Raw genomic sequence first — 113,173 nt, 5'->3', positions numbered from 1 at the left:
GTTTCCCGACCGGTGCACGAGCACGGCCTCGGACACGCAGATCGGGTCCCCGAACGCGACGAGGCTGTGCTGGCGCAGCGTGCGGCCTGAGCCCACGACGTCGGCGATCGCGTCGGCGACCCCGAGCTGCACCGAGATCTCCACGGCGCCGTCGAGCCGGATGACCTCCGCCTCGATCCCCTGCTTGGCGAGGTCGTCCCGCACGAGCTTCGGGTAGGACGTCGCGAGCCTCTTGCCGTGCAGGTCCTCGGTCTTCCAGTCCCGTCCCGAGGGTGCCGCGTAACGGAACGTGGAGCCGCCGAAGCCGAGCGCGAGCGTCTCCTCCACCGGCGCGCCGGAGTCCAGCGCCAGGTCGCGGCCCGTGATGCCGAGGTCGAGCTCCCCGGAGCCCACGTAGATCGGGATGTCCTTGGGGCGGAGGAAGAAGAACTCGACCTCGTTGACCGGGTCCAGCACGGTGAGGTCGCGCTGCTCATGTCGCTGCCGGTACCCCGCCTCACCGAGCATCTCCGACGCCGGCCCGGCCAGCGCACCCTTGTTCGGCACCGCGACACGCAGCATGGTCTTTCCTTTCCTCCTCACAGATACCGGTAGACGTCCTCGAGCGGGACGCCACGGCCCAGCAGCAGCACCTGAACCCGGTAGAGCAGCTGGGAGACCTCCTCGGCCAGCCGCTCGTCGGACTCGTGCTCCGCCGCGATCCAGACCTCGCCGGCCTCCTCCAGCACCTTCTTGCCCTGCGCGTGCACTCCGGCGTCCAGCGCGGCCACGGTGCCGGAGCCCTCGGGCCGGGAACGGGCCCGTTCGGCAAGCTCGGCGTACAGCTCATCGAAGGTCTTCACGGACTGAATCCTTCCATCCACCGTCGCAACGGTGGCGGGCGGGCCGTCTCCCGCGCGATCCCGCTGTCGGCCGGTTGACTTGGCCACGGAAATCCACTTTGCTGAATTGCGGAGCCCGGGAACGAATCGAGAACGGAAAGGTGGGGTATGGCAAACAGGAGGTTACCCGACGAAAATGGCGGCCCTTCGATGAAGCACACTGAACTCCAAATACGACTGCCGGAACACCCGGAGCGAATAGACCAGGACTCGGAGTACTGCCTGGTTCTCCTGGACGGCGAGTGGCAGCAGATCCGGTTCCACGACTACCACCGGATCTTCGCAATTCCCGGACTCTACGAACAACTTTTCCACGACATTCTGGACTGCCGCTCACCCGACGTGGTCGGGAAGCTGCTGAAAGAACAGGTCCAGCGCGACAACGTGGTCGCCTCGTCACTGCGCGTCCTCGATCTGGGCGCCGGGAACGGGCTCGTCGGCGAGCAGTTGCGCACGGTGGGCGCGGGCAGCCTGGTCGGCGTGGACATCATCCCGGAGGCGCGGGACGCGGCGCGGCGTGACCGTCCCGAGGTCTACGACGCCTACCACGTCGCCGACCTCACCGCGCTGTCCGAGCAGGAAACCCGCACGCTGCACGGGTACGGCTTCAACACGCTGTCCTGCGTGGCGGCGCTCGGCTACGGCGACATCCCGCCCGCGGCGTTCCGCGCGGCGTACAACCTCGTGAGTGACGGCGGCTGGATCGCGTTCACCATCAAGGACCGGTTCCTCGGTGACGAGGACACGTCCGGCTTCGCGCGCCTGATCAACCGCTGCCAGGAGGCCGGGGTGCTCGAGGTGCGCTCGTCCGAGCGCTACCGGCACCGCCTCAACATCTGTGGCGAGCCGCTGTACTACGTGGCGCTCGTCGGCGTGAAGCACGCGGACATCCCCGCCGGGCTCGTGCCCTGACGCCCGCGGGGCTCAACCCTGCCGCGCGGCCGCGACATCCGCGACCGAGTGCGCGTCAAGGCCGACGAGCGAGGAGCGGAACGTCCGCCGCACCCCGGGCTCCACCGGCACGTCGTTGGGCACGACGAGCACCGTGCAGCCTGCCGCGACCGCCGACTCGGTGCCCACCGGCGAGTCCTCCACCGCGACGCACGACTCCGGGTCGGCGCCCAGCAGCCGGGCTGCCCGCAGGTAGGGCTCGGGGTGCGGCTTGTTCAGCCCGTCCACCTCGTCGCCGCACACGGTGACGGCGAAGAACTCGCGGCCGATCGTGTTGAGCGCGAGTTCGGTCAGGGCGCGCTCGGTGGAGGTCACGAGCCCGCACGGGATCCCGGCCGAGCAGATCGCCGCGAGCGCCTCGCGCGCGCCCGGCCGCCAGGGCAGCTCGTCGGCGAACAACGTGGCCGTGCGTTCCCGGATCCACCGCGACACCTCGGCGATCGCCCGCGGGGTGACGTCCTTGCCCGCGACCGAGAGCAGGAAGCGCGTCGTGGTGTCCATGTTGGACCCGACGAGGGACGCGCGCTGCTCGGTCGTGAGGTCGCCGCCGAGCCAGCCCGCCGCCTCGTAGAGCGCGACGTCCCAGAGCTTCTCGGAATCGACGAGGGTGCCGTCCATGTCCCACAGCACGGCGGCGGGGCCGTCCATTGCGGACGGTCGGTTCACGTTCGCTCCTAGGTGTTGAAGTATTTGGCTTCGGGGTGGTGCGCCACAATGGCGTCGGTCGATTGTTCGGGGTGCAGCTGGAATTCCTCGGAGAGCTTCACCCCGATGCGCTCCGGCTGGAGCAGTTCGACGATTTTCGCGCGGTCCTCCAGATTTGGGCACGCGCCGTAGCCGAGCGAGAACCGCGCGCCACGGTAGCCGAGTTTGAAGAATTCCTCGACGTCGGCGGGGTCCTCGTCGGAAACCGGGTTTCCGGTGGCGAAACGCAGTTCCTGGCGGACGCGGCGGTGCCAGTACTCGGCGAGCGCCTCGGTGAGCTGCACACCGAGGCCGTGGACCTCGAGGTAGTCGCGGTAGGCGTCGCGCGCGAAGAGTTCGTTGGCGAAGTCGGCGATCGGCTGGCCCATGGTGACCAGCGTCAACGGCAGCACGTCCACCTCGCCGGCCTGTTTCGCCAGGTCACGGGGCCGGTAGAAGTCGGAGAGGCACAGCCTGCGGTCGCGCTTCTGCCGGGGGAAGGTGAACCGCGTCACCTCCGGCGCGTCCGGGCGCGGCTCGGTCAGCACGACCAGGTCCTCACCCTCGGCCACCGCGGGGAAGTACCCGTAGACGACGGCGGCGTGGGCCAGGATGCCTTCGGTGGCCAGCCGGTCCAGCCACGCCCGCAGCCGTGGCCTGCCCTCGGTCTCCACCAGCTCCTCGTAGGTCGGCCCCGCGCCGCCGCGCGCGCCCTTGAGACCCCACTGGCCGAGGAAGGTGGCGCGTTCGTCGAGGTAGGCGGCGTAGTCGGCCACCGGGACGCCTTTGACCACGCGCGAGCCCCAGAACGGCGGCGTGGGCAGCGCGACGTCGGTGGCCACGTCCGAGCGGGCGGGCCCGTCCTCCGGCTCGGGCTCCCGCCGCGCCTTGCGGGCCTCGGCGATGCGCAGGGACCGCTCCCGGCGGGCCTTGCGCTCGGCGCGCCTGGCCTCCTCCTCGGGGTCGGCGGCGGGGGCCTCGCCGCGCTTGACGGCCATGATCGTGTCCATCAGGCGCAGGCCCTCGAACGCGTCGCGGGCGTAGCGGACGTCGCCCTGGTAGACCTCGGTCAGGTCGTTCTCGACGTAGGAGCGGGTCAGCGCCGCGCCGCCGAGCAGCACGGGCCACTGCCCGGCCACGCCCCGGGAGTTCATCTCCTCGAGGTTCTCCTTCATGATCACCGTGGACTTGACCAGCAGGCCGGACATGCCGATCGCGTCCGCCCGGTGCTCCCGCGCGGCGTCCAGGATCGTGGTGATCGGCTGCTTGATGCCGAGGTTCACCACCTCGTAGCCGTTGTTGGACAGGATGATGTCCACCAGGTTCTTGCCGATGTCGTGCACGTCGCCCTTGACCGTGGCCAGCACGATGCGGCCCTTGCCGCCGGAGTCCTGCTTCTCCATGTGCGGTTCGAGGTAGGCGACGGCGGTCTTCATCACCTCGGCCGACTGCAGCACGAACGGCAGCTGCATCTGCCCGGAGCCGAACAGCTCGCCGACGGTCTTCATCCCGGACAGCAGGGTGTCGTTGATGATCTCCAGTGGCGGCTTCTGCTCCATCGCCGCGTCGAGGTCGGCCTCCAGCCCGTTGCGGTCGCCGTCCACGATGCGCCGCTCCAGCCGCTCGAACAGCGGCAGCTTCGCCAGCTCCTCGGCCCGCGACGCCCGCGACGACGCGGCGGTCTTGCCCTCGAACAGCGACATCAGCGCCTGCAGCGGGTCGTAACCCTCCCGGCGGCGGTCGTAGACCAGGTCGAGCGCCACGTCACGCTGCTCGTCGGGGATGCGCGCCATCGGCAGGATCTTCGACGCGTGCACGATCGCGGTGTCCAGCCCTGCCTGCACGCACTCGTGTAGGAACACCGAGTTCAGCACCTGCCGGGCGGCCGGGTTGAGCCCGAAGGAGATGTTGGAGACGCCCAGCGTGGTACGCACGCCCGGGTAACGGCGCTTGAGCTCGCGGATCGCCTCGATCGTCTCCACCCCGTCGCGGCGCACCTCCTCCTGGCCGGTGGAGATCGGGAACGTCAGGCAGTCGACGATGATGTCCCCCACGGCCATGCCCCAGTTGGCGGTGAGGTCGTCGATGATCCGGCTCGCGATGCGGACCTTCGCCTCCGCGGTGCGGGCCTGGCCCTCCTCGTCGATGCACATCACCACCACCGCGGCGCCGTGCTCGCGCACCAGCTCCATCATCCGGCGGTAGCGCGAGCCCGGCCCGTCGCCGTCCTCGTAGTTGACGGAGTTGACGGCGCAGCGCCCGCCGAGGCGCTCCAGCCCGGCCTTGATCACCTCGGGCTCGGTGGAGTCCAGCATGATCGGCAATGTGGACGCGGTGGCCAGCCTGCCGGCCAGCTCGGCCATGTCCGCGGCGCCGTCGCGGCCCACGTAGTCCACGCACAGGTCCAGCATGTGGGCGCCGTCGCGGGTCTGGCCCCTCGCGATCTCCACGCAGTCCTCGTAGCGGCCCTCCAGCATCGCCTCGCGGAACGCCTTCGAGCCGTTGGCGTTGGTCCGCTCGCCGATCATCAGCACGCTCGCGTCCTGCTCGAACGGCACCGCCTGGTACAGCGACGACACCCCCGGCTCCGGGGTGGGACGACGCTGTGCGCGCTCGGCTTCCCGCACCGCCGCCACCAGCTGCCGCACATGCTCCTCGGTGGTCCCGCAGCAGCCGCCGACCAGGCCGACCCCGAACTCGCGCACGAATCCCGACAGCGCCTCGGCCAGCCCTTCCGGGCTCAGCGGGTACACCGCGCCGTTCGGCCCCAGCTCCGGCAGGCCCGCGTTCGGCATCACCGACAGCGGCACCCGCGCGTGCCGCGACAGCGTCCGCAGGTGCTCGCTCATCTCCGCGGGGCCGGTGGCGCAGTTCAGCCCGATCACGTCGATGCCCAGTGGCTCCAGCGCCGTCAGCGCCGCGCCCACCTCGGTGCCCAGCAGCATCGTGCCCGTGGTCTCCACGGTGATCGACGCGATGACCGGCACCCGCCGTCCCTCCGCGGCCATCGCGCGGTGCGCCGCCACGATCGACGCCTTCGTCTGGAGGATGTCCTGCGTGGTCTCCACGATCACGGCGTCCACGCCGCCCGCGAGCAGGCCCCTGACCTCCTCGACGTAGGCGTCGCGCAGCGTCGTGAACGGCGCGTGCCCCAGCGTCGGCAGCTTCGTGCCCGGACCGACCGAGCCCAGCACGAACCGCGGCCTGCCCGGCTCAGCGAACTCGTCGGCGACCTCCCTCGCCAGCCGCGCGCCCGCCTCCGACAGCTCGAAGATCCGGTCCGCGATGTCGTACTCGGCCAGATTCGCGAAGTTCGCCCCGAACGTGTTGGTCTCGACCGCGTCGGCGCCGGCCGCCAGGTAGCCGCGGTGGATGCCCCGCACCACGTCCGGCCTGGTCACGTTCAGGATCTCGTTGCAGCCCTCCAGCCCGGCGAAGTCGTCGAGCGAGAGGTCGTGGGTCTGAAGCGCGGTTCCCATCGCGCCGTCGGCGACCACGACCCGGGCCGAGAGCGCGTCCAGCAGCGGCGAAGAGAGAGGGGTGGGCATGGGTGACAGCCTACGGGCCAGCACGGTCCACAGGGGATGCCGCCGGGCCGTAGGCTGGCTGTGTGAGCAAGCCCTTCGACGAAGCAACAGACAGCCGGCCCCCGCCGAAACCGGTGATGGTGGTGGCGTTCGAAGGCTGGAACGATGCTGGGGACGCCGCGAGCACGGCACTCGAGCACCTGCAGCTCAACTGGGACGCGAAGCCGCTGGCCGAGCTGGATCCCGACGACTACTACGACTTCCAGGTGAGCAGGCCCACCGTCCGCATGGTGGACGGTGTGACCCGCCGGGTCGAGTGGCCGACGACGCGGCTCTCCGTGTGCCGTCCCGAGGGCCTCGGCCGTGACATCGTGCTGGTGCAGGGACCCGAGCCCAACATGCGCTGGCGGGCGTTCTGCGCTGAGCTGCTGGAGCACATCGAGGAGCTCGAGGTCTCGACGGTCGTGACGCTGGGGGCGCTGCTGGCCGACACCGCGCACACCAGGCCCGTCCCGGTCACCGGAACGGCATACGACGCGGAGGCCGCCTCCCGGTTCGGCCTGGAGCGCAGCCGCTACCAGGGCCCCACCGGCATCACCGGGGTGCTGCAGGACCTGTGCGTGCAGGCGGGCATCCCGGCCGTGTCCGTGTGGGCGGCCGTGCCCCACTACGTGTCGCATCCACCCTCGCCCAAGGCGACCCTGGCGCTGCTGCACAAACTCGAGGACATCCTCGACGTCGGCATCCCGCTCGGCGCGCTGCCCGAGCAGGCGGAGGAGTGGCAGCGGACCGTCTCCGAGATGGCCGACGAGGACGAGGAGATCAGCGACTACGTGCGCACCCTCGAGGAGCGCGGCGACGCCGAGATCACCGTCGACGAGAGCAGTGGCGACCGCATCGCCGCCGAGTTCGAACGCTATCTACGACGCCGCAGGCCGGACGGGCCCGGCTCGTCGGGTCGCTGACCGGGGGGTCCGCGCGAGCCCGGCTGGCCAGGGGCTCGCTGTACGTCGGTGCGCTGCTCGGGCCGTTCGGGGGCGGTGTGGTCGCCGCGATCCTGCCCGAGATCGGCGCGAGCTTCGCCGTGTCCCCGTCCGTCGCGGCGTCGGCGCTCACGAGCTATCTCGTGCCGTTCGCGGCACTCATGCTCGTGTCGGGCACCCTCGGCGAACGCTGGGGGCAGGCGCGGACCATCCGCCTCGCCTACGTGGTCTACGCGGTGGCCGCCGTGGGCTCGGCGCTCGCCCCGTGGTTCTGGCTGTTCCAGGTCACGCGCGGCGTGCAGGGCTGCGCGAACGCGTTCACGCTGCCGCTGCTCATGGCCAAGCTCGCCGAGGGGACGCCGCGGGAGCGCCTCGGCCGCGCGCTGGGCCTGTTCGGGGCCATGCAGGCGGTGGGCCAGACGTCGGCGCCGCTGGTCGGCGGGCTGGCCGCCGAGGCGTCGTGGCGATGGGCCTTCGCGGGGATCGCGCTGGTCGGCGCCGTGCTCGCGGCGTGTCCGCTGCCGCCCGACCAGCCCAGGGACACGTCGCGGCCGACGCGCCTGCGCGACTCGTGGCGCCGGGACGTCCTGCTGCCCGGTCTCGTCGGCCTGGTCGGCTGGGCCTGCCTGTCCGGGGTGTCGTTCCTGGTGGCGTTCCGGCTGGAGGACGCCTTCGGGCTCTCGTCGGGGCCGCGGGGGCTGGTGCTGACCGGCTTCGGCGTCGCGGGCATCCTCACCGCCCGCGTGGTGGGCGGGGTGAACGACCGGTACGGGCCCCGGCCCTCCACGGTGACTGGCCTCGTGGCCGGCGCGCTGCTGCTCGCGGCCATCGGGTTCGTGGATTCGCTGGCAGTGGCCGCGGCGTGCTGGGCGGTGGCCGGCTTCTGCGGCCAGCTGATCATGGTGGGGATCAACTCGAGCGTGCTCTCCGGCGGGGAGCGTGGCCGGGGCGGCGCGATCTCGGTGGTGCAGGCGATGCGCTTCGTGGGCATGGCGGCCGCCCCCGCGGCGTTCACGGCGCCCTACCACCACGACGCCGCGCTCGGCTTCGGCCTGCCCGCTGCGTTGCTGCTGCTCGTCACGCCATTGACGGCGGTACTCAGGCGAACCCGTTCCCGAGAATGATCCGCACCGGCACGGCTCCCCTCGCGCGCTTGCGCCATTCGCGTGGGTAGCCGAGCGAGACCTCCTCGAAGCGCACGCCGTCGCGCCGCGTCGTGCGCGGGATGTGCAGGTGGCCGTACACGGCGACCTCGGCGCGGTAGCGCACGTGCCAGTCGGCGGTCGCGGTGGTGCCGCACCACATCGCGAACTCCGGGTAGCGCAGCGGCTCCGTGGGATGCCGGTGCAGCGGCCAGTGCGACATCAGCACCGTGCCGTGGTCGGCGGGGATGGCCGCGAGCCGCCTCTCGGTGACCTCCAGCCGCCGCGCGCACCACGCCGAGCGGCTGGCGAACGGCTCGTGGTGCAGCAGGAACTCGTCGGTGCAGACCACCCCGGCCTCCCTGGCCTGCTCCATCGCCACGTCCAGCGGCTCCCCCTCGGCCGAAGGGGTGCGCCAGCTGTAGTCGTAGAGCAGGAACAGCGGCGCGACGGTCAGGGGGCGCTCGGCGTAGGGCCACACCGGGTACTCGTCCTCGGGGGTGAGCACGCCGACGTCGCGGCAGCGGCGCACCAGCTCGTCGTAGCGGTCCTGGCCTCGGTGCTGGTCGGGGTCCTTCACGGTGGTCCACAGCTCGTGGTTGCCCGGAACCCACACCACCGTGGCGAACCGTTCGCGCAGCCTCGCCAGCGTGCCGACCACCGCCGACATCCGCTCCCCGACGTCACCGGCGACGAGCAGCCAGTCCTCCGGCGAGCCCGGCCGGATCTGGTCGACGAAGGGCTCGTTGCCGTTGTGCGTGACGTGCAGGTCGCTGGTGGCGTACAGGTTGGGCACGCAGCCCACCGTATCCCGCGAAGGCGATCACCCGGGCGCCGAAAACTCGGTGGCGCGCCCGCGGCAGGTGTGGCTAGCCTGGACGCATCATGAAGAGCTGACCCGAGCCCTCACCCGCGCCCGAGGCCGATTCGCCCGGCGGGTGTCCCCTTCTCACACCGGGCCGGTGATGCTCTATGTCCGCTTCTCTTTCCCTGCGTGCCCGCGACCTCGCGTTCTCCTACGGCGATCGCGTCGTGTTCCGCGGCATCGACCTCACCGCGAGCGCGGGTCAGCGGCTCGGCCTCGTCGGCGAGAACGGCGTCGGCAAGTCCACGCTGCTGCGGCTGCTCGCGGGGCTCGAACAGCCTCAGGCCGGGTCGGTGGACGGCGGCGGGGACATCGGCTTCCTCCGCCAGGAGCTGCCGTTCCCGGAAACGGCCCGCTTCGCCGACGTGCTCGACCACGCGCTCGCCGAGATCCGGGCGGGCGCCGCGCGGCTCGACGTGCTGAGTGAGCGGCTGGCCGGGAACCCGGAGGACGCGGTCGCGCTCGACGAGTACGGCCGGCTGCTGGAGTGGGCGCAGGCCCACGAGCTGTGGGACGCCGACCGGCGCGCGAAGCTGGTCTGCGCGGGGCTCGGGCTCGGCGAGATCGGGCCGGAGCGCCCGCTCGGGAGCCTGTCGGGCGGGCAGCGGTCACGGCTCGCGCTCGCGGCACTGCTCATCCGCAGTCCCGAGACGCTGCTGCTGGACGAACCGACCAACCACCTCGACGACGCCGCGATGGAGTTCCTCGAACGGCACCTCTCGGCGTTGTCCGGCATCGTGGTCGTTTCCTCTCACGACCGGGTGTTCCTCGACGCGGTGTGCACGGACATCGTGGACCTCGACCCCGCGCTCGGCGGGCCGGCCCGCTACGGCGGGCGCTACTCGGACTACCTGGAGGCCAAGCGGGCCGAGCGGGCGCGGTGGGAGCAGCGGTACGCCGAGGAGCAGGAGGAGCTCAATCAGCTGCGGCACTCCGTCGCGGTGACGGCGCGGGACATCAACCACAACCGTCCCGCCCGCGACAACGCGAAGATGGCGTACGACTTCAAAACCGGCCGGGTGCAGAAGCAGATCTCGCGCCGGGTGCGCAATGCCCAGCTGCGGCTGGCGGAGCTGGAGCGCGACCAGGTGCGCAGGCCACCGCGGCCGCTGCGGTTCGCGGCGGCGCTCACGGGCAGGCCGGCCGAGCACAGGCTGGCCCTGTCGGTGCGGGACGTCGACGTGCCCGGCAGACTGCGGCTCGGCGAGCTGGACGTCGGCACGTCGGCGCGGCTGCTGGTGACCGGTGGCAACGGCACCGGGAAGTCGACGCTGCTGGCGGTGCTCGCGGGCAGGCTCACCCCGGCCCGAGGCACCGTCCACCGGGCGCGTGGCGTGCGGGTGGGGCTGCTGGAGCAGGACGTCACGTTCGCCGATCCGACGCCGACGCCCCGGCAGCTCTACACCGAGGCGGCCGGAGAGGAGGCTCCGGCGCTGTCGTCACTCGGCCTGATCGCACCGAGGGACCTCGACCGCGAGGTTGGCAGGTTGTCGGTGGGCCAGCGACGGCGGCTGGCGCTGGCGATGCTGCTGGCGAACCCGCCGCACGTGCTCCTGCTCGACGAGCCAACCAACCACATCTCGCTCACGCTCGCCGAGGAGCTGTCGGACGCGCTGGACGGGGCACCGGGTGCGGTAGTGGTCGCCTCCCACGACCGCTGGCTTCGCCGCGACTGGCAGGGCACCGAACTGGCCCTGCCCGCCACCTGACCCACCTGCTGCAGCGTCACCCGTCTGCAGTGAAGGCCACCTTCACTGCGTTGAACGCAGGCATGGTGGCCTTCACTGCAGACGGCAAGGGCGCTAGAGGGCGACACCGAGGAGGGCGTCGACGGCGGCGCGGAGCCGGGCGGGCGCCTCGGCGTCGGTGCCGCGGCGGCCCAGCGCCTCGGTCACCCACGCGTCGACGGCGGCGAGCGCCTTGGGGGTGTCGAGGTCGTCGGCGAGATGGTCGCGGAGGCGGGCGACGGTGTCCTCCACGGCGGGGCCCGCCTCGAGCGACACGGCCTCGCGCCACCGCGCGAGCCGCTCCCGCGCCTCGTCCAGCAGCGCGCCGGTCCACGCGCGGTCGGCGCGGTAGTGCCCGGCGAACAGGGCCAGGCGGATCGCCGCCGGGTCCACGCCGTCGGCCCGCAGCCGCGACACGAACACCAGGTTGCCCTTCGACTTCGACATCTTCTCGCCGTCGAGGCCGATCATCCCCGCGTGCACGTAGTGGCGGGCGAACGGGTGCTCGCCCGCCAGGGCCTCGGCGTGGGCCGCGCTGTACTCGTGGTGGGGGAACGCCAGGTCGGAGCCACCACCCTGGACGTCGAAGCCCATGCCGAGGCGGCCGAGCGCGATCGCGCTGCACTCGATGTGCCAGCCGGGGCGGCCCTCCCCCAGCTCCGACTCCCACGACGGCTCGCCGGGCCGCGCCATCCGCCAGAGCAGCGCGTCCAGCGGGTCGCGCTTGCCCTTGCGCTCGGGGTCGCCGCCCCGTTCGGCGAAGAACCGCGCCATGGTCTCGGCGTCGTAGTTCGACTCGTAGCCGAAGTGGCCGGTGAACGAGCGGTCGAAGTACACGTCGGGGTACTCGGGGTCGTCCGCCCGGTACGCGGCGCCGCTCGCGAGCAGCTTGCCGATCACCTCGACGATCTCCGGGATGGTCTCCACCGCGCCGACGAAGTCGCGCGGCGGCAGCACGCGCAGGGCCTCCATGTCCTCGCGGAACAGCGCCGTCTCCCTCATGCCGAGCACCACCCAGTCGTCCTGGTCACGCTCGGCCCGCTCCAGCAGCGGGTCGTCGATGTCGGTGACGTTCTGGACGTAGTGCACCTCGTGCCCGGCGTCGAGCCACAGCCGGTGGACGAGGTCGAAGGCCAGGTAGGTGGCGGCGTGCCCGAGGTGGGTGGCGTCGTAGGGGGTGATGCCGCAGACGTACATCCTGGCGACGCGCCCCGGCGCCGTGGGCCGCAGCTGTCCGGTCGCGGTGTCGTGGAGCCGCAGCGGACGCGGGGTTCCAGGGATACGGGGCACGGCAACCGATGACCAAGTCTGCATACCCCAACACTAAGCGGAAACGTCGTCCGCCTTCCCGCGTGGTGGGAACGACGCCGACCACATCGCGCCGAGCCCGGCGAGCAGTTCCTCCGCGGTGGGGGCCGACTCGGGGTCGAGCAGCCACTGCACGGAGAGCCCGTCGCAGATCGCGATCACGAAGCTCGCGACGGCGAGACAGCGGGGGTCGTCGGAGCGGGTGCCGTCGCCGAGGGACTCCGCGACCAGGCCGGCGACGCGCTCGCGGCAGCGCCGGTACTGCTCCGCGAACTGGCTGCGCAGGTCGGGTGTGCGCTCCGCCTGCGCGAGCGCCTCGACGTAGGACAGCAGCAGCTTGCGCTTGCTGGCCAGGCTGCCGAGCAGCGCCGCCCACGTGACGTGCCCGCGCTCGACGGGCGAGGCCGCGGGGTCGGCCATGGCGAGGTCGGCGAGCTGCTCGGTCCACTCCTCGAACACCTGGCCGATGGCCGCGTTGAGCAGCCCGGCCTTGGATCCGAAGTGGTAGCCGATCGAGGCGAGGTTGGTGCCCGAGGCCGCGACCAGGTCGCGCGTCGTGATGTGCGCGTAGCCCTTGTCCTCCAGCAGCCGCCGGGCCGCCACGAGGAGGTCTTCCCGATGGCCCACGCCCGCAGCGTACCCGGAGGACCGTGGGCCCCTGGACACGCGATCTATACACGCGTATAAAACGGACGTGTAGATCCCTCGCGAAGGAGCACCTGTGACGACCGAGACGACGACGCCCGGCGTGCGCACCGAGGACCTCACCGCCACCGCCCCGCCGCCGGGGCCCCGGCTACCACTCGCCGTGCAGACCGTTCTGTTCGGCTCCTACCGGCACCGGTGGCTGCCGAGGCTGCGCCGCCGCCACGGCGACGTCGTGCGGCTGCACATCTACCCCGAGCGGCACGTCGTGCAGCTCGCCGACGTCGACCACATCCGTGCCGTCTTCGCGGGTGACCCCTCGATCTTCCACGCCGGCGAGGGCAACGTGATCCTCAAACCCGCCATGGGCGAGCACTCCGTCCTGCTCACCGACGAGGACGTGCACCTGCGCGCCCGCAAGCTGCTGATGCCCGCCTTCAACGGGGCCGCCCTGCGCGGCTACCGCGACCTCGTCACCGAGCTCACCGAGCGGGAGGTGGAGCGCTGGCGGCCGGGCACGCCGTTCTCCTCCCACCTGCGCATGCAGGCGCTGACGCTGGAGATCATCCTGCGCGTCGTCTTCGGGGTCGCCGAGGGACCCCGGCTGGAGGAGCTGCGGGGGCTCCTGCGCCGCATCGTGGACGTCGGGCCCGTCGACCTGCTCGGCTGGCACAACCCGAAGCTCCAGCGCTACGGGCCGTGGAAGCGCTACGCGATCGCCCAGCGGCGGACCGACGACCTGCTCTACGCCGAGATCGCCGAACGCAGGCGTGCCGGTGACCTCGGCGAGCGCCACGACGTGCTGTCCCGGCTGCTCGCGGTCGGCGAGGCCGACGGCGAGGGGCTCACGGACGCCGAGCTGCGCGACCAGCTCATCACCCTGCTGCTGGCGGGACACGAGACGACGGCGACCGCGCTGGCGTGGGCGTTCCACGAGCTGGCCCGCGAGCCCGCGCAGCTGGCCGCGGCCACGCGCGCGGCCGACGACGGCGACGAGAAGTACCTGGAGGCGGTGGCGAAGGAGTCGATGCGGCTGCACCCGGTGATCTCGGAGGTGGCCCGCAAGCTCACCCGGGACATCGAGGTCGGCGGCTACCGCATTCCCGCGGGGCACACGGTGATGCCCTCGATCGCCCTCGTCCAGGCCGACCCCGCGCACCACCCGGAGCCCGCCGCGTTCCGCCCCGAGCGCTTCCTCGGCGACGGCCCGCCGGCCGGCACGTGGTTCCCGTTCGGCGGCGGCGTCCGCCGCTGTCTCGGGGCCGGGTTCTCCCTGCTGGAGGCCACGGTCGTGTTGCGCGCGGTGCTCTCGCGCTTCCACTTGACGCCCGACCGTGCCCGTCCCGAACCCGCGAAGGCCCGCAATATCACCATGGTGCCGAGTCGTGGCGCGCGCGTGATTGTCACGCCACGTACAGGACTCGTAACATAGGAGGTTTCCCAGCTCCCCACTGAAGAAGAAGGTGGCGGCCATGACCAGTGGCGCTGACAGCGGGACCAGACGGTATCTCGTGCTCCTCGAGGAGGACTCCTCGGCCGCGGCGGTGAGCACCTTCGCCAGCGTCGCCGGCCTGCATCCCGCGAGTACCGCCGACGTGCTGGGGACCACCGCGGCCAACCTGCTGTCCGCCCCGGACGGGCTGCTGCTGCACGAACTCGGCGTCGCCGTGGTGACAGCGGCCGCCGACCAGGCCGACGCGCTCACCCGCGCCGCCGCCGGACCGGGGCCGCTCGCGCTCGTGGAGCCCGAGCGCACCGTGCACGCCTACGCGGCGCCGGCCGTCGAACCGGATGACGCCGTCGACGAGACCACCTTCACCTGGGGCCTGCAGGCGCTCGGCGCGCCGGAGAGCGCGGCGACCGGGAAGGGCATCCGCGTGGCCGTACTCGACACCGGGGTCGTGGTGGACCACCCCGATCTCGCCGGGCGCACGCTCGTCACCAACTCCTTCGTCGACGGCGAGCAGGTGGACGACGAGCACGGCCACGGCACGCACTGCGTCGGCACGGCGTGCGGTCCCCGCACCCCCGAGAACGGCCGCGGTTACGGCGTGGCACACGAGGCGGAGATCTACGCGGGCAAGGTGCTGAGCAACGCCGGGTCGGGCACCGACGGTGGCATCCTCTCCGGCATCCAGTGGGCGATCAGCAACCGTTGCGCGGTGGTGTCGATGTCGCTCGGCGCAGCGACCCAGCCGGGTGACCCGCACTCGCGGATCTTCGAGACCGTCGCGAGCAGGGCGCTTCGGCAGGGCACGCTGATCGTCGCGGCCGCCGGCAACGAGAGCAGGCGCGCCGAAGGGCACATCGCGCCGGTCGGCCACCCCGCCAACTGCCCGTCGATACTGGCCGTCGGCGCGATCGACGTGCACCGCGCGATCGCCGACTTCTCGTGCGGCACGGTCGATCCCGGCAGCGCCGTCGACCTCGCGGGCCCCGGCGTGGACGTGTACTCCAGCTGGACCTTGCCCGAGCGGTACAACACCATCAGCGGCACCAGCATGGCCACGCCGCACGTCGCGGGAGCCGCCGCGCTGGCCGCGCAGCTGCACGGGGCCCGAGGCTGGGAACTGTGGGCCCGGCTCTCCCAGTCGGCCCGGCGTTTGCCGCTACCCTCGACTGATGTCGGCGCGGGGCTGGTGCAGGCACCCTGACCGCGCCGCCCGTCCCCGACCGGGAGGTGCACCGTGACCAGGGTGATCGTGTCGGTCGCCGACGACAACCTCGGCGCGCTCGACGACGTGGTGTCCGACTTACGGCAGGCCGGGATGTCCGTTGACGGCGTGCAGGAGCTCCTCGGCACCGTCACCGGCTCGGTCGACGCCGACACGGTCGTCGCCGCGCTGCAGGACGTGCCGGGCGTGTCCGACGTGGAGCTGCAACGCGACGTCGGGCCGTACTGACGCCGCTAACGGCGATTGCGCAGGTAGTCCCCGACCACCGCGGCGCCGAGCCCGTCGAGGTCCGGCGCGAGCACCCGCCCGCCCGCGCGGCGCGCGAGCAGGTCGACGAACGCCGCCAGCCGGGGGTCGTCGCCGAGCCGGAACACCGACACCGACGCGCCCAGCTTCGCCAGTCTGTCGACTTCGGACATTGTTTTGAGCAGGGTGCGCGGGCTCGGCGGGTAGTCGAACTCGGCGACGCCGTCCGCCTCCAGGTGAGCGGTGGGCTCGCCGTCGGTCACCATCAGCACCACCGGCTGTGCGTCCGGGTGCCTGCGCAGGTGCCTGCCCGCCAGCAGCAGCGCGTGGTGGGCGTTGGTGCCCTGCTCCCACGCGCCCTCCAGGCCCACCAGCTCGGCCAGCTCCACCGGAGCGGCGTAGCGGCCGAACGTGATGAGCTGCAGCGCGTCGTTGCGGAACCGCGTCGAGATCAGCTGGTGCAGTGCGAGCGCGGTGCGCTTCATCGGCAGCCAGCGGTCCTCCTGCACCATCGACCACGACGTGTCCACGCACAGCGCCACGGCGGCGCGGGACCGGTGCTCGGTCTCCACCACCTCGACGTCGGACACGTCGAGCCGCACGGCGCCCGAGTGCCGGCTCGCCGCCGTCCTCAGCACCGCGTTCCGGACCGTCCGCGACACCGCCCACGGCTGGGTGTCGCCGAACCGCCACGGCCTGGTGGAGCCGTCCGGCTCCCCCGCCGCGCCCGCCGACGTCGTGTCCCGGTCGCCGTCGCGCCCGCGCAGGGCGCGCACCACGTCCGCCAGTGCCGTCTCCCCGAGGCGCCGCAACGCCTTGGGCGACAGGCGCAATGAGCCGTCGGGCGCGCGCTCGAACAGGCCCTGCGCGCGCAGCTCCCGTTCCAGCTCGGCGAGCCTGCGGGCGTCCACGCCGGCGTCGTCCCCGAGCTGGCGCTCAAGGGCGTCGAAGTCGATGTCCTCCAGCCGCGCCCCCGGGTAGGACTGCGACAGCTGCTCGGCGAGCGCGTCCAGCTCGGCGAGGTCGGTCATCGCCCGCACGCCCTCGCCCAGCCCCAGCGGGTCGTCGCCGCGGAAGCGGGCCGAGGACGTCCAGTCCTCACCCGGCCGCAGGCCGCGCAGCTGCTGGTCCAGTGTGGACAGTTGCTGGGCGAGGCGCGGGTCGCCGAAGGCCTGCCGCGACAGCTGTGCCAGCTCGGCGCGCTGTTCCGGCGTCATCGAGTTGAGCATGCGCTGCGCCGCCGCGGCCCGTGCGGCGAGCACGTCGATCAGCTCCTCCACGTCGCGCGGGTTCTCCGGGAAGAACTCGCCGTGCCTGCGCATGAATTCGGCGAAACGCTCGTCGATGTCGGAGAACCCCTGCGCGTGCGCCGACAGCAGCGCGTTGAGGTCGGCGAGCATCTGGTTGACCCGCTCGACGTCCTCGGGGGTCGTGGACTCGAGCGCCTGCTTCATGCCCTCGAACCGGGACTCCAGCAGTTCCCTGCCGAGCAGTTCCCGGATGCGCTCGTAGTTCTCGCGCCCGGTTTCGGACGTCCACTCGTAGTTCGCGAGCTCGCTGACGGCGGCCGCGGTGCCCGGCGGGAGCGCGTCCAGCTGCGCCTCGCGAAACCGGGCATCGTCGGAGGGGTCCGGGAACAGCGCGCGGCGTTCGGCGTCGAGCGCCTCGTCGAGCAGACGCCGCACCTCCTGCAGCGTGCCGTCGAGCCGGTGCCTGCGCTGGATCTCCGAGCGCCGCTGCCACACGCGCCGGGTCAGCTCGTCGAGCCCTGCCGTGCGGCGGGTGCCCCGGCGCAGCAGCTCCTCCAGCGCCGAGCGGGGCGAGGAGCCCGCCATGACGTCGCGGCCGATCTCGTCCACGGCGTCGCGCAGGTCCACCGGCGGCGCGAGCGGGTCGGGCCCGTCGTGGTAGGGCCCGTAGGCGTAGCTCTCCGGGTTCTCCGGCAGCCGGGCGCTCATGGCCCGTACACCGTCGTCGCGTCGTCGGCGTCCTTCGCGAGCCTCCGGGCGAGGTAGAGCGACTCCAGGGCCAGCTCGACGGCCGAGGCGATGCGGCCCGGCGCGTCGTCCGAGGAGACACCGGCCCGCTGTGCGACCTCGTGCAGCACGGGCAGCTCCGGCAGCGCGGACAGCACGTCCCGGCCCGGCACCCGCTCGCCCGTGGCCACCAGGTGCCCGTCGGCGACGGCATCGGCCAGCGGCCGCAGGTCGAGCCCGGCGAACCGGTCGCGGGCCGTCTCGGCGATCGCGAGCCGCAGCAGGTGCACCAGGTGCTCGGTCTCGCGTCCTTCCTCCCCCGGCTCGAACTCGATCTTGCCGCGCAGCACGGCGGGCACGGCGTCGAGGTCGACTGGCCTGGCCACGGCGGGGTGCTCGCCGGTCAGCGCGGAGCGCCGCAGCGCGGCGGCCGCCACGGTCTCGGCCGCCGCCACGGCGAACCGGGCCGAGACGCCGGAGCGCTGGTCGACGACGCTGGACTCACGCAGGTTCCGCACGAAGCGGGCCAGCACCTCCAGCAGCGGGTCGCTCACCTCCGCCTTGAGGTCGGCCTCCTGCTTGACGACGCCGACCTCGGCGGCGACGTCGAGCGGGTAGTGCGTGCGGATCTCGGCTCCGAAGCGGTCCTTGAGCGGGGTGATGATCCGGCCGCGGTTGGTGTAGTCCTCGGGGTTGGCCGTGGCGACCAGCAGCACGTCCAGTGGCAGCCGCAGCGTGTAGCCGCGCACCTGGATGTCGCGCTCCTCCATCACGTTGAGCAGCGCGACCTGGATGCGCTCGGCGAGGTCGGGCAGCTCGTTGATCGCCACGATGCCGCGGTGCGCGCGCGGCACGAGCCCGAAGTGGATGGTCTCGGGATCGCCGAGGCTGCGGCCCTCCGCGACCTTGACGGGGTCGACGTCGCCGATGAGGTCGCCGACGGAGGTGTCGGGCGTGGCGAGCTTCTCGGTGTAGCGCAGGTCCCGGTGCAGCCACGCGACGGGCAGCTCGTCGCCGAGCTCGGCGGCGCGGCGCAGTGACGCGGGCGTGATCGGCTGGAGCGGGTGCTCGGCCAGCTCGGAGCCCTCGATCACCGGCGTCCACTCGTCGAGGAGCCCGGCCAGGGTCCGCAGCAGGCGGGTCTTGCCCTGGCCGCGCTCGCCCAGCAACACCACGTCGTGCCCGGCGAGCAGGGCCCGCTCGAACTGCGGCAGCACCGTGCGGGAGAAGCCGACGATGCCGGGCCACGGATCGGATTCCTCCCGCAGGGCCGCGAGCAGGTTGTCGTGGATCTCGGTCTTGATGCCCTTGGGGGTGTACCCGGCGGCGCGCAGCTCGCCTGCGGTACGGGGCAGGTCAGCGGGTGGGGACTGGGTCACGGACTCGACGCTACTGCCGGTTCCGGCTGGCGTCGACGTGGACCAGCTCCAGCCCCGGGTACTCTCGATCTCTGTGTGTTGTCCCAGTGCGACCCTTGCCGTCTGGTCCTCGGCGTGGCTGCACGGCGCCGCCGCCTCCGACAACGCGCTCGACGCCCTGCTCGCGTGGGGCGAGGCGCACGAGGTGGTGGCGGCGGAGCAGTCCGTGGCGGACGTGTTCGACCTGCCGGTGACGGGCGACTTCCCCGCGACCCCCGTGCAGCTGTTCACCGCCCTGCGCAAGCTCGGCGCCACGGACGCCAGGCTCGTGCTCCCCGTTCCCGGCGACGTTCGCGGCCTCGGCGGCGGCGGGCCATTCACCGAGGCCGCCCTGCGCGCCGGTGAGGCCGTCGTGTTCCCCGGCCTCGGGTACGGCCTCGTGCCCCACGTGATCGCGGAAGGGCTCGTGCGCTGGACCGTGTATCCCGTGGCGACGGAGTCGCCGCTGGGTCACCTCGGCATCGCCGACGCCGAGCACGGTCTCACCGACGCGATCCGGGACAGCGCGGGCGCGCTGCAGTCGCTCGACGTGGCCAGCGACCGGCCGGGTGTGCGGGCCGAGCTGTCGGCGAAGCTCCGTTCGCGGCCCGCTCCCGACTGGCCGCCCGGCACCCCCGGCCGCGCGCTGCGCGTGCTGCAGCGGACCGAGGAGATCGGCGCGATCCTCGCGCTGGCCAACGCCGACGAACCGGGCGGCGCGCTGTCGGCGTCGGCGGCCACGCGCAGGGCCGACGCGCTGCGCCCGCTGTCCGAGGCGGTGCGCACCGCCCGCTGCGCGGCCGTGAACGAGGCCGTGCGCGTCTTCGCCGACCAGGCCAACCGGTCCTAGCCGACCTGGGACGGCCGCCGCACGGCTGCACAGCAGCCCACCGCGCACGGGTCTCCGTTGGCCGTGTCGCCCGCGGCGGGGAACGCCGAGAGCTTGCGGGCCTGCGCGCTCGCGGTGTGTTCCCGGACCAGCTCCACCACCAGCTCCGCGAAGCGCGGGTCGCCGTTGGGTGTCGCGGCGCGCGCGAAGCGCATGCCGAGCTCCCCGGCCCGCTCGGCGGCCTCGTTGTCGAGGTCCCAGATCACCTCGAGGTGGTCGGACACGAAGCCCACCGGGCACACCACGACGGACGTGACGCCCTTGGCGTGCAGCGTGTCGAGGTGGTCGACGATGTCCGGCTCCAGCCACGGCACCTGCGGCGGACCCGACCGCGACTGCCACACCACGTCGTAGCCCGCCACCCCGGCCTCGGCGGCGACGAGCCTGGCCGCCTCGGCGATCTGGCGGGAGTAGCGGTTGCCGCCCTCGGCGGGCGGGCCGGAGGTGACATCCGCCGACAGGGGCACCGAATGCGCGGTGAACACCGTGCGTGTTCCCTCGGCCTCGCCGAGCTCGGCGTGGGCGGCGCGCACGGCGTCGGCGAAGGAGGCCACGAACAGCGGGTGGTCGAAGAACTGCCGCAGCTTCACCAGTTCTGGTGCCCCGTCACCGACGGCGGCCCTCGCGCGCGCGATGTCCTCGTCGTACTGGCGGCACGCGGAGTACCCGCCGTAAGCGCTGGTCGGGAACACGAGCGCGCGGCGCACACCGTCGGCCTTCATGCGGGCGACGGTGTCCTCGACCATCGGGTGCCAGTTGCGGTTGCCGAAGTACACGGGCAGCTCGATGCCCTGTGCCGCGAGCTCCTTCTCCACGGCGGCGATCGCCTCGCGGTTGAGCCGGTTGATGGGTGACACCCCGCCGAAGTGGTGGTAGTGCTCGGCGACCTCGGCGAGCCGCTCGGGCGGCACGCCCCTGCCGCGCGTGACGTTCTCGAGGAACGGCATGACGTCGTCGGGCCCCTCCGGGCCACCGAAGGACAACCACAGCAGCGCGTCGTAGTTCACGCCTGTCATCCTCCCGCTGTGGCCGCCCCCACGCAGGACCGGGTCAGCGTTTTGTATCGATCGGTCCAAAACGCTACGGTGAGCCCATGCCACGGCCACGGGAGTTCGACGAGGCCGTCGCCGTCGAGAAGGCCATGCACGCCTTCTGGGACCACGGCTACGAAGGCACCTCCACCGCGCGGCTGTGCGAGGCGACCGGGCTGAGCCGCAGCAGCATCTACAACACCTTCAGCAGCAAGCACGCCCTGTTCCGGCTGTCACTGCGGCACTACATGGACAGTGCGACGCAGCGCAGGCTCGACCAGCTCGGCGGGGACCGGCCGGTCCGCGACAAGATCAGGGACCTGTTCGCCCAGACCATCGACGACGAGTTCCGCTCCCCACGCGGCTGCCTGGTCGTGAACACGGCCGCGGAGCTGGGCGGGCGCGACGCCGAGGTCAGCGAGGATCTCCGCCGCGACACCGAACGGCTCACCGCCGCGCTCCGCGACGCCATCGAGCGGGCAGGCGCGCCGGTGAGATCGCCGAGGACAAGGATCCCCTCACGCTGGCCCGACTCGTACACACCACGGCGGGCGGCCTGCGTGTGATGGCCCGCAGCGGCGCCGACCGAGCCGCGCTCGAGAACGTCGCCGAGGTCGCCCTCGCCACACTCTGACACCACCGGCGCCCGCGCCGGTCACCTGCGAAACGGCCCCCAAGGCCACCTTTGTTGCGCTCAACGCGACAAAGGTGGCCTTGGGGGCACGTGACAGGGCTACTGGCCGGTGGCGTGTACGCCCCCGTCGACCATGATCATCGAGCCGGTGGTGGCGGGCAGCCAGTCCGAGAGCGCCACGCAGATGCTCTTGGCGACCGGGGTCGGGTCGGTGGTGTCCCAGCCGAGCGGGGCTCGGTCGCCCCAGCCCTCCTCCAGCTCGCCGAAGCCGGGAATCGACTTCGCGGCCATGGTCTTGACCGGCCCCGCGGCGACGAGGTTCACGCGGATGCCCCGCGGCCCGAGGTCGCGCGCGAGGTAACGGTTCACCGACTCCAGCGCGGCCTTCGCCACGCCCATCCAGTTGTAGGCGGGCCATGCGACGCGCGCGTCGAAGTCCATGCCGACGATCGACGAGCCCGGCCCGAGCAGCGGCAGCACGGCCTTCGCCACCGCCTTGTACGAGTACGCCGACACGTCCACCGCCTTCACGACGTCCTCGGACGGCGCGTCCAGGAACGGGGCGCCGAGGCAGCTCGCCGGCGCGAAGGCGATCGAGTGCAGCACGCCGTCGAGGCCGTCGACGTGGTCCCGCACGCGGTCGGCCAGCGTGTCCAGGTGCTCCTGGTTCTGCACGTCCAGCTCGATCACCGGTGCGGGCTCGGGCAGCCGCTTGGCGATGCGCTCGACGAGCGACAGCCTCCCGAAGCCGGTGAGCACCACCTTCGCGCCCTGCTCCTGCGCGACCCTGGCCGCGTGGAACGCGATCGACGCGTCGGTGATCACGCCGGTGATCAGCAGCCGCTTGCCTTCGAGCAGTCCGGACAAGGAGTCCTCCACAAAGAAGTCGGTGGAACGAAAAAGGTCAGTGGCCCATGCCGAGGCCACCGTCGACGGGCAGCACCGCACCGTTGACGTAACCGGCCTCGTCGGAGGCAAGGAACCGCACCGCGTTGGCGACGTCGGCGGCCTCGCCGTAGCGCGCCGCGGGAATCTGGGCAAGCGCCGCCTTGCGCTGGTCCTCGGTCAGCTCGTTGGTCATGTCGGTGACGATGAAGCCCGGCGCCACGACGTTGGCCGTGATGTTGCGCGAGCCGAGCTCCCTGGTCAGCGACCGCGCGACGCCGACGAGCCCGGCCTTGCTCGCCGCGTAGTTCACCTGGCCCGCGCCGCCGCTGAGCCCGATCACCGACGAGATGAAGATGAACCGGCCCCACTTCGCGCGCAGCATGTGCCGCGACGCGCGCTTGGCGACCCGGTAGGCGCCGGTGAGGTTCGCGTCGACGACGCGCGTGAACTGCTCCTCGCTCATGCGCATGAGGAGCGTGTCGTCGGTGATGCCCGCGTTGGAGACGAGCACCTCCACCGGCCCCTGGTGCTCCTCGACCTGCTTGAACGCGGCGTCGATCTGCTCGGTGTCGGTGACATCGGCCTGCACACCGAACAGTCCCTCGGGGGCACCGGAGCCCCGGTGGGTCACCGCGACCCTGTGCCCGGCGTCGGCGAGACCGCGCGCGATCGCCAGCCCGATGCCGCGATTGCCGCCGGTGACCAGAACGGACCGTCCCACGTAGCAACTCCTCGTGTGCGAGCCTTGCTGTTGACGCCGTGAGGTTATCCGGTCGCGGCGCGCGGGTCGCGGGGGCAGCACCGATACCGCCAGGTAACCCGCATGGCGTTGACCACAACGGCGTACCGTGCCCGGCATGGCTGATCTCCGTCACGAGCCGGTGGTGCACATGCCGCTGCGGGTGCGCTACCACGAATGCGACCAGCAGGGCATCGTGTTCAACGCCCACTACCTCGCCTACGCCGACATGGCAGCCTTCGAGTTCTACAAGGTCGTGTTCGGGTCGACCACCTACATCACCGACCGCGGCGTCGACATGGTCGTGGCCGAGACCAACCTCGTCTACCGCAGTTCCGCGCGGTTCGAGGACGAGCTCGTGGTGAGCCTGAGCATCGAGCACATCGGCAACACCTCCCTCGTGCTGGGCATCCGCATCCACCGCGGCGACGAGCTCGTCCTCGAGGGAACCAACCGCTACGTGTGGGTGGACGTGGACTCGCACCGGCCCACGCCACCGCCCGACGACGTCCGCAAGCTGCTGGACGCCGCGGCGGCCTAACCCTCCTGGACGCCCGGCCTGCCGTCCTCGACGACGTAGCTGGCGCGGGTGCTGATCGGCGCGCCCGGCGTGGTCACGTGGGGCAGCACGCGGAAGTCGCTGCGCCAGCGCTGCCGGTTCACGTTCACGCGCACGTACCCGCGCTGCGAGTTGAAGAACTTCATGTGCGGGTTGGCGGCGAGGAAAGCGCGGCCCTGGTCGGTGATGTCGGCGCCGTCGCCGCCACTGGTGATCGACGTGCCGACGAACTCGCTGCCGACCGTGGCCGAGCTCGGGTCGGTGAAGTCGCGCTTGAGGTCCCAGGCGTAGTTCTGGTGCCGGTCGCCGGTGATCACCACGAGGTTGCGGACGCCGCGGTCCTGGGCCTCGGCGAGCACGCGGTCACGCTCGGCGGCGTAGCCGTCCCACGGGTCCATCCAGACCTCCGTGGCGGGGCCGGGGTCACGGTCGGTCTGGCCCATCGGAGCCTGGTTGCCGAGCACCTGCCACCGCGCGCTCGACGAGCTGAAGCCGTCGAGCACCCAGTCGCGCTGCGCCTCGCCGAGGATGGTGCGGCCGGGGTCGAGCCGGTCGGTGCAGACCGCCGACGCGCCGTCACCGCACGGCTGGTCGTCGCGGTACTGGCGGGTGTCGAGCATCGTGAAGTCGGCCAGCCTGCCGTAGGAGAGCCTGCGGTGCAGATGCACCTCCGGCCCGGACGGCAGCTGCGCGATGCGGAACGGCATGTTCTCGTACATGGCCTGGAACGCGGCGGCCCTGCGGGCCCGGAACGTCACCGGGTCCTCGTTGTTCTCCGAGATGTCGCCGGCCCAGTTGTTCTCCACCTCGTGGTCGTCGATCGTCATGATCCACGGGAAGCGGGCATGGGCCTCCTGCAACGGCGCCTCCGCCTTGTAGAGGCCGTACTGCAGGCGGTAGCGGGCGAGCCCGATGGTCTCGGTGTGGAACTTCGGGTCGGTGACGACCCCGCGGCGGTTGTTCGCGACGCTGTACTCGTAGAGGTAGTCGCCGAGGTGCACGACGAGGTCGAGATCCTCCCGCGCCATGTGCTCGTAGGCGGTGTAGTAGCCGTCCTGCCACGCCTGGCACGACGCGAACGCGAAGTTGAGCTCACGCGGATTGGACCACACGGCGGGCGTCGTCCTGGTGCGGCCCGTCATCGAGATCTCGCCGCCGGTGCGGAAGCGGTAGAAGTACTCGCGGTCGGGCGCGAGGCCGTGGACCTCCGGGTGCACCGAGTGCCCCAGCTCCGGGGTGGCGACGACGCTGCCCCTGCGGACGACGCCGCGGAACCGCTCGTCCACGGCCACCTCGTACTCCACCCTCACCGGCTTCGCCGGCATGCCGCCGGAGCCGTCGGCGGCGAACGGATCGGGCGCCACGCGGGTCCAGAGCACCACGCCGCCGGGCAGCGGGTCGCCGGAGGCCACGCCGAGCGAGAACGGGTTGGCCTTCAGCGCGGGCGCGGCGTACGAGCTCGCCGCGCTCCAGGCGCCGGTGCCGAGCAGCACGGCGGCGGCTCCGGCGCCGCCGTAGCCGAGGAACCGGCGGCGGGACACGGCGGAAGGGCGCGCGACCATAGGGGGTCCTCCTGTGGTGGGGAATCGGGATCGGCAGAATCGTTGTTCGCCGACATGGCCGCAGCGGGGCGCGGAACCGACGCGCGAGTGAACGGGAGAAGATCAACACTGTGTTCCGGATCGTCTTCTACCACCCCGAGATCCCGCCCAACACGGGCAACGCGATCCGGCTCGCCGCCAACACCGGGTGCGAGCTGCACCTGATCGAGCCGCTCGGCTTCTCGCTCGAGGACAAGTACCTGCGCCGCGCGGGCCTCGACTACCACGACCTCGCCGACGTCCACGTGCACGCCGACCTGGCGAGCGCGTGGAAGGCGCTGGCCCCGCGCGCGGTCTACGCCTTCACCACGAAGGCGACGCGCCGCCACACCGATGTCGCCTACGCCGAGGGCGACGTGCTGCTCTTCGGGCCTGAGTCGGTGGGCCTGCCCGAGGAGGTGCTGGCCGACCCGGTGGTGACCGACCGGCTGCGCCTGCCGATGCTGCCGGCCTCGCGCTCCCTCAACCTCACCAACACGGCGTCCATCGTGGTGTACGAGGCCTGGCGCCAGCTCGGGTTCGCGGGTTCCTGAGCGCCGCTCAGGGCAGGCGCTGGCCGAGGAACAGCGAGCTGCCCGCGGCCCCGATGAGCACGATCGTGCCGAGCACGACCCACGGCCTGCTGTTGTCGACGTTCTTGGTCTCGTAGCCGATCTGCTCGCCGAGGCTGGCGTAGACCTGTTTGAGCTCGTCGGCCGTGGCCGCCTTGTAGAAGTCGCCGCCGGAGAGGCGGGCGATCTCCCGCATCGAGGCGTCGTCCACCTCGACCGGGACCTCCTTGCCCTCGATCTCCACCGAGCCGTGGGAGGTGCCGAAGGAGATCGTCGTGACCGGGATGTCCTTCTGCTTGGCGACCCCGGCCGCGGTGAACGCTCCCCTCGGCGCGTACTCGTCCTGCGGCACGGTCTGCTTGCCGTCGGTCATCAGCACGATCCGGGCCGGAGGCGGTCCGTCCGCGCCACCGACGACCGAGGAGAAGCTCTCCACCGACTGCAGCGCGGCGAAGATCCCCTCACCGGTGGCCGTGGACTGCGCGAGCTTGAGGTTGTCGATCGCGTGCACGACACCGGCTCGTTCGGTGGTGGGAGCCACCAGCACGGTGGCGGTGCCGGCGAACGAGATCAGCCCCAGGTTCACGCCCGGGGTCAGGCCCTCCGCGAACGACCTCGCGGCGTCCTGCGCGGCCTTGAGGCGGGTCGGCTCGACGTCGGTGGCCTCCATCGACAGCGACACGTCGATCACCAGCATCACCGTGGCGCGGTTGCGCGGCACCTTCTGCTCGGCCGTCGGGCCCGCCAGCGCGAAGGTCAGCAGGATCAACGACACGATCAGCAGCGACGCCGGCACGTGCCGGGTCCAGCCCTGGCTGCGCGGGGCGACCCGCTCCAGCAGCGCCAGGTTGGAGAACCGCATCATGCGCCTGCGGCGGGCACGCATCGCGTACACGTAGCCCGCCACCACGAGGCCGACCACGATCAGGAGCAGGAACCACCACGGGGCGGCGAATCCGGTGAGGCTCATGAGGCGGCTCCCGACCAGCCGCGTTTGCGCGCGACCACGAACCGGACGACATCGGCGATCCAGTCGGAGTCGGTGCGCAGCACGAGGTGGCCCGCCCCGGCCTGGCGCAGCGCGCGGGCGACCTCGGTGCGGTGCGCGTGCGCGGCGGCGGCGAACTCCTTGCGCAGCAATGCCGACGCGTTGACCTCCCGCTGCCGCCCGGTCTCGGGGTCGGCGAGCACGACGCTGCCCACCTCGGGCAGGTCGACGTCGCGCGGGTCGAGCACCTCGATGGCCACGAGGTCGTGGCGTGCCGAGAGCGCCCGCAGCGGCCGCTCCCAGTTCGTGTCGCCGAGGAAGTCGGAGATCACCACGGCGAGGCCGCGCCGCCGGGGCGGCCTGCGCAGCTGCTCGATGAGCTGGGCGAGGTCGCCGCGCGTGCCCTCGGCGGCGCGCGGCAGCTCGGCGACCTTGCGAATGAGGTTGCGGGCGTGCGCGAGCCCGCCCCGCGGCGGGAGCCGGACGGTCTCGGCGCCGTTGGACAGCAGCGCGCCGATCCGGTTGCCGCCACCGCGGGTGAGGTGCGCGACCGCGGCGACCGCGCACACCACGAGGTCGCGCTTCTCGCACACGGCGGTGCCGAAGTCGAGGCTCGCGGAGAGGTCGGCGACCACCCACGTCTCCAGCTCGCGGTCGGCGATGCTCTCGCGAATGTGCGGGGTGGTGGTGCGCGCGGTGACCGCCCAGTCCATCCGGCGCACGTCGTCGCCCGGCTGGTACGGCCGCGCCTCCCCCGGCTCCGACCCCGGGCCCGGCACGAGGCCGAGGTGGTTGCCCTGGAGGAGCCCGTCGAGGCGGCGGCGCACGTCGAGCTCCAGCGTGCGCAGACCGGCCTCGAGCCGGTCGCCCCGCAGGATCGGTGGCGCCCAGCCGGGCCGCCCGCCCTTGTCGTCGTTGATGGCACCCATGACCGCGCGTTACCTGCCGGGCGCACCTGCCGCGACCGGCTGACCAGGCCCGCCCTGCGGCCGGGCCGAGACCTGGGGCAGCGGGACCGTCTGCAGGATCCGCGTCACGATGTGGTCCAGCGGCACGCCGTCGGCGAGCGCGTCGTAGGACAGCACGAGCCGGTGCCGCAGCACGTCGGGGACGACGTCGACCACGTCCTGCGGGAGCACGTAGTCGCGGCCGCGCACGAGCGCGAGCGCCCGCGCGGCGGCGATGATGCCGAGGCTCGCGCGCGGCGAGGCGCCGTAGGAAACCCAGCCCGCGACATCGGTCAGCCCGTGCTCGCCGGGCGTGCGCGTGGCCAGCACGAGCCGCACGACGTAGTCCACGAGCGCGTGGTGCACGAACACCTGCGAGGCCACGCCCTGCAGCCGCACCAGCTCGGCGGGGCTGAGCACCTCGTGCGGCTCGGGCGGGGTCACGCCCATGCGGTAGACGATCTCGCGCTCCTCCTCCGCGGTCGGGTACTCGACCACGATCTTGAAGAGGAACCGGTCGCGCTGGGCCTCCGGGAGCGGGTAGACGCCCTCGTTCTCGATGGGGTTCTGCGTGGCGAGCACCAGGAACGGGTCGGGCATCGGAAAGGTCTGGCCGCCGATCGAGACGTGCCGCTCGGCCATCACCTCGAGCATCGCCGACTGCACCTTCGCGGGTGCGCGGTTGATCTCGTCGGCGAGGACGAAGTTGGCCACGACGGGGCCCAGTTCGACGTCGAACTTCTCGCTGGCCTGCCGGTAGATCCGGGTGCCGAGGATGTCGGCGGGCACGAGGTCGGGGGTGAACTGCACGCGGGAGAACGAGCCGCCGACCACGCGGGCGAACGTCTCCACCGCGAGGGTCTTGGCCACGCCGGGCACGCCCTCCAGCAGCAGGTGCCCCTTTGCCAGCAGGCCCACCAGCATGCGCTCCACGAGCCGGTCCTGACCGACGATGACGCGTTTCACCTCGAACACCGTGCGCTCCAGCAGCTGCGCGTCACGTGCCGGGGTGCCTGGCTGGGCCGGGGCGGCGCCGTCGGAGTAGCCGGGCTCGGTCACACCTAACCTCCTCGCTGGTGATCTTCCTCTACGCCGTGTGACCGTACCCTCAGTGCCGGGCACGGTTGTTCGCGACCGTATCGCCCCAGCAAACCCGCTGACCGGTATGACCACTGTGAAGGCCAGCGGGGCGCTACCGGCCGGGCAGATCCTCCGGAGTGTCCACGTCGGCGGCCTCTCCCGGCAGTGCCGGTACGTCCACTATGGACAGCCCACCCAGCGTCCGGCGCAGCGACGCTCCCGCCGGGTCGGCGGGCAGGGCGGCGCGCAGCGCGGAGGTCCGCCAGACCCCGAGGAGCCACTGCCGCCGCCCCTCCTCGTCCACGAGTACTGCCCCGTCGGCGTCGCCGAGGGCGGACCGCAGCCTGCCGATGGTCCGGGAGGTGACCGCGGAGAGGTCGGCGGCGAGCACGGCCACGACCTCGGCGGTGACGAGTCCGAGCCCCGCGGCGAGCGCGGCGACCGGGCCGGAGCCCGGCGGGTCCTCCCTGGTCCAGCGCACGCCGGGCACGTCATCGCGCCGAGGGCCGACGACCACGACGGGATCGGCGGCGTGCAGCGCCGCGACGGCACGCAGCAGCAGCGGCATGCCGCCGACCTCGAGCATCGGCTTGTCCACGCCGGCGAGCCTGCGCGCGGCACCGCCCGCGAGCACGATGCCCGCCAGCGGCTGGGTCACCCGATCAAACGGGTCGCGTACGGCATGATGTCGCCGTAGCGTACCGGGACGACCCGCACGTACCCACCCGAGTACGGCGCCTCGATCATCTGGCCGCCGCCCAGGTAGAGCGCCACGTGGTGGATCCCGCTGGTGCCCCAGAAGAGCATGTCGCCGCGCCGCATCTGCGACAGCGGCACCTTGTAGCCCGCCTCGTACTGGTAGCCGCTGTAGTGCGGGAGTGCCTTGACCCCGGCGAAGGCGTAGATCATCAGGCCGGAGCAGTCGAAGCCGATCTTGTTGTAGTCGCCGTAGCTGTCGGCGACGCCGCCGTCGCGGATGCCGTAGGTGGGGCCGTAGGCGTTGCCGCCGCCCCACGCGTACTGCACGCCGAGCTGGGACATCGCCCGCGCGATCACCGCCTCGACGGTGGCGCCCGCCGGAGCCGATGACGGCCGGGACGCGACCGGGGCCGAGGAACCCGAGGAGCTCGACGACGCCGCGGCGAGCGCGGCCTGGCGGGCACGCTCGGCCTCCTCCGCCTCCTTCTGGGCGAGCCAGTCCTCGTACCGCGCGCGCTGGCCCTCGAGCCCGTCGACCCGGGACTGCGCCTCGTAGAGCAGCTGCTCGACCCGCGACTTCTCGGCCTCGATCTCGCCGGTGCGCGTGGCCTGGCCCTGCTGGGCCTCGATCGCGGCGACCTCGGCCTGGTCGGCCGCGACCTTCGCCTGCTCGGCCTCGGTGCGCCGCTGCTGGGCGAGCTGCAGCGCCTGACGCGCCGCGGCGTCCTTGTTGGACTTCTCGATCTGGGCACGCTGCATGCCCTCGAGCGCGTCCAGCTGGCTGCCGCTCACGGCCTCCAGCAGCTGCGCGCGGGCGAGCAGGTCGTCGGGGCTGTCGGAGCCGAGGTAGGCGCCGATCGAGCCGATCGTGCTGCCCTGCCGGTAGCTGCCTGCCACGAACTGGTCGAGGTCGGCCCTCGCGGCCTCGATGGCGGTGGCGGCGGCGTCGGCCTCGGTCCGCGCCGCGGCCGCGTCGCGCTCGGCCTGGTCGGCGGCGTCTCGCGCGAGCTGCATGTCGACGCGGGCCTTGTTGGCCTGCTCCATCTTCAGCTCGACCTCGGCCTGCAGCGCCATCAGGCGGGATTCGGCCTCGGCGAGCTGGTTGGTGAGCTGGCCGACCTCGCCCGCCCTGGCGTTGGCCTGGTCGCGGCTGGCCTCCAGCTCGGAGTCGCTCGGGTTCGGTGGGGGTGGCGGCACCGCGAGCCCGCCGCCCGCCGTGCCGAGCAGGGCGACCAGCGCCAGCGCGCCCACCACGACGCCACGGCGCAGTCCCGCGCCGAATCCGCCCCGCGACCGCTGGGACCCGTTCCGCCCGTTCGGCACAGACTCCACCTCCCCTTATGGTCCAGCAGAAACTGTGCCACTCAGAGCACAGCCACACCAGGCGTCACACCTGAAACTTCGTCATCGTGCGTTACATTTCCCCGTAATGGGGGATATCGGGCGTGGCCGATTCGTGATCAGGCGGTGACCACGCCGGGGAAACGAGGACGGGGCGCGCCGCGTCTCACCACTGGATCGTTCGTCTCACTGGGGGTACGCCATGCCGGCCACTCGGCGCGTCGCCGCGAGCTCGTTCGCGGTGCTCTGCTCGCTGGGCCTGGTGGTGGCCGTCACCGGGACGTTCCTGCCGTGGTTCCACTCGGGCACGGTCGAGCGCAGCAGCTACCACGCGGTAGGCCTCGTCGGGCATTTCGACCTGCTGGACAGCGCGCTCGTCACCGCGCTGCTCACCGGGTGGATCGCGGTGCCGCTGCTGTCCGCGGTGGCCGCCGGGCTGTTCGCCCTGCGGCTGCCGCGCACGGGCGCGGCGCTGGCCCTGGTCGTCGCGCTCGTCGTGGGAACCGTCTCGCTGCTCGCCGTCGTCCAAGGCGGCAGCCCGGGCCGGTTCGTCGGCGTGACGACCACCGGCCCGATCACCACCACCACAGGCATGGCCATCGCGCTGTGCGGGGCGCTCGGCGTACTCGTCGCCGTCCGTGGCGCCCGCCGCGGCATCCCGCCGCACCGGCACAGCGCGCTAGAGGGAAGAGCAGGTGTGCGACCGTGACCAGTCCAGGCCAAGGGGACCAGTGGTCCCCGCAGCAACCGGGCGGCTATCCGCCTGGCCAGCCCTACGGCGGCCAGCAGTACCCGCAGCAGTACCCGGGCCAGCAGTACCCGCACGACCCGCAGGCGGCCCAGGCGCAGTACCCCGGGCAGCAGCACCAGTATCCGCAGCAGCCCCACCCGCAGCCGTTCGACCCGGCCACCGCTCAGCAGCCGGGCTACCAGGGCCACCAGGGCCACCAGGGCTACCAGGGCTATTACGGGCAGCAGCAGGACGCCTTCCCGGTGCCGCCGCAGCAGGGCCCGCCCGCGAAGCGCAAGCGGGGGCTGATCATCGCGCTCGTCGCCGCCCTCGTGGTGGCCGGCGGCGGTGTCGCCAGCTGGTTCGCGTTCTGGCAGAGCGACTCCGTGGCCTCCGGCGCGGCGACGCCGAACGAGGCGGCGATGAACTTCGCCTCCGCGCTGGGCAGCGGTGATGTCGTCGGCTTGCTCGGCACGCTCACACCGGCCGAGGCGTCGCTGTTCACCGACCCGATCGGCGACGTCACCGGGGAGCTCAAGCGGCTCGGCATCCTCACGCAGGACGCGAACCCTGAGCAGATCACCGGGCTGCAGATCGAGACCGAGAACCTGAGGTTCGACGAGTCGCAGGCCGAGCAGGTCAACGACCACCTGACCATCACCAAGCTCACCGGCGGCAAGCTGACGCTCACGTCGGACCTGAGCCAGGTGCCGCTCGCCGACGAGTACCGGGACCTGGCGCTCGAGAGCGCCGACCTGGGCGGCCCCTCGATGGAGCCCCAGACCGAGACGATCGACATCGCCGAGGTGGTGCGCGAGACCGGTGAGCCGATCCGCATCGCGACGGTCAAGGTCGGCGACGAGTGGTACCCGAGCCTGCTCTACAGCATCGCCGACTACGCGCTGCTCGAGGCGGGCGAGGAGTGGCCGGCGCAGTCGATTCCGGCGAACGGCGCCGGCTCGCCGGACGAGGCCGTGCGCGCGACCGTGCAGGCCGCGCTCGACGGCGACCTGCGGCGCGTGGTGGAGCTGCTCCCACCGGACGAGATGGGCGTGCTGCACGACGTCGGCCCCGTGCTCCTCGACGCGCTCGGCGAGCCCTCCCCCGCCGGCGTGGAGATCAAGCGGCTGGAGACCGAGAACAGCGAGGTCACCGGCGGCACCAGGGCCACGATCACGGCGCTGGAGCTGGACATCGAGGGCCAGGGCACGTTCGAGTTGACCAAGGACGGCGACTGCTACGCGATGACCGTCCAGGGCCAGTCCGACCGGCTCTGCGCCGACCAGCTCGCGGCAATGGCGGCGGGCGAGACCGACGGGGACATGCCGCCGGAGCTGCAGCAGATCTTCACCAACGTGGGCGGCGGCATCATGGAGCAGGGTCTCGGCGTGGTCACCACGGAGGTGGACGGCAAACACTACGTCAGCCCGATTCGCACGTTCACCGAGTTCGGCATGACGTTCCTGCGCAGCATGCAGCCGGAGGACCTGAGGACGATCCTCGAGAACGCGAACTGATCTTCGTTCCTCGGAAAGGGCCCGGTACCACGTCGTGGTGCCGGGCCCTTCGCCACCTCCCCTTGAACCGAAAAAAGGACACGCGTACTGTTTAGGGCAGCAGGGCGTCATCGAGCCCACCTCTGCGGGCGCGACGGGGGTGCGCAAGACTCGGCCTGCGTACCCGACTGAACCGCCGCCGCATGGAGTTAGACGTGACTGCACCTGCCAGCAAGGACAGCTTCGGGGCTCGCGACACGCTGAAGGTCGGTGACGCCTCCTACGAGGTGTTCCGCCTCAACAAGGTCGAGGGCTCGCAGCGCCTTCCGTACAGCCTCAAGATCCTGCTCGAGAACCTGCTGCGGACGGAGGACGGCGCCAACATCACCGCCGACCACATTCGCGCTCTCGGCAACTGGGACCCGAAGGCGGACCCGTCGACGGAGATCCAGTTCACCCCCGCCAGGGTGATCATGCAGGACTTCACCGGCGTCCCGTGCGTGGTCGACCTCGCCACGATGCGTGAGGCCGTCACCGACCTCGGTGGCGATCCCGACAAGGTCAACCCGCTCGCGCCCGCCGAGCTGGTGATCGACCACTCCGTGATCATCGACGTCTTCGGCACCGCCGACGCGTTCGAGCGCAACGTCGAGATCGAGTACGGCCGCAACAAGGAGCGCTACCAGTTCCTCCGCTGGGGCCAGGGGGCCTTCGACGAGTTCAAGGTCGTCCCGCCCGGCACCGGCATCGTGCACCAGGTCAACATCGAGTACCTGGCCCGCACCGTCATGGCCCGCAACGGCCAGGCCTACCCCGACACCTGTGTGGGCACCGACTCGCACACCACCATGGTGAACGGGCTGGGCGTGCTCGGCTGGGGTGTCGGCGGCATCGAGGCCGAGGCCGCGATGCTCGGCCAGCCGGTGTCGATGCTGATCCCGCGCGTGGTCGGCTTCAAGCTGACCGGTGAGATCCCGGCCGGTGTGACCGCCACCGACGTCGTGCTGACGATCACCGAGATGCTGCGCCGCCACGGCGTGGTCGGCAAGTTCGTCGAGTTCTACGGCGAGAGCGTCGCCCAGGTGCCGCTGGCCAACCGCGCCACCATCGGCAACATGAGCCCCGAGTTCGGCTCCACCGCCGCGATCTTCCCGATCGACGACGAGACCATCCGCTACCTCAAGCTCACCGGCCGCTCGCCGGAGCAGCTCGCGCTGGTCGAGGCCTACGCCAAGGAACAGGGCCTCTGGCACGACCCGAGCCACGAGGCCGAGTACTCCGAGTACCTCGAACTGGACCTGTCCACCGTGGTGCCGTCGATCGCGGGCCCCAAGCGCCCGCAGGACCGCATCGAGCTCACCGACGCGAAGTCGTCGTTCCGCAAGTCGGTGCACGACTACGTCGAGGAGCAGTACCCGACGCCGCACACCAAGGTCGACGAGAAGGTCGAAGAGTCCTTCCCGGCCAGCGACGCGCCCGCGCTGTCGTTCGCGGAGGAGGATGCCGTCGCCTCGGTCCCCACTGCCGCCAACGGCGCGTCGGGCCGCCCGACCAAGCCGGTCACCGTGAGGTCGGAGGAGCGCGGGGAGTTCGTGCTCGACCACGGCGCCGTGGTGATCGCCTCGATCACCTCGTGCACCAACACCTCGAACCCGTCGGTGATGCTCGGCGCCGCCCTGCTCGCCAGGAACGCCGTCGAGAAGGGCCTCTCGGTCAAGCCGTGGGTCAAGACCTCGATGGCGCCCGGCTCGCAGGTCGTCACGAACTACTACGAGAAGGCCGGCCTCTGGCCGTACCTCGAGAAGCTGGGCTACCACCTCGTCGGCTACGGCTGCACCACCTGCATCGGCAACTCGGGCCCGCTGCCCGAGGAGATCTCCGCCGCGGTGCAGGAGAACGACCTGACGGTCGTGTCGGTGCTCTCGGGCAACCGCAACTTCGAGGGCCGCATCAACCCCGACGTGAAGATGAACTACCTGGCCTCGCCGCCGCTGGTCATCGCCTACGCGCTCGCGGGCACGATGGACTTCGACTTCGAGGAGCAGCCGCTCGGCGTCGACCAGCAGGGTAACGACGTCTTCCTGAAGGACATCTGGCCGACGCCGCAGGAGATCCAGCAGACGATCGACTCGGCGATCACGCAGGAGATGTTCAGCAAGGACTACGCCGACGTCTTCGACGGCGGCGAGCGCTGGAAGTCGCTGCCCACCCCGGAGGGCAAGACCTTCGCCTGGGACCCCGAGTCCACCTACGTCCGCAAGCCCCCGTACTTCGAGGGCATGACCGCGGAGCCCGCCCCGGTCACCGACATCAGCGGCGCGCGGGTGCTCGCCAAGCTGGGCGACTCGGTGACCACGGACCACATCTCGCCCGCGGGCGCGATCAAGGCCGACTCCCCCGCCGGCCGGTACCTGCAGGAGCACGGCATCGACCGCAAGGACTTCAACTCCTACGGTTCCCGGCGCGGTAACCACGAGGTGATGATCCGCGGCACGTTCGCCAACATCCGCCTGCGCAACCAGCTGCTCGACGACGTGCAGGGCGGCTACACGCGCGACTTCACGCAGGAGGGCGGCCCGCAGGCGTTCATCTACGACGCCGCGCAGAACTACGCGAAGGCCGGCATCCCGCTGGTCGTGCTGGGCGGCAAGGAGTACGGCTCCGGCTCCTCCCGCGACTGGGCCGCGAAGGGCACGAGCCTGCTCGGTGTCCGCGCGGTGATCGCCGAGTCGTTCGAGCGCATCCACCGCTCGAACCTGATCGGCATGGGTGTGATCCCGCTGCAGTTCCCCGAGGGCGAGTCGGCGAAGTCGCTGGGCCTCGACGGCACGGAGACCTTCGCGATCGCGGGCATCACCAAGCTCAACGAGGGCGAGACGCCGCGCACCGTCAAGGTCACGGCGACCAAGGCCGATGGGGCCACCGTCGAGTTCGACGCCGTGGTGCGCATCGACACCCCCGGTGAGGCGGACTACTACCGCAACGGCGGCATCCTGCAGTACGTGCTGCGGAAGATGACCCGTAGCTGAGCGGTGCCAGTGGCGTGAGACGGCCCGGTTCCCCTCAGGGGAGCCGGGCCGTCTCACTGAATACGGAGGCGAGAACGTGCCCGAGGTGCTCGTGGGACTGGTGGTGCTCGCCGGCGCGCTGGTGCAGGGCGCGGTCGGCTACGGCATGAACCTCGTCGCGGTGCCGCTGGTCGCACTGATCGACCCGAGGTTCCTGCCGGTGCCGCTGCTGCTGATCGCCAGCGCGCACGGCCTGCTGGCGCTGGCACGGGAGCACGGCGACACAGACTGGAGCGGCGTGGGCTGGGCGATGCTCGGCAGGGTTCCTGGCACGGCGCTCGGCGTGCTCGCGGTGGCGACGCTCGCCGAACGCCCGTTCTCGGCGGTCGTGGGCGCGGCCGTGCTCGCGTGCGTGGTGCTGTCGGTGCTGTCGTGGCGGCCCCGGCCGACACGGGGCCCGCTGCTGGTCGCCGGGGTCGCGAGCGGCGCGTTCAGCACCGCGGCCTCGATCGGCGGCCCGCCGATCGCCCTGCTGTACCAGCACTCCCCGGGCCCGACGATCCGCGCGACGCTCGCCGCGACCTTCGGGCTCGGCACTCTGCTCTCCCTGGTGGGACTCGGCCTCGGTGGTCAGGTGCACGTCACGCACTTCGCGTTCGCGGCGTGGCTGTTGCCGTTCCTGCTGGCCGGGTTCCTGCTCTCCGGCCCCGCGCGCCGCTTCCTCGACGGTGGCCGCATGCGCGTCGCGGTGCTCGTGATCGCCGGGGGCAGCGCGCTGGCGCTGCTCGTCCGTGCCGCGGTCGGCTGAGCCACGCTCTCATGCGCCGATGATCGGCTCCAGGTAGCCGCGCAGGGCGCGTTTCAGCTCGGTGATCCAGACCTCCCGCTCAGCCTCCGGCGCGGCGACGACCGTGTTCAGCAGCGCACCGAAGATCTGCGTCGCCACCACCGCCGTGGTCCGCACGCTCTCCTCGGACATATCGGGCGCGCGGGTCGCGAGCACCTCCGCGATCTTGCCGACCACCGCCTGGTGCAGCTGCCGCGTCGGCGCCGCGAGACGCTCGGGCATGTCGGCGGCGTTGAACAGCGCCTTGAAACCCGGGTTCGCCACGTTCACCTCGATCATCGGCCCGATCATGCGGTCGATCAGGTCCGGTAGCGGCAACGTCGCGAAGCCGGGGTCGAACGCCTTGTCGTGCGCGGCCTGCAGCGCCGCGCGGTACCGCTGCGCCAGCACCTCGGCGATCGCCTCCTTGTTGGCGAAGAACTGGTAGAGCGTGCCGGGCGAGACACCCGCCCTCGCCGCGATGGCGTTGGTCGTCGCCTTCGCGTACCCGGTCTCGGCGAACACCTCCGCCGCCGCGTCCGCGAGCTGTTCCATCCTTCGCCGGCCGCGTTCCTGCCGCTTGCGCTCCGGTTGCTGACCCGCCACCCCGGCATCACCTCTCGCGCTGGTTGACAAACACGAGCAATCACTCGTAATTTCGAACACGAGCGATCACTCGCCTTTTCTTCAGCTTAGCGCCTCCCGAGGAGAACAACCCGTGTCCAGACCGTTTCCCCGCCCGTCCGCCCTGGAGCGGCTCGGCCGGTTCACCGTGCGCCGCCGACGATGGGTGCTCACCGTCGGCGTCCTCGTCACCCTCCTGTCCGGCGCCTTCGGCGCCGGTGCGCTGAACGCGCTGTCGCTGTCGCGGATCGACGCTCCGGGCTCGGAATCCGACCGGGCGAGGATCGCCCTCGCCGAGCAGTTCGACACCGGCTACCCCAACCTGACCTTCCTGGTCACCGCGAACGAGGGCACCGTCGACGACGCGGGCGTGCGCGCCGCGGGCGAGGAGCTCACCCGCGCGATCGCCGCCGAGCCCGGCGTCGCCGAGGCCGGTTCCTACTGGTCGCGCGGCCATAGCCCGGCGCTGCGCAGCGAGGACGGCACGCAGGCGCTGGTGCTGGTCCGCGTGCCCGGCGACGTGAACGAGGCGCGCGAGCGCGTCGGCGAGCTCGCCGAGCGCTACGCCCGCGACGGCACCGTGATCGACGTCCGGGCCGGGGGCCAGGACGAGGTTTTCCGCGAGATCGGCGCCGAGTCCCGGCAGGACTTCCTGCGCGCCGAGATCATCGTGATCCCGCTGGTGTTCGTGCTGCTGATGCTGTTCTACCGGCGCGTGACCCTCGCGCTCGTGACGCTGGGCGTCGGCGTCTTCTCGATCGTCGGCACGCTCGCCGCGCTGCGCGGCGTCGCCTCGGTCACCACCGTGTCCACGTTCGCCGCCAACATCGCGCTCGTCATGGGACTCGCGCTGGGCGTGGACTACTGCATGTTCCTCATCGCGCGCTTTCGCGAGGAGCTCGCGCGCGGCCGTGACGTCGGCGACGCCGTCACCATCGCCGTGCGGACGGCGGGCCGCACGGTGCTGTTCAGCGGGCTGACCGTGGCGATCTCGCTGCTCTCACTGATGTTGTTCCCGCTGCCGTTCCTGCGGTCGTTCGGCTACGGCGGCGCGTTCGTGGTGCTCACGGCGGTCGGCGGAGCGCTGGTGCTGCTGCCCGCCGCGCTCGCCACGCTCGGCAGGCGTGCCGCGTACCGGCCGGGCCGCGAGCCGAGGCACACGGAACGCGGCGGCTGGTACCGCCTCGCGAACGCCGTGATGCGCCGTCCCGCGCTCACCGGCGGGCTGATGCTGCTGCTCGTGCTCGTGCTGTCCGCACCCGTCACCGGGCTGCGGTTCGGGATGCCCGACGCGCGGATCCTGCCCGCCGACTCCAGCAGCCGGGCAACCGCCGACGAGATCAGGGCCGGGTTCGCGCAGGAGGAGTCCGACGCGCTCTACCTCGTCGCTCCCACCGCCGGGAGAGTCGACGTCGCCGGCTATGCCGCAGCGTTGTCCGAAGTGGACGGCATCACCCAGGTCGACGCCGCCGAAGGATCCTTTGTGGACGGCGAGCGCATCTCGGCCGCCGTGGACCCGGGCCGGTTCACCGCGGACGGCGGGACGTTCCTCGTCGCCATCCCAGCCCAGCAGGCGCTCGAAGGCGACCCCGTGGACCTCGTCGCGAGCGTGCGCGCGGTCGGGGCGCCGTTCGACGTGCTGATCGGCGGCACACCCGCGGAGATGGTCGACTGGCGCACCGACATGACCGAGCGCATGCCGCTGGTGCTCGCGACTATCCTGGTGCTGACCTTCGTGATCCTGTTCCTGATGACCGGCAGCGTGCTGCTGCCGCTGAAGGCGACCGTGCTGAACCTGCTCAGCATGGGCGTGATGTTCGGAGTCCTGGTGTGGGTCTTCCAGGACGGCAACCTCTCCGGGCTGCTCGGCTTCACCGCGACCGGCACCCTCGAGTCCAGCATCCCGATCCTGATGTTCTGCATCGTCTACGGGCTGTCGATGGACTACGAGGTGTTCATCGTCTCGCGCATCAGGGAGGAGTACCTGCGCACGGGAGACAGCCGAGCGGCGGTGCCGCTGGGCCTGCAGCGCAGCGCGCCGCTCATCACCACCGCGGCCGTGATCCTCGCGGCGTCGTTCGCGGTGTACGCCACGGGCGGCGTGGTGTACCTCAAGATGATCGGCGTCGGCATGGCCGTGGCGGTGCTGGTGGACGCGCTGCTGATCCGGGGCATCCTGCTGCCCGCGTTCATGCGGCTGGCCGGTGGCGCGAACTGGTGGGCGCCGCCGGTGCTGCGCCGGGCGCACGAGCGCTTCGGGATCTCCGAGGCGGAACCGGACGCCGCGCCCGGCGGGCGCCTTCCGGTGGCCGCCGGGAGGTAGCGCGCACGAAGAGGCCCGTGCGGTGCGTCCCTCACCGCACGGGCCCCGGACCCCGCACTACTGCGGGGCGTCGAAGGGTCGCGTGTCCGGCTGGTAGACCTTGCCGCGCGGCGGCACCGTCAGGTTCACCAGGTAGTCCGACACCGCGCGGTCCACTCCCCCGGAGTCGCCGAGGATGCAGTGACCGAAGGCGTTCACCGACAGCAGCCGCGAGTAGCCCAGCTCGTCCGCCATGCGCTTGGAGAACTCGTAGCGCGTCGCCGGGTCGTAGTAGTTGCCGACCACGAGCACCGGGTTCTCGGTGGCGGCGTTCCACGGGCCCCGGTAGGTCTCCTTGCCGCCCTTCCACAGCGGGCACGCTGCCGGGTCGGCGAACGCCTGGTACCGGCCGAACGCCGGCGCGGTCTTCTCCCAGCGGGCCGCGATCTCGGGCAGCTGCCCGGACGGGTAGCCGAACGGCTTGTCCGCGCAGTTCACGGCGAAGTACGAGTCGTCGGAGGTGTACTCACTCTCCGGCCGGACGTCGTGGTGCACCTTCTGCTTCGGGTTGAGCAGCGTGCCCAGATCGCGCGCGTTCACCACCTTCGGCGCCGTGTTCGGCGGCGGCTTCACCACGCCGTAGAGCTGCTGGAGATCCTCGGCGAGCCCCGCGAACGAGCTCGGCGAGTACAGCGTGCCGCCGATGCCGCTGATGAACGAGTTGAGGTCCACCGACGAGCCGTCCGGCAGGTTCACCGGCTGCTGCCGGATGCCGCGCAGCAGCTCGTCGAACTTCTGCCTCGGGTTGCCCTCGCCGAAGGCGCACTGCGTCCGCGCCTTGGCGCATTCGGTCAGGAACGCGTCCAGCGCGTGCTCGAAGCCCTCTGCCCGCTGCTGGTCGTAGCGCAGTCCGTCGCTCGTGCGCAGCGCCGGGTCGACGTTGCCGTCGAGCACCATCGTCCGGACTCTGTCGGGGAAGAGGTTCGCGTAGGTGGCGCCGAGCAGCGTGCCGTAGGAGAACCCGACGTAGTTCAGCTTCTCGTCGCCGACCGCGTCGCGCAGCACGTCGAGGTCCCTCGCCACGTCCTGTGTGGACATGTGCTCCAGCAGGGAGCCCGCGTTGCGCTGGCAGAACTCGCCGTAGTCCCGGTAGGTGCTCAGCGCGTCGGAGATCTCCTGCCGCGTCGACGGCACGGGCACGAGCCGTGCCTGGACGTCCTCGGCGTCCTCGGACGTGGTGAAGCAGCGCAGCGGAGTCGAGTCGCCCACGCCGCGCGGGTCGAAACCGATGATGTCGAACCGGTCGAGCACCGCCGGCTCGAAGAACTGGTCGGCCGACATCGGCATCGTGACACCGGAGGCGCCGGGACCGCCGGGGTTGAGGAACAGCGACCCGAGCTTCTGGTCCGGCTTGTTCGCCTCCCGGCGCATGAGCGCGAGGTCCATCGTGCCGAGCGCGGCGTTGTCGTGGTCGATCGGCACGCGGTAGGTCGCACAGCTGTACGTCCCCGGCGCCTGTGCCACCCGCGCCTGCTCGCACGACTCCCACGTGATCTTCGCCTGTCCCTGGGCCGCCGCCGTTCCCGGGACGCCCGCGAGCGCCACCCCCACGAGCAGTGTGCCGACTCCAGCCGCGGCTCTACTTGCCTTGCGCACCCGTTCCCCTTCGATGCCGTCGCCGGTAACCACGGCGAAGAATGGCACAGCGCGCTGCGCCGGGCTGCCACCCGAAGGGCTGGTTCAGGGTTGTTCGCCCGTTGGTGGGTCACTCGGCGAGAGGACGAAGATCGGCAGCTCGCGGCCCGCTTCGGCGCGCTCCATCTCGTAGCCGGGCCAGAACCCGGTCAGCTCGCGCCACATCGCGTCGCGCTCGTGGCCCTTGAGTTCCCTGGCCCTGGTGGCTACTTTCCGGCCGCGCACGAGCACCGTCGCCTCCGGGTGCGCGCGGAGGTTGAACGTCCACGCCGGATCGCGCTCCCTGCCCCAGTTCGACCCGGTCACCACGTAGTCGGAGCCGTGGGGGAAGTAGAGCAGGTTGGTGTCGCGGGGCAGGCCCGACTTGCGGCCCAGCGTCGTGAGCCGCAACGACGGCAGGCCCGCGATCCCGACCAGGCTGGCCCGCCCCCGCGACACCCTGTGCAGCCTGTGGTCCGCCCAGACGATCGCGGAGGCGAGTTTCATCAGCCACGGGCGCTTGCCCAGCGCACGGGCGAGCACCGGTAGTGGGTTGCGCATGCTCCTATTCGATCATGAGGAGCCTCAGGAGACGGCGCGCGAGAGCGACACGCCGAACAATCCCCGCTCATCGGTCCACCAGCGCTCGACCGCGAGTCCCGCGTCGGCCAGCTCGGCCCGCACGCCCTCTGGCCGGAACTTCGCCGAGATCTCCGTGCGCACGTGCTCCCCCGCCGCGAACGTCACCTCCATGCCCGCGCCGGGAATATGCACGCGGGTGGCCGCCCGCGCACGCAGGCGCATCTCGATCCACTCGTTCTCCGCGTCCCAGTGGGACACGTGCTCGAACGCCGCCGGATCGAAGTCCGCCCCGAGCCGCTCGTTGAGCACTCGCAGCACGTTGCGGTTGAACTCGGCCGTCACGCCCCGCGCGTCGTCGTAGGCGCGCACGAGCGTGCCCTCGTCCTTCACCAGGTCGGTGCCGAGCAGCAGCCACTCCCCCTCGGTCAGCACGTCGCGCACCGAGCGCAGGAACTTCGCGCGGTCGGCGGGCAGGAAGTTGCCGATGGTGCCACCGAGGAAGGCCACGATCCTCGGCCGCTCACCCGGCAGGAGCCCCAGGTGCTCGGTGAAGTCGCCGACCACCCCGCGCACGGTGAGCGCCGGGTAGTCGCGCGCGATCGCGTCGGCGGCCTCGGCCAGCGCCGACTCCGACACGTCGAGCGGCACGAACTCCTCGAGGGTGCCGTACGCGCCGAGCGCGTCGAGCAGCAGCCGGGTCTTCTCGCTCGACCCGGAGCCGAGCTCGACGAGCGTGCGCGCACCCGTCACCGCCGCGATCTCGGGCGCCTCGCGGCGCAGCACCTCGCGCTCGGATCGGGTCGGGTAGTACTCCGGCAGCTCGGTGATGCGCTCGAACAGCTCGCTGCCGCGCGCGTCGTAGAACCACTTGGAGGGCAGCCACTTCTGCGCCGCGGACAGGCCCTCGCGCACGTCCTCGCGCAGCGCCTCGGTGACGTCCTCGCCGCTGTGGTGCACGTCGAGATCCACGTCGCTCACGCCTGACTCCGATCCTCGTCCAGTGAGATCATTTCCACCGTGTGCGGCGTGCCCCGCCGCGCGACCACCAGGTGGCGGTCGGGTACCGGGCGCCAGCCCGGGTCGTCGTCCGGCGGCTCCGACGCCACCAGCACGCCCGCCGCCGTCGTCCGGACGGAGAGCGCGTGGGTCCACGCCGTGCCGATCACCAGGTCCTCGCCCGCCAGCAACAGGTTCAGCCGGGAACCGGGTGCCGCCCGCTCGATGTCGGTGACGAGCCCGGCGACCACGCCCACCGGGTCGGCCCCGCCGCGCAGCCGGTCGCGCAGCAGCGCCCACAGCAGCGCCGAGTCCGTGGGCGCCTCCAGCGCCAGCAGCTCGGTGACGGGCAGCTTCTCGGCGAGCCCGGCGACCGAGGCCGGCCAGCCGCGCACCACGCCGTTGTGGCTGAACAGCCACCGCTCGTCCGCGAACGGGGCGCACGCCGCCTCCGTCACCGGCATGCCCGTGGTGCCCGAGCGCACCGCCGCGACGAATGCCCCCGCGCGCACCGTCTCCGCGATCCTCGGCAGGTTCTCGTCCGTCCACAACGGACTCGCGCGGCGGTACCGGACGGGCCTGCCGTCGCCGGCGAACCAGCCGAGGCCGAAGCCGTCGGCGTTGACGGTGCCCCCCTTGCGCATGTCCTTCGGCGCGTGGGACTGCACGAGCAGCGAGTGCGGCGCCGTGAACACCGCCTCAGACGGCGAGCACGGTTCACCGAGGTAGGCCAGATGGCGGCACACCGTCAGGCCCGCTCGTCCGGCCGCGGGTCACGGGCGCACCGGAACCCCGAGAAGATCTGCCTGCGGATCGGGTAGTCCCAGTTGCGGAACGTTCCGCGGATCGCCACGGCGTCGGTGCCGAACGAGCCGCCGCGCAGCACCTTGTAGCCGGGCCCGAAGAACACCTCGGAGTACTCCCGGTACGGGAACGCGGTGAACCCGGGGTAGCCGCCGAAGTCACTGCTGGTCCACTCCCAGACGTCACCGATCAGCTGGTGCACGCCCAGCGGCGACGCCCCGGCCGGGTAGGCGCCGATGACGGCGGGCCGCAGGTGCCGCTGCCCGAGGTTCGCGTGCTCGGCGGTCGGCTCCTCGTCGCCCCACGGGTAGCGCAGCGACCGGCCGGTGGCGGGATCGTGCCGGGCGGCCTTCTCCCACTCCGCCTCGGTCGGCAGCCGCTTGCCCGCCCACGCCGCGTACGCCTCTGCCTCGTAGAACGACACGTGCACCACCGGCTCGTCGGCTGGCACCGGCTCGTGCACTCCGAACCGGGTCCGCCACCAGCCGTCCGCCTCGCGACGCCAGAACCGCGGCGCGGCGATGTCGTGCTCGCTGCGATAGGCCCAGCCGGCCTCGCTCCACCACCTCGGCTCGTCGTAGCCGCCGGTCTCCAGAAACGCGACGTACTGGCCGCACGTGACCGGGAAGGTGTCGATGACGAACGTGTCGACGTGCACCTCGTGGGCGGGCCGCTCGTTGTCCAGCGCCCAGGGCTCCACCGAGGTGCCCATCAGGAACCGGCCGGCGGGCACCACGACCTCGGGGGCCGCGCCGCCCACCCGGCGCGGCGGCGGCTCGGGCGCGTGCAGCACCGGCTCTCCCCTGCGCAGCTGGTGGGTGGCGAGCATCGTCTCGTCGTGCTGCTGTTCGTGCTGGGCGATCATGCCGAACGCGAACGCGGCCTCGGTGAGCTTGCGCCCCTCCAGCGGCGCCTGGTCCAGCACGTCGAACGCCTTGGAGCGCACCTCGCGCACGTAGGCCCTCGCCTCGGCCGGCCCCAGCAGGGGCAGCGACGGCCGGTCGGCCCTGGGGTGCTGGAAGGCGTCATAGAGGTCGTCGATGTCGGGGCGCAGCGGCTCCCGGCCGCCCACGTCGCGGACCAGCCACAGCTCCTCCTGGCTGCCGATGTGGGCGAGATCCCAGACCAGCGGCGACATGAGCTTCGAATGCTGGCGGGTGAGGTCCTCGTCGTCGACGGCGTCGGTGAGCGCGACGCTGCGGTCCCTCGCCCGCGCCAGCGTGCTCGCGGTGTGCTCGCGCAGTTCGCTCGGGGCGAGCTCCCGCAGCGGGTTGGGCGATTCGGTACTGGTCATGCTCGGTCCCCTCCTCGGCGCCGCACGCGCCGCTGCACGGCGTACGCGATGTCGGCGATGGTGTCGGCGGGCAGGTCGAAGGCGGTGAGCTCGGCGCACCCGAGATCGGCCACGGCGCGCGCGGACCGCAGCAGGCCGGAATCGGCCAGCCCCCAGCGCGCGGCGTCGTCCCAGCGGCGGGCCGAGGGCTCGCAGATCTCCAGCACCTTGTCCACTGTGGACGGCCGGCGCAGCAGGGCCGTCAGCAGCGCCACCGGGTGGAGCCAGGTGCCGGGCGGCTGCGCGTCGAGGTAGCGCACCTCGAGGTAGCCGTGCGGCCGCACCGGCGTGAACATCGTGGTCAGGTGGTAGTCGAGGTCGGCGAACGTCGGCGGCCCCAGCACGTCGGCGGGCCGGCCGCCCGCGATCCAGTCGGCGAAGGTGAACCCGGCTGGCGCGTCCCACGGACCGTCCACCCTCGGCACCACCATCAGCGGGGTGTCGAGCACCCGGGTCGCCCACGCCGCCGCGGGGTCGTCGCACGGCCCCGCCGCGTAGGTGCGGGCGTTCTCGGTGTCCATCACGGCCCGCCAGCGCGCGGACGCGAGCCCGGTGTCGGCGCCGGCGTGGGTGCGGGAGTTGGCGAAGAGGGCGAGCAGGACGGGCCCGAGCGCGTGGACCGCGGCCCAGCGGGCGGTCAGGTCGGAGGCTTCGCCCGCGTCGACGCACACCTGCACCGCGGCGGTGCTGCACATCATCGTCAGCCCGCCGGGGCCGAGTGGCGTGAAGCGGCGCTCCATCGCCGCGTAACGCTCCGTCGGCAGCAGCCGGACCGGAGCGCGGAAGGCGTCGATCGCGTGCGGATGGAGGCGAAGGCCGCCCAGCGCCAGCAGATCGGTGACGTAGGCCAGGTCGAGGCCGGCGACGGTGGCCAGCTCGCGCAGAGAGGTCTGGGGCGCGGTGGAGATCTCCACCTGGCAGCCGGGTTCGAGACTGAGGGACGATCCGCCTGGCAGCGGCAGCGCCGGGCTGTCCTGGCGGAGGGTTCGGGGAGTGTGCGGGCCGAGCGCGTCGGCGAGGCGGCCGGGGTCGAGCGGCAAGCCGGGATTCCCGGCGTCGTGGACGATGTACTCCAGTTCGACGCCGAGCAGTCTCGGCGGACCGTGCTTGAAACAGACGGACGCCACGTAGGCCTCACCCTCGGCGCGGCTTGCCACCACGCGGGCGGCGACGTCGGCAGCGGCGGCTCCGGCGCCGTCCTGCTTGGCTCTTCTGGCATAGGGAGGAATGCGGACCGCAGTCATCGGATCACCAGCCATCCACTCGCACCGACCATGCGTTCGCGACGCTACACGCGGGGTCCGACAATCGCAGTGGTCTCGCGCGCGGGCGATCTCAGTACGTACGTACGGATTGCATTGCCGTAGCCCCGGTGTCAAGATCGGGGGATGCCACGGGTCAGCCAGGACCACCTCGACGCGCGCAGGCGACAGATTCTCGACGGCGCACGCGCGTGTTTCGGGCGCTACGGGTACGAGGGTGCCACGGTCCGGCGGCTCGAGGAAGCCACCCAGCTCTCGCGCGGCGCCATCTTCCACCACTTCCGGGACAAGGAGTCGCTGTTCCTCGCCCTCGCGGAGGACGACGCGGCGAGGATGGCCGACGTCGTCGCGGAGCAGGGTCTCGTGCAGGTGATGCGCGAGCTGCTCTCCGGCCGCAGCCAGCACCCCGCCGACTGGCTCGGCACGCGGCTGGAGGTCTCGCGCAGGCTCCGGACCGACCCCGAGTTCAGGGCCCGCTGGGCGGAGCGCTCCGAACAGCTCACCACCGCCACCCGCAAGCGCCTCTCGTGGCAGCGCCAGGCTGGCAACCTCCGCGACGACATCAGCATCGAGGTGCTCGCCGCCTACCTCGAGCTCGTGCTCGAGGGACTGGTGTCCCACCTGGCGATGGGCCTGCCGGCCGACGACCTCGAACCGGTGCTGAACCTGGTCGAGGAGAGCGTGCGGCGCCACCGGGGACTCAACCCGGCCTGAGGGTCGCTCCGGGCGGAACATGCCGCACACCTGAGGCGTTTCACCTGGTTAAGATGACGCCACCCTTCTTTCCGGCTGGTCCCATGAGGAGTGACATCTTTCGTGCGCGATGCGCAGTCACCTGGTGACAGTAGTCGGCCGGGTGACCGACCCGGCTGCCTGATCTCGTCCGCCCGCGCCAGGGAGGACGGTGCGCGCTGATGGAAGTCGTGCTCACCGTCCTCGGCGTCCTGTTCGTCGTCCTGCTGACCGTCGGAACCGGCCTGGCCGTGGCCGCGGAGTTCTCCCTGACGACGCTCGAGCGCAGCACCATCGAGTCCAACATCCGCCAGGTGGGCGACCGCAGGTCGAAGACCCTGCTGAAAGCCCACCGCACGCTGTCGTTCCAGCTCTCGGGCGCGCAGGTCGCCATCACGCTCACCACGCTGGTCACCGGTTACGTCGCCGAGCCGCTGCTGGGCGGGATCATCAGGCCCTGGCTCACCGAGCTCGGCCTTTCCGACCGCGCCGCCGCCGGAACGTCGCTGGTCGTCGCGATGCTGCTGGCGACAACGCTGTCGATGGTGATCGGCGAGATGGTGCCCAAGAACCTCGCCGTGGCGCGCCCGCTGCAGACGGCCCGCGCGGTCGCCGGCTACCACTCCCGGTTCTCCGCGCTGTTCCGCTGGCTCATCACGCTCATGAACAACAGCGCCAACTGGGTCGTCCGCAAGCTCGGCATCGAGCCGCAGGAGGAGCTCCGCTCGGCACGTTCGCCGCAGGAGCTCGGCTCGATCGTGCGCACGAGCGCGCAGACCGGCACGCTCGACGTCTCCACGGCCCAGCTGCTCGACCGCTCGCTGCGGTTCGGCGAGCGCACGGCGGGCGAGCTGATGACGCCACGCGTGCGCCTGGAGTCGCTGCGCATGGACGACACCGTGCACGACCTCGTCGAGCTGTCGCGCCGCACCGGTTTCTCGCGCTTCCCCGTCTACCGGGAGGACCTCGACGACGTGCAGGGCGCCGTGCACGTCAAGCAGGCGTTCACCGTGCCCGCCGCCGAGCGCCGCACCGTGCCGATCTCGTCGGTGATGCGGCCGGTGCCGACGGTTCCCGAGTCGCTGCCCGGCGACTCGCTGCTCAACCGGCTGCGGGACTCCCGCTTCCAGCTCGCGATCGTCGTGGACGAGTACGGCGGCAGCGCCGGGCTGGTGACGCTCGAGGACGTGGTCGAGGAGATCATCGGCGACGTCCGCGACGAGCACGACGAGCGAGAGCAGCCCGCGTCGCAGCAGCTCACGTCCGACTCCTGGATGGTGTCCGGGCAGCTGCGCGACGACGAGGTCCTCGACGTCACCGGCTTCCGGATGCCCGAGGGTGACTACGAGACCATCGCCGGGCTGCTCCTGGAGCGCCTTGGCCACATCCCGGACGTCGGTGACGCCCTCGACCTCGACGGCTGGCGGCTGGTCGTGACCAGCATGGACCGCCATCGCATCGCCGAGGTCAACGTGCAGCGCCGCGAGGTGAGCCCGTGAACGACTGGGTAGCGATCTCGCTCATCGGCGTACTGCTGCTGTGCAACGCCTTCTTCGTCGGCGCCGAGTTCTCGCTCATCTCCTCGCGGCGAGACCGGCTCGAGGCGCTGCTGGAGCAGGGCAAGGGCCGCGCCAGGATCGTCCTCAACGCAGGCAGGCACGTCTCGCTCATGCTCGCGGGCGCGCAGCTGGGCATCACGATCTGCTCGCTGCTCCTGCTGCAGTTCGGCGAGCCCGCGGTGGCCCACCAGCTGGAGGCCGCCGTGGCGGCGCTCGGGGTGCCCCTGCCGATCTACCTCGTGCACGCGGTCTCGTTCACCGTGACGCTCGTGGCGATCACGCTGCTGCACGTGCTGATCGGCGAGATGGTGCCGAAGAACATCGCCATCGCCGAGCCCGAGCGCCTCGCCCTGTGGCTCGTGCCGGTGCACGTCGCGTGGGTGCGGCTGGTGAAGCCGTTCATCTGGCTGCTCAACGGCCTCGCCAACGGCGTGCTGCGACTGATGCGGGTGGAGCCCAAGGACGAGATCGACGCCGGCTACACCTCCGACGAGCTGGCCGAGCTGCTCAGCGAGTCGCGCCGCGAGGGCCTGCTGGAGCACTCCGAGCACCGCAGGCTCACCCAGACCCTGTCGTCGGTGGAGAAGACGGTCGCGGACGTGCTGGTGCCCGTCGAGGAGCTGACCACGCTGGCCCCGGGGCCGACCGTGGGCGATGTCGAGCGGGCCGTGTCGGAGACCGGGTTCTCGCGCTTCCCCGTGCGCACCGAGAACGGCGAGCTGACCGGCTACATCCACGTCAAGGACGTGCTCGACCAGGTCGGCGACGACCCGGCGACCACGGTTCCGGTGGCCAAGACCCGCAACCTGACCGAGCTGCCGCTCTACGCCCGGCTCGACAACGCGCTCTCCGCGATGCGCCGCGAGGGCAGCCACCTGGCGAAGGCGGTCGACAGCTCGGCCAGGGTCGTGGGCATCGTGGCCTTGGAGGACCTCGTCGAGGAGTACGTGGGTACCGTCCGCGACGGCACGCACGTCACCATGTAACCCATGTGGCTTGCCGAGCGGGAGTGGCGGGCGCGCGAGGACGTGCACGTCGAGCGGATGCGCGAGTGGACGGTGCCGCACCAGCGGCGCCGTTCGCTCGGTGAGAAGCACCCGGTGCTGGACTTCCTGTTCACCTACTACTCGCATCCGCCGTCGCACCTGGAGCGCTGGCAGCCCGGACCAGGCGTCGTGCTCGGCGGGCCGTCGGCACGGCGGTTCCTCGACCGGAAGGGCTACCAGGAGGTCGACGGCGGTATCACGCTCGACCCGCGCGCGTTCACCGAGCGGCACGTCCGGACCTCGCGGTACGTGCTCTCGCTGCTGGAGACCACCGCGTCGCGCCGGCCCCGGCTGAGCTGCTTCGGCCTGCACGAGTGGGCCATGGTCTACCGCCTCCCCGCCGGGGACGTCCGGCACGCGCAGCTGCCGCTGCGGCTCGGCTCCGGCGGCACCGACGAGGTGGTGGAGTCGCTCGGCGTGCGGTGCGGGCACTTCGACGCGTACCGGTTCTTCACCGACGCCGCCCGCCCGCGCAACGAGCTGCGGCCCACCCGCGAGACCCAGCGCGACCTGGACCAGCCGGGCTGCCTTCACGTCGGCATGGATCTCTACAAGTGGGCCTACAAGCTCGGCCCGTTCGTGCCCTCGGAGCTGCTCGGCGACTGCTTCGCGCTCGCCGCCGACATCCGGCTGCTCGACATGCGCGCGAGCCCGTACGACCTGTCCTCGCTCGGCCACTCCCCCGTGCGGATCGAGACCGCTGAGGGCCGCGCCGAGTACGCGCGCGAGCAGGCCGCGTTCGCCCGCAGGGCCGCGCCACTGCGCGCCAGGCTGATCGAGCACTACCGCACGCTGCTCACCGAGCACGACGTGTGATCGTCTCGGGGAGCTGATCAGCGTCACATTCCGCACGGGTTCTCGCCTGTTAGAGTGATAACGTTTTGGCTACGTACACGGAGCGTGTTCAGCGTCCGTGCGGGAAGGCGAGAGGACATCGATGGGGCGGCACAGCAGGGTCGAGGAACCCGCTACTGAGCGTCCTGATGCCCGGACCACCACCGGAACCCACCGGGCCGTCGGCAAGGCCGCGCGGCGGCGGGTGGCCGCGTGGCCGATCGCGTGCGTCGTGCTGGCCGGCCTGCTGGTGACCGGCTGGTTCGGGTGGAACTGGGCCGACGGCGTGGTGGCGAGCCGGGCCGAGGCACAGGCGTCGGACTGCCAGGAGGGCGACAGCGTCCTGCGCGTCGTCGTGGCGCCGGCCGCCGCGGAGCCGGTGACGAAGTCGGCCATGCGGTGGAACGACGAGCGCACGGTCGTCCATGGCCACTGCGTGACCGTCGATGTCCACGCCGCCAAGTCGGACCGGGTTCTCGACGCTCTGCTCGGCCGCGGCAGCTCCGCCTCCCTGGGTGGCGGCACGCCCGCCGCATGGCTGCCCGAGTCGGCGTCGTGGGCCGAGAAGCTGGCGGAGGGCCGGCCCGCCATCGTCGGCTCGCAGGGCCAGTCCGTGGCCACCGGCAAGCAGGGCGACTTCCCGTACGTGGCGCTCGCCGGCGACGGGGTGGACGCGACGCAGCAGCGGGCCGCCCAGTCCTTCCGCGCCTACCTGCTGGCCCCCGAGCAGCGCGAGCATTTCGACGAGGTCGGCCTCAGCAGGCCGTGACGCCGCGCAGCACCTCGGCGGTCTCCGCGTCGGCCGGGTAGAACGACTCGATCGACAGCTCCGCCAGCGTCACGTCCAACGGCGTGCCGAACGTGGCGACGGTGCTGAAGAACGACAGCTCACGACCCTCGTGGCGCAGGCGCAGCGGCACGAGGAAGTCGCCGGGGCCGGGAATCTCGACCTCGGGCACCTCGTCGTCGCACGGGTAGCCGCGCAGCTCCTCCAGCAGCGCGGCCAGCTCCGGATCGGCGGTGACCGCGACCTCGCGGCGCAGCCTGCCGAGCAGGTGCGCCCGCCACTCCCCCAGGTTCACGATGCGGGACGCCATGCCGTCGGGGTGCAGCGTCACGCGCAGCACGTTGGCGGGCGGTCCCATCAGCTCGGGCGCCACGCCCTCGATCAGCACGGCGACCGCGGCGTTGCCCTCGAGCAGGTTCCAGCGGCGGTCGATCACCACCGCCGGGTACGGCTCGTGACCGGTGAGGAGCCTGCGCACGGCGTCGCGCACCGCGGCCAGCTCGGGGTCGTCGAGCGAGCTCTCCGGGTACACCGGAGCGAAACCCGCGGCGAGCAGCAGCTGGTTGCGCTCACGCAGCGGGACGTCGAGGTGCTCGCCGAGGCGCAGCACCATGTCGCGACTCGGGGCGGACCGGCCCGTCTCGACGAAACTGAGGTGCCGGGTCGAGATGTCGGCCGCGATGGCGAGGTCGAGCTGGCTGATCCGGCGGCGGTCCCGCCACGCGCGCAGCAGCTCGCCAACCGGAGGCCTGCGCGCGGTCGTCACTGTCGTCACGAGGCTCAACCTACGGCCGCGCCCTCGCCGCGGCCATGACGTCCAGGGTAATCGACGGGCGGCACGCGTACGGGCACGGTGATGGGGACACGAACCGCGGCACCTTCCGAGAAAGGCTCCGACAATGCCCGAGTACACCACCCTCGCCGAGCGCTACCTGGAGATCTGGAACGCCACCGACGCCGGCACGCGGCGTGCCCTCATCGAGCGGCTGTTCACCGAGGACGCGACGTACACCGACCCGCTCGGCAGCGTCCGGGGCTGGGACGGCGTGGACACGTTCGTCGCGGGCGCGCAGGAGCAGTTCGCGGGGCTGACGTTCAGTCTCGGCGGGGCCGTCGACGGTCACCACGACACGGCCCGGTTCACCTGGCACCTCGGCCAGGACGGCGCGGAGCCCGTGGTGATCGGCTTCGACGTGATCGTCGCCGAGGGCGAGGACCGCATCGGCAAGGTATACGGCTTCCTCGACAAGGTCCCCGCCTGAGCCGTCAAGTTACGTCTCAGGTCAGCCGGTGCGGCGGGCCTTGCGGCGCTCGGAGAGCTCGTCGGGCACGACGGGCTCCAGCTCGCCGCCATCGGCGCGCTCCGCGGGGAACTCGTGGATCGTTCCGCTGATCTCCTGCATGGCTCCGCTCACGGCGATGCCGAACACACCCTGTCCGCCCTGCAGTAAATCGACGATCTCCTCGGGCGAGGTGCACTCGTACACCGTGGTGCCGTCGGAGAAGAGCGTGACGCGCGCGAGGTCGCGCACTCCCCGCGCCCGCAGATGGTCCACCGCGACCCGGATGTTCTGCAGCGAGACACCGGTGTCGAGCAGCCGCTTGACGATCTTGAGGACGAGGATGTCCTTGAACGAGTACAGTCGCTGCGAACCCGAGCCGTGCGCGGTGCGGATGCTCGGCATCACGAGCTTGGTTCTGGCCCAGTAGTCGAGCTGCCGGTACGTGATACCGGCGATCTGGCACGCAGCGGGACCGCGGTAGCCAACCAGCTCGTCCGGCAGCGACGCGTCGGGAAACAACTCTCCCTGCTCGCCGTCGGCGGCCCTGATCGGGCTCTCCTCGACCACGCATGCCTCCTCTCGCCCGGCCTCGCGACCGGCGAAACAAGACCGCCGGCCCCGGGGCGGGGCCGACCGGTATGACCGTCACGCGGCGTGGGCCTGCCCCAGTCAGGCGCTAATCACACCAGCGCGATTCATCGTCCCCTCGACGGTATGCCTGCTCAGCGGGCCGGTCAACGCGACGCGCGGGCACCCTCAAGTCGATATCGAGACTTCCCTGCTCCTTGCGACCTTTACTTGGCTGTGTTAATTTTTACTCATGCAGGTAAAGAGGGATTCAAGAGAGTTCGGCGGCGGCCTCGGCCTCACGGTCACGGAGGAGGCGCGCCGGGCACAGATCATCGACGCGACCATCGACACGATGGCGGAACTGGGATACCGGAAGACGTCGTTCGCCCGGATCGTGGAACGGGCCGGGCTCAGCAGCACCCGGATGATCTCGTACCACTTCGGCACCAAGGACGAGCTGATCATGGCCACGATCGGCGCGATCGTCGACCTGCAGGACCGGTTCCTGCAGCAGCGGCTGGGCGACGAGACCGAACGGGCGGCGATGCTCGGCGCCTACATCCGGTCGGAGGTCGCCTTCCTCGGCGACCACCCGCGCCACGCGCGAGCGCTGCTGGAGATCGCCACCGGCACGGCGGCCGGGGGCGAGGTGCCCATGGTGCCGCTCGTCCTGAAGGGCGTCGCCACCGGCAGGCTGGAGCGCCAGCTCCGGCAAGGACAACACGAAGGGGTCTTCGGCGAGTTCGACGTCGAGGTGATGGCGATGGCGATCCGCCAGGCCATCGACGGCGTCACGGCCAGGCTCGCCAGGGAGCCGGACCTCGATGTCGAGGCCTACGGCAGGGAGCTGGCGGAGCTGTTCATCAGGGCGGCACGGCCGTAGGGCCGGGGCGGCCTCAGGTGTCGGCGCCCCGGAAGTCCTCGGGGGAGACGGAGTCGAGGAACTCGCGGAACTTCTCCACTTCGTCCTCCTGCTCGTCCGGGATGATCAGCCCGGCCTCCTCGAGCACGCCTTCCTCCGCGTGGATCGGAACGCCCACGCGCAGGGCGAGCGCGACAGAGTCGCTGGGCCGCGCCGACACCCGGATGTCCCCGTCGAACACCAGCTCGGCGAAGAACGTGCCCTCGCGCAGGTCGGTGATGATCACCTGCTGGAGCTCGCGGCCGAGTGCGCCGATGACTTCCTTGAGCAGGTCGTGGGTCAGCGGACGGGCGGGCCGGACACCTTGCTGCTCCAACGCGATCGCGGTGGCTTCGACCGAGCCGATCCAGATCGGGAGGTACCGCTCGCCCTCGGTTTCCCGCAGCAACAGAATCGGCTGATTGGCGGGTAGCTCGACCCGTACGCCGACGACGCGCATCTCGCTCATCGGGCTTCGCCTCCCTCTCCTGCGCGCGGGCTGCAGCGCTCTCACGAGGATCTCGCATCGACACTGTCGACGCTACCCGTCATGCGGGCGCTGTGCTCGCTTCGAAACTACTTCTGCCCGGCTCGGTTTTCGCGAACCTTGCACTCACCGTACGGCATCCGCGTGAGATCGTTGAGGGTTCGCTCTGTGGCGTAACAGACGCGACACGCGGAACACCGATGACCACATGCGGGCCGGAAGCGCCGCCTATCCGCCGGTCACACCCCGGATGCCCGCCTTGACCAGCAACGTGTGCAGCGCGACCGACAGCGCCGCCAGCTCCCGCACCAGCTCGTCCGCTCGCGCCTTCGCATCGGCGTCGTGGTGCCGGTACACGGGCGCCACGATCTGTTCCAGCAGCCCGACTTCCCGGTCGGCGGACGCGCGGAACGCGCGCAGATGTCTCGGCTCGATACCGAATTCCGTCATGGTCTTGACGGTTCTCGCGATCTGCACGGCGTCGGTGTCGTAGAAGCCGGCGGCGCCGGGACGGATCAACCCGTACTGCTGCAACTCCTGCAGCATCCCGGAGTCGATTCCCGCCTCGGCCAGCAGCTCCTCCCGCGTCAGCCGCACCTCGCGGTCGGTCGCGAAGTCATCCGCGCCGGGCAGCTGCGCCGAGCCGCCGTTGGACTCGGGCGAGCCCAGCGGGACGAGCTTGCGGGGCAACCGGGGAGACGGCGCGGCGGGCTCGGCGCCGCGGTCGGCGGCGTCGAGCTGCTCCTTGATGACCTTGAGCGGCAGGTAGTGATCACGCTGTGCCGCCAGGACGAACCGGAGCCGCTCCACGTCCGCGGGGGTGAACTGACGATAGCCGGACGGCGTGCGACCAGGCTGAACCAAGCCCTCGGACTCGAGGAACCTGATCTTCGAGATGGTGACGTCGGGGAAGTCCTTGCGCAGCTGCGCGAGCACGACCCCGATGCTCAACCCGTCACGCTGTGGCCGCCCGGCAGCCGTCACTGTGCCCCCTGACCCCCGTGCCCGGGACCGGTCAGGAAGACGAGGCGGAACTTGCCGATCTGGACCTCGTCCCCGCCCGCAAGCACCGCCTGGTCGACCGGCTCGCGGTTGACGTAGGTCCCGTTGAGGCTGCCCACGTCGATCACCACGAACTCGCCGCCCTCCCGGCGGAACTCGGCGTGGCGGCGCGAGACGGTGACGTCGTCGAGGAAGATGTCGCTGTCCGGGTGGCGGCCTGCGCTCGTGGTGTCACGATCGAGCAGGAAACGGGAACCCGCGTTGGGGCCGCGCTTGACCACGAGCAGTGCGGAGCCCGACGGCAGGGCGTCGACGCCCGTCTCCTGCGGCTCGACCGCAGGTGCCTCCTGTCCCTCCATCTCCGACAGGAAGTCGGCCCGGAATACGGAGGTCCGCTCCGGAGACTGCTCCGGGGGAACGCCGGGCCCGTCGTTCGTGCTCACCTGAGCTCTCCTTACGCACTGAAGTGTCGTCATCGAAAACGTGGTGTAGCCAACGTACCGTGCCAGGTCGGCCGAAGGCGCCGGGGCTCCCCTGATCAGCCCTCGGTCACGCGTTGGTAGGCCTCGGCGTCGAGCAGGCCCTCCACGGTGCTCGCGTCATCGAGCCTGATCTCGATGAGCCAGCCCTCACCGTAGGGGTCGCTGTTGATGAGCTCGGGCGATTCGGACACGGCGTCGTTCACCGCCACGATCTCGCCGTCCAGCGGCGCGAACAGCTCGGAGACACTCTTCGTCGACTCGACCTCGCCGAACACGTCACCGGCGTCCACCTGGCGCCCGACCTCGGGGAGATCGACGAACACGACGTCGCCGAGCTGGTCCTGCGCGTACTCGGTGATCCCGACGCGCACGGTCTCGCCGCCCCGGACGGCGACCCACTCGTGCTCCTCGGTGTAGCGCAGCTCTTCCGGAGTGGACAACCCCGTTCCCCTTTCGTGCTCCTACGCTGCCTGCGTGCTGCGCATCTTCGCACAACGCCGAGGCGGGATCGCGAAAAGCACGGCAGTCCGTCACCCGCGGTGCGCGAGCGGGCGGCCGGACACGGCCTTGACGGTTTGCACGACGTAGAGCGCGCCGGACCACAGATAGAGCAGCCCGCCCCAGATGGTGAACGCGTAGGCGATGGGCCGCAGGATCTCGGCCGTGAGCGAGTCGCCCTGGATGAGCAGCAGCAACGGCAGCGCGTACATCAGGCAGAAGGTGGCGCCCTTGCCGACGTAGGTGACCTCCGGCGGGGCGAAACCGTTGCGGCGCAGGATGACCAGTGCGACGCCGACGATCAGCTCGCGCGCGACGAGCGCCGCGACGAACCACCACGGGATGATGTCGCGGACCAGGAACGCCACGAGCGTGGCCACGATGTAGAGCCGGTCGGCGGCGGGGTCGAGCAGCTGGCCGAGCCTGCTGGTCTGGTCGAGCCAGCGGGCGAGCTTGCCGTCGAGCCAGTCGGTGAGAGCGCCGAACACCAGCACGAGCAGCGCCCAGCCGTCCTCCTCCGGCCCGAGCAGGAGCCACAGGAACACCGGCACGCCGGCGAGGCGGAGGATCGACAGGATGTTCGGCAGGGTGAGCGCCTGTCGCGCCAGCGACGGCTCGGGAGCCGCCTGCGGTACGTCCGCGTGTTCGCGGGGTCTCGCCGACTCGGTCACGCGTTCACCGTATCCGTTCGCGGATAACGCGCGCTCAGGTGTGCCGCCGGTAGCTCCACCCGCGGCGGCGCAGGTCCTCCCTGGTCAGCGCCTGTGGCCTGCCGTGGTCGTCGGTGCCCATCCACCGCGGCCGGCCCGGCCCGCTCTCGAGCACGTAGGGACGGCCGTGGCTCCACACGACCGTGCACGGCGTGGTCGGCGGGGAGCCCGCCCGTTCGGTCGAGGTCATGGGTGTCCTGGCTGTGGTGGCTGTGGTGGCTGTCGAAGCCGGGACCGCGGTCCCGTTCTCGTTGTCGGTACTCATCGCTCTCTGTGGTCGGATCCGTGGTGAAGTGCCGGGGGTAACCGGCGGGTCCCGTGGTGCAAACCCGCCGGTTCGTCACTCACCAGGTACATCGGTCCCCACGGCCGATCCGTTAGCCGATAAGGCCGAACGTCACCCGGCCGATCGGGAAACGACCGGGCGCCGCTGGTCATCGACTGTCTATAATGGATCCTAGAGAAGCGGCAGCCGTCACGCTGAGTAGTGCCTAGCCTTTCAGGCCCGGGAAGTCCTCCTCGCGGAACTCGCCCTCCGGGCGCTGCTGGCCGGCCTCGTCCTCCTTGCCGCGCAGCTCCACGCGCCGGATCTTGCCCGAGATCGTCTTGGGCAGATCGGCGAACTGGAGCCTGCGGATTCGCTTGTACGGAGCCAGATGCTCGCGGCAGAAGGCCAGGATGCTCTCCGCCGTCGCGGCGTCCGGCTCGTGGCCGGCCGCGAGCACGACGTAGGCCTTGGGCACGGCCAGGCGGAGCGGGTCCGGCGACGGCACCACCGCGGCCTCGGCGACGGCGTCGTGCTCCAGCAGCACGCTCTCCAGCTCGAACGGCGAGATCCGGTAGTCGCTGGCCTTGAACACGTCGTCGGTACGGCCCACGTAGGTGATGTAGCCGCGCTCGTCGATCGAGCCCACGTCACCCGTGTGGTAATAGCCGCCCTCGAACGCGCTCGCGGTGCGCTCCTCGTCGTCGGCGTAGCCCACCATGAGCCCCACCGGCCTGCGCGACAGGTCGAGGCAGATCTCGCCCTCCTCCGTGCGCTCACCGGTGACCGGATCGACCAGCACCACCGCGAATCCCGGCACGGCGCGGCCCATCGAGCCCGGCTTGACCTCCTGCCCAGGGGTGTTCGCGATCTGCACGCTCGTCTCGGTCTGCCCGAAGCCGTCGCGGATCGTCACGCCCCACGACTTGCGGACCTGCTCGATCACCTCGGGGTTGAGCGGCTCCCCCGCGCCGACGACCTTGGCCGGCGGCGTGCTCAGCGCGGTCAGGTCGGCCTGGATCAGCATGCGCCACACGGTGGGCGGCGCGCAGAAGCTCGTGATGCCGCAGCGGTCCATCTGCGCCATGAGCGCGCCAGCGTCGAAGCGCGTGTAGTTGTAGAGGAACACGGTCGCCTCGGCGTTCCAGGGCGCGAACACGTTGCTCCACGCGTGCTTCGCCCAGCCCGGCGAGGAGATGTTCAGGTGCACGTCGCCCGGTTCGAGACCGATCCAGTACATCGTGGACAGATGGCCCACCGGGTAGGACACGTGCGTGTGCTGCACGAGCTTCGGCTTCGCCGTCGTGCCGGAGGTGAAGTACAGCAGCAGCGGGTCGGTCGCCGCGGTCGGCCCGTCCGGCGTGAACTCCCCCTCGGCGGAGTAGGCGTCGGCGAACGAGAACCAGCCGGCAGCGCCATCGACGGGCTCCCCCACGACGATCCGCGTGTAGTCGCCGGGCACGTCGGCGAACTTCTCCGCGTCGGCCGCGCGGATCACGACGTGCCGGGCCGCGCCGCGGTCGACGCGGTCGCGCAGGTCGGCCGGGCCGAGCAGTGTCGACGCGGGGATGATCACGGCGCCGAGCTTGATCGCCGCGAGGATCGTCTCCCACAGCTCGACCTGGTTGCCCAGCATGAGGATGAGCCGGTCACCGCGTCGCACGCCCCGCGCGCGCAGCCAGTTGGCGACCTGGTTGGACCGGCGCGCCAGCTCGGGGTAGGTCCAGCGGCCCTCGGTGCCGTCCTCCTCGACGATCCACAGCGCGTAGCGCTCGGCGTTCGCGGGGTCGGCGGCGATCCGGTCGAACCAGTCGAGCGCCCAGTTGAACTCGGTGAACTCCGGCCACGCGAAGTTCGCGTAGGCCGTGTCGTAGTCCTCGCGGTGCGCGATGAGGTAGTCCCGCGCCTCGCGGAACCGCTGATGAGCCGTCGCAGCGTCGTTGCCCACGATCTCCCTCTCTCACTCGCCCCTGAACTGGGGGGCCCGCCGTTCCATGAATGCTTGTACCGCCTCGCCGAGGTCCTTGCTGGGCAGGAACGCGGCGTTCCAGGCCGAGACGTACCGCAGCCCGGCCTCGACCCGCTGTCCGGCGCCGACGGACAGTACGTCCTTGACCCCCTGCACGACCAGCGGAGGGTTGGCGGCGATCTCGTTCGCCAGCTCCCTGGCCGCGGCGAGCACGGCGTCCTGGTCCGGGTAGACGTCGTTGACGAGGCCGATCCTCTCGGCGCGCGCGGCGTCGATGTCGCGGCCGGTGAACGCGAGCTCGCGCAGGTGCCCCTCGCCGATGATCCCGGCCAGGCGCTGGAGGCTGCCGAGGTCGGCCACGATCGCGACCTTGACCTCGCGGACGCTGAACTTCGCGTCGGCGCTGGCCAGCCGGATGTCGGCGGCGGCGATCACGTCGACCCCGCCGCCGATGCACCAGCCGGACACCGCGGCGATCACGGGCTTCCGGGTGGCGGCGACGGCGCCCACGGACTCCTGGAGCCTGCGGATCTCGGCGAGGAACTTCGTCCTCGGCCCCGCCTGCGCGTCCCCGGCGAGGTACTCGGACCAGCCGGGCAGCATCGCGGGCAGGTCGAGCCCGTAGGAGAAGTGCGCGCCGCTGCCGGTCAGCACGATCGCCCTGACCTCGGGGTCGTCGTCGAGCGCGCGGAAGACCAGCGGCAGCTCCCGCCAGAAGTCGGGGCCCATGGCGTTGCCCTTCGAGGGGCCGAGCAGCGTCACCTCCGCGACGTGCCCGGCTCGCTCCACCTTGAGCGACACCAGGTTCTGCAGGTTTTCGGCGTTTCCGGCGGGATCGGTCATGGGTGTCATCCTGACGTACGCCGTGCCGGGGCGGCCAGTCACGTTAGCCTGAGCCCATGACCAGCGTCACGGCACTCGACGAGCCGCTACCCGCCCCGCGCCGGCGCCCGCCCCGGCCACTGGAGCTGGTGGGCTCGTTCGAGTTCGGCGGCCTCGACGGACACCGCCTCGCCTACACCGAGTACGGCTCGGGCCCCGACGTCGTGGTGCTGACGCACGGGATCATGTTCAGCCGCCGTATGCACGCGCCGCTGGCCCGCAAGCTCGCCGCCGACGGCTTCCGCGTGGTGACGCTCGACCTGCTCGGGCACGGCGACTCCGACCGGCCCGCCGACTCGTGGCTGTACTCGATGCCCGCGTTCGCGGAGCAGACGGTCGCCCTGCTCGACCACCTCGGCATCGAGCGCGCCGTGGTCGGCGGGACGTCGCTGGGCGCCAACGTCGCTCTGGAGGTCGCCGTCGAGGCGCCCGAGCGCGTGCAGGGGCTGATCGTCGAGATGCCGGTGCTGGACAACGCCATCGTGGCCGGGCTGCTCACGTTCGGCCCGCTGCTGTTCGCCGCGCGCTTCCTGCCGGTCACGGTTCGCGCGGTGGGCGCGCTCGCCCGCCGGGTCCCGCACGGCAACCAGTGGGTCGACGTCGTCACCGACACGCTCGACCAGCGCCCGGCGGCGATGGCCGCGCTGCTGCACGGCGTGTTCTTCGGCCGGATCGCGCCGCCGAGGTCGGTGCGCGGGGAGATCCGGATCCCGGCGCTGGTGATCGGCCACCAGCGCGACCCGATCCACCCCTTCGGCGACGCCGACACGCTCGCGGCCGACCTCCCGGACGCCGAGTTCGTCCAGGCCCGCAGTCCGGTGGAGCTCCGCTTCGACCCGGCGCGGCTGACCGAGCGGATCACCGGGTTCGTCCGCGACCGCTACGAGCGCTGAACCAGGGCGCCGACGTCGGCGACCGGTCCGATCACGGTCACGGCGGGCGGTTTGATCCCGGCCGCCGCGGCGTCCACCGCGATCTCCTCGAGCGTCGAGCGCACCACCTTCTGGGTGCGCATCGTGCCGTCCTGGATCATCGCGACCGGCGTGTCGGCGGGGCGGCCCGCCTTCACCAGCGCTTCGGCGAACTGCTCGATCCGCTCCACGCCCATCATGAGCACGACGGTGCCGCGCAACCGCCCCAGCGCGTTCCAGTCGACCAGGGACTGCTCGTGCCCCGGCGGCACGTGGCCGGAGACGACCACGACCTCGTGGGCCACGCCGCGGTGGGTCACGGGGACATCGGCGACGGCGGGCACGGCGAAGGCGCTGGTGATGCCGGGCACGACCGTGACGGGCACCCCCGCCTCGGCGCACGCGAGCACCTCCTCGAAGCCGCGGCCGAAGACGTAGGGGTCGCCGCCCTTGAGGCGCACCACGAACTTGCCGGCCCTGGCGTTGTCGACGAGCGCCTTGTTGATCACGTCCTGGCTCGCGGCGCGGCCGTAGGGGATCTTCGCGGCGTCGATCACCTCGACGTGCGGCGGCAGCTCGTCGAGCAGCTCCCGCGGGGCGAGCCGGTCGACCACCACGACGTCGGCCCTTGCCAGCAGGCGGCGGCCACGGACGGTGATCAGCTCCGGGTCGCCGGGCCCTCCGCCGACCAGCGCGACCCCGGCCTGCTCCCGTTCGACGTCCTCGCCGGGGTCGGCGACGGTACGTGCGCGCAGGCCGTCGAGCACGCTGTCACGCACGGCGGCGGAGCGGCGCGGGTTGCCGCCGGAGAGGACACCGAGCAGCAGCCCGTCGTGCTCGCCAGACGCGGGGGTGACGGCGCTGCCCTCGATGCCGTTGTCGGCGCGCACGCAGAACACCCGTGAGCGCTCGGCCTCCGCGCACACGGCGGCGTTGACCTCGGGGTCGTCGGTGAGCGCCAGCGCGTACCAGGCGCCATCGAGGTCGCCATCGCGGTAGGTCCGCCGATGCCAGGTGAGCTCACCGGCGTCGGCCATCGCGCTCACGGATGGGGTGGTCTCGGGCGAGATCAGCTCCACCACGGCACCGGCTCTGGTCAGCCGCGGCAGCCGTCGCTGCGCGACCGTGCCGCCGCCGATCACGACCACGCGGCGTCCCGCGAGGTCAAGCCCGACCAGGTAGTGCTGCTCGTCCGCCATGCGTGCAAGCATGCCGCCCGGCGTTCGCGGGCGCGCGATCAGGGTTGCGGCGTCCCGCGGTGCCGCCCCGGCCACGGAGCGCCGATCGCCGACGACCACCCTGACCACGGCCCCAACCGCCCGTGACCGGGGCTTTTCCCGCACCGGCCCAGATCCCGCGGGCGGCCTCGGGCGCGGGTCATCCGGCGAACGCGGTGCGGCGCCGGCGCGCCGAGGGCACCGCCGTGGCCGCAAGGTGCGGCCAGCATCACAGGGACGGCAGACCTGCCCCCAAGGCCACCTTTGTTGCGTGGACCGAGCACTGCGGCGCGCAGCGTCTCCGTTCGGGTGGCGGCGGGAGACGGGTGGGAGCAACAAAGGTGGCCTTGGGGGCCGTTGGTCAGGCTCGCTTCGGCGCCGGGTACGGCAGCAGGGCCATCTCACGGGCGTTCTTGATCGCCGTGGCGACCTGCTTCTGTTCCTGCGGGGTGAGGCCGGTGACCCGCCGGGCGCGGATCTTGCCCCGGTCGGAGATGAACTTGCGCAGGAGGTCGACGTCCTTCCAGTCGACGTACTCCACGCGCTCGGCCCGCAACAGGTTCCGCTTGCGCTTGCCGGGACGCACCCGGTCGGTCTTCGCCACGTCGCTCCTCACCAGCTCGACTTGCTCACGCCGGGCAGCTCGCCCCGGTGCGCCATCTCCCGCAGCCGGATCCGGGAGAGGCCGAACGCGCGGAAGTACCCGCGCGGGCGGCCGTCCACGGCGTCGCGGTTGCGGATACGCGTGCGGCTGGCGTCGCGCGGCATCGCCTGCAGCGCGGAGACGGCGGCTGCCTTCTCCTCCGGGGTGGACCGTGGCGAGCGGATCACGGCCTTCAGCTCCGCACGGCGCTCCGCGTACCGGGCGGCGATCGTCTTGCGCTGCTCGTTGCGGGCGATCTTCGACTTCTTGGCCATCAGCGCTCCTCGCGGAACTCGACGTGGCGGCGGGCGCGCGGGTCGTACTTGCGCAGCACCATGCGATCGGGGTCGTTGCGGCGGTTCTTCCTGGTCACGTAGGTGTAGCCGGTGCCTGCGGTGGACCGGAGCTTGATGATCGGCCGGACGTCGTTGCGGGCCATGTCAGAGCTTGACCCCCTTCGCGCGCAGCTCGGCGACCACGGCGTCGATCCCGCGCTTGTCGATCGTCTTCATGCCCTTCACCGACACGCGCAGGCGCACCCAGCGGTTCTCGCTCGGCACCCAGTACCTGCGCGTCTGCACGTTGACGTCCCAGCGCCGCGACGTGCGGCGGTGGGAGTGCGAGACCTGTTTGCCGAACCCTGGTTTGCGGCCGGTGACCTGGCAGATCGCGGACACACACCCTCCCTCTTTGATATTGATAACCGTTTTCATTTACAGTACACGACGTGACCGACAAGCACCGTGTGCCCCTCGTCCTGATCAGCGGCCTCTCCTCCGGGCCCGTCGCGCACCTCGCGGAGAGGTTCCGCGCGACCGGCCGCGGCACGGCGGTCGTCCACTACGACCTCCGCAACATCGGCGCTGGGATAGTCCACCGGCGGCTGCAGGCAGGCCCGCGCGACCAGCTGGTGACACTCGAGCTCGACCACGGTTGCGTGTCCTGCACGCTCCGGCACGACCTGCTGCCCCTGCTGCGAAGGCTGGCCGCCACGCCCGCCGTGGAGCGGATCGTCGTGCGCCTCGACGAGTCGATGGAGCCCGAGCGCGTGTGCTGGGAGCTGCACCACGTACTCGTCGGCGACCGCCCCGTGGTCGAGGACGTCGACGTGGAGGCCGTGGTGACCGTGGTGGACGCCGCGAGCTGGCTCGCCGACGCCACCGGCGACGACACTCTCGAGGAGCGCGGCCTGCGCGGCGCCCCCGACGACGAGCGCACCCTCGCCCAGGTGGCGCTGGCTCAGGTGGAGTTCGCCGACGTGCTCGTGTTCGCCGGCAGCGCGCCGGACGCGTGGACCGCCGCCAAGACCGGCGCCGTCCTCGAACGGGTCGCGCCGTCCGTGCCGCTGCTGGAACTGTCCGGTGTGGACATCGCGGGCCTGCTCGCCGCCGTGCCGGAACACGCCCGCAGGGGCGAGCCCGCCGACCCGCACGGCGCGCTGCTGTCCGGCGAGCCGCCGCTGCACGCCGACTGCGGCGTGAGCGTGCTGACGTTCACGGCGCAGCGGCCGTTCCACCCGCAACGCCTGCACGAGGCGATCGACCTGCTGCTCGACGGCGTGGTGCGCACGCGCGGCCGCGCGTGGGTGGCGAGCCAGCCGGACGTGGCGTTCTGGGTGGAGTCGGCGGGTGGCGGCCTCGGCATCGGACACGCCGGACCGTGGCTCGACTCCACCGACGGGCCCGCGTGGGAGGACGTCTCCGCCGAGCGGCGCACCCTCGCGTCACTGCGCTGGGACCCGGTGTGGGGCGACCGCGCGCAGGAGCTCGTGATCGTGACCCACCTGGCCGAGCCCGGCGAGATCGAGGCCGCCCTGCGCGCGGCTCTGCTCACCGACGCCGAGCTCGCCGAGGGCAGGCAGGCCTGGGCCCGCTACCCCGACCCGTTCGGTTCCTGGCACGAGGAGCCGTGCGAGGACACCGACCCCGCGCCCGACCGCTTCGACGTCGGCGCACCCTCCGGAAAGGACGACACACCGTGAAACCCGGCATCCATCCCGACTACCACCCCGTGGTGTTCAAGGACTCCGCCACCGGCGACGCCTTCCTCACCCGCTCCACCATCACGTCGGAGCGCACCATCGAGTGGAGCGACGGCAACACCTACCCGCTCGTGCTCGTCGACGTGAGCGCGTGGTCGCACCCGTTCTGGACCGGCACGCGCCGTATCATGGACTCCGCGGGTCAGGTCGAGAAGTTCCACCGCCGCTACGGCACGCGGAAGGGCAGGCGATGATGGCCGTTCCCAAGCGCAGGATGTCGCGCAGCAACAGCCGTTCGCGCCGGTCGCAGTGGAAGGCCACGCCGCCCGACCTGGTGCCGATCACGGTGGAGGGCGAGCGGATGCTCGTGCCGCGCAGGCTCGTCAAGCACTTCCAGCGGTTCGGCCGGTGAGCGCCGGTGGCGTCGGCGACGTCTTCAGCGCCGCGCACGACGAGTTCGCACTGTGGTCGGCGAGGTTGTGGCGTCCGCTGGGCGAGCTCCTCACGGCGGTGTCGCGGCCGGCGCCCGGCGAGCGGGTGCTCGACGCGTGCTGCGGCGCGGGTGCCTCCGCGATTCCCGCCGCCCGCGCCGTCGGCCCGGCTGGTGTGGTGCACGCCGTGGACCTGGCCGAGCGGCTCGTCGATCGGGGCGCACGCGAGGCGGAGGCTTTGGGCCTGACACAGGCGCGCTTCGAGACCGCCGACGTGCTCAGCCACGACGGCGGGCCCTACGACGTGGTGCAGTCGGCGTACGGCGTGTTCTTCTTCCCGGACATGGACGAGGGCGCGCGCACGCTGGTGGGCAGGCTGCGGCCGGGTGGGCGGTTCGCGGTCAGCACGTGGCTGGCGGATGGAATGGCGCGCATCGTCCCGGTGGGCCGCGACGCCGCCCTTCCCGAACGACCGGAACTCGCCGGGCAGGCGGGCAAGCCGAACGCGAGCGAGCGGGTCGACACCGAGGAAAAGCTCAGCGCGTGGCTGTCCTCGCTCGGGCTGCGCGACATCACCGTGCACCAGGTGCGGTACGTCCAGCCGCTGCATCCCGACGACGCGTGGACGTTCTACCTCGGCGCGGCGATGCGCGGGTTCGTCCAGGGCCTCGGGCCCGAGGCTCTTGAGCGCGTGCGGGCCCGGTTCCTCGACGGGCTCCGCGAGGCCGGGATCGACACGCTCGACGGCAGCTCGTTGATCGGCGTCGGTCACCGCGACGGCGGGCGGTAGAGCAGCCCGAGGAATTCAAGGAGCAGGCGTTCCCGCAGGCGCGCGGGCGCGACGGCGAGCAGCGCGTTGATCTGTGCCATTCGCTCCGGCAGCCCGGCGCCGCCGGTGAGGCCGGCCCCGGCGAGCAGGCCCTCGAACTGCTCGGGCGTCAACTGCTCGGGGTCGAGCGCGGCGATCAGCTGCTCCAGTTCCCCGCCCACCACCACAGGACCCGCCTCACGCGCGGCGGCGACGGAGGCGGCGAGGTCGGCGACGAACGCCGCCTCGCCGCCCCGGTTGGCCGCCGTGATCGTCAGGTGCAGGTTGGCGGGCGAGGCGCCGTGCGCGAACTGCGGCTGCACGTACCAGCCGCGGTCCTTCATCTCGTCGGCCACGGTGAACAGGTCGAACCCGGGATCCCCTTCGAGCGCGAGCGCCAGCAGTGTCGAGTCAGGGGAGCCCAGCACGCGCAGGCCGTCGACCTTCTCCACCCCGGCGCGGATCTCCGCCACGGCGGCCAGCGTGTCGCGGGCGAGCCGCTCGTACCCGGCGTCGCCGACGTGGCGCACCACCGCCCACGCCGCGGCGAGCGGGCCGCCCGAGCGCGTCGACTGCAGCGTGGTGTTGAGCATCGTGTACCCGGGCCAGTCGGCGCTCGCGAAGTAGTGACCCCGGCGCAGGCTCGCATCGGCGTGCAGCAGCACCGAGACGCCCTTGGGGCAGTAGGCGTACTTGTGCAGGTCCACGGAGATGCTGGTGACGCCGGGGACCGTGAAGTCGAATGGCGGGACGGTCGCACCGGCGCGCCGCAGGTACGGCAGCACCCAGCCGCCGATGCACGCGTCGACGTGCAGGCGCACGCCCTTCGCCGAGGCCGCCCGCGCGATCTCGGCGACGGGGTCCACCACGCCGTGGGCGTAGGACGGCGCGCTCGCCACCACCAGGACCGTGTTCTCGTCGATGGCCGCCGCCATCGCCTCCGGGTCGGCGCGGAACGTCACCGGGTCGACGGGCACGTCCACCGCGCGGACGCCGAACAGGTGCGCCGCCTTGCGGAACGCGGCGTGCACGGTGGTGGGCAGCACCATGTTCGGCTCCGCGACGTCGCGGCGGCCCTCGCGCGCGGCGAGCACGGCGAGCAGGCACGACTCCGTGCCGCCCGAGGTCACCGAGCCGACGGTCTCCGGCGTGCCGCCGAGGAGCGCCGCCGCGGCGGCCACGAGGTCGTTCTCCATGCGCAGCAGGCTCGGGAACGCCGTCGGGTCGAGGCCGTTGGCCGACGAGGCGAGCGCGTGGGCCTTCGCGCCGAGCTCGTCGAGCCCGGCGAGCCCGCTGTCGTAGACGTAGGCCAGCGTGCGGCCGCCGTGGGTGGGCAGGTCGCCGTCGCGCAGCGCCGCCACCTCGGCGAGCACGTCCTCGGCGCTCATGCCCCGGCCTCCGCGGGCCTGCGGTCGGTCTCGAGCACGCTACGCCGCAGCAGCGGGATGCCGAGCAGGATCAGCACGGCGGGCAGCGCCGAGAAGCCGAGCGTGATCGCGGTGATCGCGCTGTCCGGCTGGGCGGCTGAGGAGTCCACACTGGACAGATAGCCGCCCGTGGCGAGCACGAGGCCGAACAGGCCGGGGCCCAGCGCGAGACCGAGCGTCTCCGCCGCCGTCCACACACCCGCGGTGATCCCGGCGCGCGTGGCGCCCGTCCGCTCCTCCTCCGCCGAGATGAGGTCCGGCAGGATCGCGAGCGGGAACACCTGGATGCCCGCGTAACCGACCCCGGCGAGCGCGACGAAGGCGAACACCACCGCGGTCGGCAGCGACTGCGCGAACACCAGGCCCAGCAACGCCACCGCGAACGCCGCCGTGGCGACGCGGAAGCCCACGAGCTTCCCGCCGGAGCGGCCCAGCCGGTCCCACAGCGGCATCACCAGCAGCGCCGGACCGACGAACCCGGCGAACAGCATCGACTGCAGGCCGGCGTCGCCCAGCACGTACCGGGCCACGTAGCTCACCCCGGCCAGCAGCGTCGCCACGCCCAGCGACTGGACGAAGTAGACACTCAGCAGCCAGCGGAAGGGCTTCCACTCCTTCATCGTGTCGAACAGCTCGCGCCAGGTCGGGCTCGGCTGCAGCAGCTTGCCCGCGGGCGCGCCCTTGATGCCGAAGTACACCGACAGCGTGCCCATGACGATCAGCACGGCGACGAATACGCCCATCACCCGGTAGCCGTCGACGCCGCCGATCGACTCGGCGATCGCCGGGGCCACGGCACCGGAGACGAGGATCGCCAGGGCCAGCACGCCGATCCGCCACGTGGTGATCCGGGTGCGCTCGTGATAGCCCTCGGTCAGCTCCGCGGGCAGCGCGTTGAACGGCACCTGGAAGAACGCGAACGCCGTGGCGCACACGAAGAACATCAGCACCACGTAGGCGGAGTCGAGGCCCACGTTGGCGAAGCCGGGGTGGGCGAACAACGCCGCGAAGAACACCGCCAGCACCAGCCCGCCGAGAAGCAGCGAGCGCCGCCTGCTGCCCCGCTTGGCCAGGCCCGCGTCGGAGATCCGGCCGGCGACGGGGTTGAACAGCACGTCCCACGCCTTGGGCAGCAGCACGATGGCGCCCGCCGCGGCGGCGGGCACGGCCATCGTGTCTGTCAGGTACGGCAGCAACAGCAACCCGGGCACCGTGCCGAAGGCGCCGGTGACGAACGAGCCGAGCGAGTAACCGAGACGGGTTCTCGTCCCCAGTGCCGACATGGTCCTCCTCGCCAGCGGATCAGGTGAGGGAATCGTTCCACCCTCCCGTGCTCGCCGGTGAGGCGGGCCACGGTCAGGACAGCACGTCGGCCACGGTGCGCAGGGTGGCCGCGTCGCCGCGCACGAGCAGCGTGGTCACCACCGACTCCTCCCATGCCGCCAGCTCGTCGCGGATCTTCGCGGGCGGGCCGATCAGCGCCGTGTCCTCCACGAGCTTCGTGGGGATGGCCGCGGTCGCCTCCGCCTTGTGCCCGCCGAGGTAGAGGTCCTGGACCTTGTCGGCCACCTCCTCGTAGCCCATGCGCGCGAACACGTCGTGGTGGAAGTTGACGTCCTTCGCGCCCATTCCGCCGATGTAGAGGGCGAGCGCGGGTTTGATCGCCTGTGCCGCCTCTTCCACGTCGTCGTGCACGATGACCGGCACCGACGCGGCCACCTCGAAGTCGCCGGCGGGCTCCGCGCGGCGGGCGAAGCCCTCCTCCAGCGCGGCGCGGTAGAAGCCGTTGGTGCGCGGCGAGAAGAACAGGGGCAGCCAACCGTCGCAGATCTCCGCCGACAGCGCCACGTTCTTCGGCCCCTCGGCCGCGAGGTAGATGGGGATGTGCTTGCGCAGCGGATGCACGGTCGACTTGAGCGGCTTGCCGAGCCCGGTGCCCCCGGCCAGCGGCAGCTGGTACTGCTTGCCGCTGTGGGTCACCGGCTCCTCGCGGGCGACGACCTTGCGCACGATCTCCACGTACTCGCGGGTGCGGGCGAGCGGCCGGGGATACGGCTGGCCGTACCAGCCCTCCACCACCTGCGGGCCGGAGGCGCCGAGGCCGAGCACGAACCGGCCGCCGCTGAGGTGGTCGAGCGTCATCGCGGCCATCGCGGTGGCGGTCGGCGTTCGCGCCGACATCTGGACGATGTTGGTGCCGAGCGTGACGCGCGAGGTCGACGCGCCCCACCACGCGAGCGGGGTCAGCGCGTCGGAGCCGTATCCCTCGGCCGTCCACACCGAGTCGAAGCCCAGTTCCTCGGCCGCGCGGATCGCCTCCAGCGCGCCCTCCGGCGGACCCGAGGACCAGTAACCGATGTGGTAGCCCAGCTTCACGTTGTCTCCTTCGACGGTCAGGCCGGCGAGTAGTGCGTCGGCGAGTCGCGTTCCTCGACAGGGGGTAGGTTACGCGCCGGCGTGTGCACCAGCGGGGCGTTCGCGGGGTCCTTGCCGAGTGCGCGGCGCCAGCCCGCGCGGGCGCGCGGGTGGTAGCGGCGCTCGAACGGCACGAACCGGAACGCGGCGCCGATCGCCTTGCCGACCAGCCGGTGCAGCCGTTCGTCGCGGGCGCTCCAGGTGTAGCCGAGCTTCTTCCGGATGGGCTCGTCGTACATCCCCACGGTGAGCCACACGAAGCCGCGCATCGCGGGCCCGCGCACGGCCCGCCACACCGCGTCCGGCAGCCAGGGCAGCGCGGCCGGCTTGGCGATCTCCTTGATGTCCAGCACGTCGCGCGTGGCCTTGTTGTCCTCCAGCACCTCGCGGCACATGTGGTCCCAGTACTCGCCGAACTCCTCCCACGTCTTCGGCACGGGGCGCATGGACATGTCGTACATCCGGTACCAGCGCACGTGCTCGTCGAACAGCGTCCGCTTCTGCTGTTCGGTGAGCCCGCCCATGAAGTTCTCGGCGATCAGCAGGGTGCTGACGAAGAACGTGGCGTGCGCCCAGTAGAACGTGCCCGGGTTCAGCGCGTGGTAGCGGCGGCCCCGGGAGTCGACTCCCTTGATCGTGTCGTGGTAGCCGCGGACCTCCAGCGCGGTCCGGTGCGCCCGGTCGCCGTCGTAGACCACGCCGCCGATCGGGTAGAGCGACCGGAAGAGCCGTTCCCAGCGCTCATTGAAAAACCGCGAGTGCTCCTCCACGCCCGCCCCCAGTTCGGGGTGCATGTTCTGCATGGAGCCCGCCCACAAGGCGATGAGCAGCCCACGCCAGTCGCCGAAGATCCGCCAGGTCAGCGAGTCGGGGCCCAGTGGCTCGACCTGTGTCATGTCCCACTCCCAAGTGACTACGTGTGTTGTCAGGCTAGGATTGACAACGTTCGTAGTCAATTGAGGGGCGAGGCGATGACCGTCGAGGGCCGCACGTGGGCGGGCACCACGCTGACCGACCGCAGGGCCATGCGGCGCCGCCAGCTGCTCGACGCCGGGCTCGACCTGCTCGGTTCCGGGGGCAGCGGCGCGGTGAGCGTGCGGGCCGTGTGCCGGCAGTCGAAGCTCACCGAGCGGTACTTCTACGAGAACTTCGCCGACCGCGACGAGCTGATCCTCGCCGTGTACGAAGGCGTGGTCCATGACGCCCACCGCACGCTGGTGGAGGCCGTGGACACCGCGGGGCGGGGCGCAGAGGCCAGGGCCGAGGCCGCCGTCACCGCGTTCGTCACCCTCATCCTCGACGACCCGCGCAAGGGCCGCGTGCTGCTGCTCGCCCCGCTCGCCGACCCCGCCCTCAACCGGCGCGGCACCGAGCGCATCCCGATGTTCGCCGAGCTCGTCAGAGAACAACTCTCCGACAAGGTGGACGAGGGCGACCGCGCCATGACCGCGACCGCCCTCGTCGGCGGCCTCGCCAACCTGTTCACCGCCTACCTCGGCGGCAGCCTCGACGTCAGCCGCGAGCGACTGATCGCGCACTGCGTGCGGCTCGTGCTCGGCGCCAACGCACTGCACAGCTGATCACGCGCTCTTGCTCTTCTTCTCCTCGGCCAGCTCCAGTGCGATGCCGATGATCATGTCCTCCTGGCCGCCGACGTAACGGCGCTCCCCCACCCGGTACAGGATCTCGTGAGCCGGCACGCCGTAGCGCTCGGCGGCGCGCTCGGCATGCAGCAGGAAGCTGGAGTACACGCCCGCGAAGCCCTGGACGATCGAGGATCGGTCCATCACGGGCAGGCGCGTGATGTAGGGCTTCACCACGCTCTCGGCCGCGTCCATCAGCACGTCCTTGTCCACACCGGTCTCGACGCCGAGCCGTTCGAACGTCGCCGCCAGGACCTCGGTCGGCGAGTTGCCCGCTCCCGCGCCGAGCGCGAGCAGGGACCCGTCGATCTGCCGGGCTCCAGCCCGGTAGGCGAGCACGGAGTTGGCGACGCCGAAGCTGAGGTTCTGGTGGCCGTGGTAGCCGACCTGGGCCTGGTCTCCGACCTCGGCGACCAGCGCCGCGACGCGGTCGGAGGCGTCCTCCAGGATCAGCGCGCCCGCCGAGTCCACGACGTACACGCACTGGCAGCCCGCGTCGACCATGATGCGGGCCTGCTTCGCGAGAGCCTCCGGCTCGGACATGTGGGCGAGCATCAGGAAGCCGACGGTCTCGAGCCCGAGCCCGCGCGCCTCGGTGAAATGCTGGATCGAGACGTCGGCCTCGGTGCAGTGGGTCGCGATGCGCACCGCTCCGGCGCCGAGATCCGCGGCGGCCTTCATGTCGGTGACCGTGCCGAGGCCGGGCAGCAGCAGCACGGCGATCTTCGCCTGCTTCGCCTCGTCGGCGGCCGCGGCGATCAGCTCCCGCTCGTCGACGAGCGAGAACCCGTAGTTGAACGTCGACCCGCCCAGCCCGTCGCCGTGGGTGACCTCGATGAGCGAGATCCCGGCGTCGTCGAGCGCGCGCACGGTGTCGCGCACGTTCCGTTCGGTGAACTGGTGTGCCATCGCGTGGCTGCCGTCACGCAGCGTCGTGTCGACCAGCCGGACCCGCTCGCTCATGCGCGCACCGCCTTGTTCTCGATGACCCGCCCGGCGAGCAGCTCGCCGACCCGCGCCGCCGCGGCGGTCATGATGTCGAGGTTGCCCGCGTACGTCGGCAGGTAGTCGCCGTTGCCTGCCACCTCCAGGAACACCGCGACCCTGGCCTTGCCGTTCCAGCCGGGCCGGGGGTCGTCGAACTGCGGGTCGGCCTTGAGGGTGTAGCCGGGAACGTAGGCCTGGACCTCGCCGACCCTGCGGTGGATCGACTCGCTGACGGCGTCCCGGTCGGCGTCGGGGTCGATCGCGCAGAACACGGTGTCCCGCATGATCATCGGAGGCTCCACCGGGTTGATGATGATGATCGCCTTGCCCTTGGCGGCCCCGCCGACCTGCTCGATGCCGTGCGCGGTGGTCTCGGTGAACTCGTCGATGTTGGCGCGGGTGCCGGGGCCTGCCGAGCGCGAGGAGACCGACGCGACGATCTCGGCGTAGGACACCGGCGTCACCGAGGAGACCGCGTGCACGATCGGGATCGTGGCCTGGCCGCCGCAGGTGATCATGTTGAGGTTCGGGGCGTCGAGCTGCTCGGGCAGGTTCACCACCGGGCACGTGAACGGGCCGACGGCGGCGGGGGTCAGGTCGATGGCCTGGATCCCCGCCTCGGCGTAGCGCGGCGCGCTCGCCAGGTGGGCCTTCGCCGACGTCGCCTCGAATACGAGGTCGGGCCGCTCGTCCTGAGCCAGCAGCCAGTCGACCCCCTCGGCCGAGGTGCGCACGCCCTGCGCCTCGGCGCGCGTGAGTCCCTCCGACGCCGGGTCGATGCCGACCATGTACCGCACGTCGATCCGCTCGCTGCGCCGCAGCTTGGCGAGCAGGTCGGTGCCGATGTTGCCGGGGCCGACGATCGCGGCCACCGCTCGGGCTTCGCTCATGGCCAAGGACGGTCCTCCACGGCGTGAGGGATTATCAACGTATGTGTCCCGCTGACCGGAACGACTCGGACGCGTCCACCGCTGCGCGGCTGGCGGCGCTGCTGACCGCCTTCTCCCCCGGCGACGACGCGCTGGGGGTGTCCGAGCTGGCGCGCAGGACGGGCCTGCCGAAGTCCAGCGTCCACCGGCTGACGGGGCATCTCGTGACCCAAGGGCTGCTGGAACGGGAAGGCACGGGTGTACGGCTGGCGCTCAAGCTTTTCGAGATCGGCCAGCTCGCCGTGCGCCAGCGGGGCCTGGTGGACGCGGCGCGGCCGTACCTGGAGGACCTGCGGGAGGCAACGCGCAACACGGTGCACCTCGCCGTGCTGGAGGGCACCGAGGTGGTGTACCTCGACATCCTGCGCGGGCCCGACGCGCCCGCGTTGCCCTCGCGCGTCGGCGGCCGGTTCCCCGCGCACGCGACCGCCGTGGGCAAGGCGATACTGGCGTTCTCCCCGAAGTCCACTGTGGACACCGTGCTGGCGGCGGGGTTGCCGCGAGTGAGCGAGCGGACGGTGACGGCGCCGGGCATCCTGCGCAGGCAGCTGGCCAGGGTCCGTGAGGAGGGGCTCGCCTACGACCGCGAGGAGTCCGGTCTCGGCGTGGTGTGCGCGGCGAGCCCCTTGCGCGGTGCCGACGGCACCGCCCGCGCCGCGCTCTCCCTGTCGGGGTGGACGAACCGCCTGCGGCTGGACCGCGTCGCCCCCGCCGTCCGCACGGCGGCGCTGGCCCTGTCGCGCACCCTCCCCTGACGCGCGAGTCCCCCGCTCCAGCCCGCGAGTCCCCCGCTCCAGCCCGCGAGTCCCCCGCTCCAGCCCGCGAGTCCCCCGCTCCAGCCCGCGAGTCCCGCACTCCCGACCGCGAGTCGTGCGCTCCCGCAGCCAGAGACGCGGCGCATCGGCACGCCGCACCCACGCGCGACGCGAGCCACCGGCTCCGAGCGCACAACTCGGCGTCCCGAACGCACGACTCGCGGCTCTGGACGCACGACTCGCGAGCCTCAACGCACGACTCGCGCGGCTTCGAATCGGCAACTCGCGGCCGGGAGCGCGGTACTCGGCGACCCGAGCGGGGAACTCGGCGACCCGAGCGCGGAACTCGGCGACCCGAGCGGGGAACTCGGCGGCCGGAGCGGGGGACTCGCGGGTCAGGCGGCTCCGACCAGGTGCTCGAAGGCCAGCTGTGACAGGGCGGCGAAGCCGTAGCCGCGGCGGCCCGCCGCCTCGGGGTCGAAGTCCTCGAAGGCGGTTCGGTCGGCGCGGAGGTCGGCCGGCGTCTCGCCGGGCGCCAGGGTCGGCGTCGCCAGCTCGGACACCCGCGACGCGGCCAGCGCCTCCTGCACGCGCGGGTCCGCGCGGTACGCCCGCGCCCGCTCCCGCAACAGCAGGTAGCTCCGCATGTTCGCCTCCGCGCTGGCCCACACGCCGTCGGCGTCCTCGGTGCGCAAGGGCTTGTAGTCGAAGTGCCTCGGTCCGTCGTAGCCGCCGTGCTCCAGGAGGTCGACGAGGAAGAACGCCGAGAGCACGTCGCCGTGCCCGAAGATCAGGTCCTGGTCGTAGCGCGGCCCGCGCTGCCCGTTGAGGTCGATGTGGAACAGCTTGCCCTGCCACAGCGCCTGCCCGATGCCGTGCACGAAGTTCAGCCCCGCCATCTGCTCGTGCCCGACCTCGGGGTTCACGCCAACCAGCTCGTGGTGCTCCAGCTGGGAGATGAACGCCAGCGCGTGCCCGATCGTCGGCAGGAAGATGTCGCCGCGCGGCTCGTTCGGCTTCGGCTCCAGCGCCAGCCGCAGCCCGTAGCCCTGGTCAAGCACATACTGGGCAAGCGTGTCGATCCCCTCGCGGTAGCGGTCGTACGCCGCCTTCACGTCCTTCGCCGCGTCCGTCTCCGAGCCCTCCCGGCCGCCCCACAGCACGTACGTCGACGCGCCCAGCTCCGCCGCCAGGTCCATGTTGCGCATGACCTTGCGCAGCGCGTACCGGCGGATGTCGCGGTCGTTGTTGGTGAGGGCACCCTCCTTGAAGACGGGCTGGCCGAACAGGTTCGTCGTCACCATCGGCACGACGAGCCCAGTGTCGTCGAGCGCCGCGCGGAACCGCTTGATGTGCTCCTCCCGCGCGGAATCGGTGCTGCCGAACGGGATCAGATCGTCGTCGTGAAACGTGATGCCCCACGCGCCAAGGTCCGAGAGCTTGTGCACCGCCTCCACCGGGTCGAGCGGCCCGCGCGTGGCGCCGCCGAAGGGGTCGACGGCCTGCCAGCCGACCGTCCAAAGCCCGAAGCTGAACCTGTCCTCGCGACGGGGTTGCACGACCACGATGCCCTCCAGGAGACAGAATAGTTTGGCGACTGAACTTATCGATCGGCGCGTCGCGAGGTCAAGGATTTCGTTCAGTGGGTGAACGATTATGCTCAGCCGATGCCACAGCCCGCAGGCCAGCACACCGTTCGCAGGCACAACTGCGCCCTCGTGCTCGGCGCCATCGCGGAGTCGCCCGACCTGTCCCGGGCCGGTGTCGCCGCGCGCACCGGGCTCACCAAGGCCACCGTGTCCACCCTTGTCGACCGCCTCGCCGCCGCCTCGCTTGTCCGGGAGCAGGGCCCGCAGCACCGCGCGGGGCCGGGCAGGCGCGGCACCTCCCTGTCGCTGTCGCCGGAGGGCCCGCACGGGCTGGGGGTCGAGATCGCCGTCGACTACGTCGCGACGTGCCTGGTCGACCTCACCGGCGAGGTCCGCTGGTCCACGATCTCGCCCTCGGCCAACCGGGACCAGCCCACCAGCCGCGTCCTGACCCGCGCGGCCAAGGCCGTGCGCACCGCACTGGAGGAGTCAGGCAGGCGGGGCGTTGCCGTCGGCGGTGTCGGGGTCGCCGTGCCCGGTCTCGTCGAGGCCTCCACCGGGCTGCTGCGCCGCGCGCCGAACCTCGGCTGGCAGGACGTCGACGTGCCCGCCGAGCTGCGCCGCCGCACCGGGCTGGAGGCGGAGGTGCTGGTCGGCAACGAGGCCAACCTCGCCGCGCTCGCCGAGCTGAGGGCGGGCGGCCACGACGGATTGCGCGACTTCGTGCACGTCTCCGGCGAGATCGGCATCGGCGCCGGAATCGTCCTGAACGGTGAGCTCTACGACGGCACGCGCGGCTTCGGCGGCGAGCTCGGCCACTTCCCGGTGAGCTCACGCGGTCCGCTGTGCTCGTGCGGGGCGAAGGGCTGTCTCGAACGGCTAGCCGGGCAGGACGCGATCCTCGACCGCGCGGGCGCCATCGATCTCGGCACGCTGCTGAGCAGGCTGGAGGACGGCGACCGCAAGGCCGTCGCGGCGGTCCGGGCGGCGGCGCGCCCGCTCGGCTCGGCGCTGTCGGCCGTGCTCAACCTGCTCGACGTGCCCGCCGTCGTGCTCGGCGGCACCTACGCGCGGCTGTTCCCGTGGCTGGGCGAACCTCTGCGCACCGAGCTGAGCGGCCGGGTGCTGAGCGCGCCTTGGCAGCCGATCGGCGTGCTGCGCTCCCCACTCGGCACCGAGGCCGCCGTGCGTGGCGCCGCGACGGCGGCCGTCCACACGATCGTCGCCGACCCCGACACGTTCATCACCGCCGGTGTCCTCCCATAGGCTCCCGCACCACCAGCTCGGTGGGCAGCACGGTCGACGGCGGCAGCTGCTCCTCCCCCGCCGGTACGCTGACCGCCATGCCGAGTGACGAGCTGATCGAGTTCTGGCGGGAGCGCCACCTGGGCACGCTCACGACCCTGCGCGCGGACGGCAGCCCGCACGTCGTGCCGGTGGGCGTGACCGTGGACGAGGCGCTCGAGGTCGCCAGGGTGATCTGCTCCCGAGGCAGCGTGAAGGCCCGCAACGTGCGGACGGCGGGAGCCGGCGGGGCGCGTGTCGCGGTCACCCAGGTCGACGGCAGGCGCTGGTCGACGCTCGAGGGCAGGGCCGTGGTGCGCGACGACCCTGAGTCGGTGCGGGACGCCGAGGCCCGCTACGCCGCGCGCTACCGAACCCCGCGGGTCAACCCGCAGCGGGTGGTCATCGAGATCACCATCGAACGCCGCCTCGGGCTGCGCTGAGCGCCCGGCTCAGCCGAACATCGCGCGCCACTGCTCCAGCGAGCTCGCACGGAACACGAAGTTGTCGCGCCGCACGTCAGACAGCGGCGCCGAGGGCTCGGCCGAGTACAGGTGCCCCGGGTAGACCACCGGGTCGCCGTTGAGCCCGGCGAGCCATTGCAGGCTGCGGAACATCGCGTCGGAGTCACCGCCGGGGAAGTCGGTCCGCCCGCAGCCCTCGAGGAAGAGCGTGTCACCCGCGACGAGCCGCCCGCCGACGAGGAAGCACTGGCTGCCGGGCGTGTGGCCCGGCGTGTGCAGCAGCCGGATGCCGATCGCGCCGACGTCCACCTGGTCGTCGTGGTCGTGCGCCACGAGGTCCGTGCCCGAGACACCGGTGGTGCGCCGCACCCACTCCGACTCGGCCCCGCTCACGTGCACCGGCACCTGCTCCTTCGCGAGCAGCTCAGCCAGCCCTGGCAGCGAGAAGCCCATGAGGTCGCCGCCGACGTGGTCGGGGTGGTGGTGGGTGACGAGCACGCCTGTGAGCCGCATGCCGTCGGCCGCGAGGACGCCGAGGAGGTCGTCGATCGCGTAGGCCGGGTCGACCACCACGGCCTCGCCGGTCTCGCGGTCGCCGATCAGGTAGGCGAAGTTGCGCATCTGCGTGGCGACGCGGTCGCCGACGGCGAAGTCGCGCCCCGCGAGCAGCTGACGGAAGTAGAGCCGGTCGGACATGGGCCGATCGTAGACGGCCTAGAGTGTCGCTCGATGAACGCGACCCGGCACTGGCGTGAGCAGCTGCAGGCGTGGCGGATCCCGGAGGAGGTCCTCGCGCAGGCCGAGGACTCGCCGTGGGTGCTGCCCCGGCACGTCTTCTCCCGGCGGGCCGACGTGCTCGTGGCGGAGCCGGAGGGCGCGTCGTTCCCGGCGGCGTGGCGGGCGCTCGACCCGCCCGGCACCGTGCTCGACGTCGGCGCCGGAGCGGGCGCGGCGAGCCTGCCGCTGGCGGCGCGCAGCACGCTGATCACCGCGGTCGACCAGGACGAGGGGCTGCTCGCGGAGTTCCGCCGTCGCGCGGACGCGCTCGGGGTGGCCGCGCGTGAGGTCCAGGGCGGCTGGCCCGAGGTCGCGACCGGGGTGCCACCCGCCGACGTCGTGGTGTGCCACCACGTGCTCTACAACGTCCCGGACATCGTCCCGTTCCTCACGGCGCTCACCGCGCACGCGCGCAGGCTCGTGGTGGTGGAGCTGGCCGAGGCGCACCCGCTGACCTCGCTCAACGAGCTGTGGCTGCGGTTCCACGGCGTCGTCCGCCCCGAGGGACCCACCGCCGGGGACGCCGTTGCGGTGCTCCGCGAACTGGGGATCGAGCCCGGGGTGTCGCGCTGGCGGCGAGGGCGGTCGGCCTCGGCGGGGCATCCCGACATGGCGACGCTCGCCGACGTCACACGGCGCCGGCTGTGCCTGCCCCGGTCCCGGCAGGAGGAGGTGGCCGAGGCGCTGCGCGAGGCGGGTGTGACGAGTGAGCACGACCTCGGCTCGTCCGGCGACGACATCGTCACCCTCACGTGGACTCCTTGACACGCCACGGATGGATCGGCCGCGGCGGATGCGACAATCCGTGAGCCTGGCCTCCGAGCGAAGGGAGCGCGCGAGTGGTGCGCGCGGTTCTCGCCGTCCTGATCGCCGTCGCCGTACTGGCGACCGGCGTGGCGAGCACGGCGTTCGCGCCGGCCGGGCGGCAGCCCGCGGCCGCGCCGAAGCGCGCCCCACAGGCGCATGAGATCCGCATCATGGTGTCGGGGCCCGACGACACGCTCATGCGCGTCGCGCGCGGCGCGTCCTGGACGCAGGTCGCGTTGCGCGGCAAGCCCTTCGACCACTCGTTCACCGAACCCGCGGGCGGCGACGGCTACCTCGGCATCCGGGTGGCGGCGGCCAGCGCACGCCCGGACGGCACACCGGTGCGGTGCGCGATCCGCGTGGACGGCGTCGTGGTGTCCGAGAAGTCGGCCGTTGAGCGTGACGAAAGCGGGCTCGCCCAGGTCCTGTGCACCATCCCGAGGCCCATCTAGCACCGTCTAGCACACTGCACGGCATGAGCGGAACGATTGTCGTCCTCGGCGGGCGAAGTGAGATCGGCCTCGCGGTGGCCACCAGGCTCGCGGCACAGGGCGCACGGGACTTCGTGCTTGCGGCGCGGCGCAGCGCCGATCTCGACGCCGAGGAGGCGGCGTTGCGGGAGGCGGGCGCCACCACGGTGACCCGCGTCGAGTTCGACGCCGACGACGTCGCCCGGCACGAGGAGGTGCTCGGCGCGATCATGACCGGGCACGGTCCGGTCGAGACCGTGGTGACGGCCTTCGGCATCCTGGGCGACCAGAGCAAGGCCGAGGCGGACGCGGGCCACGCGCTGGCGATCGTGCACACCGACTACACGGCGCACGTGAGCGTGCTGACGCACCTGGCGAACCTGCTGCGCGCGCAGGGCAGCGGCAACCTCGTGGTGTTCTCCTCCGTGGCCGGCATGCGCGTGCGCCGGGCCAACTACGTCTACGGCTCCGCCAAGGCGGGGCTCGACGGGTTCGCGAGCGGCCTGGCCGACGCGCTGCACGGCAGCGGCGTGCGCCTGCTGCTCGTGCGGCCGGGGTTCGTCATCGGGCGGATGACCGAGGGCATGTCGCCCGCGCCGTTCTCGTCCACGCCCGCGCAGGTGGCCGACGCGACGGTCGCCGCCCTGCGCAAGGGCCGCGACGTCGTGTGGGTGCCGGGGATCCTGCGCCTGGCGTTCGGCGTGCTGCGGCTGCTCCCCCGTCCGCTCTGGCGCCGCCTCCCCAGGTGACTCCGTCCGCAGTGAAGGCCACCTTCACTGCGTTCAATCGACACAGCGGCGCGCAGCGTCTCCGTTTGGGTGGCGGGGGGAGACGGGTGGGCGCAGGCAAGGTGGCCTTCACTGCGGTCAGCCGAGAGCTCGGTGCAGGGCGGGTTCCACCGCGGCGGGGTCGGTGAGCACGGCGGCGACGTGGGCGTCCGGGCGGATCACCCACACCTCCCCATCCCCGGCTCCGAACGCGTCGGCGAGCGCGCCCGTGTGGTCGATCGCCGCCAGTTCGAGCACGCGCACGGGCGCGGCGCACGACTTGGCGGCGGCGGCCGCCGCCGCCAAGTCCGCACCGGGTGTGGTGAGCAACAGCAGGCCGTCGCGGGCGAGCTCCCGGAACCGGGTGTCACGCCCCTCGACCCGGACCGGACCGTCGGGCACGATCGTGCCCGGCCCCGCCGGGGGCACCGTGCCGCGCGGCGGCCTGCCCAGGAACGGCCTGCCGGGGCACGGCGTGGTCAGCGGCGAGTCGGCGTACCAGAACGGTTCCGCCAGCCTGCCGGAGTCCACTTCGGACCACGCGGCCCTTTCGGTGACGGCCCGGTCGAGCACCGTCCGCCGGTGCGCGTGCTGCTCTTCGTCCTGCGGCACCAGGAACCGCATCGTGGCGCTGGTGACGTCCAGGTTCTCCAGCGCCGCCGCGTGCCGTTCCGCGTGGTAGGAGTCCAGCAGCGACTCCGGCGCCCAGCCGCGCAGCACGAACGCCAGCTTCCACGCGGCGTTCTCCGCGTCGGCGACCCCGGAGTTGAGCCCGCGCGCCCCGAACGGAGCCACCAGGTGCGCGCAGTCCCCGGCGAGCAGCACCCGTCCGCATCGCATCCGGTCGGTGACCCGCGAGTGGAACCGGTACACCGACTTCCACACGATCTCGTAGTCCCGGTCGCCGATGATGGCCCGGATGCGCCGGTCGAGCCTGCCGTCGGCCTCCTCGGCGGCGAGGTCGTAGTCGCCGGGAACCTGCCAGTCGATGCGAAACGTCGAGCCGGGGCACGGGTGGATGAGCACCTGCCGCCCGGGATTCCACTGTGGATCGAAGTAGAACCGCCGCTCGGTGCTCCAGCCAGGCAGCTCGGTGCGGATGTCGCAGATGAGGAACCGGTCGTCGAAGGAGTGCCCTTCGAACGTGACGCCGAGCAGTGCCCGGACGTCCTCGCCGCGGGCGCCCGCGCACGCGAGCACGTAGGAGGCACGCAGGCTCGCCCCGTTCGCGCACCGCACGTCGACGCCGCCTTCGTTCTGCTCGAGGCCGGTGACGTCATGGCTCCAGCGCACGTCGATCAGCGGCTCGGCGGCGATGCGCTCGTCGAGGATCTGCTCGGTGCGCGCCTGCGAGACGTTGACGAACGGAGGGAAGCACGAGCTGCCGTGGTCGGGCAGCGTGTAGGCGAACAGCTCGCGGTCGCGGTAGAACGTGCGGGCCGTGGTCCACGTGACACCCTCGGCGGCGATGCGCCTGCCCGCGCCGACCGTCTCCCACACGTCCAGCACGTCCCGCTGCTGGCAGATCGCCTTCGACCCGATGGGGTCGCGTTCCGGGCGGCGGTCCAGCAGCACGACCGGGACGCCCCAGCGGGCGAGCAGCAGCGCGGCGGTCTGCCCGACGGGACCGTTCCCGACGACGATGACGGGGTCGGCTGAGCCGATGGTGCTCATCATCAGCCCTGCAGCTGGTCCCAGACCTCGCGGTCGCGCTCAGCGGTCCAGATGACCGGGCGCTCGACCCCGGAGAGCTCGTCCCACAGCCGCGACACGTCGAAGGGCAGGCAGTGCTCGAAGATCGGCCACCGGCCGTAGCGCTCGTGCAGTGCCGCGTGGGCGTTCTCGAACGCCTCCTTGAGCGTGCCGCCGCGCGCGTGCACGGCGCCCACCTCGTCGATCATCACCCGCAGGAAGTGCCGGGTCTGCTCGATCGCCTCGTCCACGGCCTCGCGGCCCCGGCTCACCGCGCCGCGCCCGCCGATCAGCGCCTCCGCGCCGAACTCCTTGACCCGGTCGAGGGTGCCGCCCACCCAGTCGCGATGGAAGGCGTCGCCCGTGTAGAGCGCCGCCTGCGCCTCGACGAGGTCGCCCGCGAACAGGATCCTATGCTTCGGCAGCCAGCCCACGATGTCGCCCTCGGTGTGCCCGCGCCCGCAGTACTGCAGCACGAGGTCGCCGCGGTCGCCGCCGAGCTCGATGGTGAGCCGGTCGGAGAAGGTCAGCGTCGGCCAGGTCAGCCCCGGCACGGAATCGGCCTGCTTGGCGAGCCTCGGCATGCGGCCGAACTCGCTCTCCCAGTCCTCCTTGCCGCGTTCGGCGACGAGCGCGCGGGTGTTCTCGTGCGCCACGATCACCTCGGCGTCGAAGGCGGAGGCCCCGAGCACGCGCACGGCGTGGTAGTGCGAGAGCACGAGGTAGCGCACCGGCTTGTCGGTGTGCTCGCGCAGCTTCGCGAGCCACTCGCCGGCGGCGACGGGCGTGGCCATCGCCTCGAAGCAGACGAGGAAGTCCTCGCCCTCGATCGCTCCCACGTTGGGGTCGCCCTCGGCGGTGAGCGCGTAGACGCCGTCGGCGAGGACCTCGAGCGTCTGCTCCTTCTCCCCCAGGTCCGCCGACGACGCGAAAGCCTTCTGGGACACGGAGCCCCTCCTTTGATCAAAGCTTTGATTATCTGTCCCGGGACAGCGTAACGCCGTTGTCCGCGAAAGGGAAGGGGCTAGCCTGAACGCCATGACCGCGCACCCCGCCGAGCCCGACGAGCTCGACTTCCTGTCGTTCGTGGACTTCGCGGTGGCCAGGACGACCAGCGAGCTCGGCGCCGTGGATCCCGAGGCGATGCGGCTCGTGCTCACGCTGCACCGGCTGACCAGCGCGCTCGTCTATGACCTCGAGTCCGCGGTGCACCGGCCCCGTGGACTGAGCTGGCCCGGCTTCCGGGTGCTGTTCGTGCTGTGGCTCGCGGGGCCGCTGGAGTCCAAGCGAGTCGCGCAGCTGTCGGGGATGAGCCGGGCCGCGGTGTCCGCCCTGGTGAACACGTTGGAGAAGGGCGGGCTCGTTGAGCGGCGCCAGGCCGAGCACGACCGCCGCGCGGTGCTGCTCAGCCTCACCGAGGCCGGGCACGACACGATCACCAAGGACTACCAGGCCCACAACGAGCGTGAGCAGGCGTGGGCCAGCACGCTCAGCCCCGAGGAGCGAACGACCCTGATCGGCCTGCTGCACAAGCTGATGACCGGGTCCGCCGCGGCGGACGCCAAACGCCGTTTCTGACGGCGGGCTCAGCGGCGTCGCATGCTCCTGGCCGCGGCTCCCGCGCCGAACGCGATCAGCAGCATCGTCAGTGCCCAGCGCCGTTTCTTCTCCGTCGGCGTCAGCTCGTCCGTCCGCCCCTGTTCCTCCGGCGGCGGTGGCGGCGCCGCGGCGGGCGGTGGCGCCGGTTCCGGAGGCCGGGGCGGTGGTGGCGCCGGCGCGGGTTCCGGTGGCCGGGGCGGTGACGGTTGGGGCGGCGGCTGGGGCGGCGGCTGGGGCGCCTCCGGCGATGGTGGCGGCCGCTCCGGGGTCGGGGCCGGTGGAGCGGGAAGGCGTGAGGGCGGCGTCGGCTCCGAGGTCGGAGCCGACGGGGCCGGGGGCGGTGGAGGCGGTGGCGGGGCCGGTCGCGGCGTGGTGGGCGGGGGCGCCGGGTCCGGCTCGGGGATCGCGAGGCACGCCGTCGCGTCCGACCCGCGCAGCGCCGGCCCGTCCGACAGCTCGGTGACCTCCCCGGCGCCGTCCAGCGGGACGCGGTACAGCCTGCTGCGGCCACCGGCCACGTTCGCCGTCGCGTAGAGCGCGCCGTCGGGACCGAACGCCACGGCGCCGTACGCGGTGCTCGGCGGCAGCGCTGGCCCCGGCACCACGGACGCGGTGCCGCTGCCCGGGTCGATCCGCACCACGGGGCTGCGCGGGTAGTCCGCCGCGACCCCGTACAGCAGGCCCGTGCGCGGATCGACGTCGATGTCGTCGACCGCGCCGGAGAGGCCCTCCGGGGTCAACGGCACCGCCTCGGCCACGCGGAGGTAGTCCGGGCCGGCCGGATCGATGGCCACTGTGTACAGAACTTCGTCGTCGAGCAGGAACCACCGGTTCCCGCTGACCGCGGCCGCGGTCGGCCGCACCAGCCCGCCGCCCCTCGGCTCGTCCGGCAGCTCCCCGGCGACCGTGAGGTCACCGACGCGGTCGAACGTCACAACGTGAATCCCGGAGACACCGTAGGCCAGTTCCTGCTCGCGGGAGTAGCCGACGGCGTTGACCCGGTCGTCGAGCACGCCGATCGGCGTGACCTCCCCGCCGGGCAGGTCCACGCGGCTCAGTCGCGAGTGATCTGCGGCCCAGCCGGTCTCGACGCGCAGGATCGAGCACGCGAACGCCTGCCCCGGCCGCGCGGGCCCGGCATTGAGAATCAACACCAGCAACACCAGCAACACCAGCGGCAGCGCAGGCGACCACCGGGTGCGCACGCCCTCAGCCCAGCCGCTCGCGCGCGAGCTCGAACGCGTCCGGCCCGAGCTTCGCGTCGTCGCCGAAGGGGTTCTGCAGCTGGTAGATCGCGAACAGCAGCAGCATGATCATGCCGGCGAGCGTGGTCACGAGGATCATGTGCGTCCACAGCCGGGTACCGCCGAACAAGTTCGACAGCACCACCGTGATGAAGCTGCCGAGCGCCAGCACGAACCACACGACCGGCCCGAGCCCGCGGTCTGCCGACTCGGCGACCCTCGCCTCCCGTTGCTCGTAGAGCGTCACCAGCTGCGTCTGCGCCTCGGCCTTGCGCCCGGACTCCCACTCGTCGCCGGTGTCGATGCGGGCGTCGGCGATCGCGACGCGCATCCGGTCGAGTTGTGTCCACCCCGGACCGGTCACCTCCTGTTCCGCCTGCAGCTGCGGCCATTCCCGTTCGATCACCGTCTCCGCGTACTCGCGACTGAGCCGGAGCACCTCGGAGCGGGCCGGTTCGGGCAGCGCGTCGGCCGCCCACGCCGTGGCCACCAAGCTGTGCGCCTCACTGCTCGCGCCGTCACCGGCCTGCGTGACGCCGTCGAAAAGGGAGATCAGCACGAAGGACACGAGCACCGCCTGTAGCCCGCCGACGATCGTGAACACCTGCCCGGCCGCCTCATTGTTGTCCGGACGCCCCTCGTCGAGCCCGACCCGGCGCACCAGGAAAGCGATTCCCGCGCCCAGCGCCACGGCGCCGGCAACCCACAGCAGACCGGTCACGTAGACATTCAACGGGGATTTCCTTCCGCATCGGAAAGCGATATCCGCAGGTTAATGACAGCCGTCGGCGAGCACAAGGAGAAAATGGGAATACTCGTAAGGTGATGGACCGGTGCCGCCGAACCGGCGACGCACGCGGCGGCATCGGGCCCGAACGGGGCACACCGGCGGCCGCCCTCACCCGGGGTGACAAGTGCGCGCCCAAACCCTTTTGGAGCAACGGAATTACGCAGAGTCCACCGAGTCCCCCCCGGCCGGCGCAGCCTCCCGGCATCGGGGGAGCACGACACGCCGCGCCTGCACCTGCGGCTCTACCCTGCCCAGTACCGCAAGCCTGCGAATCGAGTGAGAATTGCCCTCAATTCGAATTGATTCATTCGTGGCGGCGGGCATCGGCACCTTCGGGCGACTGTACGGTCGTCGCCGACCGCTGCTAGTGTCCATTCCATCGGCATTCGCCCCAGATATTCACGCCGGTTGCGGACCTGTCCTTGCCGCAGCCTTTCTCGAAAAAGCACACAGAAATGGTGGTGTGAATTGTGACGGTGACAGACCCCGCGACAGGCACCGAGCAGCAGAACCCGCTGAGCCTTGGCACGGCGGCGGCGCGCAACCTGGCGACCACGACCAAGACCCAGCCGCAGATGCAGAGCATCTCCTCGCGCTGGCTGATCCGCCTCCTGCCGTGGGTCCAGGCCTCCGGCGGCACCTACCGCGTCAACCGGCGGCTCACGTGCGTGGTCGGCAACAAGCGGGTGACCTTCACCGGCTCGGACACCGACCTGCGCGTGGTCCCGCCCGAGCTGCGGGAGTTCGCCGTGCTGCGCGAGTTCCCCGACACCGCGGTGCTCGACGCGCTCGCCGACCGGTTCGAGCAGCGCGAATACCAGCCGGGCGACGTGCTCGCCGAGTTCGGCGACCGTGCGGACGAGGTGGCGCTGATCGCCCACGGCAAGGTGAACAAGATCGGCCCCGGCGAGTACGGCGACCACGTGGTGCTCGACGTGCTCGCCGGCGGCGAGTACTTCGGCGACGAGAGCCTGGCCGAACCGGACGCGCTGTGGGAGTACACGGCCAAGGCGGTCACCACGTGCACGGCACTCGTGCTACCGCACCGGGCGTTCGAGGAGGTCCTCCAACACTCGCCCGAGCTGCGCGCGCACGTGGACCAGGTGCGCAGCAGCCCGCAGGCCGCGGCCAACGACCACGGCGAGGCGGCGGTGGAGGTCACGTCCGGACACGAGGGCGAGGTCGCGCTGACCGGGACGTTCGTCGACTACGAGCTGCACCCGCGCGAATACGAGCTGAGCGTCGCTCAGACCGTGCTGCGCATGCACACGCGCGTCTCCGACCTCTACAACCAGCCGATGAGCCAGCTGGAGCAGCAGCTGCGGCTCACCATCGAGGCACTGCGTGAGCGGCAGGAGAACGAGCTGGTCAACAACCCGGGCTTCGGGCTGCTGCACAACGCCGACCTCGGCATGCGCAAGCCGACCCGGAACGGGCCGCCGACGCCCGACGACCTCGACGACCTGCTCGCGCTGGTCTGGAAGGAGCCCTCGTTCTTCCTCGCGCACCCGCGCGCGATCGCCGCGTTCGGCAGGGAGTGCAGCCGCCGGGGCATCTATCCGTCCAGTGTGGACGTCGGCGGGCACAGCGTGCCGGCGTGGCGCGGCGTGCCGATCTTCCCGTGCAACAAGATCCCGGTGAGCCGCACGCGCACCAGCTCCATCATGCTCATGCGCACCGGCGAGGAGCGGCAGGGCGTCGTCGGGCTGCACCAGACCGGCATCCCCGACGAGTACCAGCCCGGGCTCTCAGTGCGGTTCATGGGCATCAACGACAAGGCCATCACGTCCTATCTCGTCACGGCCTACTACTCGGCGGCCGTGCTGGTGCCCGACGCGCTCGGCGTCCTCGACGACGCCGAGCTCGGCAGGGAGAGCTGACCACACCGACCCCAGGAGGTTTCCGGTGACCGTCACCGAAGAGGCCGTCGAGACCGCACCGAGGCAGAGCCTCGCCCCCGACGCCGCGCGCAACCTCGCCACCACCACGAAGACCGTCCCCCAGATGCAGGGCGTCTCGCCACGCTGGCTGTTGCGCGTGCTGCCGTGGGTCGAGGCCTCCGGCGGCGCGTACCGGGTCAACCGGCGGCTCACCTATGCACTCGGCGACGGCAGGGTCACGTGCGTCAACACCGGCTCCGAGGTGTCGGTGATCGCGGCCGAGCTGAGGGAGCTGCCGCCGCTGCGCGGCTTCGCCGACGAGGAGGTGCTCACCGCGCTGGCCGGCCGGTTCGAGCAGCGCGAGTACGAGCCCGGCGAGGTGATCGTCGAGTTCGGACACGCGGCCGACGAGGTCGTGGTGCTCGCCCACGGAAAGGTGAACAAGATCGGCACTGGCGAGTACGGCGGTGACACCGTGCTCGACGTGCTGGGCGACGGCCGGTTCGTCGGCGAGCAGGTGCTGCTCGACGCGCACGCGATCTGGGACTTCACCATCAAGGCCGTCACCCCGTGCACGGTGCTGACCCTGCCGAGGCGGGCCGTCGAGGAGGTCGCGGACGGCGCCGGGGGCCTGCGGGCCCACCTCGACGGGGTGCGGGCGGAGGTGCGGCCCGCCCACAACAAGCAGGGTGAGGCGGCCATCGAGCTGGCCTCTGGGCACACCGGCGAATCCGCGGTGCCCGGCACGTTCGCCGACTACGAGACCACGCCGCGCGAGTACGAGCTGGCCGTGGCACAGACCGTGCTGCGCGTCCACAGCCGCGTCGCCGACCTCTACAACCAGCCGATGAACCAGCTGGAGCAGCAGCTTCGGCTCACCGTCGAGGCACTGCGCGAGCGGCAGGAGAACGACCTGGTCAACAACCCGGACTTCGGGCTGCTGCACAACGCCGATCTTCGCCAGCGCCTCCACACCCGCACCGGCCCGCCGACCCCGGACGACCTGGACGAGCTGCTCAGCAGGCGCCGCAAGTCGGAGTTCTTCCTCGCCCACCCCCGCACCATCGCGGCGTTCGGCCGGGAATGCACCCGGCTCGGCGTCTACCCGCAGACGGTGCAGGTGGAGTCGGCGACCGCGGTCGCATGGCGGGGCGTGCCGATCCTGCCGTGCGACAAGATCCCCATCTCCCGCACGGGCACCAGCTCGATCATCGTCATGCGCACCGGCGCCGACGAGCAGGGCGTGGTTGGACTGCACCAGACCGGCATCCCCGACGAGTACCGGCCCGGGCTCTCGGTGAGGTTCATGGGCATCGACGACCGGGCGATCCTCTCCTACCTCGTCAGCGCTTACTACTCGGCGGCGATCCTCGTCCCCGACGCGCTCGGCGTGCTGGAGAACGTCGAGATCGGACGGTGAGCGGAGATGTCCACAACCGAAGCGGCGCCGGGAATCCGTTCGGCGAAAGAGGTTCTCGGCTACGCGAAGTCCATCGTGGACCCCGCGTTGCGCACCGTGCTCGGCGGGCTGCCAGGGCCGATGCGCCACATCGGCGGCTACCACCTCGGCTGGTGGGACGAGCACGGCAGCGACACCGGCGGCTCCGGCGGCAAGGCGCTGCGTCCGGCGCTGGTGCTGCTGGCCGCGGAGGCCGTCGGCGGCAGGGCGGGCCGAGCCGTGCCCGGCGCGGTCGCCGTGGAGCTGGTGCACAACTTCTCACTGCTGCACGACGACGTGATGGACGGCGATGTGACCCGCAGGCACCGGGCCACGGCGTGGAGCGTCTTCGGCGCCGGTCCGGCGATCCTGGCCGGTGACTCGCTGCTGGCGCTGGCCTTCGACGCGCTCACCGAGGGCGGCGCGGGCGCCACCGCCGTGCGGACGCTGCACGCGGCCGTGCAGGACCTGATGGACGGCCAGCACGCGGACCTGGAGTTCGAGCGGCGCACCGACGTCACCCTGCCCGAGTGCGTCCGCATGGCCGAACGGAAGACGGGCGCGCTGCTGGGCTGCGCGTGCGCGCTCGGCGCGCTCGCCGGCGGGGCGGGTCCCGAGCAGGTCCTGCTGCTGCGCCGCTTCGGTGAGCGGCTCGGCCTCGCGTTCCAGCTGGTCGACGACCTGCTGGGGATCTGGGGCACGGAGTCGGTCACCGGCAAGCCGGCCTTCTCGGACCTGCGCAACCACAAGAAGTCCCTGCCGGTGGTGGCCGCGCTGACCTCTGGCACCCCGGCCGGCCGCGAGCTGGCCCGCCTCTACCTGCGCGAGGAACCGCTGGAAGGTGACGACCTGACCCGTGCGGCCGAGCTCATCGCCACCGCGGGCGGGCGGGGCTGGACCCAAGCCCGTGCCGACGCCCTGCTGGAGCAGGCCTGGCGCGACCTGACCTCCGCGGGCGTCGTGCCGAGGGCGACGGCCGAGCTCGGCGCGCTCGCCCGGCTCGTGACCCGCCGCGACCACTGAGCCCGCACCGACCGCGCACGACAGCAAGGAGCACGACGCGATGCCGTTCACCGCAGCGCAAAGCATCATGGCCGCGAACCGGCCAGGGCGCCCCGGCGCCGACGGGGTGCTCGTCGCCGACGAGCTGCTCACCCCTGGAGCCCCGCCGATCCCCTGCCCCGCCGCCGTCCTGCTCGCGGGTGAGCTGCGCCGCCGGGGCGTGCCACCGGTGCGCGGCAGGCTCCGGGCCGACAGCGCGCCCGGCCGCGGCGACAACGGGCTCACGCTGTGCGCCGTCCTGCCGGGGCGGGACGGCCCCTCGGGGCTGGGCCTGGCCGCGGCGGGCCAGGACGACGGCGTGCCGCCGGACGTGGTCACGGCGGCGGGCTCGGCGATGGCGTCGTGCCTGTCCGCCGCCGGGCCCCGCACGGTGCTGCTGGCCTCGCCGCGCTCGTTCTGCGCCGGGGTGGAGCGGGCGATCGAGATCGTCGAGAGAGTGCTCGACCAGCGCGGCGCGCCGGTGTACGTGCGCAAGCAGATCGTGCACAACAGCCACGTCGTGCGCGGGCTGGAGCAACGGGGCGCGGTCTTCGTCGACGAGCTCGACGCGGTGCCCGACGGCGCGACGGTGGTGTTCTCCGCCCACGGCGTGTCCCCCGCCGTCCACGCTCAGGCCGCGCACAAGGGCCTCGACGTCATCGACGCGACGTGCCCGCTCGTGACGAAGGTGCACGCGGAGGCCCGCCGGTTCGCCGCCAGGGGGGACACGGTGGTGCTCATCGGGCACGAGGGGCACGAGGAGGTGGAGGGCACGCTCGGCGAGGCGCCCGCCCGCACGGTGCTGGTCCAGAACGCCGACGAGGTCGCGGGGCTGGAAGTGGAGGACCCGGAGCGGGTGTCGTACCTGACGCAGACGACGCTCGCCGTCGACGAGACGGCCGAGGTCGTCGACGCACTGCGGGAGCGCTTCCCCGCGCTGCGGGGCCCGGCGTCCGACGACATCTGCTACGCCACCACCAACCGCCAGCACGCCCTGTCCGCCATCGCCGGGGAGTCCGACCTGGTGCTGGTGGTCGGCTCCGGCAACTCCTCGAACTCGGCGCGGCTGGTGGAGCTGGCGCGCCGAGCCGGCACCGAGGCGCACCTCGTCGACGACGCCGGGGACATCGAGGCGGGCTGGCTCGCCGGGGCGGGCGTGGTGGGACTGACGGCGGGCGCCTCGGCGCCGCCCCGGCTGGTCTCGGCCGTGATCGCGGCGCTCGGCGGGCTCGGGCCCGTGACCGTCACCGAACGCGAGATCACCAGGGAGACCGTCCATTTCGCCCTCCCGTCGGCCGTCGCCCGTCGCTGACAAACCAGCGGGTCCAACGGCCCTACCGGAGCGGGCACGCGCGCAGCACCGTGAGTCGTGATCTTCGACCACAGGGGCTGTGCGTGATGTTGGACTCGTTCGGTCTCGAGGTGCTCCATCGCGACGAGTGCATCACGCTGCTCGGCGCGGTACACCTCGGGCGCGTGGTGTTCACCAGCCGGGGGCTGCCCGCCGTGCAGCCCGTGCGGTTCGCGGTGCGCGGTGAGGCCGTGCTGTGCGGCGCTCCCGTCGGCAGCGCCCTGTTCGCCGCCGCGAACGACAGCGTCCTCGCCTTCGAGGCCGAGGCCTTCTCCCCCGACCTCACCAGCGGCTGGTTCGTCACGGTGCTGGGCAGGGCGGGCGAACTGCGCGACGAGTACGTGGAAGCGGGCCTGCCGGAGCTGAGCTGGCGGCCCGGCCCCGACGACCGGCATCTGCGCATCCCGGTCGAGGTCATCTCGGGGCGCAGGCTCGGCTGACCCGGCGTTTTTCCCGGTTCCGGGCGGGCGCGGGCGCGCCTAGACTCGGGCGAGCACCCGCGCCGGCCAAGTTGGGGGGCGTCGTGAGCGAAGCCAGCGTCCGCCGCCTGCTCGCCGCGGTCACGACCGTCGGCGGCGACCTCAGCGCGCCCGAGGTCCTGCGCAGGCTCGTGCGCTCGGCGGTCGAGCTCACCGGCGCAGACCACGGCGCGTTCGTCGCGCACGGCGCCGAGCACGGGCTTCCCCCGCTCGTCGCCGAGGGCGGGGACGACCCGCCGCGCGACCGGCTGAGGGACGGCCTCGGCCGGTTGCTCGACGAGCGGCCGGGCCCTCGGCGGCTGACCGACGTGCGCGAACACCCCGTCGGCCCCGCGCTGGCGCCGCTGCGCTCCCTGCTCGTCGTGCCCGTGCGGGGCAGGGGCACCGTGTTCGGGCACGTGTGCCTCGGCGACGAGCGCGCGAGCCGCTTCGGCCAGGACGACGAGGACTCCGTCGGCGTGCTCGCCGCGGCCGCGGCCGCGGCGCTGCGCCACGCCGCGCGGCTCGAGCGCACCGCTCTGCGCTCGCGCTGGCTGGAGGCCGCCCACGAGGTGACGACCGCGCTGCTCAGCGGTGAGGACCCCTCGGCGGCCCTGCACCTCATCGCCGAACGCGCCCGCGAGGTGTCCGGGGCGTCGGTCGGGGCGATCGCCCGCCCGAGCTCCGGCGACGAGGTCCGGCTGGTGTTCGACATCGTGGAGACCACCGACTCGACGGCCGAGCGCGTGACCGGCCTGTCCGTCTCAGCGCACGGCACGGCTACCGGCGAGGCGTTCAGCACGGGAAAGCCGGTGGTCGTGCGCGACTACGGCCGCAGGGCCGCCGACTACCAGCGGGACTCGGCGGGCGTGCGCGTGCCGCCCCCGGTGGCCGATCTCGACTCGGCCGTGGCCGTCCCGCTCACGGTGGGCTCCGCGACACTCGGCGTGCTGCTCGTCGCCAAGGTCAACGACAAGGTCCCCTTCTCCGACGAGGACGTGCGGCTCGTGCAGACCTTCGCCGGCCAGGCCGCGCTGGCCCTGGAGTTCGCCAGGGCCGGCGAGGACCGGCAGCGGCTCGCCGTGTTCGAGGACCGCGAGCGCATCGCGCACGATCTGCACGACCTGGTGATCCAGCGGCTGTTCGCGATCGGGCTCGGGCTGGAGGCGCTCGGCAGGCTGACCACCGACCCGAGGACGTCCGGGCAGGTCAGCGGCTTCGTCACCGACCTCGACCGGACCATCCGCGACATCCGCAACAGCATCTTCTCGCTCCAGGAGCCTGCGGAGGCGCCGGGCAGCCTGCGCTCGGAGCTGCTGCGGGTGGCGCTGGACCACGCGCCCGCGCTGGGCTTCGAGCCGAGGATCGGCTTCGAGGGCCCGCTCGACACCGCGGTGCCCGAGGTCGTACGGCCCGACCTGCTGGCGGCGCTTCGCGAGGGGCTGGCCAACGCCGCCCGGCACGCGCGGGCCACGTCCGTCGCCGTCGAGGTGTCGGTGGACCGTTCGGGCCACACGGTCACGCTCACCGTCACCGACGACGGCGCCGGCGTGCCTGAGGACCTGCCACCGCGCGACGGGCTGCGGGAGCTCGCCCGGCGCGCGGCCCGCTGGAGCGGCACGTCGTCGGTGCGCCCGGCCCCCGGGCGTGGTACCAAGCTGGAATGGACGGCCCGCCTGCCGCGGTCAGGAGAGTGAGCCATGACGATCTCGGTGTTCCTGCTCGACGACCACGAGGTGGTGCGCGCGGGCCTGCGCACGGTGCTGGAGGCCGAGGGCGACATCCGGGTGACCGGTGAGGCGGGCACGGCGGCGGAGGCGCTCGCGCGCATCCCGCTGGTGCTGCCGGACGTCGCGATCCTCGACGTGCGGCTGCCCGACGGCGAGGGCGTCACGGTGTGCCGCGACATCCGGGCGTCGATCGACCATCCGCCGGCGTGCCTGATGCTGACGTCGTTCTCCGACGACGACGCGCTTTTCGGCGCGGTGATGGCGGGGGCGGCGGGCTATCTCCTCAAGCAGGTGTCGGGCGCCTCGGTGGTGTCGGCGGTGCGCACGGTCGCCGAGGGAGGCACCCTGCTCGACGCGCACCTGACGGAGTCCGTGCTGAGCAGGCTGCGGGGCGAACGCGAACCGGACCCGCGCTACGCGGCGCTGAGCCCGCAGGAGCGGCGGGTGCTCGACCTGGTCGCGAAGGGCCTCACCAACCGGCAGATCGCCGAGCAGCTCGTGCTCGCCGAGAAGACGGTGAAGAACTACGTGTCGTCGGTGCTGCACAAGCTCGGCTTCGAGCGCCGCACCGAGGCCGCCGTCTTCGCAACCCGCCGCCGCCAGCACTTCGGCCACTGAACGCTCCCCAAGGCCACCTTTGTTGCGTTGAACGCACCCAAGGCCACCCTTGTTGCGTTGAACGCACCGAAGGTGGCCTTGGGGGACGGTCAACGGGCGGTGGGGCTCCGTTCACAGCGCGTCGCGGTCGAGCAGTTCCCGGATCGCGCGGCGGGGGCTTCGCGGCACCGCGACGGCGGGGTGGCCGACGCGCATGAGCAGTTGCGGGTACCCCGGCAGGCCCAGGTTCTCGATCAACGCCGAACGGGCTTCCGCCAGGTGCAGCGGCTGAGTCTGGACGGCGGCGGCGAGCCCCATGTCCACCGCGGCGAGCCAGGTCTGCTCCATCGCGACGCCGGTGCGCACGTGGTCGAGCCGCGTGTCGTCGGTGGTCACGAACACGAGCACGGTCTCCCGGCCCAGCCTGGCCGCGAGCGTCTCCCGGTCGGGCAGCGCCGTGCCGGGCCGCACGAGCCCGGCCCACGGCAGCGTCGACGCCACCGCCGCGAGCGCGAGGCCGTCCCCGGCGCGCTCAATGTCGCGGGCCGTCCACAGCGCGAGCTCCCGCTGGTAGCCGTCGTCCTGCCGCACCGCGGCCCCGGCGTACTCCAGCACGTCGGCCAGGGCGGTCAGCTCGGCGGCGCCCCGCAGTGGGCGCGCCGTGACGCCCTCGGCCGGTGAGGCGGCCACCAGGTCGGCGAGGTCGTAGTCCGACACGCACTGCCCGGTGAACGCGTGCCGGTAACTGCGCCTGCGCGCGATCGCCGAGTACCGGTGCAGGTCAATCCCGCTCGGCAGGCGCACCTCCCCCGCCGTGATCCGCGCGACCAGGTCCGGCCGGTCCGGGTCGGGCAGCAGCGCGAGCCGGGTCGCCCGCCCCAGTACCCGCATGCCGAGCTCGAGGTTGGCGGCCGCGGCGCCGCAGGAGACCGCCCGGTCCCGGCCCGCCGGGTCGTGGCACGGCAGTGCGAGATCCGTGCGCTCGACCAGCAGTGCCTCACCGTCGGGCAGCTCCAGCGACCAGGGCTGCATGTTGTGCACCGACGGCGCGTGGACCACCGCTCTGGCGAGGACGTCGATTTCACCGGCCGACCACTCGGCCGCCGCGCTCTCCATACCCTGAGAATCCCGCAATCACGCCGCGTCAGCACCATCCGGAAGTCCCTTCCCCTAGGGCCTTCCGGCCCTCGGCCGGACAGCGGCGGGTGTGCGTGGCCGCGATCGGCGCTATGGTGGCTGAGATGTCCATCCGAGTCTTCCTCGTGGACGACCACGAGATCGTCCGCCGAGGCCTCGCGGACCTGCTCGACGACGAGTCCGACATGGAGATCGTCGGCGAGGCGGCCTCGGTGAGCGAGGCGCTGACGCGGATTCCCTCCTCCGGAGCCACCGTCGCGGTGCTGGACGTGCGGCTGCCCGACGGCAACGGCGTGGAGCTGTGCCGCGAGCTGCTCTCGCGGTTTCCCGGCCTGCGCTGCCTGATGCTCACGTCCTACGCCGACGACGAGGCGCTGTTCAACGCGATCATGGCGGGGGCTTCGGGTTTCGTGCTCAAGCAGGTGCTGGGCTCGGACCTGGTCTCGGCGGTCCGCACCGTCGGCTCAGGAGGCTCCCTCCTGGACAGCCGCACCACCGCTGCGCTCATGAGCCGGATCCGGCGGGAGCGCGCCGACGCCGATCCGGTCGCCGCGCTCTCCGAGCAGGAGCGCGCCGTGTTCGACCTGATCGGCGAGGGGCTCACCAACCGGGAGATCGCCGAGCGGTTGTTCCTCGCGGAGAAGACCGTCAAGAACTACGTGTCGCGGCTGCTCGGCAAGCTCGGCATGCAGCGCAGGACGCAGGCCGCGGTGCTGGCGACGGAGCTGCGCCGCCCGGCAGGCCCCAAGCCGCAGGTGGAGTAACCGCCTCAGCCGCCCAGGACCAAAGCCGCCCAGGGCCTCAGCCACCCAGGGGTGCCCGCCACAGCACCCTGGTGCCGCCCTCCCGCGCGGCCCTGATCGCCGCGCTCCCCCCGCACTGGCGGGCCCGGCGCTCGATGTTGTCCAGGCCGCTGCGGGCGACGCCCGGCGGGATGCCGACGCCGTTGTCGGTCACCTCGATGCGCAGCTCCTCGGCGGTGGCCTCGACCGACACCGCGACCTCGTCGCCGCCGGAGTGCCGCAGCGCGTTGCTCAGCCCCTCCCGCAGCACCGCCTCGGCGTGCTCGGCGACCCGCTGCGGCACGAACGTGTCCACCGCGCCGGAGATCCGGATCGACGGCGACACCACGGAGTCGGCGGTGAGGTCGGCGGCCACGTCGAGCAGCCTGCGCCGCAGGCTCGCCGGCCTGTCCGCGGCCGTGGTGTGCAGGTCGAAGATCGACGTCCGGATCTCGCGCACCGTGCGGTCGAGCTGCTCGACCGAGTGCTGGACCCGCCCCCGCGCGTGCTCGTCGGTGATCCTGCGCAGGGTGCCCTGCAGGCTCATGCCGGTGGCGAACAGGCGCTGGATCACGTGGTCGTGCAGGTCCTGCGCGATGCGGTCGCGGTCGGCGAGCAGGTCGAGCAGCCGCTGGTTGCGCTGCTTGTCGGCGAACTCGAGCGCGACCGCGGCCTGGTCGGCCAGCGACGCGAGCATCGGCAGCTGCTCGTCGACGAACGCGGCCGAGCCCTTCGGGCGTGCGACGACGAGCATCCCGCCCGCGCCCGACGCGCTGCTCACCGGCACCGCGACGGCGGGCCCGAACCCACCGGAGCTGACCCCCGGCTCGGACAGCGCCAACGAGAGGTCGGGCAGGATGCGCGGGTCGCCCCCGCGCAGGATCTCGGCCAGCACGGACCCGCCCCGCGTGTCCACCGCCAGCCCGGAGAGCCCCTCGGCCCTCGGCCCGGAGACCACGCTGACCGACACGACGTCCAGCGCCTCGCCGGGCAGCAGCAGGAGCGCGTCCTCGGCCCCGGCCAGCTCGCGAACGCGCCGCACGATCAGCGCCAGCGTCGCGTCGACGGAGGCTCCCCCGAGCAGCTCGCCGTTGATCTCGGCGACCGCGCCGAGCCAGCGCTCCCGCATCCTCGACTTCTCGAACAGCCTGGCGTTGTCGACCGCGACCCCGGCCGCGGCGGCGAGCGCCTGCAGCACCACCTCGTCGTCGGCCGTGAACTCGGCACCGTCCCGCTTCTCGGTGAGGTAGAGGTTGCCGAAGACCTTGTCACGCACGCGGATCGGCACGCCGAGAAAGCTGTGCATCGGCGGGTGGTTGCGGGGAAAACCCACGGAAGCCCGGTGTTTCGACAGGTCCGCGACGCGCACCGGCCGCGGGTCCTCGATCAGCACGCCGAGCAGGCCCCGCCCCTCTGGCAGGTGCCCCATCGACGCCCTGGTCTCCTCGTCGATGCCGACGTAGACGAACTCCGACAGCCCGCCCTCGTCCGACAGCACGCCGAGCGCGCCGTACTGGGCGTCCACCAGGTCCGCGGCGGCCTGCACGATCCGCTGCAGCGTGGAGTCCAGTTCCAGCCCGGTCGCGACCGCGAGGACGGCGTCGAGCAGGCCCTGCAGGCGGTCCCGCGTCCTGACGATTTCCGCGAGCCGTTCCTGCACCTCGTGCAGCAGCTCGTCCAGCCGCAGCCCGGCGAGCGCGCTCGCCTCGGGCTTGCGGCCGCCGGTGTCCCCCGACGGCGCCGAATCTGTGGGCATGCGGTCTCCGATCGTGCAATGGCCCCCTGCTTCACACCACCATTGACGTCGTGCGCTGCGCTCACGTTATGCCTGTCCGCACGCCTGCTCAACCATCGTCACCTACCCAGTCGCAGGAGCAGCTGAGGACTGCCGCCCAGCCCGCACGAGCGGACCAGCCGCTGCCGGAACTCCCGGAACTGAAACGGGCTGATCTGGGGGGCCGCGGTGAAGCCGAGCGCACGGGCGGCGAGTGACGCCTCCTGCATGGCGGCACCGGCGAGCACCTGGTCCCTTCGCCCGTCGGACGTGGTGACGACGAGCAGCCCGGCCTCGAGGGTCTGCTTGCGACGCGCCGGGGCGAACGAGCGCACCGGCACCAGCCGCACGCCCGGCATCGTGCCGGTCCGCACCACCTCGGCGAGGGGCTCCTCGGGCAGTTCGGCGAGATCGACGGCGTGCCGGTGCCGCGTGCGGTCGAAGATCGCGCGAAACCGGCGGACGTCGGTGCCGGTGGGGCGATGCCTGCCCGGCGCCGTGACCCTGGCGACCAGCGCGGGCCGCCCGGGCTCACCCAGCAGGACCGTCTCGGGAAGCCAGCCCAGCACCCGCGCGGCCACCACCACACCGGCAAGGGCCGCGCCGCAGGCGATGACCCGGTCGCGGCCCACGCCCTCCGGGTGCCAGCTCGACGCGCCGAACCGCTCGGAGAGCTCGGCCCGGTCGCCGCGGACCTCGAGTGACCACGGGCGGCCGACACCGCAGGGGTAGGAGTTCATCGCCGCGCGCACCAGCACGTCGCGCTCCTGGGCCGACCACGCGTGCAGCGCGGGGCGGGTGAGCAGGGGGCCGGTCGTCATCGGCTCGCTCCTTCTGCCGGGGGGCTGCGTCCCTGGTCACCAGGATCGGCTTTCCCCGGCCGTCAGGGCAGCGGCACTCGTCACCGGCCACCAGGGCACAAGGTCCCTACCGGCCGCCGCGTGACCGTCCACAATGGTGTGGCCGGCCGCCTGCCCGCGCGGCCGCCGGGCTTCGGGCGCGAGAAACACGTACCGTGCGTAGTAGTGCCAGCAAGATCACGCGCGAAGGGCGACGATGACTCCGAACACAGCCACCGTCGAGCGCATGGGGACGGGCGACCTCATGACGCTGGCGTCCGATCTGGGCGTACCACCCATGCAGATCGCCGGGATCCTGGTGCTCGACGGCGGGGCCGCGCTCGACGTCGACGCCGTGCGCAAGGCCATCGCGGAGCGGGTGCGGGGCGTCCGCCGCTTCCGGCAGCGCCTCGTGCGCACCCCACCGGGGTTCGGCAGGCCGTACTGGACCGACCACGCCGGGTTCCGCGTGGACGACCACGTGCGGCACGTGCACTGCCCGGAGCCGGGTGACGACACGGCACTGCTCGCCGTCGCCACGGACGCCGTCACCGAGCGGCTGCCCCGCGACCGGCCGCTCTGGTCGGCCACGTTCGTCACCGGGCTGGCCGGCGGCGACGCGGCGCTCGTGTTCGTCCTCCACCACGTGCTCACCGACGGCATCGGCGGGCTCGCCGCGCTCGCGCGGATCGCCGACGGCATACCCGCGCCGGACGACCCGGCGTTCCCCCGACGACCGCCCGGCAGGTGGCAGCTGCTCACCGACGCCACGCGCGACCGTGTGCGGGCGCTGCGCGGGCTCGGCGCCGTGCCGCGGCGGGTGAGAGGCGCGCTGAGGGAACTGCGGCTGCGGGAGACCTCGTCGGCGCCCCGCTCGTCACTGAACCGGCCGACCAGCCCGAACCGGCGCTTCGCCGTGGCAAGGGCCGACGTCAAGGCGCTGCGGGCCACCGCGCGGACGCACGGCGGGACGCTCAACGACGCCGTGCTCGCCGCGGGGACCGGCGCGCTGCACGGGCTGCTGCGTGCCCGCGGCGAGCACGTGGACAACCTCGTCGTGTCGATGCCGGTGTCCACCCGGGGCCGCGACGCGGGCGCGCACCTGGGCAACCACGCGTTCTCGGTACCGATCGAGCTGCCCGCGGCCGGGGACACGCTGGAGCGGCTGACCTCGATCGCGTGGCTGACCCGGCGCCGCGTCGGCGTCGCCCGCGGCGCCTCGGGCCGGCTCGTGAGCCCGGTCTTCCGGCTGCTGGCGCGGCTCAAGCTGCTGCAGTGGTTCGTGGACCACCAGACCGTGCTGTCGACGTCGATCACCTACCTGCGCGGCCCGTCGGCGCGGCTGTCGTTCCTCGGCGCGCCGATCCGGGAGGTCATCCCGATCTCCACGGTCAAGGGCAACATGACGGTGTCGTTCGTGGCCCTGTCCTACGGCGGGCGGCTGACCGTCACGGCGGTCACCGACCCCGAGCAGGTCACCGACCTGCCGGTGCTGATGGACGCGCTGCGCGACGAGCTGGCCACGCTCTCCGGCGGGCCGGGCACGGGGGCCCCGGCCACGCCGGCCACCACCGAGCACGCCGACGCAGAGAAGGAGCGATCGTGAGCATCCCCGAGCTGGGCAGCGGCCCCGTCGTCGCCGGAGTCGACGGCTCGTCGGCGGCGCTGCGGGCCGTGCGGTGGGCCGCCGACGCGGCGGCGCGCCACCGCGTCCCGCTGTACCTCGTGCACGCCGCGGGCTACCCCGACCTCTACGCGGGCGAGAGCATCCCGCCCCCCGCGGCGTTCAGGGAGGACCTGCGCAGGCAGCGGTGGGAGTTCCTGCACACAGCACGCGCGACGGCCGCGGAGGCGGAGCCGGGACTGGACGTCCACACACTGTTCGAGACCGACCCGCCCATTCCCACGCTGATCCACGCGTCGAAGTCGGCGCGCATGCTCGTGCTGGGCTCGTCGGGGCACGGCGGGCTCTACGGCCTGCTGGTCGGCTCCACCACGCTGGCGCTGGTGAGCCACGCGCACTGCCCTGTGGTGTCGGTGCGCGGCGACGGTCCGCCGCTGCCCGCCAGGGACGACCAGCGACCCGTGGTCGTCGGCATCGACGGCAGCCCGCTGAGCGAGCGGGCCATCGGCCACGCCTTCGACGAGGCGTGCTTCCGCGGCGTGGAGCTGGTGGCCGTGCACACGTGGAGCGACGCCGACACGGAGGTCTTCAGCGAGGCACGGATGGCCTTCGACTGGGAGCCGATGCGCGACGCCGAGGAGCGCCGCCTCGCCGAGCGGCTCGCGGGTTGGCGAGAGCACTACCCCGACGTGAGCGTGCGGCGGGTGCTGGTGAAGGACCGGCCGAGGCACGAGCTGCTGGAGTGGAGCCGGCGGGCGCAGCTCGTGGTGGTCGGCAGCAGGGGCCGGGGCGGTTTCCGCGGCCTGCTGCTCGGATCCACGAGCCAGGCTCTGATCCACAACGCCGAGTGCCCGGTGATGATCGCCCGCCCTCGTCCCGCGAAGGGCTGAACCCGCCGGTCAGCGCGGCACGAGCAGGATCCACACGGGGCCTTCCGCGAGCGGCAGCGGCTCGCCGGAGGCGGTCGTGAACGTGGTGCCCTCCCCCGCCGAGGGCCGCGACCACGTGCCCGGGAAGGCCCTGCCGTCGCGCAGGACGGTCACGGGGCCGGTGCCGACCGTCCGGGCGACCGGCGACACGGAGCCCGCCGCGTCCTCGACGGCGCCCTGGCGGATCGCGACCCGTTGCACGACCACGGTCGCGGCGGCCGCCTGCCCTGCCTCCGTCGTGAGCAGCGGCGATCCGTCGAGCCACACGTGCCAGCGGGCGTCCCGCCGCGCCCAGCGGAACTCGTAGGAGGCGGCCCGGAAGCCGACCGCGTGGCTCGCGGTGGGCGTTCCTCCGCCCGGGGCGGGACCGGTGTCGAGGACGTGGCGCGGCCCCGGCCCGGTACCCGCCGGCAGCAGGTCCGGCCGCGCGAAGAGGTTGTGTGGCCTGGGCCGGGCACCGTCCCGGAAGTACGCGCGGGGCACGCGCCGCTCGGTCACCGTGGTCATCGAGGCGCGGCGCAGCAGCGGCAGGATCTCGGGTGCGGCGCCGGAGAAGGCCAGCGTGGGATGCCCGTACTGGGCGAGCAGCTCGACGTCGGTCTCCCGCGCGCTGCGCACCGGGCCCACGACCCGCGGCAACCGCGAGGAGTACACGGCGGCGAGCCGGGTCAGGCCGCCCTCGACCGGTTCGACGTAGACGACGTCGGCGGCGGAGAGCCCGGTCTGCGGGCGCGCAGCGGCGACGTTGTCGATCTTCACGACGAGGACGCGGTCGGCGGGCGCGGGCGTGGTGACCGCCGAGGAGCCCCGCTGGGGCGCGCCGGGGCGGGTGGGGGCGTCGTCGCCGAACAGCAGGAGCGCGGCGACGGCGGCGCCCACGACGGCGAAGACGGAGACCGCGGCGATGAGCTGGCGGATGGGCTTGCCGGGCACGGGCCACCTCCTCCCGGATGCTGTCCGCTCACTAGCACGACAACGAGCGAGCGGACGGCCGGATCCGTTCGGCGGGGTTTCCGGGAGCGTGGGCGCCGGGTTCACCCGGTCGGCGGCAGAGGTCTCGACCACCGCCGGTGTGTCAGCGGCGGCTCCACTCGCGCTCGACCCGCGCCCATTCGCGTGCCCACTGCGCCGCGCGCAGCCGCGCGAGCACGCCGCGCACGGCGAGGAACACCAGCCCGCACAGGGCGACGACGCCGAGCCATGCGGAGATCGCGACGCTCGCGGCGTCGGTGGCCGCACCGGCCCTGGTGATCGGCGGGCTCGTCAGCTCGCCGCTGTCGTCGAGCCAGACGGGGACCTCCGTGCCGCGCGTGCTGCCCCGGTAGGCGCTCACCTCGCCGACCTGCTCGGTGCCGTCGGGCCGTTCCCAGCGCGCGAGGACCCCAACGCTCTCCAGCTCGCCCGTGGTCATGCTCACGGGCGCGTCGGCCAGCAGCACCGCCGTGGCCCGGTGTTTGGACTCCGCCTCCTGCTCGGCAACCGCGAGCCTGCTCGCGTAGGTCTCGCTGCCCAGCGAGGCGACCACGGGGATCGAGAACAGGACGAGCAGGAGGAGAATCACGAGCAACCGCGACTCGAGGCGATCCCCCGGCCTCGCCAGCGGATTACGGCCGACGAACAGCCGCCGCCACAACCGCGCGGTTCTTCCAGATGATGCCACCAGTGACCGACCCCCTTCGCCCGGCGGCCCCATCGTCAGTCGCCGGTTCAACATCCGACACCGACATTATCCCCGGGACGAGGTCTGGTGTTTCAACGTAATCGTCCCCTGGACCACACCAATGTGTTGTGAGAATGGCGACAGACACACGCTGTGTCACCGCTTTGGCCCAATCGCAGCCCGCTCAGAGCAGTGTCCACAATGGATCGGACCAGCGTCGGGGCCGGACGACGGCGACCGGGCAGCGCGCCCCGTGCACCAGTTCACGGGCCGCGGCCGGCTCGGGCGCGACGCGCGGATCGAGCGGCGGCACGTCGCACACGTGCGTCAGGCGCAGGGCGGCGCCGGTCCGCGCTGGCCTCGAACGCCGCCCAGCGCACCGCGGCGAGCGCGGCGGCCGAGCCGTCGACGCCGACCACGATCGGCAGCGGCAGCGGGCTCTCGCGGGCCGGCGCCTCCAGCGGAGCGGACTGGTCCAGCGGGGTCAGGGTGCTCAGAGGGTCCAGCTCTCACCTCGCGCTCTCCGCGTCCAGGCTCCCGTCCCAGTCGGAGCGCGACTTAGGCGCTGTCCGGCGGATCATGTACTTGTGATGGCGCCGAGTTGCTTATCGCAGGCCGAGTCGCGCTCAGCGGCAAGGCTTCCTTTCCCCGGGTGCGGGCAGGACGGCCAGTACGGTGTCCGCGATGTTCCGCAGTGTCTCCGGGGTCAAACCGGCCTTGCCTACCGCCTCGATACCGCGAACCACCGACAACAGCAGTGCCCCCAACTGCTCGGGGTCTGCGGCCCTATCGATGTCGCCATGACGCTGGGCGGCGCTGACCTCCGCTCGCAGCAGGGCCAGGAGTCTCGTCATGGTATCGGCCGTACGTCCGGCGATCGCCGGATCGTGCTGGGCCAACTCCGCTGCACCTTTGGCCACCAGGCACCCCCGGCGTTCGGTGTCGGAAGCGGCGTTTTCAGCCATCAGGCGCACGTATCCCGACAGCCGGGCCAGTGCCTCTGCGTCCGGGCCGCCTGTCAGTTGCCCTTCGGCCACCTCGACGACTGAGGCACACCAGTCATCGAACACGCGATGGAACAGCTCGCGCTTCCCTCCGAAGGCGCCGTACAAGCTGCCTTTGCCCAGGCCGGTCGCCTGGGCAATGTCATCCATCCGCGTTCCGGCGTAGCCGGTCGTCCAGAACTGCTCCCGGGCCCTGACTAGGACTTGCTGTTCGTCGAATGCGCGTGGCCTGGGCATGGCCTGAGCCTACCCATTCTTGACTCGATCGTCCATTACGCTTACGTTGTGGACGATCCATTCCATAACTTGAGGGGTTCGACATGCCGGGTGTACTGCGGGAGAAGGTCGCTGTGATCACCGGAGGGACCAGCGGGATCGGACTGGCCATAGCCCACCGCTTCGCCCGAGAGGGCGCACGGGTCTTTGTGACAGGCCGGGACGCCGACCGCCTCGATGCGGCGGTCAGGGAGATGGGTCCGGCGGCCACCGGCGTACGAGCGGACGTCTCGGCGCTGGCCGACCTGGACGCCCTCTACACGCGAGTCCGTGACGAGGCTGGACGCATCGACGTGCTGGTGGCCAATGCGGGAATCGCCGCGGACGCCGCTCTCGGCTCTCACACCGAGGCGAACGTTGATCTGGTCCTCGCTGTCAACGTCAAGGGCCCGCTGTTCACCGTTCAGAAGGCGCTTCCGCTGCTGGTGGAGAACGCCTCCATCCTGGTCATCGGCTCAAGCAACAGCGTGCGGCCCAATGAGGGCCTCGAGGTTTACAGCGCCTCGAAGGCGGCGGTGAGCAACCTCGTGCACAACTGGGCCCGCCAGTCACGGGAACGTCGGTTCCGGGTGAATGTGCTCAGCCCGGGACCCACCAGGACCCCTGGCCTGCTGAGCGCCGCAGGGTCGGCTGCCGACCAGTTCGCCGAAGCCACCGTGCCACTGGGGCGGCTGGCCGAGCCCGAGGAAATCGCCGATGCTGCCCTGTTCCTGGCTTCGGACGCCTCGTCGTTCATCACCGGTGCCGAACTCTTCGCCGACGGCGGCTACACCCGGGCCTGAACGACGGAAATGCCCTAGGCGCGACCCATGCCCCACCCAACGAGCGGCTGGTCGGAAAGTCACATGAGCCCGCCGGACGATGCCTGGGGACGAACCGCCCTGGTTCGCCCACGTCCCGGCCTGGCGGCCAAGGCCGAGCGGTATAGGGCGTTATACGGGCCATTTCGGTACTCGGCAGATCTTCCCGTGTCACTCACAACGGTGACAGACTGTTGACCTGTTCCAGTCCTGGCCGGTTCACGCATGGCACGAGGGAGTGCCCCATGACCCAGGCACGTGCACTGATCTCCGGACCCCGACGGTTTCTCTCGGCCGCGGCCGCCCTGCTGGCCACGCTCACGGTCACCACCGCCTGCGGAGGTGACGGGGGCGGCGGCGACCAGCCGGGCGAGGGTCCGGTCACCGTCCGCGTCGGGGTCATCCCCATCTCCGATGTCGCCCCGCTCTACGTCGGCAGGGAGCAGGGCTTCTTCGCCGACGAAGGCCTGCGGGTGGAACCGCAGGAGTTCGCGGGCGGCGCCGAGATCCTGCCCGCCGTGCAGAGCGGCGACCTGCAGTTCGGCTTCTCCAACACCACGTCGCTGCTCATCGCGGCGAGCCGGGGCCTGCCCGTGCGCATCCTCACGCAGGGCGTGCAGGAGGCGGCCACCGAGCAGCAGTCGTGGTCGCACATCTGGGTCCGCGCCGACAGCGGCATCACCACGCCGAAGGACCTGGAGGGCAAGCGGATCAGCCTCAACACCCTGCGCAACATCACCGAGGTGACCGCAAAGGCGGCGCTGGAGAAGCACGGCGTGGACATCTCGACGCTGCAGTTCGTGGAGGTGCCATTCCCCGAGGCGAACGCCGCGCTCGAACAGGGCGAGGTGGACGCCATCTACGTCGTCGAGCCGTTCGACACGGTCGCCAGGCAGAGCGGCGCGCGCCCGATCGTCGCACCGCTGTACGAGACGGAGCCGAGCCTCACGGTCGCCACGTACTTCACCACCGAGCAGTACCTCGCGGACAACGCCGACGTGGCGGAGCGCTTCGCGCGGGCCATGAACAGGTCGCTGGAGTACGCCGGCAGCCACCCCGGCGCCGTGCGTGAGGCGCTGGGCACCTACACCCAGATCCCGGACGAGCTGATCGGCGAGGTCCGGCTCGCGCAGTGGGGCACCGACCTCAACCGGCCCTCCATCGAGCTGATGAGCGAGCTGAGCCAGAAGTACGGCCTGCTGGAGCAGCCGCCGGACCTCGACGAGCTGATCTGGACCCCCGGCGGGAACTGATGGTGGCCCAGCGGGTGCGTGCCGCCCGGCCGCGGGCGCGCGCCGTCGCGCAGACGTGGTCCGGGGTCGCGGCCGTGCTGTTGCTCGCCGAGGTGGCCGCCCGGACCGGACTGCTGCCCCGGCGCTACTTCCCGCCGGTGACCGAGATGTTCGCGGAGCTGGGCCGGCAGACCACCGAGACGTCGTTCTGGTCGGCGGTCGGGCAGACGCTGCAGGGGTGGGCGCTCGGGCTCGGAATCGCGGCGGCGTTCGCCGTGCCGATCGGGATGCTGCTCGGCACGAGCGCCGTGCGATACCGGGCGTTCCGGGTGATCATCGAGTTCCTCCGGCCCATCCCGTCGGTGGCGCTCGTCCCGCTCGCGATCCTGGTCTACGGCGTGGGGCTGGAGAGCAAGGTGTTCCTCGCGGCCTTCGCCGCTTTCTGGCCGCTGCTGATCCAGACCCTCTACGGGATGCAGGACGTCGACCCGGTCGCGCTCGACACCGCGCGCGTGTTCCGGCTCGGCCGCGTCGAACGGCTCACGCGCGTGGTGCTGCCGGGCGCGGTGCCCTACGTCGCGACGGGCCTGCGCATCTCGTCGTCGGTGGCGCTGATCCTCGCGGTGACGGCCGAGCTCGTGATCGGCTCTCCCGGACTCGGCAGGGAGATCAACGCCGCGCGCGTCGGCGGGGCCACGGACCTGCTGTACGCGCTCATCATCGTCACCGGCCTGCTCGGCTGGGTGCTCAACGCGCTCTTCGCCGCGGGCGAGCGGCGCGTCCTGCACTGGCATCCGTCCCAGCGGGGTGCGCGATGAGGGGATCCCGCCGCGGGTTGCTGCTCATCGCACTCGAGATCGCCGTGCCGCTCGCCGCGCTCGCCGCGTGGTGGGTGTGGTCGGCGGGCGCGGACAGCTTCTACTTCCCGCCGCTGGCGGACATCCTCGTGACGTTCGCGGACACGTGGGTGTTCGAACGGGTCGGCAGCGACGTGGTGCCGAGCCTCGCGCGCCTGGCCGCCGGGTTCGGAATCGCCGTGCTGGCCGGGGTCGCGCTCGGCACCGCTCTCGGGCTCTCGGAGACGGCCCGCCGTGTCGCCGGCCCGATCGTCGAGTTCGGCCGGGCCGTGCCGCCGCCCGCGCTGCTGCCGTTCGGGATGCTCGTGCTCGGCGTCGGCGACACCATGAAGATCTTCGTCATCGCCGTGGTGTGTGTCTGGCCGGTCCTGCTCAACACCGTCGACGGCGTGCGCGGGGTCGACCCGACGATGCTCGACACGGCGCGGGTGTACGGCATCACGGGCACGGAGCGGCTGCTGCGCATCGTCTGGCCCTCGGCGCTGCCGCAAGTGTTCGCGGGCATGCGCACGAGCCTGTCGCTCGCGCTGATCCTCATGGTGATCAGCGAGATGGTGGCCAGCACCGAGGGAATCGGCTACTTCGTGCTGGAGTCACAGCGCTCGTTCGCGATCCCGGAGATGTGGTCCGGAATCCTGCTGCTCGGCCTGCTCGGCTACCTGCTCAACGCGGGGCTTGCGCTCGTAGAGCGGCGCGTGCTCAGGTGGCATCGAGGGGCCAGGGCCAGTGCGCTGCGGTGACTGCGAGGAAAGGGTCCGTCGATGCTCGACGTGAGCGGTCTGTCCAAGACGTACGGCGAGGGCGAGCGGGTGACGCACGCCATCGCCGAGCTGAGCTTCTCCGTCGCCGAGGGCGAGTTCGTGTGCGTGGTCGGGCCGTCCGGCTGCGGCAAGACCACGCTGCTGCGATGCATGGCGGGGCTGCTGGCGCCGACGTCGGGGCGGGTCACCCTGCGCGGGCACGTGGTGGACGGGCCGCCGGAGCAGATCGGCTTCGTGTTCCAGGAGTACAGCCGCTCGCTCATGCCGTGGCTGTCGCTGCGCGACAACATCGCCCTGCCGCTGCGGCACAAGGCGCTCGGCAGGGACGAGCGGAACCGGCTCGTCGAGGACGCCGTCGAGTCGGTGGGGCTCACCGGGTTCATGGACCACTACCCGTGGGAGCTCTCCGGCGGCATGCAGCAACGCGTCGCGATCGCGCGGGCGCTGGCCTACCAGCCCGAGATCCTGCTCATGGACGAGCCGTTCGCGTCCGTGGACGCGCAGACCAGGGCCGACCTGGAGGATCTGGTGCTGCGCGTGCGCACCGCCTACGGCGTCACCGTCGTGTTCGTGACCCATGACATCGACGAGGCCGTCTACCTCGGCGACCGCGTCGTGGTGCTCACCCCGCCGCCCACGGCGGTGCAGGAAGTGCTGCCCGTCGGCCTGCCGGAGCCGAGGGACCAGGTGGAGACCAAGGAACTGCCCGAGTTCGCCCACCTGCGCGCGCACATCTTCCGTTCCATCAAACGCAAACAGCCCGACGCCCCAGACCTCCCGACCCCCACCTGAACCCGCGAGTCCCCCGCTCCAGCCCGCGAGTCCCCCGCTCCAGCCCGCGAGTTCTGCGTTCCCGACCGCGAGTCCTGCGATAACGAACTGGACAGTCGGCTTTACACCCCTCTGTGTGAAGGCCAGACTGCTGGGCGTCACCGTCGAGGGCCGACGTACTTGGGGGGAACCGTGTCATCGCCGAGTCCCGCGCGGGGTGGCGCTCCGCGCAGGAGTGCGGCCGCCGGTGCCGCGCTCGCCGCACTCGTGCTGCCCGTCGCCGGCGCACTGGTACCGGAGGCGGCCGGCACCGTCGCGGTCGCCCTCGCCGGCCGCGGCCAGGCGGTGCCGCTGCCGCCGGAGACCGCGGACGCGGCCTGGTGGAACCTGCTGTTACTCGCCTGCGTCGGCACCGCGCTGTGGCTGGGCGCCTCCGCGGCCCGGTGGTGCGCGTGCGGGCCGAGGTCGTTCCAGGCCGCGTGGCTCGCCCGGGTCGCGACGGTCGTCACCGTGGCCGCCGGGGCGCTCGCGAACCTCCTCCTTCTGCTGGTGACCTCGTGGCCTGGCACCGCGGCATGGGCGCTGGACGGCGCGGCCGCCGCGACCGTGCTGGAGTTCAGCGCGCTGCTGCCGGCCGCCGCGATCGGCCTCGCCGGAGTCGGCGCACTGCTGTGGCGCTGCGTCGCCCACTCCCCCCGATCACTCGCGGAACGCACCGCGCAGCGGCCGCGGACGTGCCCGCCCCGGCCACTGGAGGCCGACGACCCGGCCGCCCCGCGCGACGGCGAGCCGGGCGCGACCCGCTGGCGCGACGCCTACACCGTGCCCGGTGTCGACCCCGCCGAGATCAGCAGGAAGTGGGCGGAAGGCACCGACACCAGCGGCGTGTGCCTGTCCGGCGGAGGGATCCGCGCGGCGAGCGTCGCGATGGGCGCGCTCCAGTCGCTGCGCACCGAGCTGCTCGAGGCCGACCACCTCGTGTCGGTCTCGGGCGGCGGCTACACGGCGGGTGCGCTGCAGCAGGCGCTGACCGACGCCGGCGCTCCGCCGCCGGGCGAGCCGGTGCGCGATCCCGCCACCGTGTTCACCGAGGGCAGCGCCGAGCTGCACCACGTGCGCAGGCACTCCAGCTACCTCGCCGACACCCCGGCCCGCATGCTGGCCGCGCTCGGCCGGATCGCCAGGGGCCTGCTGCTCTCCCTGACCGTCCTGTTCGGACCCGCCGTGGTGCTCGGCGTCCTCATCGGACTCTTCTACCACGCCGTGCCGCTGACCGAGCTCACGCTCGACCCGCTGCGCTATCCGGTACCGCGCACGGGCTCGCTCGTCGCGCTCGGCGTGCTGTCGGCGGGCACGTTCCTGCTCGCGCTGTTCACGCGCGGCGCCGCCGATCGCCGAGCGCGCTCGGCCCGCGTCGTGCCGCCGCTCGTCGCGATCACGGTCGTGCTCGCCGCCCTCACCCTCGTGGTGCCGCTGCTGGTGTGGACGGCCGAGTGGCTGCTGACGCACGCGGGCCGGGTCGCCGGAATCGGCGGTCCACTCGGGACGGTGCTGCTGACCTACCTCGCCGCCGTCGCGTCGATGTTCTGGCGGCACCGGGCGTTCCTCGGCAGGCAGGCGCGAGGACTGTTCCGGCGGGGCACCGGCGGCATTCCCGCTGCGCTACCGGGCGGGGTCCTGCAACGGCTGCTGGTGATCGTCACCACCGGCGTGCTCGCGGTGGTGTGGCTGCTGCTGTTCGCGGGCTCGGCGACGACGCTGGGCGCCGAGGCCGCGCTGTGGTCAGCCGCGCTCGTCGCGGCGGTGGTGCTCGTGCTCGGCGGGGTGTTCGACGTGACGTCGCTGAGCCTGCACCCATTCTACCGGCAGCGGCTCGCGTCGGCATTCGCCGTGCGGAGGGTCCGCCGCGACGCCGACGGCCAGGTGGTCGCCGTGCCCTACGACCCCGCCGAGCGCACGTCGTTGTCGCGCTACGGCGCCAGGCCACGGGGGTTCCCCGAGGTCGTGTTCGCCGCGTCGGCGAACCTCACCGGCGAGAACCGCACTCCCCCGGGTCTCGACGCGGTGTCCTACACGATGAGCGCCGAGTGGACGGGCGGGCCGGACGTCGGCTGGGTCCGCACCGGCGACCTCGAGGCGGCGGTGACGCCCCGCTTCCGCCGCGACCTCACCGTGCAGGGCGCGGTGGCGGTGAGCGGTGCCGCGTTCGCCTCGGCGATGGGTAGGTCGAGCCGCTGGTTCCAGGTGCTGCTGGCCGTGTCCGGCGCCCGGCTCGGCGCGTGGCTGCCGAACCCGAAGTTCGTGCGGCACGCCCACGAGGCCGCCGAGGAGGGCAACTGGGCGCATCCGTGGTTGCCGAGGGCGCGCAGGCTGCCGTACCTGCTGCGGGAGGTCTTCGGCGTCCATCCGCACCGCGACCCGCTGCTGCACGTCACCGACGGCGGGCACTACGACAACCTCGGCCTCGTCGAGCTCTTCCGCCGCCGCTGCACGCTCATCTACTGCGTCGACGCGAGCAACGACGCGCCACCGACCGCGGGCACGCTGGCCCAGGCGCTCACACTGGCCAGGCACGAGCTGGGCGTGCGCGTGGAGCTCGACGACCCGTGGCCGGCCGAACCCGGCCAGGTGGACCACGTGCCCGGCGCCGAGCAGCTCACCCTCGCGGGCAGGCTCACGGCCTCGCCGCTCATCACGGGCACGATCCACTACCCGCCGGAGAGCGGGCTCGCGGCCGAGGTCACGGGCAGGCTCGTGGTGGCAAGGGCCGTGCTGTTCCCGGAGCTGCCGTACCAGCTGCTTTCCTACGCCGCGCACCATCCCGAGTTCCCGAACGACAGCACGGGCGACCAGTGGTTCGACGACGCCAAGTTCTCCGCCTACGCCGAGCTGGGCAGGCGCATCGGCGCGAAGGCCCGCGAGGCCGCGCGGCCCCTGGTGGAGCCGAGCCCGGAGCCGGCGCTGGCCACGCCCTGACCGCGGCGTGCGCTGGGCGACTCCGGCCTGGTCGAGGCCACCGGTGGTGGCTACCGGCTCGCCGTGGCCGCGAGCGCCAGGCGGCCTGGGGCCCCTGCAGTGAAGGCCACCTTCACTGCGTTCAATCTGGATCCGCTGTTGATCTTGTTTGGTGATCTTGGTGCGGGGGTGGGGGGTGGGGTGGTGCGATGGTTGTGGTGTGGGCGTGCGGGGGTTGCTGGCCTGGTGTCCAGCTTGTCCAGTGTGGTCTCCGGTTGGGCCCGTTGTGGGCGGGGTGGGTGGGTCAGGGTGCTGGTGGTGGTGCGTGGGCTGTGGTGAACAGTCGGTTCCAGTCCTGGGCCCAGGGCCAGTCGCGGGGGAGGTGGAGGTGGATGCGGCGGGCTGATCGGGTGGTGCGGGCGGCGACGTGGATGAGGTGTTGTCGGAGGGTGCTGGTGCGGGCTTTGGCGTGGAAGGGGCTGGCTAGGCAGCCCGCGGCGCGGAGCAGGTTGTGGGTCAGGGCGGCCAGTGACAGCCAGGCGGCGTTGGCGGCGAATCGGCCGGAGGGGAAGTGGGCCAGCGCGGAGGCGTTGAGGTCTGCGAAGACCTGTTCGATGGCTCCGGCGCGGTCACGGTGTTGGGCTTCGGCGGTGATCGGGTCGTAAGGGCTGTTGGTGAACACGGCGTGGTAGCGGTAGATGGTGACCAGTTGTCCCTGGCCGCCCACGGTGGGCACGGGTGTGCGGCGCACGATGAGCCGGCCGGTGGTCTTCTGGCCGGCTTGGGCGCTGGGGTTGGCGAACGCGGTGTAGCTGGTTTCGGCGATCTCTGCGCGGGTGATCATCGTGGCGCTCTCGGCGTCGGGGACAGGCCGGGCGTAGGTGATCGGTTTCCAGGACGTTTCGCTGATCGCGGCGATCGCCGCCCGGATCGGTGTGCGCAGCGGCGCGGTGATCGAGAACCACGCTCCGGACCGGGCGATCTCGGCGATCAGCTCACCGACGTAGAACCCGGAATCCGCGCGCACCAGCAGTGTGCCGGCGCCGCAC

111 protein-coding genes (1 of these 111 cut by a window edge) are annotated in these 113,173 nt (G+C 72.1%); 52 read left to right on the top strand and 59 right to left on the bottom strand.

The window, feature by feature from the left end; genetic code table 11:
- Positions 1 to 561: the 5' portion of an ATP phosphoribosyltransferase gene (hisG, locus tag DI005_RS05795; protein WP_112269078.1), read on the bottom strand. The gene continues 285 nt to the left of window position 1, outside the view; only the first 561 of its 846 coding nucleotides appear in the window; its start codon is at positions 559 to 561; its stop codon lies off the left edge, out of view.
- Positions 562 to 578: 17 nt separating this feature from the next.
- Positions 579 to 842, bottom strand: coding sequence for a phosphoribosyl-ATP diphosphatase (locus DI005_RS05790; protein WP_110335671.1), 264 nt, complete (start codon positions 840 to 842; stop codon positions 579 to 581).
- Between the two features lie 147 nt (positions 843 to 989).
- On the opposite strand from DI005_RS05790, the gene DI005_RS05785 reads away from it, so the two are divergent.
- Positions 990 to 1,793, top strand: a complete 804-nt coding sequence (locus DI005_RS05785) for a class I SAM-dependent methyltransferase (RefSeq protein ID WP_112269076.1) — start codon at positions 990 to 992, stop codon at positions 1,791 to 1,793.
- 12 nt (positions 1,794 to 1,805) lie between these two features.
- On the opposite strand, the gene DI005_RS05780 is transcribed toward DI005_RS05785, so the two are convergent.
- Positions 1,806 to 2,480, bottom strand: coding sequence for an HAD family phosphatase (locus DI005_RS05780; protein WP_113641447.1), 675 nt, complete (start codon positions 2,478 to 2,480; stop codon positions 1,806 to 1,808).
- Positions 2,481 to 2,506: 26 nt separating this feature from the next.
- Positions 2,507 to 6,064 (bottom strand): methionine synthase, encoded by a 3,558-nt coding sequence (metH, locus tag DI005_RS05775; RefSeq protein WP_113641446.1) that lies wholly within the window; start codon positions 6,062 to 6,064, stop codon positions 2,507 to 2,509.
- 62 nt (positions 6,065 to 6,126) lie between these two features.
- Between metH and DI005_RS05770 the strand changes: the two genes are divergently transcribed.
- Together DI005_RS05770 and DI005_RS05765 are read left to right on the top strand one after the other, a co-directional pair.
- On the top strand, positions 6,127 to 7,008 hold the full coding sequence (locus DI005_RS05770; RefSeq protein WP_112269070.1) for a PAC2 family protein: 882 nt from the start codon (positions 6,127 to 6,129) through the stop codon (positions 7,006 to 7,008).
- 77 nt (positions 7,009 to 7,085) lie between these two features.
- Complete coding sequence (locus tag DI005_RS05765; RefSeq protein ID WP_233520004.1) at positions 7,086 to 8,150, top strand: MFS transporter; 1,065 nt, start codon at positions 7,086 to 7,088, stop codon at positions 8,148 to 8,150.
- Here the strand turns inward: DI005_RS05765 and DI005_RS05760 are convergent.
- Positions 8,125 to 8,964: a metallophosphoesterase gene (locus DI005_RS05760; RefSeq protein WP_112269068.1), complete on the bottom strand. Its 840-nt coding sequence runs from the start codon at positions 8,962 to 8,964 to the stop codon at positions 8,125 to 8,127. The genes DI005_RS05765 and DI005_RS05760 overlap by 26 nt on opposite strands.
- A 176-nt stretch (positions 8,965 to 9,140) precedes the next feature.
- Between DI005_RS05760 and DI005_RS05755 the strand changes: the two genes are divergently transcribed.
- Positions 9,141 to 10,742 (top strand): ABC-F family ATP-binding cassette domain-containing protein, encoded by a 1,602-nt coding sequence (locus DI005_RS05755; protein WP_113641445.1) that lies wholly within the window; start codon positions 9,141 to 9,143, stop codon positions 10,740 to 10,742.
- 93 nt (positions 10,743 to 10,835) lie between these two features.
- On the opposite strand, the gene mshC is transcribed toward DI005_RS05755, so the two are convergent.
- Both mshC and DI005_RS05745 read right to left on the bottom strand, forming a co-directional pair.
- Positions 10,836 to 12,074, bottom strand: coding sequence for a cysteine--1-D-myo-inosityl 2-amino-2-deoxy-alpha-D-glucopyranoside ligase (gene mshC, locus DI005_RS05750; protein ID WP_112269064.1), 1,239 nt, complete (start codon positions 12,072 to 12,074; stop codon positions 10,836 to 10,838).
- A gap of 9 nt (positions 12,075 to 12,083) precedes the next feature.
- Complete coding sequence (locus DI005_RS05745) at positions 12,084 to 12,695, bottom strand: TetR/AcrR family transcriptional regulator (RefSeq protein WP_113641444.1); 612 nt, start codon at positions 12,693 to 12,695, stop codon at positions 12,084 to 12,086.
- A 94-nt stretch (positions 12,696 to 12,789) separates the two neighbouring features.
- Here DI005_RS05745 and DI005_RS05740 point away from each other — a divergent pair, with 94 nt between their 5' ends.
- Genes DI005_RS05740 through DI005_RS05730 form a run of 3 tightly spaced genes read left to right on the top strand, consistent with a single transcriptional unit; the run spans position 12,790 to position 15,616 of the window.
- Entirely contained in the window at positions 12,790 to 14,145 is a 1,356-nt protein-coding gene (locus DI005_RS05740; protein ID WP_113641443.1) for a cytochrome P450, read from the top strand.
- A gap of 40 nt (positions 14,146 to 14,185) precedes the next feature.
- Complete coding sequence (locus DI005_RS05735) at positions 14,186 to 15,367, top strand: S8 family serine peptidase (RefSeq protein ID WP_113641442.1); 1,182 nt, start codon at positions 14,186 to 14,188, stop codon at positions 15,365 to 15,367.
- Positions 15,368 to 15,400: 33 nt separating this feature from the next.
- Complete coding sequence (locus tag DI005_RS05730) at positions 15,401 to 15,616, top strand: hypothetical protein (RefSeq protein ID WP_112269056.1); 216 nt, start codon at positions 15,401 to 15,403, stop codon at positions 15,614 to 15,616.
- A gap of 5 nt (positions 15,617 to 15,621) precedes the next feature.
- Here DI005_RS05730 and DI005_RS05725 read toward each other — a convergent pair whose 3' ends face one another.
- Positions 15,622 to 17,592 (bottom strand): VWA domain-containing protein, encoded by a 1,971-nt coding sequence (locus DI005_RS05725; RefSeq protein WP_113641441.1) that lies wholly within the window; start codon positions 17,590 to 17,592, stop codon positions 15,622 to 15,624.
- Complete coding sequence (locus tag DI005_RS05720) at positions 17,589 to 18,989, bottom strand: ATP-binding protein (protein ID WP_112269052.1); 1,401 nt, start codon at positions 18,987 to 18,989, stop codon at positions 17,589 to 17,591. Before DI005_RS05720 ends, DI005_RS05725 begins: the two co-directional genes overlap by 4 nt.
- A 73-nt stretch (positions 18,990 to 19,062) precedes the next feature.
- Here DI005_RS05720 and DI005_RS05715 point away from each other — a divergent pair, with 73 nt between their 5' ends.
- Positions 19,063 to 19,857 (top strand): hypothetical protein, encoded by a 795-nt coding sequence (locus DI005_RS05715; RefSeq protein WP_112269594.1) that lies wholly within the window; start codon positions 19,063 to 19,065, stop codon positions 19,855 to 19,857.
- Here the strand turns inward: DI005_RS05715 and DI005_RS05710 are convergent.
- Positions 19,854 to 20,903 (bottom strand): ferrochelatase, encoded by a 1,050-nt coding sequence (locus DI005_RS05710; RefSeq protein ID WP_113641440.1) that lies wholly within the window; start codon positions 20,901 to 20,903, stop codon positions 19,854 to 19,856. The genes DI005_RS05715 and DI005_RS05710 overlap by 4 nt on opposite strands.
- Before the next feature lie 86 nt (positions 20,904 to 20,989).
- On the opposite strand from DI005_RS05710, the gene DI005_RS05705 reads away from it, so the two are divergent.
- On the top strand, positions 20,990 to 21,493 hold the full coding sequence (locus tag DI005_RS05705) for a TetR/AcrR family transcriptional regulator (RefSeq protein ID WP_233520003.1): 504 nt from the start codon (positions 20,990 to 20,992) through the stop codon (positions 21,491 to 21,493).
- Between the two features lie 167 nt (positions 21,494 to 21,660).
- On the opposite strand, the gene fabI is transcribed toward DI005_RS05705, so the two are convergent.
- Together fabI and fabG are read right to left on the bottom strand one after the other, a co-directional pair.
- A complete protein-coding gene (fabI, locus tag DI005_RS05700) occupies positions 21,661 to 22,428 on the bottom strand; it encodes an enoyl-ACP reductase FabI (protein WP_113641486.1) in 768 nt (255 codons plus the stop codon).
- Positions 22,429 to 22,465: 37 nt separating this feature from the next.
- Positions 22,466 to 23,170: a beta-ketoacyl-ACP reductase gene (gene fabG / locus DI005_RS05695; protein ID WP_113641439.1), complete on the bottom strand. Its 705-nt coding sequence runs from the start codon at positions 23,168 to 23,170 to the stop codon at positions 22,466 to 22,468.
- 136 nt (positions 23,171 to 23,306) lie between these two features.
- On the opposite strand from fabG, the gene DI005_RS05690 reads away from it, so the two are divergent.
- Positions 23,307 to 23,729: a thioesterase family protein gene (locus tag DI005_RS05690; RefSeq protein ID WP_112269044.1), complete on the top strand. Its 423-nt coding sequence runs from the start codon at positions 23,307 to 23,309 to the stop codon at positions 23,727 to 23,729.
- Here DI005_RS05690 and DI005_RS05685 read toward each other — a convergent pair.
- The gene (locus DI005_RS05685) at positions 23,726 to 25,309 is read right to left on the bottom strand and encodes an alkaline phosphatase (RefSeq protein WP_112269042.1); all 1,584 of its coding nucleotides are present in this window, start codon (positions 25,307 to 25,309) and stop codon (positions 23,726 to 23,728) included. The two genes, DI005_RS05690 and DI005_RS05685, sit on opposite strands and share 4 nt — an antisense overlap.
- 110 nt (positions 25,310 to 25,419) lie before the next feature.
- Between DI005_RS05685 and DI005_RS05680 the strand changes: the two genes are divergently transcribed.
- Positions 25,420 to 25,881: a tRNA (cytidine(34)-2'-O)-methyltransferase gene (locus DI005_RS05680; RefSeq protein ID WP_112269040.1), complete on the top strand. Its 462-nt coding sequence runs from the start codon at positions 25,420 to 25,422 to the stop codon at positions 25,879 to 25,881.
- Between the two features lie 7 nt (positions 25,882 to 25,888).
- On the opposite strand, the gene DI005_RS05675 is transcribed toward DI005_RS05680, so the two are convergent.
- The 5 genes from DI005_RS05675 to DI005_RS05655 form a co-directional block, all read right to left on the bottom strand.
- A complete protein-coding gene (locus DI005_RS05675) occupies positions 25,889 to 26,869 on the bottom strand; it encodes a VWA domain-containing protein (protein ID WP_113641438.1) in 981 nt (326 codons plus the stop codon).
- A complete protein-coding gene (locus DI005_RS05670) occupies positions 26,866 to 27,816 on the bottom strand; it encodes a DUF58 domain-containing protein (protein ID WP_113641437.1) in 951 nt (316 codons plus the stop codon). Before DI005_RS05670 ends, DI005_RS05675 begins: the two co-directional genes overlap by 4 nt.
- Positions 27,817 to 27,825: 9 nt before the next feature.
- Positions 27,826 to 28,893 (bottom strand): MoxR family ATPase, encoded by a 1,068-nt coding sequence (locus DI005_RS05665; protein ID WP_112269034.1) that lies wholly within the window; start codon positions 28,891 to 28,893, stop codon positions 27,826 to 27,828.
- Between the two features lie 133 nt (positions 28,894 to 29,026).
- Positions 29,027 to 29,572, bottom strand: a complete 546-nt coding sequence (locus tag DI005_RS05660) for a molybdenum cofactor guanylyltransferase (RefSeq protein ID WP_113641436.1) — start codon at positions 29,570 to 29,572, stop codon at positions 29,027 to 29,029.
- A complete protein-coding gene (locus DI005_RS05655; RefSeq protein ID WP_199542530.1) occupies positions 29,569 to 30,936 on the bottom strand; it encodes an NlpC/P60 family protein in 1,368 nt (455 codons plus the stop codon). Before DI005_RS05655 ends, DI005_RS05660 begins: the two co-directional genes overlap by 4 nt.
- 220 nt (positions 30,937 to 31,156) lie before the next feature.
- On the opposite strand from DI005_RS05655, the gene DI005_RS05650 reads away from it, so the two are divergent.
- The 4 genes from DI005_RS05650 to DI005_RS05635 all read left to right on the top strand — a co-directional run bounded on the left by DI005_RS05650 (position 31,157) and on the right by DI005_RS05635 (position 36,996).
- Positions 31,157 to 31,663 (top strand): hypothetical protein, encoded by a 507-nt coding sequence (locus DI005_RS05650; protein WP_113641435.1) that lies wholly within the window; start codon positions 31,157 to 31,159, stop codon positions 31,661 to 31,663.
- Positions 31,660 to 33,201, top strand: a complete 1,542-nt coding sequence (locus DI005_RS05645; RefSeq protein WP_112269030.1) for a flagellar basal body protein FliL — start codon at positions 31,660 to 31,662, stop codon at positions 33,199 to 33,201. The genes DI005_RS05650 and DI005_RS05645 overlap by 4 nt, the downstream gene beginning before the upstream one ends.
- Before the next feature lie 194 nt (positions 33,202 to 33,395).
- Entirely contained in the window at positions 33,396 to 36,209 is a 2,814-nt protein-coding gene (locus DI005_RS05640; protein ID WP_112269028.1) for an aconitate hydratase, read from the top strand.
- Between the two features lie 76 nt (positions 36,210 to 36,285).
- Complete coding sequence (locus DI005_RS05635) at positions 36,286 to 36,996, top strand: sulfite exporter TauE/SafE family protein (protein ID WP_112269026.1); 711 nt, start codon at positions 36,286 to 36,288, stop codon at positions 36,994 to 36,996.
- Positions 36,997 to 37,005: 9 nt separating this feature from the next.
- Here DI005_RS05635 and DI005_RS05630 read toward each other — a convergent pair whose 3' ends face one another.
- On the bottom strand, positions 37,006 to 37,620 hold the full coding sequence (locus DI005_RS05630; protein WP_228713939.1) for a TetR/AcrR family transcriptional regulator: 615 nt from the start codon (positions 37,618 to 37,620) through the stop codon (positions 37,006 to 37,008).
- 112 nt (positions 37,621 to 37,732) lie between these two features.
- Here DI005_RS05630 and DI005_RS05625 point away from each other — a divergent pair, with 112 nt between their 5' ends.
- Positions 37,733 to 39,961: an MMPL family transporter gene (locus DI005_RS05625; RefSeq protein WP_113641434.1), complete on the top strand. Its 2,229-nt coding sequence runs from the start codon at positions 37,733 to 37,735 to the stop codon at positions 39,959 to 39,961.
- Between the two features lie 57 nt (positions 39,962 to 40,018).
- Here DI005_RS05625 and DI005_RS05620 read toward each other — a convergent pair whose 3' ends face one another.
- From DI005_RS05620 to DI005_RS05595, 6 genes are all read right to left on the bottom strand, one after another.
- Positions 40,019 to 41,596, bottom strand: coding sequence for an alpha/beta hydrolase (locus DI005_RS05620; protein ID WP_113641485.1), 1,578 nt, complete (start codon positions 41,594 to 41,596; stop codon positions 40,019 to 40,021).
- An 84-nt stretch (positions 41,597 to 41,680) separates the two neighbouring features.
- Positions 41,681 to 42,175 carry a nitroreductase family deazaflavin-dependent oxidoreductase gene (locus DI005_RS05615; RefSeq protein WP_112269020.1) on the bottom strand — a complete coding sequence of 165 codons (495 nt, stop codon included), beginning with the start codon at positions 42,173 to 42,175 and terminating at the stop codon, positions 41,681 to 41,683.
- 24 nt (positions 42,176 to 42,199) lie between these two features.
- On the bottom strand, positions 42,200 to 43,174 hold the full coding sequence (egtD, locus tag DI005_RS05610) for an L-histidine N(alpha)-methyltransferase (RefSeq protein ID WP_113641433.1): 975 nt from the start codon (positions 43,172 to 43,174) through the stop codon (positions 42,200 to 42,202).
- Positions 43,171 to 43,938 carry an ergothioneine biosynthesis protein EgtC gene (gene egtC / locus DI005_RS05605; protein ID WP_112269016.1) on the bottom strand — a complete coding sequence of 256 codons (768 nt, stop codon included), beginning with the start codon at positions 43,936 to 43,938 and terminating at the stop codon, positions 43,171 to 43,173. The genes egtD and egtC overlap by 4 nt, the downstream gene beginning before the upstream one ends.
- A 2-nt stretch (positions 43,939 to 43,940) precedes the next feature.
- Positions 43,941 to 45,290, bottom strand: coding sequence for an ergothioneine biosynthesis protein EgtB (gene egtB, locus DI005_RS05600; protein WP_113641432.1), 1,350 nt, complete (start codon positions 45,288 to 45,290; stop codon positions 43,941 to 43,943).
- Positions 45,287 to 46,573, bottom strand: coding sequence for a glutamate-cysteine ligase family protein (locus DI005_RS05595; RefSeq protein WP_113641431.1), 1,287 nt, complete (start codon positions 46,571 to 46,573; stop codon positions 45,287 to 45,289). The genes egtB and DI005_RS05595 overlap by 4 nt, the downstream gene beginning before the upstream one ends.
- Positions 46,574 to 46,717: 144 nt before the next feature.
- On the opposite strand from DI005_RS05595, the gene DI005_RS05590 reads away from it, so the two are divergent.
- The 5 genes from DI005_RS05590 (at position 46,718) to DI005_RS05570 (ending at position 51,531) form a co-directional block, all read left to right on the top strand.
- Positions 46,718 to 47,305, top strand: coding sequence for a TetR/AcrR family transcriptional regulator (locus DI005_RS05590; protein ID WP_112269010.1), 588 nt, complete (start codon positions 46,718 to 46,720; stop codon positions 47,303 to 47,305).
- Positions 47,306 to 47,505: 200 nt separating this feature from the next.
- A complete protein-coding gene (locus DI005_RS05585) occupies positions 47,506 to 48,822 on the top strand; it encodes a hemolysin family protein (protein ID WP_112269008.1) in 1,317 nt (438 codons plus the stop codon).
- Positions 48,819 to 49,868: a hemolysin family protein gene (locus tag DI005_RS05580; protein WP_112269006.1), complete on the top strand. Its 1,050-nt coding sequence runs from the start codon at positions 48,819 to 48,821 to the stop codon at positions 49,866 to 49,868. Before DI005_RS05585 ends, DI005_RS05580 begins: the two co-directional genes overlap by 4 nt.
- Positions 49,869 to 49,871: 3 nt before the next feature.
- Positions 49,872 to 50,744 carry a 3-methyladenine DNA glycosylase gene (locus DI005_RS05575; protein WP_113641430.1) on the top strand — a complete coding sequence of 291 codons (873 nt, stop codon included), beginning with the start codon at positions 49,872 to 49,874 and terminating at the stop codon, positions 50,742 to 50,744.
- Positions 50,745 to 50,865: 121 nt separating this feature from the next.
- Positions 50,866 to 51,531 (top strand): substrate-binding domain-containing protein, encoded by a 666-nt coding sequence (locus DI005_RS05570; RefSeq protein ID WP_113641429.1) that lies wholly within the window; start codon positions 50,866 to 50,868, stop codon positions 51,529 to 51,531.
- Here DI005_RS05570 and DI005_RS05565 read toward each other — a convergent pair.
- The gene (locus DI005_RS05565; protein WP_369973555.1) at positions 51,518 to 52,324 is read right to left on the bottom strand and encodes a helix-turn-helix domain-containing protein; all 807 of its coding nucleotides are present in this window, start codon (positions 52,322 to 52,324) and stop codon (positions 51,518 to 51,520) included. The genes DI005_RS05570 and DI005_RS05565 overlap by 14 nt on opposite strands.
- Positions 52,325 to 52,448: 124 nt before the next feature.
- On the opposite strand from DI005_RS05565, the gene DI005_RS05560 reads away from it, so the two are divergent.
- Complete coding sequence (locus tag DI005_RS05560) at positions 52,449 to 52,811, top strand: nuclear transport factor 2 family protein (RefSeq protein ID WP_113641428.1); 363 nt, start codon at positions 52,449 to 52,451, stop codon at positions 52,809 to 52,811.
- A 21-nt stretch (positions 52,812 to 52,832) separates the two neighbouring features.
- Here DI005_RS05560 and DI005_RS05555 read toward each other — a convergent pair whose 3' ends face one another.
- Positions 52,833 to 53,399 (bottom strand): MerR family transcriptional regulator, encoded by a 567-nt coding sequence (locus DI005_RS05555; protein WP_112268995.1) that lies wholly within the window; start codon positions 53,397 to 53,399, stop codon positions 52,833 to 52,835.
- A gap of 253 nt (positions 53,400 to 53,652) precedes the next feature.
- On the opposite strand from DI005_RS05555, the gene DI005_RS05550 reads away from it, so the two are divergent.
- Entirely contained in the window at positions 53,653 to 54,285 is a 633-nt protein-coding gene (locus DI005_RS05550) for a TetR/AcrR family transcriptional regulator (protein ID WP_113641427.1), read from the top strand.
- A 13-nt stretch (positions 54,286 to 54,298) separates the two neighbouring features.
- Here the strand turns inward: DI005_RS05550 and DI005_RS05545 are convergent, their stop codons facing one another.
- The 8 genes from DI005_RS05545 to DI005_RS05510 form a co-directional block, all read right to left on the bottom strand.
- Complete coding sequence (locus DI005_RS05545; RefSeq protein ID WP_110335629.1) at positions 54,299 to 54,772, bottom strand: bifunctional nuclease family protein; 474 nt, start codon at positions 54,770 to 54,772, stop codon at positions 54,299 to 54,301.
- A gap of 246 nt (positions 54,773 to 55,018) precedes the next feature.
- Positions 55,019 to 55,774, bottom strand: coding sequence for a MerR family transcriptional regulator (locus DI005_RS05540; RefSeq protein ID WP_170200554.1), 756 nt, complete (start codon positions 55,772 to 55,774; stop codon positions 55,019 to 55,021).
- Positions 55,771 to 56,235 carry a glycogen accumulation regulator GarA gene (gene garA / locus DI005_RS05535; protein ID WP_110335627.1) on the bottom strand — a complete coding sequence of 155 codons (465 nt, stop codon included), beginning with the start codon at positions 56,233 to 56,235 and terminating at the stop codon, positions 55,771 to 55,773. The genes DI005_RS05540 and garA overlap by 4 nt, the downstream gene beginning before the upstream one ends.
- A 95-nt stretch (positions 56,236 to 56,330) precedes the next feature.
- A complete protein-coding gene (gcvH, locus tag DI005_RS05530) occupies positions 56,331 to 56,714 on the bottom strand; it encodes a glycine cleavage system protein GcvH (RefSeq protein WP_113641426.1) in 384 nt (127 codons plus the stop codon).
- Between the two features lie 90 nt (positions 56,715 to 56,804).
- A complete protein-coding gene (locus DI005_RS05525) occupies positions 56,805 to 57,443 on the bottom strand; it encodes a CDP-alcohol phosphatidyltransferase family protein (protein WP_112268988.1) in 639 nt (212 codons plus the stop codon).
- Between the two features lie 34 nt (positions 57,444 to 57,477).
- Complete coding sequence (locus DI005_RS05520; protein ID WP_112268986.1) at positions 57,478 to 57,672, bottom strand: hypothetical protein; 195 nt, start codon at positions 57,670 to 57,672, stop codon at positions 57,478 to 57,480.
- A gap of 301 nt (positions 57,673 to 57,973) precedes the next feature.
- Positions 57,974 to 59,695, bottom strand: coding sequence for an AMP-binding protein (locus tag DI005_RS05515; RefSeq protein WP_113641425.1), 1,722 nt, complete (start codon positions 59,693 to 59,695; stop codon positions 57,974 to 57,976).
- Between the two features lie 12 nt (positions 59,696 to 59,707).
- On the bottom strand, positions 59,708 to 60,559 hold the full coding sequence (locus tag DI005_RS05510) for a crotonase/enoyl-CoA hydratase family protein (RefSeq protein WP_113641424.1): 852 nt from the start codon (positions 60,557 to 60,559) through the stop codon (positions 59,708 to 59,710).
- A 56-nt stretch (positions 60,560 to 60,615) separates the two neighbouring features.
- On the opposite strand from DI005_RS05510, the gene DI005_RS05505 reads away from it, so the two are divergent.
- On the top strand, positions 60,616 to 61,491 hold the full coding sequence (locus tag DI005_RS05505) for an alpha/beta fold hydrolase (RefSeq protein WP_112268980.1): 876 nt from the start codon (positions 60,616 to 60,618) through the stop codon (positions 61,489 to 61,491).
- Here the strand turns inward: DI005_RS05505 and cobA are convergent.
- The 5 genes from cobA to rpmB all read right to left on the bottom strand — a co-directional run bounded on the left by cobA (position 61,479) and on the right by rpmB (position 64,046).
- A complete protein-coding gene (gene cobA / locus DI005_RS05500; protein WP_113641483.1) occupies positions 61,479 to 62,708 on the bottom strand; it encodes a uroporphyrinogen-III C-methyltransferase in 1,230 nt (409 codons plus the stop codon). The two genes, DI005_RS05505 and cobA, sit on opposite strands and share 13 nt — an antisense overlap.
- 379 nt (positions 62,709 to 63,087) lie before the next feature.
- Positions 63,088 to 63,330: a 30S ribosomal protein S18 gene (gene rpsR / locus DI005_RS05495; RefSeq protein ID WP_113641423.1), complete on the bottom strand. Its 243-nt coding sequence runs from the start codon at positions 63,328 to 63,330 to the stop codon at positions 63,088 to 63,090.
- Between the two features lie 8 nt (positions 63,331 to 63,338).
- Positions 63,339 to 63,644 (bottom strand): 30S ribosomal protein S14, encoded by a 306-nt coding sequence (gene rpsN, locus DI005_RS05490; RefSeq protein WP_113641422.1) that lies wholly within the window; start codon positions 63,642 to 63,644, stop codon positions 63,339 to 63,341.
- Positions 63,644 to 63,808 carry a 50S ribosomal protein L33 gene (rpmG, locus tag DI005_RS05485; protein WP_110335620.1) on the bottom strand — a complete coding sequence of 55 codons (165 nt, stop codon included), beginning with the start codon at positions 63,806 to 63,808 and terminating at the stop codon, positions 63,644 to 63,646. Before rpmG ends, rpsN begins: the two co-directional genes overlap by 1 nt.
- Position 63,809: 1 nt before the next feature.
- On the bottom strand, positions 63,810 to 64,046 hold the full coding sequence (rpmB, locus tag DI005_RS05480) for a 50S ribosomal protein L28 (protein ID WP_112268974.1): 237 nt from the start codon (positions 64,044 to 64,046) through the stop codon (positions 63,810 to 63,812).
- A gap of 50 nt (positions 64,047 to 64,096) precedes the next feature.
- Here rpmB and mrf point away from each other — a divergent pair, with 50 nt between their 5' ends.
- The 4 genes from mrf to DI005_RS05460 are packed head-to-tail and all read left to right on the top strand — an operon-like array spanning position 64,097 to position 66,571.
- The gene (gene mrf / locus DI005_RS05475) at positions 64,097 to 65,350 is read left to right on the top strand and encodes a ribosome hibernation factor-recruiting GTPase MRF (protein ID WP_113641421.1); all 1,254 of its coding nucleotides are present in this window, start codon (positions 64,097 to 64,099) and stop codon (positions 65,348 to 65,350) included.
- On the top strand, positions 65,347 to 65,604 hold the full coding sequence (locus DI005_RS05470; protein ID WP_112268970.1) for a type B 50S ribosomal protein L31: 258 nt from the start codon (positions 65,347 to 65,349) through the stop codon (positions 65,602 to 65,604). Before mrf ends, DI005_RS05470 begins: the two co-directional genes overlap by 4 nt.
- Positions 65,604 to 65,762 carry a 50S ribosomal protein L32 gene (gene rpmF / locus DI005_RS05465; RefSeq protein WP_113641420.1) on the top strand — a complete coding sequence of 53 codons (159 nt, stop codon included), beginning with the start codon at positions 65,604 to 65,606 and terminating at the stop codon, positions 65,760 to 65,762. The genes DI005_RS05470 and rpmF overlap by 1 nt, the downstream gene beginning before the upstream one ends.
- On the top strand, positions 65,759 to 66,571 hold the full coding sequence (locus DI005_RS05460; protein ID WP_112268966.1) for a class I SAM-dependent methyltransferase: 813 nt from the start codon (positions 65,759 to 65,761) through the stop codon (positions 66,569 to 66,571). Before rpmF ends, DI005_RS05460 begins: the two co-directional genes overlap by 4 nt.
- Here DI005_RS05460 and DI005_RS05455 read toward each other — a convergent pair.
- The 4 genes from DI005_RS05455 to DI005_RS05440 form a co-directional block, all read right to left on the bottom strand.
- Positions 66,550 to 67,977, bottom strand: coding sequence for an aminotransferase class V-fold PLP-dependent enzyme (locus DI005_RS05455; protein ID WP_113641419.1), 1,428 nt, complete (start codon positions 67,975 to 67,977; stop codon positions 66,550 to 66,552). The genes DI005_RS05460 and DI005_RS05455 overlap by 22 nt on opposite strands.
- Entirely contained in the window at positions 67,974 to 69,299 is a 1,326-nt protein-coding gene (locus tag DI005_RS05450; protein ID WP_112268962.1) for an MFS transporter, read from the bottom strand. The genes DI005_RS05455 and DI005_RS05450 overlap by 4 nt, the downstream gene beginning before the upstream one ends.
- Before the next feature lie 73 nt (positions 69,300 to 69,372).
- Positions 69,373 to 70,392: an LLM class F420-dependent oxidoreductase gene (locus tag DI005_RS05445; RefSeq protein ID WP_113641418.1), complete on the bottom strand. Its 1,020-nt coding sequence runs from the start codon at positions 70,390 to 70,392 to the stop codon at positions 69,373 to 69,375.
- Between the two features lie 17 nt (positions 70,393 to 70,409).
- The gene (locus DI005_RS05440; RefSeq protein WP_112268959.1) at positions 70,410 to 71,327 is read right to left on the bottom strand and encodes an oxygenase MpaB family protein; all 918 of its coding nucleotides are present in this window, start codon (positions 71,325 to 71,327) and stop codon (positions 70,410 to 70,412) included.
- Positions 71,328 to 71,402: 75 nt separating this feature from the next.
- On the opposite strand from DI005_RS05440, the gene DI005_RS05435 reads away from it, so the two are divergent.
- The gene (locus tag DI005_RS05435) at positions 71,403 to 72,011 is read left to right on the top strand and encodes a TetR/AcrR family transcriptional regulator (protein WP_112268957.1); all 609 of its coding nucleotides are present in this window, start codon (positions 71,403 to 71,405) and stop codon (positions 72,009 to 72,011) included.
- On the opposite strand, the gene dmpG is transcribed toward DI005_RS05435, so the two are convergent.
- Positions 72,012 to 73,037, bottom strand: a complete 1,026-nt coding sequence (dmpG, locus tag DI005_RS05430; protein WP_113641417.1) for a 4-hydroxy-2-oxovalerate aldolase — start codon at positions 73,035 to 73,037, stop codon at positions 72,012 to 72,014.
- Complete coding sequence (locus DI005_RS05425; RefSeq protein WP_112268953.1) at positions 73,034 to 73,951, bottom strand: acetaldehyde dehydrogenase (acetylating); 918 nt, start codon at positions 73,949 to 73,951, stop codon at positions 73,034 to 73,036. Before DI005_RS05425 ends, dmpG begins: the two co-directional genes overlap by 4 nt.
- A gap of 41 nt (positions 73,952 to 73,992) precedes the next feature.
- On the opposite strand from DI005_RS05425, the gene DI005_RS05420 reads away from it, so the two are divergent.
- Entirely contained in the window at positions 73,993 to 74,745 is a 753-nt protein-coding gene (locus tag DI005_RS05420) for an IclR family transcriptional regulator (protein ID WP_112268951.1), read from the top strand.
- 395 nt (positions 74,746 to 75,140) lie between these two features.
- Here the strand turns inward: DI005_RS05420 and xylA are convergent, their stop codons facing one another.
- Positions 75,141 to 76,310, bottom strand: a complete 1,170-nt coding sequence (gene xylA, locus DI005_RS05410) for a xylose isomerase (protein WP_113641416.1) — start codon at positions 76,308 to 76,310, stop codon at positions 75,141 to 75,143.
- Between the two features lie 102 nt (positions 76,311 to 76,412).
- Between xylA and DI005_RS05405 the strand changes: the two genes are divergently transcribed.
- Positions 76,413 to 77,600, top strand: coding sequence for an ROK family transcriptional regulator (locus DI005_RS05405; RefSeq protein WP_113641415.1), 1,188 nt, complete (start codon positions 76,413 to 76,415; stop codon positions 77,598 to 77,600).
- Between the two features lie 77 nt (positions 77,601 to 77,677).
- Positions 77,678 to 78,061: a TIGR03618 family F420-dependent PPOX class oxidoreductase gene (locus tag DI005_RS05400; RefSeq protein WP_113641482.1), complete on the top strand. Its 384-nt coding sequence runs from the start codon at positions 77,678 to 77,680 to the stop codon at positions 78,059 to 78,061.
- 9 nt (positions 78,062 to 78,070) lie between these two features.
- Here the strand turns inward: DI005_RS05400 and DI005_RS05395 are convergent, their stop codons facing one another.
- Positions 78,071 to 78,778, bottom strand: a complete 708-nt coding sequence (locus DI005_RS05395) for an MBL fold metallo-hydrolase (protein ID WP_113641414.1) — start codon at positions 78,776 to 78,778, stop codon at positions 78,071 to 78,073.
- A 33-nt stretch (positions 78,779 to 78,811) separates the two neighbouring features.
- Between DI005_RS05395 and DI005_RS05390 the strand changes: the two genes are divergently transcribed.
- From DI005_RS05390 to DI005_RS05380, 3 genes are all read left to right on the top strand, one after another.
- A complete protein-coding gene (locus tag DI005_RS05390; protein ID WP_113641413.1) occupies positions 78,812 to 79,624 on the top strand; it encodes a bifunctional 2-polyprenyl-6-hydroxyphenol methylase/3-demethylubiquinol 3-O-methyltransferase UbiG in 813 nt (270 codons plus the stop codon).
- Between the two features lie 74 nt (positions 79,625 to 79,698).
- Positions 79,699 to 80,118, top strand: a complete 420-nt coding sequence (locus DI005_RS05385) for a hypothetical protein (protein ID WP_112268942.1) — start codon at positions 79,699 to 79,701, stop codon at positions 80,116 to 80,118.
- A 23-nt stretch (positions 80,119 to 80,141) separates the two neighbouring features.
- Entirely contained in the window at positions 80,142 to 80,885 is a 744-nt protein-coding gene (locus DI005_RS05380) for an SDR family NAD(P)-dependent oxidoreductase (protein ID WP_113641412.1), read from the top strand.
- A 117-nt stretch (positions 80,886 to 81,002) separates the two neighbouring features.
- Here DI005_RS05380 and DI005_RS05375 read toward each other — a convergent pair whose 3' ends face one another.
- A complete protein-coding gene (locus DI005_RS05375) occupies positions 81,003 to 82,580 on the bottom strand; it encodes an FAD-dependent monooxygenase (protein WP_233520002.1) in 1,578 nt (525 codons plus the stop codon).
- The gene (locus DI005_RS05370; protein ID WP_113641410.1) at positions 82,580 to 83,542 is read right to left on the bottom strand and encodes an MBL fold metallo-hydrolase; all 963 of its coding nucleotides are present in this window, start codon (positions 83,540 to 83,542) and stop codon (positions 82,580 to 82,582) included. Before DI005_RS05370 ends, DI005_RS05375 begins: the two co-directional genes overlap by 1 nt.
- 91 nt (positions 83,543 to 83,633) lie before the next feature.
- Between DI005_RS05370 and DI005_RS05365 the strand changes: the two genes are divergently transcribed.
- Positions 83,634 to 84,173: a MarR family winged helix-turn-helix transcriptional regulator gene (locus tag DI005_RS05365; RefSeq protein WP_112268934.1), complete on the top strand. Its 540-nt coding sequence runs from the start codon at positions 83,634 to 83,636 to the stop codon at positions 84,171 to 84,173.
- An 8-nt stretch (positions 84,174 to 84,181) separates the two neighbouring features.
- Here DI005_RS05365 and DI005_RS37880 read toward each other — a convergent pair whose 3' ends face one another.
- Complete coding sequence (locus DI005_RS37880) at positions 84,182 to 85,399, bottom strand: hypothetical protein (protein WP_233520001.1); 1,218 nt, start codon at positions 85,397 to 85,399, stop codon at positions 84,182 to 84,184.
- A gap of 4 nt (positions 85,400 to 85,403) precedes the next feature.
- A complete protein-coding gene (locus DI005_RS05355) occupies positions 85,404 to 86,171 on the bottom strand; it encodes a DUF4239 domain-containing protein (RefSeq protein WP_113641409.1) in 768 nt (255 codons plus the stop codon).
- A gap of 527 nt (positions 86,172 to 86,698) precedes the next feature.
- Between DI005_RS05355 and DI005_RS05350 the strand changes: the two genes are divergently transcribed.
- From DI005_RS05350 to DI005_RS05320, 7 genes are all read left to right on the top strand, one after another.
- On the top strand, positions 86,699 to 88,108 hold the full coding sequence (locus tag DI005_RS05350) for a family 2B encapsulin nanocompartment shell protein (RefSeq protein ID WP_113641408.1): 1,410 nt from the start codon (positions 86,699 to 86,701) through the stop codon (positions 88,106 to 88,108).
- A 25-nt stretch (positions 88,109 to 88,133) separates the two neighbouring features.
- Positions 88,134 to 89,528 (top strand): family 2B encapsulin nanocompartment shell protein, encoded by a 1,395-nt coding sequence (locus DI005_RS05345; RefSeq protein ID WP_233520000.1) that lies wholly within the window; start codon positions 88,134 to 88,136, stop codon positions 89,526 to 89,528.
- A gap of 6 nt (positions 89,529 to 89,534) precedes the next feature.
- Positions 89,535 to 90,569, top strand: coding sequence for a family 2 encapsulin nanocompartment cargo protein polyprenyl transferase (locus DI005_RS05340; protein WP_113641407.1), 1,035 nt, complete (start codon positions 89,535 to 89,537; stop codon positions 90,567 to 90,569).
- Between the two features lie 40 nt (positions 90,570 to 90,609).
- Positions 90,610 to 91,899: a 4-hydroxy-3-methylbut-2-enyl diphosphate reductase gene (gene ispH / locus DI005_RS05335; protein WP_113641406.1), complete on the top strand. Its 1,290-nt coding sequence runs from the start codon at positions 90,610 to 90,612 to the stop codon at positions 91,897 to 91,899.
- A gap of 86 nt (positions 91,900 to 91,985) precedes the next feature.
- On the top strand, positions 91,986 to 92,378 hold the full coding sequence (locus DI005_RS05330; RefSeq protein ID WP_112268932.1) for a pyridoxamine 5'-phosphate oxidase family protein: 393 nt from the start codon (positions 91,986 to 91,988) through the stop codon (positions 92,376 to 92,378).
- 83 nt (positions 92,379 to 92,461) lie between these two features.
- Complete coding sequence (locus tag DI005_RS05325) at positions 92,462 to 94,093, top strand: GAF domain-containing protein (protein WP_113641405.1); 1,632 nt, start codon at positions 92,462 to 92,464, stop codon at positions 94,091 to 94,093.
- Between the two features lie 3 nt (positions 94,094 to 94,096).
- Positions 94,097 to 94,744, top strand: a complete 648-nt coding sequence (locus DI005_RS05320) for a response regulator transcription factor (protein WP_112268928.1) — start codon at positions 94,097 to 94,099, stop codon at positions 94,742 to 94,744.
- Positions 94,745 to 94,855: 111 nt separating this feature from the next.
- Here DI005_RS05320 and DI005_RS05315 read toward each other — a convergent pair whose 3' ends face one another.
- On the bottom strand, positions 94,856 to 95,839 hold the full coding sequence (locus DI005_RS05315) for a nitroreductase family protein (protein WP_112268926.1): 984 nt from the start codon (positions 95,837 to 95,839) through the stop codon (positions 94,856 to 94,858).
- Positions 95,840 to 95,964: 125 nt separating this feature from the next.
- Between DI005_RS05315 and DI005_RS05310 the strand changes: the two genes are divergently transcribed.
- Positions 95,965 to 96,624, top strand: a complete 660-nt coding sequence (locus DI005_RS05310; RefSeq protein ID WP_199542527.1) for a response regulator transcription factor — start codon at positions 95,965 to 95,967, stop codon at positions 96,622 to 96,624.
- 37 nt (positions 96,625 to 96,661) lie between these two features.
- On the opposite strand, the gene DI005_RS05305 is transcribed toward DI005_RS05310, so the two are convergent.
- Positions 96,662 to 98,398 carry a GAF domain-containing protein gene (locus DI005_RS05305; protein ID WP_112268922.1) on the bottom strand — a complete coding sequence of 579 codons (1,737 nt, stop codon included), beginning with the start codon at positions 98,396 to 98,398 and terminating at the stop codon, positions 96,662 to 96,664.
- Between the two features lie 98 nt (positions 98,399 to 98,496).
- Positions 98,497 to 99,237: a hypothetical protein gene (locus tag DI005_RS05300; RefSeq protein ID WP_112268920.1), complete on the bottom strand. Its 741-nt coding sequence runs from the start codon at positions 99,235 to 99,237 to the stop codon at positions 98,497 to 98,499.
- 235 nt (positions 99,238 to 99,472) lie between these two features.
- Between DI005_RS05300 and DI005_RS05295 the strand changes: the two genes are divergently transcribed.
- Complete coding sequence (locus DI005_RS05295; protein WP_113641404.1) at positions 99,473 to 100,861, top strand: wax ester/triacylglycerol synthase domain-containing protein; 1,389 nt, start codon at positions 99,473 to 99,475, stop codon at positions 100,859 to 100,861.
- Complete coding sequence (locus tag DI005_RS05290; RefSeq protein ID WP_112268916.1) at positions 100,858 to 101,769, top strand: universal stress protein; 912 nt, start codon at positions 100,858 to 100,860, stop codon at positions 101,767 to 101,769. Before DI005_RS05295 ends, DI005_RS05290 begins: the two co-directional genes overlap by 4 nt.
- 9 nt (positions 101,770 to 101,778) lie before the next feature.
- On the opposite strand, the gene DI005_RS05285 is transcribed toward DI005_RS05290, so the two are convergent.
- The 3 genes from DI005_RS05285 to DI005_RS05275 form a co-directional block, all read right to left on the bottom strand.
- The gene (locus DI005_RS05285; protein WP_112268914.1) at positions 101,779 to 102,741 is read right to left on the bottom strand and encodes a DUF3048 domain-containing protein; all 963 of its coding nucleotides are present in this window, start codon (positions 102,739 to 102,741) and stop codon (positions 101,779 to 101,781) included.
- A gap of 142 nt (positions 102,742 to 102,883) precedes the next feature.
- On the bottom strand, positions 102,884 to 103,468 hold the full coding sequence (locus DI005_RS05280) for a hypothetical protein (RefSeq protein ID WP_137095289.1): 585 nt from the start codon (positions 103,466 to 103,468) through the stop codon (positions 102,884 to 102,886).
- Positions 103,469 to 104,094: 626 nt separating this feature from the next.
- Positions 104,095 to 104,709, bottom strand: a complete 615-nt coding sequence (locus DI005_RS05275; RefSeq protein ID WP_113641403.1) for a TetR/AcrR family transcriptional regulator — start codon at positions 104,707 to 104,709, stop codon at positions 104,095 to 104,097.
- Between the two features lie 83 nt (positions 104,710 to 104,792).
- On the opposite strand from DI005_RS05275, the gene DI005_RS05270 reads away from it, so the two are divergent.
- The 6 genes from DI005_RS05270 (at position 104,793) to DI005_RS05245 (ending at position 112,145) form a co-directional block, all read left to right on the top strand.
- Positions 104,793 to 105,530 (top strand): SDR family NAD(P)-dependent oxidoreductase, encoded by a 738-nt coding sequence (locus DI005_RS05270; protein WP_113641402.1) that lies wholly within the window; start codon positions 104,793 to 104,795, stop codon positions 105,528 to 105,530.
- A 263-nt stretch (positions 105,531 to 105,793) separates the two neighbouring features.
- Positions 105,794 to 106,801 carry an ABC transporter substrate-binding protein gene (locus DI005_RS05265; RefSeq protein ID WP_113641401.1) on the top strand — a complete coding sequence of 336 codons (1,008 nt, stop codon included), beginning with the start codon at positions 105,794 to 105,796 and terminating at the stop codon, positions 106,799 to 106,801.
- Entirely contained in the window at positions 106,801 to 107,598 is a 798-nt protein-coding gene (locus DI005_RS05260; protein WP_113641400.1) for an ABC transporter permease, read from the top strand. The genes DI005_RS05265 and DI005_RS05260 overlap by 1 nt, the downstream gene beginning before the upstream one ends.
- Positions 107,595 to 108,377: an ABC transporter permease gene (locus DI005_RS05255; RefSeq protein WP_112268900.1), complete on the top strand. Its 783-nt coding sequence runs from the start codon at positions 107,595 to 107,597 to the stop codon at positions 108,375 to 108,377. Before DI005_RS05260 ends, DI005_RS05255 begins: the two co-directional genes overlap by 4 nt.
- Positions 108,378 to 108,398: 21 nt before the next feature.
- The gene (locus DI005_RS05250) at positions 108,399 to 109,190 is read left to right on the top strand and encodes an ABC transporter ATP-binding protein (protein ID WP_112268898.1); all 792 of its coding nucleotides are present in this window, start codon (positions 108,399 to 108,401) and stop codon (positions 109,188 to 109,190) included.
- 171 nt (positions 109,191 to 109,361) lie between these two features.
- Positions 109,362 to 112,145: a patatin-like phospholipase family protein gene (locus DI005_RS05245; RefSeq protein ID WP_147263821.1), complete on the top strand. Its 2,784-nt coding sequence runs from the start codon at positions 109,362 to 109,364 to the stop codon at positions 112,143 to 112,145.
- 283 nt (positions 112,146 to 112,428) lie between these two features.
- Here DI005_RS05245 and DI005_RS05240 read toward each other — a convergent pair.
- On the bottom strand, positions 112,429 to 113,173 hold a 745-nt coding region (locus DI005_RS05240), incomplete at its 5' end, for a transposase (RefSeq protein ID WP_199542526.1).

Source organism: Prauserella sp. PE36, from assembly GCF_003311655.1.
GTDB lineage: Bacteria > Actinomycetota > Actinomycetes > Mycobacteriales > Pseudonocardiaceae > Prauserella_A > Prauserella_A endophytica.
Note: the sequence above shows the minus strand (reverse complement) of the source record. Positions and strands in the feature narration are given on the sequence as shown.

Bases quoted from the DNA above. Each gene is read 5' to 3' on its own strand.
- DI005_RS05785 (WP_112269076.1), top strand. From the start codon at position 990: ATGGCAAACAGGAGGTTACCCGACGAAAATGGCGGCCCTTCGATGAAG.
- DI005_RS05780 (WP_113641447.1), bottom strand. From the start codon at position 2,480: ATGGACGGCCCCGCCGCCGTGCTGTGGGACATGGACGGCACCCTCGTC.
- metH (WP_113641446.1), bottom strand. From the start codon at position 6,064: ATGCCCACCCCTCTCTCTTCGCCGCTGCTGGACGCGCTCTCGGCCCGG.
- DI005_RS05755 (WP_113641445.1), top strand. From the start codon at position 9,141: ATGTCCGCTTCTCTTTCCCTGCGTGCCCGCGACCTCGCGTTCTCCTAC.
- mshC (WP_112269064.1), bottom strand. From the start codon at position 12,074: ATGCAGACTTGGTCATCGGTTGCCGTGCCCCGTATCCCTGGAACCCCG.
- DI005_RS05735 (WP_113641442.1), top strand. From the start codon at position 14,186: ATGACCAGTGGCGCTGACAGCGGGACCAGACGGTATCTCGTGCTCCTC.
- DI005_RS05725 (WP_113641441.1), bottom strand. From the start codon at position 17,592: ATGAGCGCCCGGCTGCCGGAGAACCCGGAGAGCTACGCCTACGGGCCC.
- DI005_RS05705 (WP_233520003.1), top strand. From the start codon at position 20,990: ATGCCACGGCCACGGGAGTTCGACGAGGCCGTCGCCGTCGAGAAGGCC.
- DI005_RS05690 (WP_112269044.1), top strand. From the start codon at position 23,307: ATGGCTGATCTCCGTCACGAGCCGGTGGTGCACATGCCGCTGCGGGTG.
- DI005_RS05685 (WP_112269042.1), bottom strand. From the start codon at position 25,309: ATGGTCGCGCGCCCTTCCGCCGTGTCCCGCCGCCGGTTCCTCGGCTAC.
- DI005_RS05675 (WP_113641438.1), bottom strand. From the start codon at position 26,869: ATGAGCCTCACCGGATTCGCCGCCCCGTGGTGGTTCCTGCTCCTGATC.
- DI005_RS05670 (WP_113641437.1), bottom strand. From the start codon at position 27,816: ATGGGTGCCATCAACGACGACAAGGGCGGGCGGCCCGGCTGGGCGCCA.
- DI005_RS05650 (WP_113641435.1), top strand. From the start codon at position 31,157: ATGCCGGCCACTCGGCGCGTCGCCGCGAGCTCGTTCGCGGTGCTCTGC.
- DI005_RS05615 (WP_112269020.1), bottom strand. From the start codon at position 42,175: ATGCGCAACCCACTACCGGTGCTCGCCCGTGCGCTGGGCAAGCGCCCG.
- egtB (WP_113641432.1), bottom strand. From the start codon at position 45,290: ATGACCAGTACCGAATCGCCCAACCCGCTGCGGGAGCTCGCCCCGAGC.
- DI005_RS05595 (WP_113641431.1), bottom strand. From the start codon at position 46,573: ATGACTGCGGTCCGCATTCCTCCCTATGCCAGAAGAGCCAAGCAGGAC.
- DI005_RS05590 (WP_112269010.1), top strand. From the start codon at position 46,718: ATGCCACGGGTCAGCCAGGACCACCTCGACGCGCGCAGGCGACAGATT.
- DI005_RS05585 (WP_112269008.1), top strand. From the start codon at position 47,506: ATGGAAGTCGTGCTCACCGTCCTCGGCGTCCTGTTCGTCGTCCTGCTG.
- DI005_RS05575 (WP_113641430.1), top strand. From the start codon at position 49,872: ATGTGGCTTGCCGAGCGGGAGTGGCGGGCGCGCGAGGACGTGCACGTC.
- DI005_RS05570 (WP_113641429.1), top strand. From the start codon at position 50,866: ATGGGGCGGCACAGCAGGGTCGAGGAACCCGCTACTGAGCGTCCTGAT.
- DI005_RS05560 (WP_113641428.1), top strand. From the start codon at position 52,449: ATGCCCGAGTACACCACCCTCGCCGAGCGCTACCTGGAGATCTGGAAC.
- DI005_RS05550 (WP_113641427.1), top strand. From the start codon at position 53,653: ATGCAGGTAAAGAGGGATTCAAGAGAGTTCGGCGGCGGCCTCGGCCTC.
- DI005_RS05545 (WP_110335629.1), bottom strand. From the start codon at position 54,772: ATGAGCGAGATGCGCGTCGTCGGCGTACGGGTCGAGCTACCCGCCAAT.
- DI005_RS05520 (WP_112268986.1), bottom strand. From the start codon at position 57,672: ATGACCTCGACCGAACGGGCGGGCTCCCCGCCGACCACGCCGTGCACG.
- DI005_RS05510 (WP_113641424.1), bottom strand. From the start codon at position 60,559: ATGACCGATCCCGCCGGAAACGCCGAAAACCTGCAGAACCTGGTGTCG.
- DI005_RS05505 (WP_112268980.1), top strand. From the start codon at position 60,616: ATGACCAGCGTCACGGCACTCGACGAGCCGCTACCCGCCCCGCGCCGG.
- cobA (WP_113641483.1), bottom strand. From the start codon at position 62,708: ATGGCGGACGAGCAGCACTACCTGGTCGGGCTTGACCTCGCGGGACGC.
- rpsN (WP_113641422.1), bottom strand. From the start codon at position 63,644: ATGGCCAAGAAGTCGAAGATCGCCCGCAACGAGCAGCGCAAGACGATC.
- rpmG (WP_110335620.1), bottom strand. From the start codon at position 63,808: ATGGCCCGCAACGACGTCCGGCCGATCATCAAGCTCCGGTCCACCGCA.
- rpmF (WP_113641420.1), top strand. From the start codon at position 65,604: ATGGCCGTTCCCAAGCGCAGGATGTCGCGCAGCAACAGCCGTTCGCGC.
- DI005_RS05455 (WP_113641419.1), bottom strand. From the start codon at position 67,977: ATGAGCGCCGAGGACGTGCTCGCCGAGGTGGCGGCGCTGCGCGACGGC.
- DI005_RS05450 (WP_112268962.1), bottom strand. From the start codon at position 69,299: ATGTCGGCACTGGGGACGAGAACCCGTCTCGGTTACTCGCTCGGCTCG.
- DI005_RS05440 (WP_112268959.1), bottom strand. From the start codon at position 71,327: ATGACACAGGTCGAGCCACTGGGCCCCGACTCGCTGACCTGGCGGATC.
- DI005_RS05435 (WP_112268957.1), top strand. From the start codon at position 71,403: ATGACCGTCGAGGGCCGCACGTGGGCGGGCACCACGCTGACCGACCGC.
- dmpG (WP_113641417.1), bottom strand. From the start codon at position 73,037: ATGAGCGAGCGGGTCCGGCTGGTCGACACGACGCTGCGTGACGGCAGC.
- DI005_RS05425 (WP_112268953.1), bottom strand. From the start codon at position 73,951: ATGAGCGAAGCCCGAGCGGTGGCCGCGATCGTCGGCCCCGGCAACATC.
- DI005_RS05420 (WP_112268951.1), top strand. From the start codon at position 73,993: ATGTGTCCCGCTGACCGGAACGACTCGGACGCGTCCACCGCTGCGCGG.
- DI005_RS05405 (WP_113641415.1), top strand. From the start codon at position 76,413: ATGCCACAGCCCGCAGGCCAGCACACCGTTCGCAGGCACAACTGCGCC.
- DI005_RS05400 (WP_113641482.1), top strand. From the start codon at position 77,678: ATGCCGAGTGACGAGCTGATCGAGTTCTGGCGGGAGCGCCACCTGGGC.
- DI005_RS05395 (WP_113641414.1), bottom strand. From the start codon at position 78,778: ATGTCCGACCGGCTCTACTTCCGTCAGCTGCTCGCGGGGCGCGACTTC.
- DI005_RS05390 (WP_113641413.1), top strand. From the start codon at position 78,812: ATGAACGCGACCCGGCACTGGCGTGAGCAGCTGCAGGCGTGGCGGATC.
- DI005_RS05380 (WP_113641412.1), top strand. From the start codon at position 80,142: ATGAGCGGAACGATTGTCGTCCTCGGCGGGCGAAGTGAGATCGGCCTC.
- DI005_RS05375 (WP_233520002.1), bottom strand. From the start codon at position 82,580: ATGATGAGCACCATCGGCTCAGCCGACCCCGTCATCGTCGTCGGGAAC.
- DI005_RS05365 (WP_112268934.1), top strand. From the start codon at position 83,634: ATGACCGCGCACCCCGCCGAGCCCGACGAGCTCGACTTCCTGTCGTTC.
- DI005_RS05340 (WP_113641407.1), top strand. From the start codon at position 89,535: ATGTCCACAACCGAAGCGGCGCCGGGAATCCGTTCGGCGAAAGAGGTT.
- ispH (WP_113641406.1), top strand. From the start codon at position 90,610: ATGCCGTTCACCGCAGCGCAAAGCATCATGGCCGCGAACCGGCCAGGG.
- DI005_RS05330 (WP_112268932.1), top strand. From the start codon at position 91,986: ATGTTGGACTCGTTCGGTCTCGAGGTGCTCCATCGCGACGAGTGCATC.
- DI005_RS05320 (WP_112268928.1), top strand. From the start codon at position 94,097: ATGACGATCTCGGTGTTCCTGCTCGACGACCACGAGGTGGTGCGCGCG.
- DI005_RS05315 (WP_112268926.1), bottom strand. From the start codon at position 95,839: ATGGAGAGCGCGGCGGCCGAGTGGTCGGCCGGTGAAATCGACGTCCTC.
- DI005_RS05310 (WP_199542527.1), top strand. From the start codon at position 95,965: ATGTCCATCCGAGTCTTCCTCGTGGACGACCACGAGATCGTCCGCCGA.
- DI005_RS05305 (WP_112268922.1), bottom strand. From the start codon at position 98,398: ATGCCCACAGATTCGGCGCCGTCGGGGGACACCGGCGGCCGCAAGCCC.
- DI005_RS05300 (WP_112268920.1), bottom strand. From the start codon at position 99,237: ATGACGACCGGCCCCCTGCTCACCCGCCCCGCGCTGCACGCGTGGTCG.
- DI005_RS05295 (WP_113641404.1), top strand. From the start codon at position 99,473: ATGACTCCGAACACAGCCACCGTCGAGCGCATGGGGACGGGCGACCTC.
- DI005_RS05275 (WP_113641403.1), bottom strand. From the start codon at position 104,709: ATGCCCAGGCCACGCGCATTCGACGAACAGCAAGTCCTAGTCAGGGCC.
- DI005_RS05270 (WP_113641402.1), top strand. From the start codon at position 104,793: ATGCCGGGTGTACTGCGGGAGAAGGTCGCTGTGATCACCGGAGGGACC.
- DI005_RS05265 (WP_113641401.1), top strand. From the start codon at position 105,794: ATGACCCAGGCACGTGCACTGATCTCCGGACCCCGACGGTTTCTCTCG.
- DI005_RS05260 (WP_113641400.1), top strand. From the start codon at position 106,801: ATGGTGGCCCAGCGGGTGCGTGCCGCCCGGCCGCGGGCGCGCGCCGTC.
- DI005_RS05255 (WP_112268900.1), top strand. From the start codon at position 107,595: ATGAGGGGATCCCGCCGCGGGTTGCTGCTCATCGCACTCGAGATCGCC.
- DI005_RS05250 (WP_112268898.1), top strand. From the start codon at position 108,399: ATGCTCGACGTGAGCGGTCTGTCCAAGACGTACGGCGAGGGCGAGCGG.